Genomic DNA, 87,802 nt, shown 5'->3' with positions numbered 1-87,802 from the left:
CCACCGCCTTGGTGGCATGCGTGGGCAATGCCACGCAGTTTGCCAGCGGCCGGCAGATGGCCGCCTCCCTCGGTCTCACGCCCCGACAACACAGCTCTGGCGGCAGGGATCGCTTGCTGGGTATCAGCAAGCGCGGTGACGCCTATGTCCGATCGTTGTTGGTGCACGGTGCCCGGGCGATGCTGCGAACCGCGCCGCGGCACGACGATGCGCTGAGTCGCTGGGTCATCCGGCTGTCGTCTCGATCTCACCCGAACGTGGCCTGCGTGGCGATGGCCAATAAGACGGCGCGCATGGCCTGGGCCATGCTGCGTCACGGCACGAACTATCAACCGGCGCTGGCGGCCGCCTGAGAGGAGCATCCGAGGAAATCCCTTCCACGATTGCGAAGCCCCCGCGTGATGACGTACCGGTCGGACCGGCGTCGGCAAAACCCTGAAATGTCCGTGTGCTGCAAGCACGCCAAAGCGATTGGGAGCCGACGCGCGACTAGCTCATCGTGGCCCGGCACCGCTTAGGCGGTGCAGCGACTAGAGGCCGGATATACGTGTGCAGTCGACACGGACGCCAGAGCTAAGGGATGCTTGGCAAAGGGGAGGAGTCCATATACGGACACTGTCTCTTCGGTTCTGGCTAGGCTGGAACCGGTTGTTATCGTCGGCAATCGGGCTTGGGTCTTGACTCAACACTCCCAGGCATACAATATATCCGTCACGGATATATTGTATGCCTGCCAGCCATCCCCAAAAACCAGCGTCACCATTGTCGCCGGCGGTGTTCCACATACTGCTGGCGTTGGTCGATTGCGAACGACACGGCTATAGCATCATGCAGGCCGTCGAGAGTGATACCGCGGGTGCACTGAAGCTCGGTCCAGGAACCCTATACGGATGCCTCAAGCGCATGCTCTCAGCGGGGCTCGTTGAAGAGTGCGAAGAACGTCCTGATCCGGATCTCGATGACGAGCGGCGACGTTACTATCGCGCGACCGATACGGGACTGCGCGCTGTTCGGGTAGAGGTAGCCAGATTGGCAGCGGTTGTCTCTGTGGCTCAAGCCAAAAAATTGCTTCCCCGAAATCTGCCGGTGATAGCGGGACAATCCAGATGAAGCCCAACCATCTCGCCGTCCGACTGCTGGAATGGGGTTTTGACGCACTTTTGCTGATCTATCCAAAACCCTTTCGGGAACGGTTTGGCCGGGAAATGCGGATGGCGTTCAGCGCTGAGGCCGCGGATGTTCACCGAAGTGCCGGTGCGATGGCCCTGGTGCCGTTTTTCATTCGAATCATCATAGACAGCCTGGTTTCCTCCGGACGGGAGTATCTCGACATGCCACAACGTTTGCTTGCTATAGCAATGGTGTTGGTCCTGGTCCCCGTGGACTGGCTTACTTTTCACGACGTTTTCGAACCACATACGGTGCGCGACTATTTGACGCTTGCGGCCTCGATCCTTGTCTTCGCGCATATTGCAGTCGACTTTCATCATCGACGAATCGCCGCTCGATGACCTGTGTTGCCAAGAGCGGCGTTGTGTCTCTGCGAGAAGACATACGTGCCGCGTTGCGTCGGCTAATGTGAGCGTGAGGTATGCGGCCGTCCGTTCGCTGTGTTCCGCGAATTGATTGATCCGCGCGTTGCGCTCGATGCCCGGTGGGTGGGGCCAGCGCGTCTTGTCCGCTTCCGACCCGAAGCAGACACTATGTCCCTCAGATTCCGGGCTGACCAAGTAAGGGAGATAAATGGCTACTCAGGAGGATGTTCGGTGTGCGGATTGCCGGGTCGGCTATCACGCGCCTTTCGAAAGGTTTGAGCGCGTAGCCGCCATCGAGCAGGGGCCGACCTTTCTAATACGTTGCACGGCATGTGGTTCGCTGTGGCATGAAACGCTTCGCGACGCCAGACTGCTAAGCAGGCTGGAGGCAGCAACGATGTATCCGGCAGCGACGATAGGTTAGTGCCTACTTCCGACCCGGAGCGGACATTGCAGCAGAGGCCCGGGGAGGGCCGCTGAGCATGGGTCTTTCGGCTATTCATGGATGCAAGCGAGGGACTATGGGGCGAGATGAACTGGTCGCGATACTGAAGCGGAGTGCGAGTGATTCGCTGAAAGCCGCAGGGCACATGCCCCCGGGTGTGCTGGGCGTTGCTTTAGGCTGGACGTTCGAGGTCGACCCAAAAGACGAAGAGGGCCGCGAAGGTTTTCGATTGAATTGGTGGACATACTTCGATGAAGCGCCAGGCGAGGCTGAGGCCGAGTTTGCCGGTACATCGTCAGATGTCCTCTGTGGGGAGCTCTGGCGGCACCTGATCTGGGTCGATCATCAAAACATCGTCACACAGTCACTACCCACGGACCTTGCCTTGCCGTCTGGATGCTGGCTATATCGACGCGAGATTCTCTGAGTGTCCGCTTCCGACCCGAATTGGACATGAGAGAGAAGCCATTTGTGGGTCGCAATCAAAAGGCATTCACAGTTATGCATCACTCAAGACTCTGCGCTTTGCTAATCGACTGCAATGGGCCTGATGTGGATAAGGCTGCCGGCTTCTGGGCCGAGGCATTGGGTCGTGCGATAGATCCCGATCATCCAGGCACGCGTGGCAACTACCGCATGCTGGAGACACCACCCGACGAACCTATCGTGCAAATTCAACGCGTCAGCCACGAGAGCAGGGTTCACATCGACATTGAGACCGATGACATTTCGGCTGAGGTACTTCGGCTTGAAAGGCTGGGTGCCACCGTGGTTAGTCGCTTGGAGCGATGGGTGGTAATGCAAGCTCCCACGGGGCAGCGATTCTGTGTCGTGCGTGTGCAGCGACCGGGGTTTCCCAAGAATGCGAACCGCTGGGATTGAGGCCCTCGGTTTTCGGGTGAACACGTTGATTGTCCGCTCCCAGCCGTCAGCGAATCTTGCAGCTGGAGCGACTCGCCGGCAATCTGGGAATGTCCGCTCCCGTAGGAGACGTACTGCGTAGGCGCGACCTTGCTGCGTGCAAAGTTTACGCTGGCAAGACGGGCCAGGTAGCTAAGCTTAGTGACTTGAAGTGGGACTAGTTAGGATTTTTGCTTGGACTGAACTGTCAGCTTTCGACCCATAGCGGACCATCACGGTCGGGTGCCTTGTTCGCAAGAGCATGCCCATTGGCATGGCCGACAAGAAAGGAGAGGTGAGTGAGAACGGGAATCTGCAGCGTGGTTTTGACCTGCCTGGTCAGCAGCAGCCTTTGGGCTGCTCAAGGGCGGATGTCGGAGGCGAACGCCGTCCGGACCGTCGCGGCGTCGATCGTCGTTCCGAGACCGTGTGTTTCATTCAAGGCCCATGGAGCGCGAGTCCTATTGCCCACGACGAAGCTGGTTGAATTGAGTCGGCATAAAGGCCAGCCCTATCAGACCGAGCAAGAAAGACTCGATCTCATTGCAGGGAATCGGGCAGCTTTACTGCTTCGGGCAACTACTTCAGATCAAGATGCTTCCGGTTGCTCCGTGGTTTCCCTCGATAGGGGCGCTCATGGCACCGAAGCCATGTTCCTGGTGGGGACACTTATACAGAGTGGTCAGGCAGTCATCCTTCGCGACGGTTCCAGTCAACCCGAATCGAGCGTGGTGATACACGACCATGACGGACAAATGGCAGGCTATCGAAGCTTCGAGTTCATGGATGGCGGCGTGTTTCTTTCATTTCCGACTTGGGTGTCTTGAGCAGAGGTCTGCTTTCGACCCGAAGCGGACATCCCAGAAAACGATGCCGATTGCGGGCAAATGGGGGAGCGATGAAGTACAAGGACGGACAAACTGTTCGCGCGGGTGACGTCGTGCAGATCGACGACCTGTATCGAGGCGTCGTTGTCGCAGCCATCGAAGACAAAAGCTACTTGCCTGGGTATGAGGAGAGGGAATGGGACTATCTGGAGAGCGGCGCGCTGATCGATACAAACTTCGCCGGGTTAGTCCACTATCCGCATGACGATGAGCAGTTGGTTCTATTGTCTCGGGGGAATGAGGCCAGCGAATAGGTCCGCATTCGACCCAGAGCGGACAGTTCCATTGGAGGGGAAGTGGGCAATCGATTGCCAGCCAGACGGATTGCATACGAAAGGCCCCTGACGGGGGTGCTGATACACCGAACCATGTCTAAGCTCTTTCCCCGTAGGAACGACTACGGGAGTGGCTCATTCGATGAGTTGGTGCCAGAGCTGCAGGCGCTCGGGATTAGTTGCGCCGGGGATTTCAAGCGTCTGATGACCCGCTATAGACGTGCGTTGCTCAGCTTTGATCGAGCCCCTTTGTCAGAGTTCGAACGCCGCTTGGCCACCAGTGACTACGGTGTGGCTTTCGTGTCAGACGCCACGAGACGCCAGTATTGGTTCGCTTACCCTGGCTTGGTACGAACGGCCATAGAGATGCATTTCGGCGAGGATGCTGTGCCATCAAAGCGTGAAGAATAGAAAATTGTTGGGATGTGCGCTTCCGACCCGAAGCGGACATTGCCCAAGCGAGCGCTGTTCATCCCGTAAGGGCACAGGGCAGGGTGATTAGGTCAAGTTATCGGGGGTACCTGGGGTGGAAACACACTGCGAACGAAAGCATGATGACGGGGACGTACACGACTGCGACCATGGCGGAAAGCGCTGAGAGCGCTTTGCCGCTGGCAAAGCCGACCGGTATCTCGAACCAGCGGCGGAAGTCTGCCGACATGAATGCGGCAACGCCCACGACAAGACTGGTGACAGGGGCTTTACGGGCAACCATCCATTCGAGCAGGTCAGAGACAGCCTCGCCCCGAGCGTTCGCTTGAACCCGTCGCTTGACAATAGGTATCGTCGGCACGTTGCAAGTCGGCGCTACCCATAGCAGGATGCCGGTTGGCCGCCATGGAAGGCGGGCGTCGAACGCGACGCCTCCACTGATGGATGTTCCGGCTGACAGGGGCTCATATGGATGTCGATGATCAGTTTTACGCTGAGAACGCCACCTACAGAAGCTGGGCCGACCACCGCCTGACGTTTCGTTTGGGGTCGGCAGCAAACGACAACCGCGGATTCCGTCGGCCGCAGCGAGCGGCAGCCTTTGCCATACTTTCGCACCTGGATGCCGAACCGGCCACGCCAGCTACAATCATCATGCCGACGGGCACCGGTAAGACTGACACGCTGATCGCAACGATCATTGCGGGGTTATTTCGGCGAACCCTAATTGTCGTCCCCTCGGACGCTCTCCGGACGCAGATCGTGGGCAAGCTGCAGGACCTAGCGACCCTGCGCAACATCGGCGCGGTCAACGCTCAGCTGAGCGCGCCCGTGGTTCATGTCGTCGAGGGGGTAGGGACGGCGAATGCCGCCCACGCCATCGCTAGCTCGAACGTCACAATAACCACGGCCGCCGCCTTGGTCCAACTCACAGCCGACGAGCTGAACGCGCTCCTCGCGCAGTTCACGCACCTTATTTTTGATGAGGCCCACCACGTTGCGGCCCAGAGCTGGGACCGCATCGCACGTGCCTTCGGCTCCAAGCCGCGCCTCTATTTCACGGCGACCCCATTCCGCCTCGACGAGCAACGGCTCGGCGGCAAGATCATCTTCAACTACCCACTGCGACAGGCCCAAGACGACGGATATTTCCAGAAAATTGAGTTCCATCCGGTCCGCGAGTATCGGGAATCGCACGCCGACCAGGCGATAGCGTCGAAAGCCGTGGACCTGCTCCGCGCTGACTTAGAGCGGGGCCTCGATCATCTGTTGATGGCCAGAACCTCGTCAATCGCAAAGGCGAAGGGTCTGCTTGCGCTCTACCAGGAGCTCGACGACAACGACGCATTGGCACCCATCCTGGTCCACAGCAAGGGGGCGGGGAATGCCGCGAAACTGGCGCGACTGACCTCACGGGATAGCCGAATTGTGGTCTGCATCTCGATGTTGGGCGAAGGATTCGATCTGCCCGAACTGAAGATCGCGGCCATTCACGACCACCATAAAAGTCCGGCCGTGACGCTGCAGTTCATCGGACGCCTCACCCGTGCCAACGAACGGCTCGGCACAGCCAAGTTCGTCGCCAACATTGCCAACCATGCTGTCGAAGGTGAGATGCGTCGACTTTACGAAGACAGCGCTGACTGGGGATCGGTTATACGCGAGGTCAGTGAGGGAAAGATCGGCCGGGAACTCGAGCTCCAGGAATTTGAAGCGCGGTTCGACAGCGACGGCGACTGGGCGAACATCGGCTCGTTGAATCCCTTTCCCAAGATCAGTGCAATGGCTTACGCGATCGACCAACGGACCTGGACGCCGGACAGGGCGCAGTTGCTCAAAGGCCGCGGGGAGGAGCTCAAGCTCTGCGCCGTGAGCGACGATAAGCGACTGATTGTGGCGGTTACTTCGGCCAAGTCTCCTGTGCCGTGGGCGAGCACCGAGATCATTTCTAGTACGACATGGCACCTTTACATGGCGTATTACTCGATCGAGACATCGACCCTGTTTGTCAGCGCCACCAATGATGACGGCCAGCGCGAGAAGCTCGTCAAGCTCATCTCCACGGATGCGCAGCGCCTCGACGGAGAACGGGTGTTCCGCATCATGGACGGAATCAATCTCCTGAAACTCCAAAACGTGGGATTGACTCGCGCGACGCGCGATGTCCGGTTCACCATGCACGTCGGACATGACGTCAACTCGGTGATGGATGACCTTGAGAATGGCCGGTCGATCAAGTCGAACATCTTCGGCTCTGGCCACGCAGACGGAACGACTACCACCGCCGGTTGTTCATCCAAGGGCAAGCTCTGGAAGATGGATTCGGGGACGATCGACCAGTGGATGCGGTGGTGCGACCTGGTGGCCACCAAGCTGCACGACGACACAATCGATACGGCGAAGATCCTTCGCAATGTCATGCGCGCCCAGTTCATTCAAGGTGCATGGCCTGACGGCCTGTTCTACGCCGACTGGCCGGACACGATCGGCATCGAGACCGAAGGGCGGTGCGCCATAACGCTGAACGGACAATCCTATGCGTTAACCGAATTGCGCCTGGCCACGCCGATTTACGAGGACGCCTTGCGCCTCGCCGTGCCCTTGATGCGTGTGCGCGAAGATGGCCAGGAGGCGGAACTGCTGCGTTTGAAAGTGCGACTAACGAATGATGGGTACCAAGTGGAAGCGGGCCGGGCCACCATACTTGGTGGTGGCACGCAGTCACCGCTTAGCGAATACCTCAGTCGATTTCCGCTGCGGCTACTGAGCGTGGATGGATCATTCGTCCTGGGGAACTATCGGTATTACACGGATCAGAGCCTCAACGTGCGGCTACCTCGCGAGCGCCTTTCGCCGTGGGCGTGGGGCGATACAGATATCAGTAAAGAGTCTATGCGAGCACGGGATGACTTCAAGAGCGTCCAGGGCTACACGTTCCTCTGCATTCGTGATCAGTACAACGTGGTTTTCAACGACGATGGTTCCGGCGAGATTGCTGACTTGGTGGCGATACGTGAAATCGACCACCAGATCCACGTGGACCTCTACCACTGCAAGTATTGCAACGCCGGGAAAGCGCCAGGGGCTCGAGTGGATGACGCCTACGTTGTTTCCGGCCAAGCCAGCCGCTCCGCAAAATGGTTGCACCGGGGGCCCGCGATCTTTCAGCGACTGCTGGAGCGTTACGGAAAGTCACTAGAAGCGGACTTCGACCGCCTACTGAAAGGATCGCCAGAAGACCTCGAGGTTTACAAAAGCAAGGCACGTAACCTTGAGGTCAAGCTCAATTTCATCATCGTGCAACCGGCGGTCTCAGCTGCAGCGATTAGTGAAGAGATGCTTACAGTTTTCGGCTCAAGCTACATCTACCTGCGGAATACCGCGAACGCCGAGTTAAGCGTTATTTGTAGCCCGTGATTGATGCATCTGATGAGGCCGGAACTGTGCTTGCAATACAGAGTGCGGCGCGCGACGGGGCCCGCCAATGACCGCGCCAGTCTCGCCCGGTGCAATTTCCCATCCTTCGCCCCTAAACCTGGCGACGAACCACGCGACTAACCCGTGTTATCGAGGGTAGGGGCGACGTCCCCCCGGTTTTCAGTAGCGCAGCGGTTTGGAGTCCAATCCCTCGAAGCTTAAGGCGCCTCTGACTTGATGGCGCTGCGACGCGGATAGATCACCGCACACGGCTTTCGCGCCGCCTTCAGCACGACGATGAACGAGCGGGGCAAGAATCCTGACGTCATCGAGGGGGTGTTCACGCACGTCCCGAAGGACAAGATTCGCTCTGCCTATCCTCGGTCGCAGTCCCAGCTGCCGGCACCTTCTATCCTTCGTGGCATCACCTGACGTGTTTCGGCCGCAATGCTGCGAATGACGCTTGGGTCGGGCGTGGTGAATGAGGAAGGCCAGTATCACTCCGATATCTTCGTGTGCGGCCCCGCTCGCAAGCCATTGAGCGAGCTTTGGAAGCGCGGTCCAGACTTCGGTAAGCAGTCGCTCGTGGCGTCATCGCGGATGTGAAGTCATTTCACATCGTCTTCATTTCATCAAATCCACACTCCAGATGGACGTCGTAATAACAACTGCGAGACTGGGCGCTTCGCTGGTGATGCTTCGTTGGTAGGGAGTGCGCTTCAATGGTTGAAGGCGAGGGCAGGGAAGGGGCGCTTGCAGCCCTCAGGCATCACGAAGATCAATCTTCAATCAGGTGGGGCGACGAGGCAACGTTCGCCCGCAAGTCTTGTGCCCTTTATGCGCGGTAGAGAAGGCGGAGCCGTGCTCGATGGCGTGCCGACTATCGCCGATGGTCGAGGCTGGCTTCCACAGCATTTCGGCATCGACTTCTCCGATTCCCATCGATTCGACAGGCGCTGCGGCGGTTCGACGGCCTCGGCGGCTGGCATCGCGTGGCCGGCAGGGTGGTGAAGCTCGAAGAGTGGGCTGCTGTTCGGGGAGGTGCAGGGGCAGGGGCAGGCATAGACCTCGATGTGAGGATGCGCGGGTTGTTCAACACGGGCGGCTAATCGGTGGGGATCATGTGTCCAGATAGCCAAATGGGAAGTTCGGATCGGGAAGTGGTGCGCAAGGCGCTGGTGGCGGATGTCGTGGCGGCGGATCACCGGCATCTGGTCGATCGCTTTCGCGCGCTGGCCGACATTTTGCCGGACTATCCGGCGATCAGTTTTCTCGACCGCGGCGAAGAGCCGGTCTCGACCTTGACCTTCCACGAGCTTGACTGCAAAGCTCGTTCGCTGGCGGCGTGGTTTCAGCGGCAAGGCGCCCAGGGCGCGCGAGCGATCATGCTGTTCGATGCCGGTGTCGAGCTTGTCTACTGCTTTCTCGGTTGCACCTACGGGAAGGTGATCGGTGCGCCGATGCCGGCGCCGGCGTCGAGCAAACTGGATCGCTATCTGGTTCGCGTGCAGAACGTCATACGTGATGGCGACGCACGTTTTGTGTTGACCACCGCGGCGATCAGGGATCGCCTGCAGGCCATGGCCGGCACGATGCAGGGCTTCGAACAGGTCGAGTGGGTCGCCGTGGACGAGCTGGCCGATCTTTCCTCCGCATGGGTGGAAGATGCTGTCGACACATCCGAACTGGTGTATCTGCAATACACCTCCGGCTCGACCTCCATCCCCAAAGGGGTGATGGTGACGCACCGAAACCTTATGAGCATGGTCCAGTACATGGGGCATGTTGGCGCTTACGCGCAGCAAGGTTCAGCGGCGGTCTGCTGGATGCCGTACTTCCACGACTTTGGCTTGATCGACGGCCTGCTGGTGCCCATGGCCCATGGCATGCCGGTTTACCTGATGTCGCCGTTCGATTTTGTGCAGCAGCCGATGCGCTGGATCAACGCGATACATCGCTTCCGCGCATCGCACAGCGGCGGCCCCAACTTTTCCTTCGACCTGGTTGCGCGGAAAAGCACCGCGGCAGAGCGTGATGCGCTGGATCTTAGTGGTTGGCGCCGCGCCAATAATTGCGCCGAGCCGATCCGCTGGAGCAGCGTGCGGCGTTTTCTCGATGCATTCGGGCCTTGCGGGTTCGCCGACGAAGCGATGGCGCCCATGTATGGGCTGGCCGAGGCGACGCTGGCCGTCAGCATGGCCGATGGCGCGCCCAAGCTGTTTTGCCTGGACCCGGAGGCGTTCGAGCAGCACGGCGTGCGACTGGTGGCGGAAGATCAGCCGGCACGGCATTTGGTGGGTTGCGGACAGGTGTTTGCCGGGCCGTGGCAGGTCGAGGTACGCATCGTCAATCCCGATACCGGCGAGCCGACGCCCGCGGGGCAGGTAGGCGAGGTATGGGTGCATGGCGACGTGGTTGCCAAGGGATATTGGAACAAGCCGGTGGAGACGGAGGAGAAGTTCCGCGCCAGGATCGCCGGTGTCCCTGGCCTGGACTTCATGCGTACCGGCGATATGGGGTTCATGCTCGGCGAGGAGCTGGTGATTACCGGGCGCCGCAAGGACCTGATCATCGTCGAGGGCCGGAATCATTATCCGCAGGATATCGAGGCCACCGTCGAGAAAGCGCTGGAATGCCTCAGGCCCGGGTGCAGCATTGCCTTTTCGGTGGAGACCGAAGAGCAGGTGCATGTGGTGCTGGTGTGTGAACTGAAGAGCAAGTTCGTATTGGCCGAAGACGCGGGCAGCGGCAGCGCCGCGGCGCATGTTGTGGAGCGCAAGGAACTGGAGCGCGCCATCCGGCGCGAGGTATCGCAGGAACACCAGTTGCGCGTGCACGACATCGTCATTCTGACGCCAGGCCTGCTGCCCAAGACCACCAGCGGCAAAGTGGAGCGCAGCGGTTGCCGGAGCAAATATATGAGTGGCGCGCTGGTTCACGGCGTTCCGCGTCGTTAAGCGATGGACATTCTGGCGGGTTCCGGCATGCACCTGTGCTCCCGTCCCCGAAGGAGAACGCATGTTCAGTTACTACCTCGACCTGGCCCTGCGCAGCCTCAGGCGCAACATCGCGCTTACCGCACTGATGGTGCTGGCGGTTGCACTGGGCATCGGCGCCAGCATGACCACGCTGACCGTGCTGCATGTGCTGTCGGGCGATCCGGTGCCGGGCCGTAGCGCGCAGCTTTATCGCGCCCAGATCGATCCGCTGGACGCCAGCGGCTATCGGCCGGGCCAGACGCAGCCGCCGGATCAGGTCACCTGGATAGATGGTATGAACCTCCTGCGGGAAAAACGCGCGGAGCGTCAGGCACTGATGACCGGCGGCCAGGTGGCGGTGCAGCCGGACAACACGATGCTTGACCCGTTCTACGAGGCGGCGCGCTACACCACCGCGGATTTCTTTCCCATGTTCGGCGTGCCGATGGAATACGGTCGTGCCTGGAATGCGGCGGATGACGAGGCGAGTGCGCGCGTGGCGGTGATCAGCGCCGCGCTCAACGAGAGGCTGTTCGGCGGCAAGGACAGTACCGGGCAGACTTTGCGCTTGTCAGGTGCTGCGTTCCGCATTATCGGCGTGCTCGGCGACTGGCATCCCAATCCGCAGTTCTACGACCTCAGCCGCAAAAGCTACGGCCAGAACGAAGGCGTTTACGTCCCGCTTTCCACATCCCAGGACGTGGGCATGAATCAGGATGGCCGCGTCGATTGCTGGGGCAACGGCGGCTCAGGCAAGAACCCCAGCCATACGGGGCTTTGCGTGTGGCTGCAGTTCTGGGTGCAGCTCGATCCTTCGGCCGCCCCGGCATACAAGGCGTTCCTCGTCGACTACTCGGCCCAGCAAAAAGCACTGGGGCGTTTCCAGCGGCCGCCGAACGTGCGCCTGCGCAACGTCATCCAGTGGCTGGACTACAACCAGGTGGTGCCGGACGACGTGCGCCTGCAGACCTGGCTGGCGTTCGGCTTCCTGCTGGTGTGCCTGGTCAACATGATGGGCCTGATGCTGGCGAAGTTCATGCGCCGCTCGGGCGAACTGGGCGTGCGGCGCGCACTGGGTGCATCAAGGCGTGCGTTGTTCGCGCAGCTGCTGATCGAATCGGGGGTCATTGGCCTTGTCGGCGGCGTCGGCGGCCTGCTGCTGGCCTTGCTCGGCTTGTGGCTGGTGCGCCGCCAGCCTGCGGCGTACGCGGCATTGGCTCATCTCGACCTGGCTATGCTGGTGGCTACTTTTCTGTTGGCGCTGGGCGCGAGCCTGCTGGCCGGCCTGCTGCCGGCCTGGCGCGCCTGCCAGATCGCCCCCGCCCTGCAATTGAAGACCAATTGACATGGATATCCTGCCGATTCTTTCCACCCTGCGTCGCCACAAGGTCACGTCGCTGCTCCTCATTCTGCAGATCGCGCTGACCTGCGCCATCGTCTGCAATGCGGTATTCCTGATCGGCCAGCGGCTGCGGCTCATGGACCTGCCCAGCGGCGTTGCCGAGCATGAGCTGGTGCAGGTCCAGCTGGGCTATATCGGCGCGAGTCCCGACGACAAGGCGCAGACGGCGACCGATCTGGCGGAGCTGAGGCAGATCCCCGGCGTGAAGCAAGTGGCGCTGGCGCGCTATCTGCCGTTCACCCTCGATGGCTCGGCCAATGCTGGCCTCAAGCTGGATCCTCAGCAGCAACAGAACACGCTGGAGGCGGAGACGTATTTCGGCCCCAATCTGTTGCCGACGCTGGGTACACAGTTGGTGGCCGGGCGCGATTTCGATCCCGGCGAGTATCTCGATTTCGACGCGGTGGTGGCCGCCTTGAATCGCGGGGACCTTACGGGGCTGCCGCACACCATGATCATTACGCGCCCACTGGCCGAGCGCTTATGGCCCGGGCAGGACGCACTGGGCAAGACGATCTACGTGGGCAATGGCATTCCGTTCCGGGTGATCGGCATCGTCGCGCACCTGGCGCGGCCGTACATCCGGCAGGATGGCTCGGAGTACAGCACCATCTGGCCGATCCGCATGACTCCGGCCGATGGGGCAAGCTACGTCATCCGTACGGCGCCGCAGGACCGCGAGGCGGTGCTGAAGGCGGTGGTGGCCAAGCTCAGGCAGCTCAATCCCAATCGCGTGGTATTGAAGAAGCGCACGTATGACGACGCGCGCAACGACTACTTCGCCACTGACCGCGCCATGGCCGGCATTCTGGGCGGCGTGATCGTGGCGCTGCTGATCGTCACCGCGCTGGGCATTGTCGGCCTGGCCAGCTTCTGGGTGGCGCAGCGTCGCCGGATGATTGGCGTGCGCCGCGCGCTGGGTGCCACCCGCGTCGATATCCTGCATTACTTTCAGACCGAGAACTTCCTGCTGGCGACGATCGGTATCGCCCTGGGCATGGTGCTGGCCTATGGCATCAACCAGTTCCTGATGCTGCATTACGAACTGCCGCGGCTGCCGGCGAGCTACTTCCCGGTCGGCGCGATCGCCCTGTGGCTGATTGGCCAGCTTGCCGTGCTGGGGCCGGCGCTGCGCGCCGCGGCGGTGCCGCCGGTGGTGGCGACGAGAAGCGATTGAGCCTGAAGGCGTATCGAGGGGGTCAGGCTTGCGCGTATCGGAGCCGTTTGTATGCCGTGATTGCCGAGTAGATCGCACGATATTCCGAGAACGCCGCGGACCACGAAAAATTTTCCTGCCGGGCTCGGTGTGACAGCTCGCGCATCTCATCGGCTTTGTGCCGAAGCTTGTTCATTACCTGTGCCACCAGGGCCTTGAGCGTTTCTATTTCACCCTCGACGTCGGTGGTGTCTTCCCAGGCGTAATAGAGTCCGTTGCGAACCTTGCCCAGGCCGCCGGTGCGTCGCGCAACGACGATGGCGCCGTACCGGCTGAACTCGATATCAGTCAAGCCGAAGGGCTCGAATTTGCTGGGAATGATGGTGAAGTCCGCGGCGAGCAGGATCTGCTTTCGCGTCGGCTGATCGATGAATTCCGGGGAGAACCAGAAAGAGCCGGGGAACTGCTCCATCACGACGAACAGCGCCTGTATCTTGTCCGGGGTCATGCTCTGGTCCATCGGTCCGGCGACGATGACGCAGCCACCGTTTTCAAGTATGAAGCGTGCGCTTTCGATGATCGCGGTGATGTTTTTCTGGTCGGTAAGGCGGGTAATGATGGCGCAAAGCGGGCGATCCTGATCGGTGCCGGGCCACAAGGCTTCCAGAAGGGCGGCCTTGGCGGTGCGCTTGATGGCTCCCCCTGCGACCTCGTCGGCATCGGCCGGCATTCCCTCACCATGGAACGCTGAGCCGTTGTTTATGCCATAGAGCAATGGGTACCTTACGTGCCCGCTGGGTATCAATAGATTGAATGGATCCCGCGCCATCTTTCCGTGGGCTTGCGCGACGCGGTCCATCACTTCACCCCATGAGCGGGAGAGTTCGCGGGCATAGGCTGCGCTGACCGGCAATCCGCCCACCAGGTTGTTCGCGGCCACGAAGCTGGTGGCTCCTTTCAGGATATTGATGGCGCCTTTGTGCTGGAAATGCTCGATCGCGAGGCACCGATGGATGCCGAGGATGCGCGAGAAATCTTCAACTGACACGGATGTTTCTTGAAACTCTGCGGTATGGCGATCCATGCCGCCGTAGTAGGGCAGCGTCATGGAGCTTACATAGGCGGCTCCCGCATTGTGGATGCTGAGCGTGCAGGCTGAGCGCTTGTCGAGGAAAAACGGGACCAGCGAGGTGTGATAGTCGTGCCCGTGATAGATCGTGCAATTCAACAGGTCGAACAGGCAGGCCAGTCCTTTGTTGAACAGCCGTAGAAAAATCATCTCATCGCGATAGCCATCCGTGTGATAGACATTGCGCGCATGGGCGCCCGTGCTTACCGATCGCCGAAGGAAGTGGGGGTGGTCAAGAAAATAGATTCGGGAGCGTGGCTGTGCCGCAAGGCAGTAAACCTCCATTTTTTCCAGGCTTCCTTCAACGTCTATGTCGAAAGAGCTGACGTGGGTGAGCGATTGTTGTGGGATTCCCTGGTAGCGAGGGAATGCAAAGAAGCATTCACTTCCATCCTTCCCAAGGAAGTCGGGATATTCCCGAATGATCTCGCTGATGACCTGGCCCAGGCCGCCCACTCGCACGTCGATCGGTTCGCCGCCTGGACCGTGCAGTCCCTCAATGCTGCCGAATTCCATGGCGGCCATGAGGACTCTATGCCGTGAGTTCTGCGACTCCTGCAGCATGTCGGCCCAGATGCCGAGTTCGATGGGGGTTGTTGGCGTGCTCAGGTGCTCTGCGGGTTCGATCAATTCGAAAACCGCGCAAGCCAGCCCTTCGCTCGCAATGTGAAGTACGTCACCGCGGCAGGTGACTTCACACTTTTCTCCCAGTGATACGGCGATACGAAGCTCGGCGCCTCGAAGGATGGCTCCAAGATCGAAAGCCAGGTCGGCGCGATCCGCGCATCGATTGATAAACAGGAACAGCCGCCGCCCATCCGCCGCCTTCGCTGCGAGGAGCCTGTCGTCCGTAACATCGTATTCCTTGGTGTCGCCAAAGTTCGCGGAAGCGCGATACGGCGCGAGAGCTGACTCCATCGTCTGGACCAGGTCGTTCACCATGCCCGAAGGCGATATGGCATCGATGCGTTCGCGGGCATGCGCGCGATCCATGAACGCCTCGCCTCCATGAAACAGCATGGGGGCGCATTGGCTGAAGAAGTGCGTCACTACGGACATCGCCAGCGCCCAGAATTCGCTGGCCGGCAACGTCGTCGAGTCGTGGCTTTCAACGAAGGGGACCAGGCGGTCCAGGGGAGTCAGGGGCGTCTCCCGGTCGTGAATGAAGCGGACAAACCGCTTAAAAGTGATCGAGGCATCCTGCAGTGCCAGTACCGCGCCGTTGAGGGGGAAGTCCAGGAAATAAACCTGGGCATTGGCGGGTATACGGCGGAGGGTTTCGTAATAGGTGCAGGCGATGGAGGTATAGCGAGTGCCGGCCTCCTCCAGCAGGAAGGATACCTTTTGTCCTCCTGCGCCATCCGCCAATTCGGAGATGAACTCGACCAGGAAGTTCAAGGAGATATGACGGGCGGAATCGATCCGGAAGGAGCGCACACCCAGCGCAATAAACCTCTTGTGGGCATCGATGATGTACCTGCGCGCCGCCGGATCGGCGTGGTCGAAAGACGGCATGTTGTATATCGCGTACTTCGCAATCTCCTCCCGTAGCGACAGCTGTGCCTGGTACGACGAGGCGTTTTCAACATCCGTATACAGGTGCTCCGGCGGATTGATGTCGATCCGATAGCATGCCGGCCGGCGGAGGTCATGACGTTCCAGCGTGAGCGCGTCGCCTCCGCCGTAGCCGAAGTGGGTGAGAATCAGATCGAGAACAATATCGATCGACCGCTGATTGAGCGTTTCAAGCAGTTCCAGAAAAGCCTGCTCGCCACCAAGCCCGTCGTCGATCGATGTGTGATCGGAGGGCCAGTACTGGTGGTCGTTGCGGGTCGTGTTGTAGCTGTAGCACGACTGCGGATAGACAGGGCTCAAATGCAGCTTGCTGATGCCAAGCCGGCGCAGCGACTCGACATTATTTGATATGTCGCGAAAGGTTCCTTCGCCAAGTTTCTTCGTAAATATCGAATAGGACCTGCCGAAATTTTCAGGCGGCGATGGCGCCAATGCTCTGTCGACAGATCGGGAAGAGATGATGGGGCGCATTGGAATCTCATGGCTGCATCTTTGATTTTTTTCGAGCTGCACGCTCGCAAAGAACAGCAACGTGCATCCGTTATGTCAATAGGGCGCGACGATGGCGTGTACATTCACGAGGGTTTCACGCAAGTGCAGTGTAGCCTGACAGGACTAGCCGCCTACAGCCAGGGAACCGGGGTAGCGTGCGTCCTTAGATACTGTGAGTGGCCTTAAGAAGCATCTAGGCCAGAGGCGGCTTGCCGTTTATTTCTGTGGCTTTGCCCGAAGTATTCGCGCATCGAAAGGTGCGGGAGATCACGTTTTATTGTCTGGATAAGCGGGCGCATTTGAATCGACTGTCATTGCTTTGCAATGCATATGCTCCGCTTCTGAACCACTTTGGTTGTTCTTGAACACCTGAATTTTCGCTGTGCGCTGTGGCTTCAAGTTCGTGTTGTCATCGGCTCCGTCAATTCAACTCGTGCGAGGCAAGGGAAGTGTCGAATCCATGGCTTCAAGTACATGCTCCGAACGCTAATGCTTCCATGCGTCTGTTCTGCTTTCCTTTTGCCGGCGGCTCAGCCCAGGCTTTCAGGGACTGGCGGGATTATCTGCCGCAGAGCATCGAGCTCTGTGCGGTGCAGCTTCCGGGCCGGGAGATGCGCCAGCGCGAAATGCCCATGGCCAACGCCGACGAGATAGTCGATGCGCTGCTGCCCATATTGACGCCCTTGATGGATCGCCCGTTTACGCTGTTCGGGCACAGCATGGGCGCGATCATCGCATTCGAATTGGCGCGAAGGCTGCAGCAGGAAGGCAAGCCGGCGCCCGAATGCCTGGTTGTCTCGGGAAGAGTGGCGCCGCATCGGCCTTTGACCCGTGCGCCTATCAATCATCTTTCCCGCGATGAATTTATCGAAGGCCTCCGCCACTTGGGCGGCACACCTGCCGAAGTCCTTGGCGACAGCGAGTTGATGTCGCTGATCGAGCCGATGTTACGGGCGGACCTGGCGGTCCATGAGGACTACACGTATCGGGCCGAGCCCAGGCTGAAGTGCGACGTCCTGGCATTCGGCGGTCTGCGCGACCCCGAGGCGGGCCGCGGCGACGTGGAGGCATGGCGTGAGGCGACTGACGGTTCCTTCAGCCTGCAGATGATGCCCGGGGACCATTTCTTCATTCGCTCCGCCCAGCCGCTCTTCCTGCGCGCACTGTCCATTGAGCTGCGCAAGGCCATGGCGCGGTCGGCGCCGCCGGAGCGCCTTGCAGGCTGACGGACTTCATCCGGTTTCATCCGCACGTTTCGCCGTCCGCAACCATTTTGATGGCTCATATCGAAGGGGTGGGTAGTGCCTGATTTGAATGTGATCGGAGTTGTGGGCGCTGGGGTGATGGGGCGTGGACTTGCCCAGGATCTCGCCCAGCATGGGCATAAAGTGCTGCTTATCGATATCGGTAAAGACATACTCGACGATGCGGTGCGGTCGATCCGCCAGAATCTTCGAGCTCAGCTTTTGATGGGCAAGAAGCCGGGGGGCAAGGGCGTTGACGAAACGCTCTCTTCCATCGTTACGTCCACGGACCTTGCCGTGCTGGAAGAAGCCGATTTCGTCGTCGAGAACGCGACGGAAAACTTCGGCATCAAAAAGGACATCTATCGGCAGATCGACCAGATCTGCCGCCCGCAGACCATTTTTGCGGCGAATACATCCGCGATATCGATTACCCGGATCGGCTCCTTGACAGAGCGGCCCGATCGGATTCTTGGGATGCATTTCATGAATCCCGTTCCGATGAAGAAGACGGTGGAAGTCATCCGCGGATACCACACGTCCAACGAAACGATCGATACCGCCAAGCAGTTCCTGAGCCAGTTCGGCAAGGAGTCCGTCATCGTGTCGGACTCCCCTGGATTCGTATCCAACCGAGTCCTGATGCTCACCGTCAACGAGGCGGCATTTCTCGTCCACGATCGCGTCGCTCCGCCGGCTGACATCGACAAGATCTTTGTCGAGTGCTTCGGCCACACGATGGGGCCGCTGGCGACGGCGGACCTGATCGGCCTGGATACGATCCTGTACTCGATCGAGGTGCTGTACGAGAGCTTCAACGACAGCAAGTACCGGCCATGTCCCTTGTTGAAGCAGATGGTGGACGCTGGCTTGCACGGTCGAAAGAACGGCAAGGGTTTTTTTGAATACTGATTCACAAAGGGATGGGGTCCACCATGAGTGAATACAAACAGATCATTCGTCAGTTCTTCTCGCGCTTTTTCCGCACCGACGAGCTCGGTGACGCGGACGACGTGTTCGCTGGCGGTTATGTGAACTCGCTTTTTGCCATCCAGCTGATTGCGTGGCTGGAGAAGGAGTTCAAGATCGCGATCGAAGACGACGACCTTCAGCTGGCGAACTTCAGCACGATCGACGCGATTGCCCAGATGCTCGGGCGGAAGCAGGGCGTAGTGGTAGCTGCCTAGAACAAGCGACGACATCCGGGAGGGGCTGCGATGGTGAGTAGCGGTATGGACACAGATAGCCGTCAAGGCGAATTTCGTCGATTTGCCCTGGACAAGGTTGTCCCCTTCGCCGAAATCCATGATCGTTCCCAGAAGCTGTCCGATAGGATCATCCCGGATCTCGCGCAGAACGGATATTTTGCGCCCTTCCTGCCGCACCGCTGGGGCGGTGCATCGATGGACATGGTGACTTACGGCGCCCTGCATGAGGAGCTCGGCAGGGCCTGCTCGTCGGTGCGCACCCTGTTGACCGTGCATGACATGGTCGCCCACACGATTCTTCGATGGGGCAGCTCCGGCCTCAAGGAGCGCTGGCTGCCTTTGCTGGCCAGGGGTGAAGTCCTTGGTGCGCTCGGTGTCAGCGAACCCAATGTCGGCAGCGACATCACCGCCGTTGAAATGACGGCCGTTGCCGATGGCGATGCGTTCGTACTCGACGGCCAGAAGAAATGGATCAGCTTTGGTCAGCTTGCCGATCTGTACCTGGTCCTGTGCACATACAGCGGCCTGCCGGTGACGTTTCTGGTGGAGCGCGACAGGGCAGGGCTGTCCGTCGAGCCGATCGAAGGCATGTTCGGGACCCGCGGATCGATGCTGGGGCTCGTGACGTTCAAGCAGTGCCGCGTGCCGAAAGACAACATGATCGGCCGGCCGGGATTCGGCGCCACCGTGGCCCAGACTGCGCTTGGACTCGGGCGTTATTCGGTGGCTTGCGGTGCCGTGGGGATCGCGCAGGCGTCCCTGGATGCCTGCTACGCATACGCCAGTGGCGTCACGCGATTCGGTGCTCTGCTGAAAGATCATCAGCTGATCCAGCAGATGATCAGCGACACCATTACGGATACCGTCGCGGCGCGGCTGCTGTGCCGCCACGCGGGAGCGCTGCGTGAGTCCGGGGATTTCCAGGACATCATGCATACCTTCATCGCGAAGTACCACGCGTCGACCGCGGCGATGCGGGCGGCGGATCGTGCTGTCCAGATCCATGGCGCGAACGGGTGCAGTCCCTCCTATCCGGTCGAGCGGTTGATGCGCGACGCCAAGATCATGGAGGTGATCGAGGGCAGCACGCAGATCCAGCAGATCACCATTGCCAGCCTGGGGTTCCAGGAATTCGACCGGCAGAGGCTGTTGGCGGGAGGTGATTCCTTCGGGCAGCCGAGTGGCGGCAGGCCGAAGCATCAGCTCGCACTCGATACGGTGTCGGAATGAGCCTCGCCGCGGATGAGCGCGCGATGGCGGACCTTTTTGTGACCCCCGTCGCCGCATGCATCGCGGACTCGGATATGTTCAGCGCGCCTCTTTTCGTCGAGGAAGAGGCATACATTCGCAAGGCGGTGCCGGCGCGGCGCCGTGAATATTCCGCAGGTCGTGCCGCTGCCCGCAAGGCGCTGGCGAAGGCCGGCGGGGCGATCGGGCCGATTATTGCCGACCCCGATCGCAGCCCTCGCTGGCCGGCGAGTTTCTGCGGCAGCATCACGCATTGCGAAGGGTTCTGTTCCGCCGTCGTCGCACGATCGGACGACGCATCCGGCGTGGGATTCGACGCTGAAGAAGCCAAGCCCCTCGGGGGCGATCTATACCATTTGGTTTGCAGGCCGAATGACCTCGTGCATTTCCGTGCCTTGCCGCACATCGATGGCGTGGATTGGCCAAAGCTCGCTTTCAGCGCCAAAGAATCTTTTTACAAGTGCTATTACCCGGGCACGCGCTCTTTTCTCGGGTTTCGGGAGGTTTCCGTGTTCTTTTCCGTCAAGGCGGGAGGGGCCAGGGAGGGGGGCTTCTCGATCGTTCTGGAAAACAAGGTGAAGCCCATGCCGCGCCATGCCGCCGATTTCATCGGGCGCTGGATGGCCGATGGCGAGCGGATCTACACCGGCGTAACGCTGCCTCGCTCTTGAGCGACGGGTGCGTACGGGTTGCGAGGTGAGCGGGGTGCGTTGTTGCGAGCTGTTGCTGTCCTTTCAATCGGAGGAATGAAGATGTCTAGCAACGCGTTGTTGGCAGAGCTGGAGAAAGACAGGGAAGAGCGGCGAGCCAGGTCGGTCAAGGTCGTCGTCTGGGATCTCGACCATACGATCTGGGACGGCGTCCTTCTCGAAGACGAGGCCGTTGCCTTGATCCCCGGCGTCGTGGACGTGATCCAGGAGCTCGATCGCCGCGGCATTCTTCAGTCGATCTCGAGCAAGAACGATCACGCCACGGCCATGGCCAAGCTGGCCGCCTTCGGGATCGCCGAATACTTCCTCTATCCCCAGATCAACTGGGGATCGAAGGCCGCCTCCGTCAAGGCGATTGCGACCGCGATCAATGTCGGCATCGACAGTATCGCCTTTATCGACGATCAGTCCTTCGAGCGCGAGGAAGTGGCTTATTCGCATCCGGACGTGCTGTGCGTCGACGCGACGGAATTCGACGCCATCCTGGAGCGGAATGAATTCATTCCGCGATTCGTCACGGACGAGTCCAAAAGCCGTCGCCTTATGTATCTCAGCGACATCCAGCGCAACGAGGTGGAAGAGAAGTTCGAGGGGCCCAAGGAAGACTTCCTTGCGACCCTTGGCCTCCAGCTGACGCTGGGCAAGGCGACTGAAAACGACTTGCAGCGGGCGGAAGAGCTCACCAAACGCACCCATCAGCTGAATACCACGGGGCGGACCTATAGCTACGATGAGCTCAAGGCCATCATGGAGTCGCCGGATCACGAGCTGCTTATCGCCGGCCTGGAAGACAGGTTCGGGACCTACGGAAAGATCGGCCTGTGCCTGCTCGAACGGGCGCCCAAGTACTGGACAGTAAAGCTGCTGCTGATGTCCTGCCGCGTCATGTCGCGTGGCGTGGGAACGATCATCATCAATTACCTGGTGACAGAGGCCAACAAGGCCGGCGTTCGTTTGCGCGCTGAATTCATCCGCACCGACCGCAACCGCATGATGTACATCACCTACCGCTTCAGCCATTTCCAGGACCTGGGCGAGTTCGACGGCGTCAGCCTCCTGGAGAACGAATGCAGCGTGGTCTCGGATTACCCCGCGTACGCGTCGGTCCACATCGTGAACGGCATGGGCTGCCGCCAGGAAGCATTCGCGTAGATCGATGGCCTGCTGCACGCAGGCCTGCATGTGTTTTTGCTCGTCGGGAATTTCACTACCAACGCAGAGAGAGGTGCGCGGTGAGGATCATACGTTTTCTGTTCGGATACGCTCCCGAAGTGATCATCGCCACCACGGCCATCTCGGCGGTCGCCGGATTGAGCACCGTCTGGCTGCTGATGATATTCAACAACCATCTCAGAGGCGTCATCGACGGCAATGAGGATATCTGGAAGTTCATTGGCCTGTGCACCGCTGCCGCGGTGACGAGCTTCATTGCCAAGGTCAGCATTTCCAAGCTGGCGTTATGGTCGTCGTTCGACCTTCGCCTGCAGCTCGGGCGGCAGTGGATCCATACGCCGCTGGTCGAGCTGGAGCGCGAGGGCAATGCCAAGCTTCTGTCGGCCGTTACCCAGGACGTGGACCGCCTGTCGGAATCCATGCGCTCGCTCCCGGCGCTGCTTGTCGACTACACCGTGACCATCGCATCCTTCTTCTATCTGGGCTATCTGTCCTGGAAGCTGCTGCTGGTGCTGGTGTGTTTCATGCTGGCGCTGACGGTGACGCGCGAACTGATGAAAAGCAGGTTCGAGAAACACCTCCGCGAGGCGCACACGTTCGCGGAAATGATGCTGGCCACATACAACGCGATGAATGGGGGCATCAAGGAGCTGAAGATGAACATGGCTCGCTGGAATGGATTCTATACGGGCGAGCTCTATGACGTATCGAGCAAGCACCGGGACAGGAGCTACAGCGCCGAGCTGATGTTCGGAATCATCTACGGATACTCCGAGGTAGCCTTCTTTATCTTTGTCGGCCTGCTTATCTACGGCGCGAAGCTCCTCGGCGGAATTTCCCACGAGGTCATGATCAGCTTCCTGGTGGCGTTCCTTTACATCAGGTCGAACATGGATCGCGTGATCGAGAGCGGCGGACAGTTCGCCCGAGCCGGCGTCGCACTCGACAATCTGGAAGAGCTTGGCGTGTTCCGCCATTCGGCGTCGATGTCCGTGGCCGAGCTGCATACGCGCACCTCGCGCGACCGGGTCGCCACGGCGGTCAACAACGACGTGAAGCTCGGTGAGCGGGTGCACGCCTCGGGTTGCAGCATAAAACTGACCAATCTCCGCCACACCTATGAAGGCATCGGCGGCGATCATGGTTTCGAGTTTGGCCCGGTCAATCTCTCGATCAACGCGGGCGAACTGCTCTTCATCACCGGCGGCAACGGCAGCGGAAAGACGACATTCGCCAAGCTGCTCTGCGGTCTGTACGAATCCGGCAGCGGCGAGGTCTCGCTCAATGGCGTGCGGGTGCAGGCGGAGAACCGTGCCTGGTACGCGCAGCATTTCGGCACGGTGTTTTCCGACTCCTACCTGTTCAGCAAGCTCTACGGGGCCGAGGACTTGCCGCAGACGGACGAGGTCATCCGCGGCTACCTGCGCGAATTCCGCCTGGAGGAGAAAGTGCAGGTGCATGCAGGCAGGTTTTCGACGATCTCGTTGTCGCAAGGCCAGCGGAAGCGCCTGGCTCTGGTCACGACGTATGTCGAGGACCGTCCCATTTACCTGTTCGATGAATGGGCGGCGGACCAGGATCCCGAGTTCCGGGAGTTTTTCTATCACAAGATCCTGCCGGAACTGAAAGCCAAGGGTAAGACGGTCATCGTGATCAGCCACGACGACCGCTACTACCACGTCGCGGACCGGATCATAAAACTCGAAAGCGGTCGCCTGGCCAAAGAAGTGCCACAAGGCGAGGCCGTTCCCGCTTAAGTACTTCCGTTCAATTCTTCAGCGGCCGGGGCGGCGCCTCGGCTGCTGTCAATCCATGAATTGCAGTCGACGGGTGCCAGATGCGTACTACAGATAAGGACGTAATGGGTCAGTGGCTCGTCGAGCGCCTGGCGGAGATTTGCGCCATCTCGACATCGGAGATTGCCTGGGACGATTCTTTTTCGGACCTTGGCCTTTCCTCCAGCGAAGCTGCGACGCTGGCCGGCGATTTCGAGCGCTGGCTGGAAACCGAACTGCCGGTCACCCTGTTCTACGATTGCGATTCCATATCGAAGGTTATGGAATACGTTCTAGCCGCCACGGGAACATCGTCTCCGCGCGCGCCGTCACCCGCAGCCAGGCCGCTGCCGTCGCAGGAGGCGATCGCCATCGTCGGCATGTCCTGCCGTTTTCCGGGGGCGCAGAATCTCTCGGAGTTCTGGGAACTGCTCGCTTCCGGCAAGGATGCGATTTCCGAAGTGCCGCCGACCCGCTGGGATGTGGATGCCGTCTACGATCCGGTCATCGGCACGCCGGGCAAGATGAATACGCGCCATGGCGGTTTCATTCCCGACATCGAGGAATTCGATGCCGACGCTTTCGGGATCGCCCCGCGCGAAGCGGAGCGCATGGATCCCCAGCAAAGGGCGATGCTGGAGGTCGCCTGGGAGGCTTTCGAAGACGCGGGCCTCAACCGCGATGCCGTGCGCGGCGATCGGATCGGCGTTTTCGTCGGCCTGTCGAACCAGGAATACCGGGAGCGGCAATTCAGCGACCGCTGTTCGATCGACGCACTGGCCGGAACCGGTAATTCGGCCAGTATCACGGCGAACCGGATTTCCTATTTCTTCGACCTGCGCGGCCCGAGCCTGTCGATCGATACGGCGTGTTCGTCGTCCTTGACCGCCATTCACATGGCCTGCCAGAGCCTGCGCAGCGGCGAGTCGCGCACGGCGCTGGCCGGCGCGGTCAATCTGATGCTGACGCCGGAATTCACCATTGTGTTTTCGCAGGCGGGCTTGCTGTCCTCCGATGGAAAATGCCGGACCTTCGATGCGGATGCGAACGGCTATGTCCGCAGCGAAGGCGCGGCGGCGATCGTGCTCAAGACCTATGCGCAAGCGCAGGCGGACGGCGATCGTATTTACGGCTTGATCCGCGGCAGTGCGATCAATCAGGACGGCAGGACGCTTGCGCTCACCACGCCGAACCGCGCGGCCCAGGAGGCGATGCTGGAGGCCGCCTACGAGGCGGCGGCGATCGCGCCAGCGGACGTCGACTATGTCGAGGCGCATGGCACCGCGACGCCGATAGGCGATGTCATCGAGGTCGCTGCTTTGTCCGCCGTGCTGGAGCAGGGGCGGCCCGCTGGTCGCAAGTGCCTGATCGGTTCGGTGAAGACCAACCTGGGCCATCTTGAAGCGGCTGCCGGCATGGCCGGCATGATCAAGACCGTGCTGGCGATGCAGCATCGCCAGATTCCCGCCTCGCTGCATTTCGAGCGGCCGAATCCGCGCATCGGTTTCGAGAAGACGGCGATCGAAGTCGTCACCGCACTGACTCCCTGGCCAGCCACCTCGCGACCGCCGCTGGCCGGCGTCAGTGCGTTCGGCTTCGGCGGCACCAATGTGCACGTGGTGCTGGAGGCGGCTCCGCTGGCGCCCGAGCCGGACGATGCGACTACCTTTCGCGCTTTCCCTGTGTCGGCGCGGACCGTCAGCGGCCTGGAACGCGCGCGCCGCGTGCTCGATCAGAGCTTGCAGAACGGCGACGTGCCATTCCGGCGCAACCTCGCCTATACGCTGACGAAGCGCGAACCCTACCCGAACCGCGCCGTCGTCATCGCGGATGCAAACCATGGCGCCAGTCCCTTGCTCGCGAAGGCGGAGCGCCTGCTTTCTCCCGGTGCGCAGCCGGCCTTTGTTTTTGCCGGCGTCGGCGATCACTACCTTGGTATGGGGCAGGGCCTTTATCAGGCCGAGCCGGTATTCCGCCATTGGGTGGATTATTGCTGCGGCTGGTTGAAGGCCGAACTTGGTCTCGATCTGCTGGACGTTTTCCAGGCCCGGCCGTCGCGCGAAGCCAATGCGGGCGATGCTTTCCGCCGCATGGTCGCCGGAGCGCGCGACCTCGGCATCCTGGCGCAGACCGAGCTGGCTCAGCCGGCCGTATTCGTACTGGAATACGCGCTGGCGCGCCTGCTGGAAGCCTGGGGCATCGAGCCGGGAGCCTGCGTCGGCTACAGCCTGGGCGAATACACGGCGGCGACGCTCGCGGGTGTGTTTTCCCTTGAAGACGGTCTTCGGATCGTCGCGACACGCGCGCGCCTGATCGGTGAATTGCCGGCTGGAGGCATGCTGGCGGTACCGCTTGCGGCCGAAGCGCTCGGCGATTATCTCGACGTAGACAAGCAGCTGGCGATCGGCATCGTCAACGGGCCGCGCCTCAGTGTCGTGTCCGGTCCGCTCGCGGCAGTCGAGCAGGTCAAGGAAAGGCTGCAGGCGGACGGTGTGGTCAGCCGCCTGCTGGGCACCGCGCATGCTTTCCATTCGCCGATGATGCAGCCGGTGGCTAAGGCATTGGCGGATCTGATCGGCGGGATGCCGTTGTCCGCTCCGCGCATTCCGGTGCTGTCGAACGTCACCGGCGACTGGCTGCGCGAGGACGAGGCGACCTCTCCCGCCTATTGGGGACGCCACCTCTGCGAAACCGTGCAATTCGCGGATTGCCTGCAAAAGCTGTTCGACCGCGAATCCGGCGCCTTGATCGAAATCGGCCCCGGGCAGAGCCTGAACTCGCTGGCCCGCCTGCATCCTGGTTTCAATCAGCGCAGTCACCTGGTGGTTTCCACCTGCCGGGGTGCGTTCGATCCGCAGGAGGACCAGGCTGTCTTCCTCAAGAGCCTTGGCGAATTCTGGTGCGCTGGTGGCTCGGTGAACTGGGGGACTCCGTTCGAAGGAGCCCCGGGCAGCCACGTTTCCCTTCCCAGCTGGCTGTTCGATCGCCAACGCTATTGGCTCGACGCGCGGCAGCAGGCCGTCACGGCCGCGCAGGGTGCAGGCGGGAAGGTGGCGGATATCGGAAAGTGGTTCTACGCGGAAACGTGGAGCGAATCACCGGCGCCGCAAGCTGACGCAGATGCCGGCGCGGCCAACTGGCTCGTGCTGTGCGCGGACAGCCCCGCGGGCGAAGCGGTGGGCGGGGGCTTGCATGGCCGCTCGAAGCGACTCGTGTCGACGGAAGTTGCGTCCGATCCCGAGCGCCTGCGGCAGGCGATCGGCCAGATGCGCAGCGAAGGTTTTGTGCCGAGCCGGATCGTCCACCTGGGCGGCCTGACCGCGGAGGATGGTGAAGAGACGCTGCAGGCGCGTGGCTACCTGAGTCTGTTGGCGCTGATGAAAGCGCTGGGCGAAGGCCGGTCCACGGCGACGGTGCAGCTGGATATCGTGTCGAACGGGCTTTATCTGGCCCGTGCCAGGGACGTGCTGAGCGCGGCCAAGGCCACGCTGATCGGCGCGATCCGCACCATTCCGCAGGAGTACCAGAACGTCACGCTGCGCAGTATCGACATGGACGGCGTCGATGCGGCCTCCGCAAGCCGCTTGCTGGCGGAACTGCTGTCGCCGGCAAACGACGTGGCGGTTGCGTGGCGTGGCGACACGCGACTGGTGCAGGGCTACGAGTCCAGGCCACTGGATGAAGTTACGGCGGAGCGCGACATGCTGCGCGAGGGCGGTGTCTACGTCATCACCGGCGGCCTCGGCAACGTGGGCCTGACGATCGCCGGGATGCTGGCTCAGCGCTACCAGGCAAAGATCGCGCTGCTCTCGCGCCGGGCCTTCCCCGAGCGGGAGCAATGGGAGCGCTGGCTCTCCGAGAATGGCAACGAGGATCCGGTCAGCGCGCAGATCGCCAAGCTGCTCGACATGGAAGCCGCGGGCGGCGAAGTGGTGGTGCTTGCCGCGGATGTCGCCGATGAGGCGAGGATGGAGGAAGTCTTCGCCTCGATCGAACAGCGTCATGGCCAGGTGCATGGCGTGTTCCACGCCGCCGGCCTGGTCACGCCCGCGTCCAACAACATCATCGCCGAACTTACGGCGGAGCAGATCGAAACGCATTTCAGCGCGAAGGTTCGCGGAACGCAGGTGCTCGGCCGCGTGCTCGACACGCGTCAAGCGGATTTCTGCCTGGTGTTCTCGTCGATTTCGGTGGTGCTTGGTGGCTTGGCCTTGTCGGCCTATGTGGCGGCGAATGCGTACGAGGATGGTTTCGTGCTGTCGCGTCGCGATGCGGTGGGCACGCGCTGGGTCACCGTGAACTGGGATACCTGGGCGCGCGACCGCGGCGAGCAGGACACCAAGGGAACCACGCTGGAAGCGTTCCTGATGTGGCCGGAAGAGGGCGCCGAGGCGGTCCGCCGGGTGCTGGGCTCGAATGCCTCTGCACGGCTGATCGGCTCGACGGCGGATCTATGGACGCGCCTGAATCAATGGGTGTACCGCAAGACCACAGCCCCGGCGGCCGGCACCACGGAGCGCAAGCTTTCCTACTATGCGCGCCCGGCGGTAAGCACCGCCTTCGTCGCGGCCAGCAGCAAGATCGAGAAGCGCGTGGCCCGGGTTTTCCAGGACGTGCTGGGGATCGAGGCGATCGGGCTGGAGGATAATTTCTTCGAGTTGGGCGGAAACTCGCTGGTCTCACTGCAGATCCTGGCGGAAGTGCAGCGCGAGTTCGACACGCAGCTTTCCCCGATCTTGATTTTCGAGGCGCCCAGCATCAGCGCGGTCAGCCGGCGCATGGCGTCGTTGATCGGCGGCGAAGACCAGCCGGCCATATCCGGCGCTTCGGCCAGGCGGCGCCGGCAGGCGAGGCGTGGTTCGGGCTCTTCCGATATCGCCATCATCGGCATGGCGAGCCGGTCCTCGGGCGCACCGGATATCGGCACGCTCTGGGACAACGCGCTGAACGGCGTCGAATCGCTGGTGCGTTTCAGCGACGACGAATTGCGCGCGGCCGGCGTCGATCCGGCACTCGTGCACAACCCCGCCTACGTGAAGGTGCGAGGCGTCGTCTCCGGCATCGATCTGTTCGATGCGGGCGTGTTCGGGATCAGCCCGCGCGAAGCGGAATTGATGGACCCGCAGCATCGCCTGATGCTGGAGACCGCGTGGGAGACCCTGGAGCATGCGGGCTACGATTCGCATCGCTACGAGGGCTCGATCGCCGTCTTTGCCGGCACCACGCCCAGCGAATACCAGGCGGGCCTGTTCCTGGATCGTGCGCTGTGGGAAGGGCTGAACGAGTTCGATACCTATCTGGCCAACACCCAGGATTCGCTCGCCACGCGCGTCTCCTACAAGCTCAATCTGCGCGGGCCGAGCCTTTCGGTCGGCACGTACTGCTCGACCTCGGGCGTCGCCATCCATCTGGCGTGCCAGAGCCTGCGCGCGGGCGAGTCCGACATGGCGTTGGCGGGCGGCATCTCCCTGCGCGTTCCCAGTGCGATCGGCTATCTGTACGAGCCTGGTAACCAGGCTTCTCCCGATGGCCTTACGCGGACCTTCGATGCGCGGGCGCAGGGCACCGTGTTCTCCGACGGCATCGGCCTGGTGCTGCTGAAGCCGCTGGAGGATGCGCTTGAGGATGGCGACACCATCCATGCGGTGATCAAGGGTTCGGCCGTCAATAATGACGGTTCGCTCAAGGCGGGATTTACGGCGCCGAGCGTTGAGCAGCAGTCCGAAGTGATTTCGATGGCGCTCGACCATGCGGGGCTGAGCGCGGGCGATATCCACTATGTCGAAGCCCATGGCACGGCGACCGAGCTGGGCGACCCGATCGAAGTGGCGGCGCTGACCAAGGCGTATCGCGAAAGCACCGACAAGGTGGGTTACTGCGCGCTGGGTTCGATCAAGCCCAATATCGGCCACACCGACCGCGCCGCGGGCGTGATCGGCGTGATCAAAGCGACTCATGTGCTGAAGACCGGCGTGGTGCCGCCGACCCTGCATTTCGAGCGGCCCAATCCCAAGATCGACCTGGCCAACAGTCCCTTCGTGGTCAGCAACCAGCGGCAGGAGCTGCCGGCCTCGGCGTCGCCGTGGCGCGCGGGCGTGACGACGCTGGGTGTGGGCGGCACGAATGTGCATTTCATTCTGGAACAGGCGCCGGAGGTCGAGCCGTCCGGTCCGTCGCGCGCAGCGCAGTTGCTGTTGTTATCGGCCAAGACGCAGGCGTCGCTCGATGGTGCGTCGGCACGATTGAGTGCGCATCTGCAGGAACATCCCGAGCAGGATCTGGCGGATGTGGCCTATACGCTGCAGACGGGGCGCAAGCGGCTGGAATACCGCAAGGCAGTGGTGTGCAACGAACGAGGCGAAGCCATTGCGGCGCTCTCGGAAGGCGGCGATCAGGGTCATCTGTCGTCGAACGGCACGCCGTCGGTGGTGTTCATGTTCCCGGGTGTGGGCGATCACTACTCGGATATGGCCGCGGATCTGTACCGAACCGAAGCGACGTTCCGTGAACTCGTGGACCATTGCTGTGCCGTGCTGGAGCCAGTGATCGGTCTGGACCTGCGCGAGGTGCTGTTTACGCCGGGCGGCTTGTCGGGCGAGCCGCGTGCGTCGATGGATTTGAAGGCGCTGCTCAAGCGCGGCGAACAGCGTCCGGAAGGCCGCCTGCAGGAAACCTGGCTGGCACAGCCAGCGGTGTTCGTCATCGAATACAGCCTGGCGCAATTGCTGATGAGTTGGGGCATCCAGCCGCAGGCGATGATCGGCTACAGCGTCGGCGAGTTTGTGGCCGCGGCGGTGGCGGGCAGTCTGGAGCTGGAAGACGCGCTGCGCCTGGTGGCGTTGCGCGCGAAGTTGATCGAGGCGCTGCCGGGCGGGGCGATGCTGGCGGTGCCGCTGGCGGAAGCGGATGTCGCTGCATTGCTGCCGGAAGGGGTATCGGTTGCGATCTGCAATGGCCCGAAGACGACGGTGGTGTCGGGTGCGGAAGATGCGATCGCCTCATTCGAGGCGATTCTCGCCGCGAAGTCGATCGTGAGCCGCCGCCTGCAGACCACGCATGCGTTCCATTCGCCGATGCTGGAGGGTGCGGCCGAAGGGCTGCGCGAGTTGCTGTCGAACGTGACGTTCGCGGCGCCGGCCATCCCATACATCTCGAATCTGACGGGCACCTGGATCGATGCGCAGGAAGCGGCGTCGGCCGACTACTGGGTGTCGCACATGTGCGGCACCGTGCGTTTTGCCGACGGCATCGGCGCACTGTTGAGCGAGGACAAGGGTCGGGTACTGGTGGAACTTGGCGCAGGTCAAAGCCTGGGCTCGTTCGTCAAACAGCACCCGGCGTATGAGCGCGGCATGGCGGTGATCCCGACACTGCGCGCGCCATTCCAGGAGCAACGCGACGACGCCTACCTGCTGAGCGCCGTGGGCCGCCTGTGGCTGGCTGGCATCGAAGCGGACTGGACATCCTTCTATCGGGAAGAACGCCGCCTCAAGGTTCCGCTGCCGACCTATGCCTTCGACCGCCAGCGCTACTGGATCGACGCCGAATTGCCGGCCTTGTCGCTGGCCAGGAGCTTGCTGACACAGGCGGAGAAATCAGCGCTTGCCGACTCGTTCTACGCGCCGTCGTGGAAGACCTCAGGGAGCGTTGACGGTGCATTGAATGCACCCGCAGCAGGCACCTGCTGGCTGATCTTCGCGGACGCTGACGGCATCGGCGACGCGCTTGCCGCGGCAGTGAAGCCGCTAGGCATCGAGACGGTGCTCGTCAGGCGCGGCGAGAACTTCACGGTCGCCGAAGACGGCTCTTGCTTGCTGCGGCCTTCCGTGGCGGCGGATTACGTCTCGGTACTGAAGGAGCTCAAGCACCGTCGTCTTGCACCCAGTCGCATCGTGCATCTGTGGGCGGCCGAGCATTGGCACGAGGATATGTCGAGCCATTTGCAGGAGCAAATGGAAGCTGGCTTTTACAGCCTGTTCCATCTCGCCCAGGCGATCGGCGAGCAACTGGCCGACACGCCGACCGAGCTGTGCATCGTCGCCAGCGACCTGGAGCCGGTGCTGGGCACGGAGACGATCCATCCGGCCAAGGCCACGCTGCGCGGGCCATGCAAGGTGATCCGCCAGGAGTATGCGACGGTCGCCTGCCGCAGCATCGATCTGTTCTCGCCCAGTGAAGAAGCCTGGGATGCGGAGCGATTGGGCATGCGCCTCGCCGCGGAAATCCTGTCCGGTGGAGAGGATCAATTCAGTGCCTTCCGCGACGGCCAGCGCTGGGTACCGTTCGTCGCGCCGGTGCAGATCGAGGCGCCGCACGATGAAGTGCCTCGGCTGAAGGAAGGCGGCGTCTATTTCGTTACCGGTGGCCTGGGCGGCATCGGCTTCGCTTTTGCCGACTATGTGTACCGAACCCGGAACGCGAAGCTTGTACTGGTGGGTCGTTCCGGCTTGCCGCCGCGCGAGGCATGGGCCGGAATCCTTGCCGCGGGCAAGGAAGACCAGGTCACTGAGCGCGTGCGCAAGATCGGTGGCCTGATCGAGGCCGGTGCGGAGGTTCTGATCATCACCGCCGATGTCGCCGATCCGGCGCAGATGGATGACGCCGTGCGCCAGGCGCTCGCGCGGTTCGGCACCATCAACGGTGTATTCCACGCGGCCGGCCTGCCAGGCCAGGGCCTGACCCAGCTGAAAACCGCACAGGCTGCGGCAGCTGTCATGGCGCCGAAGATCCAGGGCACGCTGGCGCTCGACCATGCGTTCTCCGGCGTGGATCTGGACTTCATGGTCCTGGTTTCGTCGATCGCGGCGATCGTGGGCGGCGGCCCCGGCCAAATCGATTACTGCGCGGCCAACGCCTTCATGGACGCGTTCGCGCAGCGTCATCATGCGAAGCATGGCATGACGGTGGCGATCAATTTCGGTGAATGGCAGTGGGATGCCTGGAGCGATGGCCTGAAGGGCTATCAGCCGGAAATGCAGGAGGCGCTCAAGCAGCACCGCCGGCAGTTCGGCATCAGCTTCGAAGAGGGCATGGAAGGCATCCGCCGCATCCTCGCCATCGATGCACCGCAGATGATCCTGCTGCCCGAGGATGCGGTGGCGATGATCGAGGGCAGCAACAGCTGCTCGGTTACCACCATTTCCAGCGCGGTGCAGCAGACACGCGGCCGCCGCCCGACCGCCTATCCGCGCCCGGCGCTGTCCAGCCAGTTCGTAGCGGCCAGCAATGAGCTGGAGCGCAAGATCGCCGCTATCTGGCAGCGTGCGTTGGGTATCGACGAGATCGGCACCAAGGATAATTTCTTCGATCTCGGCGGCAATTCGCTGGTGGGTTTGCAAGTCGTTGCCGAGTTGCGCAAGGAACTCGACGTCGAGCTGCGCCAGGTGGTGCTGTTCGAGGCGCCGACGATCGATGCCTTGGTCCGTTACCTGTCGCCCACGGCGGAAGAACCCGCGAGTCAGCACGCCGGCCGGCTGCTGGCCGAGCGTCGCGAACGGATAAGGGGCGGGAGCGCGTCCCGCGATATCGCCCTGGTCGGCATGTCCGGACGCTTTCCGGGCGCGAGGAGCCCGCAGGAGCTGTGGGAGAACGTCAGCGCCGGCGTGGAATCGGTGACGTTCTACAGCGAAGCGGAATTGCGCGAAGCCGGGGTCGGCGCATCGAAGCTGCGCGATCCCAACTATGTGCGGGCCGGCTATGACGTCGCGGACTTCGATCTCTTCGATGCGAGGCTGTTCGGCTATTCGCCGCGCGAGGCCGAGCTCATCGATCCGCAGCATCGCCAGTTCCTCGAATGCGCCTGGGAGGCGCTGGAAGACGCCGCGTGCGATCCCGACAGCCATCCCGGACTGATCGGCATCTTTGCGGGCGCGGCCGGCAGCGCTTATGGGCGTCATGTGTTCGCTCATCCGGAACTGCTGACCTCCGGCATGGCGGTGCTGCAGGCAAATATCGGCAACAACAACGACGCGCTGGCGACCCGGGTGGCGTACAAGCTCAACCTGCGCGGTCCGGCCATGTCGGTGCAGACCTTCTGCTCGACCTCGGGCACGGCCATGCATGCGGCTTGCAAGAGCCTGCAGTACGGCGAATGCGATATCGCGCTGGCGGGTGGCGTCAATATCGCCATCTCGGGCAAGGCCGGCTACCTCTACGAGCAGGGCGGAATCGATTCGCCCGACGGCCATACCCGTACCTTCGATGCCGATGCCAAGGGCTCGGTCATCGGCGATGGCGTGGCGGTGGTGGTGTTCAAGCGCCTGGAAGATGCGCTGGCCGATGGCGACCATATTTACGCGGTGGTGAAGGGCTCGGCCCTCAACAACGACGGCTCGCTCAAGGTCGGCTACACCGCTCCCAGCATCGAAGGCCAGGCCGCGGTGGTTGCCGAGGCCTTGGCGGTGGCGGGCGTCGCGGCGGACAGCATCAGCTTTATCGAAACGCACGGCACCGCGACGGAGCTGGGCGATCCGATCGAAGTGGCGGCGCTGACCAAGGCGTATCGCCAGAGCACCGACAAGGTGGGTTTCTGCGCACTGGGTTCGGTCAAGACCAATATCGGCCATCTGGATCGCGCGGCCGGCGTCGCCGGCATGATCAAGGCGGTGCTGTCGCTGCAGCACGAGCGGATCACGCCGGTGCTGCATTTCAAGGCGCCGAATCCGAGCATCGACTTTGCCAGCAGTCCGTTCTTCGTGGCGGCTGAAGCGAAGTCCTGGCCGCGTGGGTCGGCGCCACGTCGCGCTGGCGTCAACGTGCTAGGCGTGGGCGGCACGAATGTGCACTTCATTCTGGAAGAGGCGCCGGAGATCGAGCCGTCGGGCCCGTCGCGTGCAGCGCAGTTGCTGTTGCTCTCGGCCAAGACGCAGGCGTCGCTCGATGGTGCTGCGGCACGATTGGGTGCGCATCTGCAGGAACATCCCGACCAGAGCCTCGCGGACGTGGCCTATACGCTGCAAGTCGGCCGCAAGCGGTTGGAGTACCGCAAGGCGGTGGTGTGCAATGAACGAGGCGAGGCGATCGCAAACCTGGAGCAGGGCGGCGATCAGGGTCACCTGTCGTCGAATGGCACGCCGTCAGTGGTGTTCATGTTCCCGGGTGTGGGCGATCACTATCCGGATATGGCCGCGGATCTGTATCGGACCGAGATCGTGTTCCGCGAACTGGTCGATCGTTGCTGCGAAGTGCTTGAGCCGGTGATCGGTCTGGACCTGCGCGAGGTGCTGTTTACGCCGGGCGGTCTGTCAGGCGAGCCGCGTGCGTCGATGGATTTGAAGGCGCTGCTCAAGCGCGGTGAGCAGCGTCCTGAGGGGCGCCTGCAGGAGACCTGGCTCGCGCAACCGGCGGTATTCGTTATCGAGTACAGCCTGGCGCAGTTGCTGATGAGTTGGGGCATCCAGCCGCAAGCGATGATCGGTTACAGCATCGGTGAGTTCGTGGCCGCGGCAGTGGCGGGAAGCGTCGAGCTGGAAGACGCGCTGCGCCTGGTGGCGTTGCGCGCGAAGCTGATAGAAGCGCTGGCGGGCGGGGCGATGCTGGCAGTACCGCTGTCTGAGATCGATGCATCCACGCTGCTGCCGGAGGGCGTGTCGATCGCCATCTGCAATGGCCCGAAGACGACGGTGGTGTCGGGTGCGGAAGATGCGATCGCCTCGTTCGAAGCGATCCTCGCTGCCAAGTCGATCGTGAGCCGCCGCCTGCAGACCACGCATGCCTTCCATTCGCCGATGCTGGCGGGTGCGGCGGAAGGGTTGCGCGCGTTGCTGTCGAACGTGACGTTCGCAGCGCCCGCCATTCCGTACATCTCTAACTTGACGGGCACCTGGATCGGTGCGCAGGAAGCCGCGTCGGCCGATTACTGGGTGTCGCATATGTGCGGCACCGTGCGCTTTGCCGACGGCATCGGCGCACTGTTGAGCGAGGACAAGGGTCGGGTGCTGGTGGAGCTTGGCGCCGGTCAAAGCCTGGGCTCGTTCGTCAAACAGCACCCGGCGTATGAGCGCGGCATGGCGGTGATCCCGACACTGCGCGCGCCATTCCAGGAACAACGCGACGACGCCTACCTGCTGAGCGCCGTGGGCCGCCTATGGCTGGCCGGCATCGAAGCGGACTGGACGTCGTTCTATCGGGAAGAGCGCCGCCTCAAGGTCTCCTTGCCGACGTACGCGTTCGAAAAGCAGCGCTATTGGATCGAACCGGCTATCGACGCCAACGCGGAGATCGACACCGGCGAAGTCTCCCTGATCACCCGCTTGATGGAGCACGCGGAAAAACTGCCGCTCGAAGACTCTTTCTACGTGCCTTCATGGAAGATCGCCGGCACCGTTGACGGAGCCTTGAAAGCCCCCGCGCCTGCGACCGGCACCTGCTGGCTGATCTTCGCGGATGCGGACGGCATAGGCGACGCGCTTGCCGCGGCAATGAAGCCGCTAGGCATCGAAACGGTACTGGCGCGCCGCGGGGAGAACTTCTCGGTCGCGCAGGACGGTTCCATCTCGCTGCGTGCCGCGGCGGAGGCTGACTATGCCTCGTTGTTGAAGGAGCTAAAGCGCCGCGGCGTGGTGCCCAGCCGCATCGTGCATCTGTGGGCTGCCGAAGCGTGGGATGCCGATCTTTCCGGCCATCTGGCCGAGCATATGGACGCGGGCTTCTACAGCCTGTTCCACCTCGCCAAGGCGATCGGCGAGCGGCTGGCCGACACGCCGATCGAACTGTGCATCGTGGCCAGTGACCTGGAGCCGGTGCTGGGTACGGAGTCGCTCCATCTGACCAAGGCCACCCTGCGCGGTCCGTGCAAGATCATCCGCCAGGAATTCGCGACGATCGCCTGCCGCAGCATCGATCTGTTCTCGTCCGACGAAGAGACCCTGGCTGCGGACCGGCTGGCATTGCGCCTGGCTGCCGAGCTGCTGAGCGGCCAGGATCAGTTCACCGCGTTCCGCGAGGGGCAGCGCTGGATTCCGGTGGCTGAGCCGGTGCACATCGAAGCGCCGGTGTCGGACGATATGCCGCGCCTGAAGGAAGGCGGCGTCTATTTCATTACCGGCGGCCTGGGCGGCATCGGTCTTGCCTTTGCCGACTATCTCTATCGGATGCGCAGCGCGAGGCTCGTGCTGGTAGGCCGGACAGGCCTGCCGCCGCGCGAGGAGTGGGATGCGCTGCTTGCCGCGGGCCAGGACGACCGCGTGACCGAGCGGGTGCGCAAGATCCACGACCTGATCCAGGCCGGCGCGGAAGTGCTGATCATCACCGCGGATGTGGCCGATCAGGCGCAAATGGATGACGCCGTGCGCCAGGCGCTCGAGCGTTTCGGCACCATCAACGGCGTATTCCATGGCGCCGGCCTGCCCGGCCAGGGCCTGACCCAGCTCAAGACCGTACAGGCCGTTGCGCAGGTGATGGCGCCGAAGATCCAGGGCACGCTGGCACTCGATCGCGCGTTCTCCGGCGTGGATCTGGACTTCATGATCCTGGTTTCTTCGGTGGCCGCCATCGTCGGCGGCGGCCCTGGCCAGATCGACTACTGCGCGGCCAATGCGTTCATGGACGCTTTCGCGCAGCGCCATCACGCCAGGCACGGCGTGACGGTGGCGATCAACTTCGGCGAATGGCAGTGGGACGCGTGGAGCGACGGCCTGAAGGGCTATCAACCGGAGATGCAGGAGGCGCTGCGCAGCCATCGCCGGCAATTCGGCATTACTTTCGAAGAAGGCATGGAGGCGATCCGCCGCATCCTCGCCATCGACGTGCCGCAGATCATCCTGTTCCCCGAAGATGCGGCCGCGGTCATCGCCAGTAGCAATGCCTGCGTCATTTCGAATATCTCCAGCGCGGTGCAGCAGACGCGCGGCCGCCGACCGACCGCCTATCCGCGCCCCGAGCTGTCGAGCCAGTTCGTCGCGGCCAGCAATGAGCTGGAGCGCAAGATCGCCGCGATCTGGCAGCGTGCGCTGGGCATTGACCAGATCGGCACCAAGGACAATTTCTTCGACCTCGGCGGCAATTCGCTGGTCGGCCTGCAGGTGGTCGCCGATCTGCGCAAAGAGCTGGATATCGAAGTCCGCCAGGTGGTGCTGTACGAGGCGCCGACCATCGACGCCCTGGTGCGCTACCTGTCGCCTGCGGCGGAGGAACCCGTGGGCCAGGATGCCGGCCAGCTGCTGGCCGAGCGCCGCGAACGGGCGAGGGCGGGCGGCGCGGCCTCCCGCGATATCGCGCTGGTCGGCATGGCTGGCCGCTTCCCGGGTGCGATGACCCCGCGGCAGCTCTGGAAGAACATCAACGAGGGCGCCGAGGCGGTCACGTTCTACACCGACGCGGAATTGCTCGCGGCCGGCGTCGCTCCGGCGACGTTCGCGAATCCCAATTACGTCAAGGCCGGCTGCGATATCCCCGATTTCGATCTGTTCGATGCGCGGCTGTTCGGCTATGCGCCGCGCGAGGCCGAGTTCATCGATCCGCAGCATCGCCAGTTCCTCGAATGCGCCTGGGAGGCGCTGGAGAACGCGGCGTGCGACCCCGCCAGTTATCGCGGGCTGATCGGCGTGTTCGGCGGATCGACCAACAGCGCGTATACCGAGAACCTGCTTTCACGGCCGGATGTGGTGGATACCGGCGTGGACATGCTGCAGGTCATCATCGGCAACAACAACGACGCGCTGGCGACCCGGGTGGCGTACAAGCTCAACCTGCGCGGTCCGGCCATGTCGGTGCAGACCTTCTGCTCGACCTCCGGCGTGGCGATGCATTTTGCCTGCAAGAGTTTGTTGCTCGGGGAGTCCGACATCGCCTTGGCCGGCGGCGTCAACATCGCCATCTCGGGCAAGGCGGGTTACATGTATACCGAAGGCGGCATCACGCCGCCGGACGGCCATACCCGTACCTTCGACGTCGACGCCAAGGGTTCCGTCCTAGGCGATGGTGTGGCCGTGGTGGTGTTCAAGCGCCTGGAAGATGCGCTGGCCGACGGCGACCATATCTATGCGGTGGTCAAGGGTTCGGCGATCAACAACGATGGCTCGTTCAAGGTCGGCTACACCGCGCCCAGCGTCGAGGGCCAGGCTGCGGTGGTCGCCGAGGCTCTCGCAGTAGCGGGCGTTTCGGCGGAGAGCATCGGCTTTATCGAGACGCACGGTACCGCGACGGAACTGGGCGATCCGATCGAAGTGGCGGCGCTGACCAAGGCGTATCGCCAGAGCACCGACAAGGTGGGCTACTGCGCGCTGGGTTCGATCAAGCCCAACGTCGGGCATCTCGATCGTGCGGCGGGCGCCACCGGCATGATCAAGGCGGCGCTGTCACTGCAGCACGAGCGGATCACGCCGGTGCTGCATTTCAAGGCGCCGAATCCGAATATCGATTTCGCCAGCAGTCCGTTCTTTGTGGCGGATCGTGATCTTGCGTGGCCGCGTGGGGCGGAGCCGCGTCGTGCCGGCGTCAATGTGCTCGGCCTGGGCGGCACGAATGTGCACTTCATTCTGGAAGAGGCGCCGGAGATCGAGCCGTCGGGTCCGTCGCGTGCAGCGCAGTTGCTGTTGCTCTCGGCCAAGACGCAGGCGTCGCTCGATGGTGCTGCGGCACGATTGGGTGCGCATCTGCAGGAACATCCCGACCAGAGCCTCGCGGACGTGGCCTATACGCTGCAAGTCGGCCGCAAGCGGTTGGAGTACCGCAAGGCGGTGGTGTGCAATGAACGAGGCGAGGCGATCGCCACCTTGGAGCAGGGCGGCGATCAAGGTCATCTGTCGCCGAATGCGAAGCCGTCGGTGGTGTTCATGTTCCCCGGTGTGGGCGATCACTATCCGGACATGGCGGCGGATCTGTACCGAACGGAAGCGACGTTCAGCGAGCTGGTCGATCATTGCTGCGCGGTGCTTGAGCCGGTGATCGGTCTGGACCTGCGCGAAGTGCTGTTTACGCCGGGCGCCTTGTCGGGCGAGTCGCGTGCATCGATGGATTTGAAGGCGCTGCTCAAGCGCGGCGAACAGCGTCCTGAGGGGCGCCTGCAGGAAACCTGGCTGGCGCAACCGGCGGTATTCGTTATCGAGTACAGCCTGGCGCAGTTGCTGATGAGTTGGGGCATCCAGCCGCAAGCGATGATCGGTTACAGCATCGGCGAGTTCGTGGCCGCGGCAGTGGCGGGAAGCGTCGAGCTGGAAGAAGCGCTGCGCTTGGTGGCGTTACGCGCGAAGTTGATTGAACAGCTGCCAGGCGGTGCCATGCTGGCGGTGCCGATGGCCGAAGCGGATGTCGCTGCGTTGCTGCCGGAGGGCGTATCGATCGCCATCTGCAATGGCCCGAAGACGACGGTGGTGTCCGGCGCAGAGGAAGCGATTGCTTCATTCGAAGCGATCCTCGCTGCGAAGTCGATCGCGAGTCGCCGCCTGCAGACCACGCACGCGTTCCATTCGCCGATGCTGGCGGGTGCGGCGGAGGGGCTGCGCGAGCTGCTGTCGGAGGTGACGTTCGCAGCGCCCGCCATTCCGTACATCTCGAACATGACGGGCACCTGGATCGGCGAGCAGGAAGCAGCGTCGGCGGATTACTGGGTGTCGCATATGTGCGGCACCGTGCGCTTTGCCGACGGCATCGGTGTGTTGTTGAGCGAGGACAAGGGTCGGGTGCTGGTGGAGCTTGGCGCCGGGCAGAGCCTGGGCTCGTTCGTCAAACAGCACCCGGCGTATGAGCGCGGTATGGCGGTGATCCCGACACTGCGCGCGCCATTCCAGGAACAACGCGACGACGCCTATCTGCTGAGCGCCGTGGGCCGCCTGTGGCTGGCCGGCATCGAAGCGGACTGGACGTCGTTCTATCGAAAAGAACGCCGCCTCAAGGTTCCGCTGCCGACCTACGCCTTCGACCGCCAGCGCTACTGGATCGAATCAGGCAAGCAAAACCCGGCTGTCGAGAACGCGAGCGGCGGCAGAATTACGGATATCGGGCAATGGTTCTACGCGGAGACGTGGAGCGAGGCGGCGCCCGGCCCTGCGAAGGCGTCGGCGGACGCGACCTGGCTCGTGCTGTTCGACGACCATCCGGCCGGCCAGGCGCTGACCGCGAAACTGCGGGCTACGGCGAAGCGGGTGGTGACGATTGCGGGCAGCCCGGACGGGGTTTTCGCGCTGGAGCGCCCCGATCATTACCGGATCGATCCCGCCGACCCCGCGCAGTTGAAGCGGGTGATCAGGGAAATGCAGCAAGCAGGCATCGTCCCGAACCACATCGTTCATCTCGGTAATCTGACGGATGAGCGGGATTTCGATGCCTTGCAAGCCAAGGGCTATCTGAGCCTGTTGAGCCTGATGCAGGCTCTTGGGGAGAGTCGCGTCCTCGCGCCAGTTCAACTCGATGTCGTCTCGAACGGGCTCTATGCGGCGCGGCCGGACGATAAGGTGAGTGCCGCCAAGGGCACGCTGATCGGTGCGATCCGCACCATTCCGCAGGAGTATCAGAACGTCACCGTGCGTAGCATCGATATCGATGCTGCCGGGGCAGGCGTCGCGAAGCGTCTACTGGCGGAGATTGCCTCGGCGGCGACGGATGTGGCGGTTGCCTATCGTGGCGACACGCGACTGGTGCAGGGCTACGAGTCCAGGCCGTTGGGCGAGGTCGCAGTAGATAGCGACGTGCTGCGCCAGGGTGGTGTCTACGTCATCACCGGCGGTCTCGGCAACGTGGGCCTGACGATCGCCGGGATGCTTGCCCAGCACTACCAGGCGAAGATCGCGCTGCTCTCGCGCCGGGCGTTCCCCGAGCGGGAGCAATGGGAGAGCTGGCTCTCCGAGCATGGCAGCGAGGATCCGGTCAGCGGGCAGATCGCCAAGCTGCTCGACATGGAAGCCGCGGGCGGCGAAGTGGTGGTGCTTGCCGCGAATATCGCCGACGAAGCGAGGATGGAGGAGGTATTCGCCTCGATCGAACAGCGTCATGGTCAAGTGCATGGCGTGTTCCACGCCGCGGGCCTGATCACCAGCGAATCGCACAGCATCATCGCCACCGCCAGCAAGTCGCAGATCGATGGCCAGTACGCGCCAAAGGTGCATGGAACCTCGGTGCTTGCACGCCTTCTGGACAAGCGCCAGGCGGACTTCTGCCTGCTGTTCTCCTCGCTCTCGGCCGTGCTGGGCGGCCTTACGCTGTCGGCCTATGCGGCGGCGAATGCGTTCGAGGACAACGTCGCGCTATCCCGCCACGATGCGGGCGGCACGCGGTGGGTCGCGGTGAACTGGGACACCTGGGCTCGCGCGGAAGGCGTGCAGGATCACAAGGGCACCACGCTGGAAGCATTCCTGATGTGGCCCGACGAGGGCGCGGAAGCCGTAAGGCGCGTGCTCGGCTCGACGCAGGCCAGCCGCCTGATCAATTCGACGGCCGATCTGCGCACGCGTCTCGACCAGTGGGTCTATCGCAAGGCTTCGCCTCTTGCCGGGGCGAAGGTGGAGCGGAAGCTGTCCTATTACGCGCGCCCGGCGGTCAGTGCCGCCTATGTCGCGGCCAGCAACGAGATCGAGAAGCGCGTCGCGCGAGTCTTCCAGGATGTGCTGGGCATCGAGCAGGTCGGGCTCGAAGACAACTTCTTCGAGCTGGGCGGAAACTCGCTGATCTCTCTGCAGATCATCGCGGCCCTGCAGCACGAGTTCGGTGTGCAGCTCTCGCCGATTCTTATGTTCGAAGCGCCCAGCGTCAGCACGGTCAGCAAGCACATGCTGGCCATCGGGGGGCCACAGGCGGCGGCCGCCGTGCAGGTGGCGCCGAAGCGCAAGCCGCGCACGAGGCGGGAGGCCATGTATGCCGATATCGCCATCATCGGCATGGCCGCCCGCGGCCCGGGCGCCTCGAACTTTGCCGCGCTGTGGGAGAACGCGCTGAACGGGGTCGAGTCGATGACCCAGTTCAGCGACGACGAACTGTACGCATCGGGGATCGATCCCGCCCTGGTTCGCAACCCCAACTACGTCAAAGCCCGCGGCATCGTTGCGGATATCGATCTGTTCGATCCGGGCATCTTCGGCATCAGCCCGCGCGAAGCCGAATTGATGGACCCCCAGCATCGCCTGATGCTGGAGACGGCCTGGCAGACCCTGGAGCATGCCGGCTACGACTCCTTCCGGTACGACGGGCAGATCGGCATCTTCGCGGGCGCAAGGCCCAGCGACTATCAGATGATCCTGCATTCCGACCGCGAACTGTGGTCGGAACTCGAGCCATCGGATACGCACCTGGCCAATACCCAGGATTCGCTGGCCACCCGCATTTCCTACAAGCTGCACCTCAAGGGGCCGAGCCTTTCCGTCGGCACTTATTGCTCCACGTCCGGCGTGGCGATCCATCTCGCCTGCCAGAGCTTGCGTACCGGCGAGTCCGATATGGCGCTGGCGGGTGCGGTTTCGTTCTTCGTTCCGGGCCGGCGCGGCTACCTGTACGAGCCGGGAGACCAGGCCTCTCCCGACGGCCATACGCGGACCTTCGATGCGCGGGCGCAGGGCACCGTGTTCTCCGACGGCGTCGGCATGGTGCTGCTGAAGCCGCTGGAAGCCGCGCTTGAGGATGGCGACACCATCCATGCCGTGATCAAGGGTTCGGCCGTCAACAATGACGGTTCGCTCAAGGCCGGATACACGGCACCCAGCGTCGAGCAGCAGTCCGAAGTGGTTTCGATGGCGCTCGACAACGCGGGGCTGAGTGCGGGTGATATCCACTATGTCGAAGCCCATGGCACGGCGACCGAGCTGGGCGACCCGATCGAAGTGGCGGCGCTGACCAAGGCGTATCGCGAAAGCACCGATAAGGTGGGTTACTGCGCGCTGGGTTCGATCAAGCCCAATATCGGCCACACCGACCGCGCCGCGGGCGTGATCGGTGTGATCAAAGCGACTCATGTGCTGAAGACCGGCGTGGTGCCGCCGACCCTGCATTTCGAGCGACCCAATCCCAAGATCGACCTGGCCAACAGTCCCTTCGTGGTGAGCAATCAGTGCCAGCAGCTTCCGGCTTCTGTATCGCCGTGGCGTGCGGGTGTAACCGTGCTCGGTGTCGGCGGTACCAACGCCCATATCATTCTTGAGCAGAGTCCGGCACCGGCGCCGTCGACAGATGGCAAGGCCTGGAACTTCCTGACCTTGTCGGCGAAGACCACCGGATCGCTCGAGACCATGCGCGAGAACCTGGCCGATGCCCTGAACGCCGATGCCGGCATCCACATCGCTGACGCGGCATTCACGCTGCACCATGGGCGCCGTGAATTTGGCGAGCGCCTGGCGGTGGTGGGTCGCGACCGCGAGGAATTGATCCGCGCACTTCGCGACCAGCCGTCGGACCGTTGCTTCCGCAGCGTCGGCACCGCCGGTAAGCGGCCGGTGGCGTTCCTGTTCCCCGGTGCGGGCGAGCAGTACGTCGGCATGGCCGCCGGCTTGTATGAGACCGAAGCGGTGTTCCGCCAGGAGATGGACACCTGTTTCGAGCTGCTGGAAACGGAGCTGGGCCTGGATCTGCGGCCGGTGCTGTTTGCCGAGGGCGCAAAGACTCCAGAGAAGGCGAAGCAGTTCCTGCGCGGCGAGGCGCCACAGGACGAAGCATCCCTGCGCCTCAACCAGACGCAATACGCGCAGCCGTGCATGTTCGTCGTCGAATACTGCCTGGCCCGTTTGCTGATGAGCTGGGGCATCGTGCCAGAGGCCTTGCTGGGTTACAGCGTGGGCGAGTTCGCCGCGGCGGCGATCGCTGGCATCGTGTCGCTGCCGGATGCGTTGCGGCTGGTGGCCGGTCGCGCGCGGATCATCGCGGACCTGCCGGGCGGCGCCATGCTGGCGGTGCCGCTGCCGGAAGCGGAGCTGAAGCCGCTGCTGCCTGCGGAGCTCGCCATCGGCATCGGCAACGGGCCGAAGCTCACCGTGGTGTCCGGGCCGGAAGCGGCGATCGCGTCTTTCGAGGCGGTGCTGGCATCGAGAGAAGTCGTCAGCCGGCGGCTGCAGACGACGCATGCGTTCCACTCGCCGATGATGGAGGGCGCCGCGGATGCGCTGCGGCAGCTGCTGTCCACGGTGGAGCTGCACGCGCCGCGTATGCGCTGCCTGTCGAACGTCACCGGCGGCTGGCTCACCGAGGCCGATGCGACTGACCGCGAATATTGGGTCAGGCATATGTGCCGGACGGCGCGCTTCGCCGACTGCCTCGACAGCCTGGTCGCCAAGGGCGATTGGGCGATGGTCGAAGTGGGGCCGGGACAGAGCCTGACCTCGCTGGTCAAGCAGCACAGCCTGGGCCGCGCGGCACCGACGATCGTCTCGACCATGCGCATGGCCTATCTGTCCGAGCAGGACCAGGCCGTGCTGACAGCGGCGCTCGCAAAGCTGTGGATTGCCGGCGTGGCGCCCGATTGGGACGCCTATCATGCCGGCGAGCGCCGCCGACGCATTCCGCTGCCCAGCTATGCCTTCGACCGGCAGCGCTACTGGATGGACGCCGACATACCGGACGTTTCCCTGGCGAGCCGCTTGATGACGCAGGCGGAGAAATCGCCGCTGGCCGATTCATTCTATCTGCCGTCGTGGAAGATCGCCGGGACCGTCGATGGGGCATTGAAAGCGCCCGCAGCGGGTGCGTGCTGGCTGATCTTCGCGGATGCGGACGGCATCGGCGACGCGCTTGCCGCGGCGGTGAAGCCGCTAGGCATCGAGACGGTGCTGGTGCGGCGCGGCGAGGACTTCGCGGTCGCACAGGATGGTTCCGTCGCGTTGCGCGCCGCCAGGAAGGAGGACTATGTCGCGGTGCTGAAGGAGCTCAAGCGCCGCGGGCTCACGCCCAGCCGCATCGTGCACCTGTGGGCGGCCGAGCATTGGCACGAGGATATGTCGAGCCATTTGCACGAGCAGATGGAAACAGGCTTCTACAGCCTGTTCCACCTCGCCCAGGCCATCGGCGAGCGGCTGAGCGATACGCCGGTGGAGCTGTGCATCGTCGCCAGCGACCTGGAGCCGGTGCTTGGCACGGAGACGATCCATCCGGCCAAGGCCACGCTGCGTGGGCCGTGCAAGGTGATCCGCCAGGAATTCGCGACGGTCGCCTGCCGCAGCATCGACCTGTTCTCGTCCAGCGAAGAGGCCTTGGGCGCGGCTAAGTTGGGCACGCGCCTGGCCGCGGAAATCCTGTCCGGCGGCGAAGACCAGTTCAGCGCGTTCCGCGACGGTCAGCGCTGGGTTCCGTTCGTCGCGCCAATGCGGATCGAGGCGCCGCAGGAAGAGGTGCCACGCCTGCGCGAAGGCGGCGTCTATTTCGTTACCGGTGGCCTGGGCGGCATCGGCTTCGCCTTTGCCGAGCATGTGTACCGGACCCGGAACGCGAAGCTCGTACTCGTTGGGCGTACTGGCTTGCCGCCGCGCGAGGAGTGGGCGGGGATCCTGGCTGCGGGCCAGGACGATCGAGTGACCGAGCGAGTACGCAAGATCCATGGCCTGATCGAAGCCGGCGCGCAGGTGTTGATCATCACCGCGGACGTGGCCGATCCGGCACAGATGGATGACGCCGTGCGCGAGGCGCTCGCGCGGTTCGGGACGATCAACGGCGTGTTCCACGCGGCAGGCCTGCCCGGCCAGGGCCTGACCCAGCTCAAGACCGCGCAAGCCGTGGCGGAGGTGATTGCGCCGAAGATCCAGGGCACGCTGGCGCTCGATCGCGCGCTTTCCGGCGTGGATCTGGATTTCATGGTGCTGGTTTCGACGATCGCGTCGATCACCGGCGGCGGCCCCGGGCAGATCGATTACTGCGCGGCCAATGCGTTCATGGACGCGTTCGCGCAGCGTCATCACGCCAGGCACGGCGTGACGGTGGCGATCAACTTCGGCGAATGGCAGTGGGACGCGTGGAGCGATGGCCTGAAGGGTTATCAGCCGGAAATGCAGGAGGCGCTCAAACAGCATCGCCGGCAGTTCGGCATCAGCTTCGAAGAGGGCATGGAAGGTATCCGCCGCATTCTCGCGCTCGACGTGCCGCAGATGATCCTGCTGCCCGAGGACGCAGTGGCGATGATCGGCGGCAGCAACAGCTGCTCGGTCACCAACATCTCGAACGCGCTCAAGCAGACGCGCGGCCGTCGCCAGACCGCTTATCCGCGGCCCGCCTTGTCCAGCCAGTTCGTCGCGGCCAGCAATGAGCTGGAGCGCAAGGTTGCCGCGATCTGGCAGCGCGCGCTGGGCATCGACGAGATCGGCACCAAGGACAACTTCTTCGATCTCGGCGGCAATTCGCTGGTGGGGCTGCAGGTCGTCGCCGAGCTGCGCAAGGAGCTCGACGTCGAACTGACCCAGGTGGTGCTGTATGAAGCACCGACGATCGATGCCCTGGTGCGTTTGCTGTCGCCCGCGCAGGAAGCGGGCGCAGCGCAGGAGGGCGAGAGCCGGTTGCTCGCCGAGCGTCGCGGAAAAGTCAGGCTGGGGCGCAGTTCGAACGATATCGCTTTGATCGGCATGTCCGGTCGCTTCCCCGGTGCGCGGACGCCGCAGCAGTTGTGGAAGAACCTGAGCGCGGGTGTGGAGTCGGTGACGTTCTACACGGAGGCCGAATTGCGCGAAGCCGGCGTCAGTCCGGCCAAGCTGCGCCATCCGAACTATGTACGCGCGGGTTACGACGTCGAAGGTTTTGATCTGTTCGACGGGCCGCTGTTCGGCTATGCGCCGCGCGAGGCGGAGCTTATCGACCCGCAGCATCGGCAGTTCCTCGAATGCGCCTGGGAGGCGCTCGAGGATGCCGCCTGCGATCCGGAGCGCTACGCCGGCATGATCGGCATCTTCGCCGGATCGAATAACAGCGCCTATATCCACAACCTGCTGTCCCGCCCGGATTTGATGGAATCGCCCGTCGCCGGGCTGCAGATTGGCGTCGGCAACAGCAATGACGCCTTGGCAACCCGGGTGGCGTACAAGCTCAACCTGCGCGGCCCCGCGATGTCGGTGCAGACTTTCTGCTCGACCTCGGGCGTGGCCATGCATACCGCGTGCAGGAGCCTGTTGCACGGCGAGTGCGATATCGCCATGGCCGGCGGCGTGAACATCGCCATCAGCGGCAAGGTCGGGTACATGTTTGAAGAGGGCAGCATCGACTCGCCCGATGGGCATACCCGTACTTTTGATATTCATTCGAAAGGCGCGGTGATCGGTGATGGCGTTGGTGTGGTGGTATTCAAGCGCCTGGAAGATGCGCTGGCCGATAGCGACCACATCTACGCGGTGGTCAAGGGTTCGGCGATCAACAACGACGGCTCGTTCAAGGTGGGCTACACCGCACCGAGCGTGGAGGGCCAGTCCATCGCCATCGCCGAGGCCCTGGCGGTGGCGGGTGTCGACGCCGGCAGCATCGGTTTCGTGGAGACGCACGGCACGGCCACCGAACTGGGCGACCCGATCGAGGTGGCGGCGCTGACCAGGGCGTATCGCGGCAGCACCGATCGCGTCGGCTACTGCGCGCTCAGCTCGATCAAGCCCAATATCGGCCATCTGGATCGAGCCTCGGGCGTCACCGGCCTGATCAAGGCGGCGCTGTCCTTGCAGCACGAGCTGATTACGCAGGTGCTGCACTTCACGGCGCCCAATCCGAATATCGATTTTGCCGATAGCCCGTTCTTCGTGGCGGACCAGAAGCTGGCCTGGCCGCGCGGCGCGGAGCCGCGTCGTGCCGGCGTCAATGTGCTCGGCCTGGGCGGCACGAATGTGCACTTCATTCTGGAGGAAGCGCCGGACATCGAGCCGTCCGGTCCGTCGCGCGCAGCACGGCTGCTGTTGCTTTCGGCCAAGACGCAGGCGTCGCTCGATGGTGCGGCAGCACGATTGAGTGCGCATCTGCAGGAACACCCCGAGCAGGATCTGGCGGATGTGGCCTACACGCTGCAGGCCGGCCGCAAGCGGTTGGAATACCGCAAGGCGGTGGTGTGCAACGAGCGTGGCGAGGCGGTCGCGGCGCTGGAGCAAGGCGGCGATCAGGGTCATCTGTCGCCGAATGCGAAGCCGTCGGTGGTGTTCATGTTCCAGGGTGTGGGCGATCACTATCCGGACATGGCGGTGGATCTGTATCGGACCGAGGCGACGTTCCGCGATCTGGTGGACCATTGCTGCGCTGTGCTGGAGCCGGTGATCGGCCTGGATCTGCGCGAAGTGCTGTTCACACCCGGCGGCTTGTCGGGCGAGCCGCGTGCGGCCATGGATCTGAAGGCGTTGCTGAAGCGCGGCGAACAGCGTCCGGAAGGGCGCCTGCAGGAAACCTGGCTGGCGCAGCCGGCGGTGTTCGTCATCGAATACAGCCTGGCGCAGCTGCTAATGAGCTGGGGCATCCAGCCGCAGGCGATGATCGGCTACAGCATCGGCGAGTTCGTGGCCGCGGCGGTGGCGGGAAGCATCGAGCTGGAAGATGCGCTGCGCCTGGTGGCGTTGCGCGCGAAGCTGATCGAGGCGCAGCCGGGCGGAGCGATGCTGGCGGTGCCGCTGTCCGAGACCGATACATCCGCACTGTTGCCGGAGGGTGTGTCGATCGCCATCTGCAATGGCCCGAAGACGACCGTGGTGTCTGGCGCGGAGGCGGCGATCGCTTCGTTCGAAACGGCGCTGGCGGCGAAGTCGATCGTGAGCCGCCGCCTGCAGACCACGCACGCCTTCCATTCGCCGATGCTGGCCGGCGCCGCCGAAGGGCTGCGCGAGCTGCTGTCGGAGGTGACGTTCGCAGCGCCAACGATTCCGTATATCTCCAATTTGACGGGCACCTGGATCGGCGAGCAGGAAGCGGCGTCGGCGGATTATTGGGTGTCGCATATGTGCGGCACGGTGCGCTTCGCCGACGGCATCGGCGAACTATTGCTGGAAGACAAAGGACGGGTGTTGCTGGAGCTGGGTGCGGGCCAGAGCCTGGGTTCCTTCGTCAAGCAGCACCCGGCGTATGGGCGGGGAACGCCGGTGATCGCGACGCTGCGGGCGTCGTTCCAGGAGCAGCGCGACGACGCCTACCTGCTGAGCGCTGTGGGCCGGCTGTGGCTGGCCGGCATCGAGCCGGACTGGGCGTTGTTCTATCGGGACGAGCGCAGGCTCAAGGTCTCGTTGCCGACGTATGTCTTCGAGCAGCAGCGTTACTGGGTCGAGCCGGGGAAACAGAGCCCGGCCGCCGAGGACGCCAGCGTCGGCAAGATCGCCGATATCGGCCGGTGGTTCTATACGGAAACCTGGAACGAGGCTGCCCGAGGTGCGGACGAAGCGGATGCGCAAGCGAGCTGGCTCGTGCTGTCCCACGACAACGAGGTCAGCCGGGCCTTGCTCACCGGCTTGCGGGCGCGAGGGCAGCAGGTAGTGACGGCGGAGGCTGGCGCGGGCGTCAGTCATCTGAAGCAGGTGATCGGTGAGATGCGGCAGGCCGGCAAGACGCCGACCCGGATTCTTCACCTGGGCGGGCTCACGGACGAACAGGATTTCGAGGCGCTACAAGCAGGCGGCTATCTGAGTCTGTTGAGCCTGATGCAGGCGCTGGGCGAGAACCGCGTCACCACACCCCTGCGGCTCGATATCGTCTCGAACGGACTCTATGCGGCGCGGCCGGACGATGTGGTGAGTGCCGCCAAGGCCACGCTGATCGGCGCGATCCGCACCATTCCGCAGGAGTATCAGAACGTCTCCGTGCGCAGCATCGACATCGATGCAGTCGGGGCAGGGGCCGCGGAGCGTCTGCTGGCGGAGATCGCTTCGTCGGCGACGAATGTGGCGGTTGCCTGTCGTGGCGACACGCGACTGGTGCAGGGCTATGCCGCCAGTCCGCTGGACGAGGTGGCGGCGGATCGCGATGCGCTGCGCCAGGGCGGTGTGTATGTCATTACCGGCGGACTCGGCAATGTGGGCCTGACGCTGGCCGGCATGCTCACGCGCCGGTACGCGGCCAAGGTAGCGTTGCTGTCGCGGCGCGCCTTCCCCGAGCGTGGGCAATGGGAACAGTGGCGTGCCGAGCATGGCGACGACGATCCGGTCAGCCGGCAGATCGCCGGTCTGTTAGACATGGAAGCCGCCGGTGGCGAAGTGGTGGTGCTGACAGCGGACGTCGCCGACGAAGCGCGCATGACCGAGCTGTTCGCCTGGCTCGACGAGCGCTATGGCCAGGTGCACGGCGTCTTCCACGCCGCAGGCCTGATCACCGGCGAGTCGCACAGCATCATCGCCACCGCCAGCAAGCCGCAGGTCGACAGGCAATATGCGCCGAAGGTAAGCGGAACGCTGGTGCTGTCGCGCCTGCTGGCCTCGCGCAACGCGGATTTCTGCCTGCTGTTCTCCTCCGTGTCGGCGGTGCTGGGCGGGCTGACGCTGTCGCCCTATGCGGCGGCGAATGCGTTCGAGGACAACTTCGCGCTGTCCCGCCGCGATGCGGGCGGCACGCGGTGGGTCTCGGTGAACTGGGACACCTGGGCCCGCGCGGAGGGCGTTCAGGACCACAAGGGCACCACGCTGGAAGCGTTCCTGATGTGGCCCGACGAGGGTGCGGAAGCCGTAAGGCGCGTGCTGGGCTCGACGCAGGCCAGCCGCCTGATCAATTCGACGGCCGATCTGCATGCGCGCCTGGATCAATGGGTGTACCGCAAGGCTGCACCGGCCAGCGCCAGGAGCGAACGGAAGCTGTCTTATTACGCGCGGCCCGCCATCAGCACGGCGTATGTCGCGGCCAGCAACAAGATCGAGAAGCGGGTGGCGCGGGTCTTCCAGGACGTGCTGGGCATCGAGCAAGTCGGCCTCGAGGACAACTTCTTCGAGCTCGGCGGGAATTCGCTGATCTCGCTGCAGATCCTTGCCGAACTGCAGCGCGAGTTCGAGCTTCAGCTGTCGCCGATCCTGATCTTCGAGGCGCCCAGCGTCAGCACGATCAGCAAGCATCTGCTGACCGTGTGCGGGGTGGAGGGCCTGGTGGCGGCCGAGCCGCCGGTGCCGCTCAAGCGCGCACGGCGCAGCAAGCGTGGCGTGCTGCATTCGGACATCGCCATCATCGGCATGGCCGCCCGCGGCCCCGGCGCGTCCGACGTAGCGACACTGTGGGACAACGCGCTCAACGGCGTCGAGTCGATGGCCCGCTTCAGCGACGACGAGCTGTTTGCCTCCGGGGTGGATCCGGCGCTTATCCGCAACCCCGATTACGTCAAGGCTCGCGGCATCGTCACGGATATCGACCAGTTCGATCCGGGCGTGTTCGGCATCAGTCCGCGCGAAGCGGAAGTGATGGATCCGCAGCACCGGTTGATGCTGGAGATCGCCTGGCAGACCCTGGAACATGCCGGCTACGATTCGCATCGCTATGAGGGGGCGATCGGCGTCTTCGCGGGCACCGCGCCCAGCGAGTACCAGTACGGCCTGTATCTGGATCGCGCACTGTGGGCGGAAATCGACTCGTTCGATACGCATCTGGCCAATACCCCGGATTCGCTGGCCACGCGGATCTCCTACAAGCTCGACTTGAACGGACCGAGCCTTTCCGTCGGCACCTATTGCTCCACGTCCGGCGTGGCGATCCATCTGGCCTGCCAGAGCCTGCGCACCGGCGAATCCGACATGGCGCTGGCCGGCGGCATCTCGCTCCGCACCCCGAATCGGCGCGGCTACCTGTTCGTGCAGGGCGACCAGGGTTCCCCGGACGGCCACACCCGCACGTTCGACGCGAAGGCGCAGGGCACGGTGTTCTCCGACGGCGCCGGCATGGTGCTGCTCAAGCGCCTGGATGACGCGCTGGCCGACGGCGACACCATCCACGCGGTGATCAAGGGCTCGGCCGTCAACAATGACGGTTCGCTCAAGGCCGGGTATACGGCGCCCAGCGTCGAACGGCAGTCCGAAGTGGTGGCGATGGCCATCGACGATGCCGGGCTCAGCGCCGCTGACATCCATTATGTGGAAGCGCACGGCACCGCGACCGAACTCGGCGACCCGATCGAGTTCGCCGCCTTGACCCGGGCCTTCCGCGAAACCACCGATGCCCGGCAGTTCTGCGCACTGGGTTCGATCAAGACCAATATCGGCCATACGGACCGCGCCGCGGGCGTGATTGGCGTGATCAAGGCGACGCACGTGCTGAAGACCGGCGTGGTGCCGGCCACGCTGCACTTCGAACGGCCCAATCCCAAGATCGACCTGGACAACAGTCCCTTCGTGGTGAGCAACCAGCGGCAGGCGCTGCCGGTCTCGACGTCGCCATGGCGCGCAGGCGTGACTTCGCTGGGTGTCGGCGGCACCAATGTCCATCTCATTCTTGAACAGGGCCCGGCGCCCGCGCCGTCGACGGACGGCAAGGCCTGGAACTTCCTGACCTTGTCGGCGAAGACGGCCGGGTCGCTTGAGGCCATGCGCGAGAACCTGGCCGACACCCTGGACACGGATGACGGCATCAGCATCGACGATGCGGCATTCACGCTGCACTACGGACGCCGTGAGTTCGGCGAACGCCTGGCGGTGGTGGGTCGCGACCGTGAGGATTTGATCCGCGCGCTTCGCGACCAGCCGTCGGACCGTTGCTTCCGCAGTGTCGGGGGAGCCGGCAAACGGCCCGTGGCGTTCCTGTTTCCTGGCGCGGGCGAGCAATACGTCGGCATGGCCGCCGGCTTGTATGAGACCGAAGCGGTGTTCCGCCAGGAAATGGACACCTGTTTCGAGCTGCTTGAAACGGAACTGGGCTTGGATCTGCGGCCCGTTCTCTTTGCAGAAGGCGCAAAGACTCCAGAGAAGGCGAAGCAGTTCCTGCGCGGCGAGGCACCGCAGGACGAGGCATCCCAGCGGCTCAGCCAGACGCAGTACGCGCAGCCGTGCATGTTCGTCGTCGAATACTGCCTGGCCCGCTTGCTGATGAGCTGGGGCATCGTGCCCGAGGCCCTGCTTGGCTACAGCGTGGGCGAGTTCGCCGCGGCGGCGATCGCCGGCGTCATGTCGCTGCCGGACGCGCTGCGGCTGGTGGCCGGTCGCGCGCGGATCATCGCGGACCTGCCGGGCGGCGCCATGCTGGCGGTGCCGCTGCCGGCGGACAAGCTCGAACCGATGTTGGGGGCCGACCTTGCGGTCGGCATCAGCAACGGCCCGAATCTCACGATCGTGTCCGGGCCGGACGCGTCGGTCGCCGCCCTGGAAACGGCACTTGCCGCGAAGGACGTGGTGAGCCGCCGCCTGCAGACCAGCCATGCGTTCCACTCGCCGATGATGGAAGGCGCCGCGGATGCGCTGCGGCAACTGCTGTCGACGGTCGAGCTGCATGCGCCGCAACGGCCTTGCCTGTCGAACGTTACCGGCGAGTGGATCACCAAAGCCGATGCGACCGATCGCGAGTACTGGATCAGGCATATGTGCCGGACGGCGCGCTTCGCCGAATGCCTCGACACGCTGTGGGCCAGGGGTGATTGGGCGATGGTCGAGGTGGGGCCGGGGCAGAGCCTGACCTCGCTGGTCAAGCAGCAGGCTCTGGGCCGGGAGCATGGGCAGGCACCGGCCGCGATCACGACCATACGCACCACCTATGTGCAGGACGACGACCGGGCGGTGCTGACGGCGGCGCTTGCGAAGCTATGGGTTGCCGGCGTGGCACCCGATTGGGATGCCTATCATGCCGGCGAGCAGCGCCGCCGCATCCCGCTGCCGAGTTATGCCTTCGACCGCCAGCGCTACTGGATCGACGCAGACATGCCGGAGGTGCCCCTGGCGAGCCGCCTGCTGACGCAGGCGGAGAAGTCGCCGCTGGCCGATTCGTTCTATCTGCCGTCGTGGAAGATTGCCGGGACCGTCGATGGCGCATTGAAGGCGCCCACGCCTGCGGCGGGCACCTGCTGGCTGATCTTTGCGGATGCGGACGGCATTGGCGACGCGCTCGCCGCGGCGGTGAAGCCGCTCGGCATCGAGACGGTGCTGGCGTGGCGCGGCAGGAGCTTCGCGGTCGCGCAGGATGGGTCCATCTCGTTGCGCGCCACCGTGAAGGAGGACTATGTCGCGGTGCTGAAGGAGCTCAAGCGCCGCAGCCTGGTGCCCAGCCGCATCGTGCATCTGTGGGCCGCCGAAGCGTGGGATGCCGATCTTTCCGGCCATCTGGCCGAGCAGATGGAAGCAGGCTTCTACAGCCTGTTCCATCTCGCCCAGGCGATCGGCGAGCGGCTGGCCGACACGCCGATCGAGCTATGCATCGTCGCCAGCGACCTGGAGCCGGTGCTCGGCACGGAGACCATTCATCCGGCCAAGGCCACGCTGCGTGGGCCGTGCAAGGTTATCCGCCAGGAGTTCGCGACGGTCGCCTGCCGCAGCATCGACCTGTTCTCGTCCGACGAAGAGGCTCTGGGTGAGGATCGCCTTGGCGCGCGCCTTGCCGCGGAAATCCTGTCCGGCGGTGACGACCAGTTCAGCGCGTTCCGCGACGGACAGCGCTGGATTCCGTTCGTTGCGCCGGTACAGGTCGATGCGCCGTTCGAGGAAGTGCCGCGCCTGAAGGAGGAGGGCGTCTATTTCGTCACCGGCGGCCTGGGCGGCATCGGCTTCGCCTTCGCCGAGCATATGTATCGGACCAAGCGCGCGAAGCTCGTGCTGGTAGGCCGTTCCGGCTTGCCGCCGCGCGAGGAGTGGGACGCGATCCTGGCCGCGGGTCACGACGACCGGGTGACCGAGCGCGTGCGCAAGGTCAGCAGCCTGATCGAGGCCGGCGCCGAGGTGCTGATGATCACCGCGGACGTGGCCGACCCGGCGCAGATGGAGGACGCCGTGCGCCAGGCGCTGGCGCGATTCGGGGCGATCAACGGCGTGTTCCACGCCGCGGGCCTGCCCGGCCAGGGCCTGACCCAGCTCAAGACCGCGCAAGCCGTTGCCGAGGTGATGGCGCCAAAGATCCAAGGCACGCTGGCGTTGGATCGCGCCTTCTCCGGCGTGGAGCTGGACTTCATGGTGCTGGTCTCGTCGATTGCGGCGATCACCGGCGGCGGCCCCGGCCAGATCGATTACTGCGCGGCGAACGCCTTCCTGGATGCCTTCGCTCAGCGCCATCACGCCAGGCATGGCGCGACGGTGGCAATCAGCTTCGGCGAATGGCAGTGGGATGCTTGGAGCGAAGGCCTGAAGGGCTTCCAGCCGGAGATGCAGGAGGCGATGAGGAGCCATCGCCGGCAGTTCGGCATCAGCTTCGAGGAAGGCATGGAAGGCGTCCGCCGCATCCTCGCGCTCGATGTGCCGCAGATGATCCTGCTACCCGAGGACGCGGTGGCGATGATCGGCGGCAGCAATACCTGCTCGGTCACCAATATCTCCAATGCGGTCAAGCAGACGCGCGGCCGCCGGACAAGCGCCTATCCGCGCCCTGCGCTGGCGACGGCGTTCGTCGCGGCGGAAAGCGACATGGAGCTTCAGATCGCCACGGTTTGGCAGGAGGTGCTCGGCATCGAGCAGGTCGGCGTCGATGACAATTTCTTCGATCTCGGCGGCAATTCGCTGGTCGGCCTGCAGCTGATCGGAAGAATCAATCGAGACCTGGATATGAGCATCCCGCTGAGCTGTATCTACGAGTCCTCCACTGTCAGAAAGCAGGCTGAGATGACCGAGGAAATTCTGATGATTCAGGCCGTCGGTTTGGAGCAGGAGCAGGTCGACGCGAGCCTGAGCGGCGATTTCATTGAGGAAGTTGTGTAGTGTCCACGGCACAGTTTCTAGGGATTCTCAAGAACCTCAATATCAAGCTCTGGCTTGAGGACGGCGCCTTGCGCGTCAGGGCGCTGCCCGATGTCCTGACCGCTGAGCTCAAGACCGAGCTGAGCGAGCGCAAGCCGGAGATCATCCGGCTCCTGCAGCAGCTTTCGCACGGCTCCGGCGAGAAGCCGGTCGAGTCCCGCACGGGAGATGAGGAATCGATCCCGCTGTCCTTTTCCCAGAAAAGGCTGTGGTTCCTCGATCAATTGCAGCCCGGGGTGCCGGCTTACAACACCTTCAGCGCGGCCGAGGTCGGACGGCGGATCGACCCCGCGGTGCTCGAACGTACCGTCGACGAGCTGGTCAGGCGGCATGAAATTCTGCGGACCAGCTTTCCCGCGGTCGACGGCGTGCCGGTCCAGCACATCGCACCCACGGCGCAGGTTCTCCTGCCGCTGGTCGATCTTTCGTCGCTGACGGCAGAGGAGCGTGCCGCCGAGGTCCGTCGCCGGATCCTCGAGGAGTCGAAAACGCCATTCGATCTCGCGCGCGGTTCGATGCTGCGCATCCGCCTGATCAAGCTGGCGGAAGAGCGCTATGTGTGGCTGCAGAGCATCCACCACATCATCAGCGACGATTGGTCGATGAAGCTGCTGGACCGGGAATTGAACGCGCTCTATGCCGCGTTTTCCGCCGGTCTTCCCTCACCCTTGCCGGAACTGCCGATCCAGTGGGCCGATTTCGCCCTCTGGCAACATCAGTGGCTGAAAGGGAAGGTGCTCGATGCGCACATCGATTACTGGGCCGGGCATCTCGGCGGTGAATTGCCGGTGCTCCATCTGGCCAGGAATCGTTCCAGGCAAGTGGAGACGCGCGGCTGCTGCGGCAATTTCTTCTTTCCGCCCGCGCTTTCCGCTGCACTGCGCCGATGGTGCGAGACGGAACGCGTCACCTTGTTCATGACACTGATTGCCGGCTATTCCGCGCTGCTGTCCCGCTACACCCTGCAGGACGACATCATCATCGGCTCGGCCGTCTCCGACCGAGGGCGCGTCGAGACCGAAAGCCTGATCGGCTTTTTCCTGAATACGCTGCCTTTGCGCGTGCGTGTCGACAAGAACGCCAGTTTTCGCGACTTGCTGCAGCAGATCCGGCGCACCTGCCTGGCAGCGTTCGACCATAGTGCCGTCCCCTATGAAGAGTTAATGCCGAAGCTGCAAATCACGCGCGATACCAGCGGCTCGCCGCTGTTTCAAACGATGCTGGTGTTGTTGAACTCGCCGACCGAGCAACGAAGCCCTGATGCGCCGCTGCAGGCGGTGGAGGATGAGCAAGCTCCCGATATCGAACATTTCGAAGGAGCTTTTGGCGCCTATGTGCCTTCCACCGGCAATGGCACGACAAAATTCGACCTTTCGGTCACGCTGGAAGAGACGCCGGCAGGGCTCACCGGCAGAACGGAATTCAACGGCGATCTTTTTGATCAACAGGAAATCGGGAAGCTCATAGAAAGGCTTCAGATCTTCCTGGGCGGCGCTCTTGCCGAGCCTGATCGGCCCGTCGCCGAGCTCGATCTGCTGACCGAGGCCGAGCGCGAAGCGCTGCTCATGGATTGGGCGCAGGGGGCGAAGCAAGCCACCGATATCGCGCAACTGCATCAATTTCTGGAGCGCCAGGCGGCGCTCCGGCCGACAGCGGTTGCCGTCGAAGAGGACGGCGTGGCTCTTAGCTATGCCGAGTTGAACGCGCAAGCCAATCAATTGGCGCGGGTTCTGAGGGCACGCGGTGTGCGGCCCGAATCCCGGGTCGGGATCTTGTTCGAACGATCCAGCGGCATGCTGGTGGCGCTGATGGCGGTGCTGAAAGCCGGCGGCGCCTGCGTTCCGCTCGATCCGGCCACGCCGGTCCAGCGTCTCGATTTCATCGTCGAAGACGCCGGGATCGACATGCTTCTGACGATGTCGGATATCGACCTGGGCCTGGCTGCCGCGGCCAGGATCGTCTTCCATCTGGATCGCGAGCAGGACAGCATGGCGCAGGAGAGCGGCGCCGACCTGGCGCCGACGGGCCATGCCGGCTCGCTTGCCTGCGTGCTGTACACGTCCGGATCGACGGGGCAGCCCAAGGGCGTGATGCTGTCGCACGGCGCATTGGTGAATTACGCCGTAGGCGCTGGCGAGGATTACGGCATCGAGCCTTCCGATCGCGTCCTGCAGTTCGCCTCGATCGCTTTCGACGCGAGCTTCGAAGAGATCTTCTCCACGTTCGCCAAAGGCGCGACGCTGGTCCTGCGTCCCGCAGGGATGCTCGAATCCAGCGAACACTTCATGGATCGCTGCGGGCGCATGGGCATTACGGTCCTGATGCTGCCCACGGCGTATTGGCATGAGATCGTGGTCGACCTCGACCATGTCCCTTTGCCGCCCATGCTGCGCTGCGTGGTGATCGGCGGCGAGCGCGCTTCGCCCATGGCCTTGGCGCAATGGCAAGCCAAGGCGGCCGATCGGATCGATCTGTTCAATACGTACGGCCCCACCGAAACCGCGATTGCGGTGACTCGATATAAATGTCCGGCGCGGACGGATCAGGACGGCGCGCTGAGGGAAGTTTCATTGGGCCGGCCCGTGGCCAATGTCGCGGTGCATATCCTGGATCAGGCCATGCGGCCGGTGCCTGCTTATATGCAGGGCGAGATTTTCGTCGGCGGGGCAGCGGTTGCGCAGGGGTATTTGAACCAGCCGGAGTTGACGGCGGAGCGCTTCGTCGATGATCCCTTCGGGCCGCCGGGAAGCCGGCTGTACCGCACGGGCGATCTTGGGCGTTATAACGCGGCCGGCGAGATCGAATATCTGGGCCGCAACGATTTCCAGGTGAAGATCCGCGGGTTCCGCATCGAGCTTGGCGAAATCGAGGCGAAGCTCGCCGCCTGCGAAGGCGTAGCGGCTAGCGTGGTCATTGCGCGGGAAGACCGGCCAGGGGACAAGCGGCTGGTGGCCTATATCCGCGCAGAAGCAGGGATCGTGCTTTCCGTCTCGGAGCTGCGCGCGGCGCTCTCCAGGCAATTGCCCGAATACATGGTGCCGAGCGCGTTCGTGACGCTGAAGGATTTTCCTCTGACGGTCAACGGCAAGCTGGACAGCAAGGCGTTGCCGGCGCCGGAAGCGGACGCCTTTGTGACGCAGGCGTACGAAGCACCTGTCGGCCGGGTCGAAACGGCGATCGCCGACATCTGGCAGGAACTGCTGGGTGTCGAGCGCGTGGGCCGGCACGACAACTTCTTCGAACTGGGCGGGCATTCCCTGCTGGCCGTGCGCCTGCTGGCACGGATGCGGCAGATGGATCTGCATGCCGACGTGCAGACCTTGTTCTCGACACCGACGGTGTCGGGATTGGCTGCGGCGATTGGCGGTGGCGCTGACGTTTTGGTTGTGCCAGATAATCTGATTCCGCCGGATGCGACGGCGATCACTCCGGCGATGCTGTCCCTGGTCGAGTTGACGGCCCCGGAGATCGAGCGGATCGCCGCGACCGTGCCGGGAGGAGCGGCGAATATCCAGGACATCTATCCCCTGGCGCCGCTGCAGGAAGGCATGTTGTTCCATCACATGCTGGCGACTGAAGGCGACCCCTATCAGGTTAGGGCTCTGTCGGTCTTCGAAAGTCGCACGCAACTGGACAGCTATCTGGCCGCATTGCGCTTCGCGATCGATCGCCATGACATGCTGCGGACCGGGATTGTGTGGGAGGGCTTATCCGAGCCGGCCCAGGTGGTGTGGCGAAAGGCCGAGCTGGCGGTGGAAGAACTTGCCTTGTCGGCGAGCGACGGCGACGTCGCCGACCAGCTATGGGCGCGCTTCGATCCGCGGGAATACCGGCTGGATCTACACCAGGCTCCGCTGTTCCGGCTGTTTGTGGCCTATGACGAGCGCAGCGATCGATGGATCGCCCTGCAGCTGCTGCATCACCTGTGCATGGACCACATGGCACAGGACCAGCTGCAGGCGGAGATCGCGCTGTACCTGCAAGGACGTCAGGCCGAGCTTCCGCGCGCGCTGCCGTTCCGCAACTTCGTGGCGCAGGCGCGGCTTGGCGTGAGTGCGTCGGAGCACGAGGCATTCTTCCGCGAGATGCTTGGTGACGTCGGCGAACCGACGATACCGTTCGGCCTCGCCGATGTGCGGGGCGACGGGAGCGATATCGACGAGATTCGGCGGGCAATCGATGCGGGGCTGGCGCGGCGGCTGCGGTCCCGGGCGCGGGCGCTTGGCGTAAGCGCGGCGAGCCTGTTCTATCTGGCGTGGGCGCAGGTGCTTGCGCGGGTGTCGGGCCGGGACGACGTGGTGTTCGGCACCGTCCTGTTCGGGCGCATGCAGGGCGAGAATGCCCTGGGCCTGGGGATCAATACGCTGCCGGTGCGGATTCGCATCGACGAAAGCAGCGTCGATACCAGTGTGCGCGCGGTGCATCGCCTGATCAGCCGGCTGTTGCGTCACGAGCACGCCTCGCTGGCGTTGGCGCAGAACTGCAGCGGCGTCCAAGCACCGGCGCCGCTGTTCAGTGCGCTGTTGAATTACCGCCATAGCGCGGCCAGCGAAGGGCAGGGGGCGGCAGTCCAGTGGGAAGGCGTGGTGGGGCAGCGCTCGGAGGAACGCACCAACTATCCGTTGACGCTGGCCATCGACGACCTTGGCGAAGGCTTTGAACTGGTCGCGCAGGTGCCGGCCTCGGTGGGTCCTGCGCGGGTGTGCGCGATGGTGCATCGAGCCCTGGAGCAATTGGTCGATGCGCTGGAACGCGCGCCGTCCAGCGCCGTGTGCGAGCTGGACGTATTGGGCGTGGAGGAGCGTCATCAGCTGCTGGAAGCGTTCAACGACACGGCGGTGGACTATCCGCAAGTCCGCTGCCTGCATCAGCTGTTCGAAGCGCAGGCGGAGCGCACGCCGGACGCGATCGCCCTGGTGTTCAGGGATCACCAGCTGACCTATGACGAGCTGAATGTCCGCGCCAACCAAGTGGCTCATCGTCTCGTGAGTCTGGGGGTCAAGCCCGACGATCGCGTGGCGCTGTATACCGAGCGCAGCGCTGAGATGGTGGTCGGCTTGCTGGGTGTGCTGAAGGCGGGCGGAAGTTATGTGCCGCTGGATCCGGATTATCCGGTCGATCGGATCGGCTACATGCTGGCGGACAGTGCGCCGAAACTTGTGCTGACGCAGGAGGCATGGCGTCGCCGGTTGCAGGACGTCGCGCCGCCGGTGGTGATGCTGGATGACGCTGAAAGCCTGGCGCTGCAACCCCGACATGACCCTGTGGTGGACGAGCTTTCAAGTACGCATCTGGCCTATGTCATCTATACGTCGGGCTCCACTGGCAACCCGAAGGGCGTGATGGTTGAGCATGGCGCCATCGTCAATCGTCTGCAGTGGATGCAGGACGCCTATCGGCTCGACGGTAGCGATCGCATTCTTCAAAAGACCCCCTTCAGCTTCGATGTGTCGGTGTGGGAATTCTTCTGGCCGTTGTCGTACGGCGCGCGGATCGTGCTGGCGGAGCCGGGTGGGCACAAGGATCCGGCCTATCTGCGTGACCTGATCGTGCGCGAAGCGGTGACGGCGACACATTTCGTGCCGTCCATGCTGAGGCAGTTCCTGAGTGTCGAGGACTTGGCGGCGTGCACCCGTCTTCGGTACGTCTTCTGTAGCGGTGAGGCCTTGCCCGCGGATGTCGTGGGAGCTTTCCTGGCATCGTCGACGGCGCATCTGCATAACCTTTATGGGCCGACGGAGGCGTCCGTCGATGTCACTTTTCATGCCTGCCGTGCGCAGGACGTCGGCTTGGCGATACCGATCGGACGTCCGATCGCCAACACGCAGATCTACATTCTGGATGACCGGCGCCGGCCGGTTCCTGTGGGCGTGGCGGGGGAAATCCATATCGGTGGCGTGGGCGTCGCGCGAGGGTATTTGAACCGTCCGACGTTGACGGCCGAACGCTTCGTCGACGATCCCTTCGGGTCGCCGGGAGGCCGCTTGTATCGAACGGGTGACCTGGGTCGGTATAACGCGGCCGGCGAGATCGAGTATCTGGGCCGCAACGATTTCCAGGTGAAGATCCGTGGGTTCCGCATCGAGCTTGGCGAAATCGAGGCGAAGCTCGCCGCGTGTGCAGGTGTGGCCGCCAGCGTGGTGATCGCGCGCGAGGACCAACCCGGCGACAAGCGGCTGGTAGCCTACCTCCGCGCCGAAGCGGGCAGTGTGCTTGCCGTGGCGGATCTGCGCGCGGAGCTGTCGAAGCAGTTGCCCGACTATATGGTGCCGAACGCCTTCGTGACGCTGGAGGATTTCCCCCTCACGGTCAACGGCAAGCTGGATCGCAAGGCACTGCCGGCGCCGGAGGCGGATGCGTTTGCAACCCAAGCCTATGAAGCGCCGATCGGTCGGGTCGAAACGGCGATCGCGGAGATCTGGCAGGACCTGCTCGGTGTCGAGCGCGTAGGCCGGCACGACAACTTCTTCGAGCTGGGCGGCCATTCCCTGCTGGCCGTGCGCCTGCTGGCCCGGATGCGGCAGGTGGATCTGCATGCCCACGTGCGGATGCTGTTCGAGACGCCGACCTTGTCGGGATTGGCCGCGGCCACCACGGGCGACGCCGAAGTCGTCGCGGTGCCGGATAACTTGCCCCCGCCAGACGCGACGGCGATCACCCCGGCGATGCTATCGCTGATTGAGTTGACGGCGCCGGAAATCGAGCGGATCGCTGCGACCGTGCCGGGAGGGGCAGCGAATATCCAGGACATCTATCCCTTAGTGCCGCTGCAGGAAGGGATCCTGTTCCATCACATGCTGGCGACCGATGGCGATCCTTATGTACTGAGGTCCCTCTCTACTTTTGGCAACAAGGCCCAGTTGGAGAGTTACCTGACCGCGTTGCGTTTCGCGATCGGCCGCCACGACATGCTGCGGACCGGGGTCGTGTGGGAAGGCTTGTCCGAGCCGGTCCAGGTGGTGTGGCGAAAGGCCGAGCTGGTGGTGGAGGAGCCTGTCTTGTCGGCCAGCGACGGTGATATCGCGGAGCAGCTGTGGACGCGCTTCGATCCGCGGCGATGCCGGCTGGATCTGCGCCAGGCCCCGCTGTTCAAGCTGTTTGCGGCGTATGACGAGCGCAACGACCGATGGGTGGTCCTGCAACTGCTGCATCAGTTGTGCATGGATCACATGGCGCAGGAGCACCTGCAGGCGGAGGTTGCGGCCTACCTGCAAGGACGCCAGGCCGAGCTTCCGCCCGCGCTGCCCTTCCGCAACTTCGTGGCGCAGGCGCGGCTGGGCGTGAGCGCGTCGGAACACGAGGCGTTCTTCCGCCAAATGCTCGGCGACGTCGACGAGCCGACGATCCCGTTCGGCCTTGCCAATGTGCATGGCGACGGCAGCAACATCGTCGATTTTCGGCGCGAGGTCGACGCAGGGCTGGCGCGGCGGCTGCGGTCCCGGGCGCGGGCGCTGGGCGTGAGCGCGGCAAGTCTCTGCCACCTGGCTACCGCCCTGGTGTTCGCGCGGGCGTCAGGCCAGAACGACGTGGTGTTCGGCACCGTCCTGTTCGGTGGCATGCAGGGCGAGAACGCCTTGGGCCTGGGGATCAATACGCTGCCGGTACGGATCCGCATCGACGAAAGCAGCGTCGATGCCAGCGTGCGCGCCGTGCACGGCCTGATCAGCCAGCTGCTGCACCACGAGCACGCCTCGCTGGTGCTGGCGCAGAACTGCAGTGGTGTTCGGGCACCCGCGCCGCTGTTCAGTGCGCTGCTGAATTACCGTCATACCGCGGCCAGCGAGGAGTCGAAGCCGTCAGGTGCGCAGGAGGAGGCGGGCCATCTGCGTTCGGAGGAGCGCACCAATTATCCGTTGACCTTGGCAATCGACGATTTCGGCGAAGGATTTGAATTGCTGGTGCAGGTGCAGGAGTCGATCGGTCCGGCGCGAGTGTGCGCGATGCTGCATCGGGCCATGGAGCAATTGGTCGACGCATTGGAATACGCGCCATCCACCCCCGTGTGCCAATTGGACGTGCTGGACGCGGCGGAGCGGCAGCAAGTGGTGGAGACGTTCAATGACACGACCGTGGACTATCCAAAGATCCGCTGCCTGCATCAGCTGTTTGAAGCGCAAGTGGGGCGCACGCCGGACGCGATCGCCCTGGTGTTCAAGGAACGCCAGTTGACCTATGCGGAGTTGAACGCCCGCGCCAACCAGCTCGCCCATCATCTGCTGGGCCAGGGGATCAAGCCCGACGATCGGGTGGCGCTGTATGCCGAGCGCAGCGCCGAGATGGTGGTCGGCTTGCTGGGTGTGCTGAAGGCGGGCGCAAGTTATGTGCCGCTGGATCCGGATTATCCGGTCGATCGGATCGGCTACATGCTGGCGGACAGTGCCCCGAAACTTGTGCTGACGCAGGAGGCATGGCGTCGCCGGTTGCAGGACATCGCGCCGCCGGTGGTGCTGCTGGATGACGCCGAAAGCCTGGCGCTGCAACCCCGACATGATCCTGTGGTGGACGAGCTCTCAAGCACGCAGCTGGCCTATGTCATCTATACGTCGGGCTCCACCGGCAACCCGAAGGGTGTGATGGTTGAGCACGGCGCCATCGTGAATCGCCTGCAGTGGATGCAGGATGCCTATCGGCTCGACGGCATGGATCGTGTTCTGCAAAAGACACCGTTTAGCTTCGACGTGTCAGTGTGGGAATTCTTCTGGCCGTTGTCGTATGGCGCGCGAATCGTGCTGGCGGAGCCGGGCGGGCACAAGGATCCAGCGGATCTGCGCGACCTGATCGTGGGCGAAGCGGTGACGGTGACGCACTTCGTGCCGTCCATGCTCAGGCAGTTCCTGAGTGTCGAGGACCTGGCGGCGTGCACCAGTCTCAGACACGTCTTCTGTAGCGGTGAAGCCTTGCCCGCGGATGTCGCGCGCGATTTCCTGGCGTCGTCGACGGCGCATCTGCATAACCTGTATGGGCCGACGGAGGCGTCCGTCGATGTCACCTTCCATGCCTGCCGTACGCAGGACGTCGGCTTGGCGATACCGATCGGACGTCCGATCGCCAACACGCAGATCTACATCCTGGATGAGCGGCGCCGGCCGGTTCCTGTCGGTGTGGCGGGGGAAATCCATATCGGTGGCGTGGGCGTCGCGCGAGGGTATTTGAACCGTCCGACGTTGACGGCCGAACGCTTCGTCGACGATCCCTTCGGGTCGCCGGGAAGTCGGTTATACCGGACGGGCGACCTGGGTCGTTATAACGCGGCCGGCGAGATCGAGTATCTGGGCCGCAACGATTTCCAGGTGAAGATCCGCGGGTTCCGCATCGAGCTTGGCGAAATCGAGGCGAAGCTCGCCGCGTGTGCAGGTGTGGCCGCCAGCGTGGTGATCGCGCGGGAAGACCAGCCCGGGGACAAGCGACTGGTGGCCTACCTCCGCGCCGAAGCGGGCAGCGTGCTTGCCGTGGCGGATCTGCGTGCGGAGCTTTCGAAGCAGCTTCCCGACTATATGGTGCCGAACGCCTTCGTGACGCTGGAGGATTTTCCTCTGACGGTCAACGGCAAGCTGGATCGCAAGGCACTGCCGGCGCCGGAGGTGGACGCGTATGCAACGCAAGCTTATGAAGCGCCGATCGGCCGGGTCGAAACGGCGATCGCCGAGATCTGGCAGGAACTGCTCGGTGTCGAGCGCGTAGGCCGACACGACAACTTCTTCGAGCTGGGCGGCCATTCCCTGCTGGCTGTGCGCCTGCTGGCGCGGATGCGGCAGGTGGATCTGCATGCCAGCGTGCAGGCGCTATTCGCGGCAGCGGTGCTGGAGCAATTCGCTGAACGGGTATCCATGGTGCCCCGTTTGAACCCGGCCGCTCCGAAGCAGCCGGTGTACGAGGAGGGCTTCATCTGATGCAGGCAACCCGCGCAATCATCTCTCCAATGAAGGGCGTTAACTAAATGGCCACCGTATCTGACGAATCCATATTTGATCTGTCGGGCCTGGATGCACAAGCCGGCTCGGAACACATGGTCGCGCTCGATGCCGCCCAGGCCAGATTCGGAAGGATTGCCGAGATCCTGTCGAAGGATAAGGTCGTACTGATCCAGGGCGCTTCGCCGGCGGATGCGGATAGATTGATCTCCGGCATAGCGGCGGAATTTGGCTTGAGCGAGGAGCTTGAGATTCAGGCTGGATTCGCGGCCATCCACGGTCATAGAAAGAACGTGGGGAAGTATTTCATGACGGTCAACGAGCGCGGAGACTACCACTTCATACCGCCGCATTCGGAAGGGAATAGCGGCATGAACATGCAGATATCCTCTTTCTACTGCTATGAAAACACCACGGACGGCGGGGAGACCATCCTCTGGGGGTCTTCCGATGACGAGGATGTCTGGAGTGACATGAAGGAATTCAAATACAAGGTAAAAACTGATCGCACCGAATTGACAAAGATGGAAATTGCGACACTGAAGATGACGTGCGAGGTCGAATGGCCCAGGGATAGGGTCAAGGAGGGCGATGATCTGGTGCATCTGATGGATACGCCCGTGGCTGATGTCTCCCGGTACGGCGTTCTGCAGCCAGCCAAGAAGAACCACTCCAGGATCCTGGGCGTCGATCGCTTTGTCTGCTGGGACACCATCGGCAATGTGGATCGGGACATCGCGAAGGAGTTCATCAAGGCGCTCCGGCGCGTGGGCCTTTTCAAGGCTCCGCATGACATCGAGGACGGCAGCGTCCTGGACTGCAGCCTTCATCGAAAGGTCTGGTCTTCCGGCATCCGGCTGCCGTCCATATTCAATCGGGCGATTGTGAGGAAGCTTCGCGCGGGGGAACTTGTCGTCATGAACAACATGACCTGGGCTCATTCGGCGTGCGGATGGACCCCGGGAACGGGAGTCAGGCGGGTGGCGGCGGCCTTTGCCTGAGGCCGTGCGGCGGCACAATGGCTGGCGTCCATAGAGAATAGAAGAAGGGAATCCGATGCATCTTTCAGATTTGCTGCTCGCGCTGGAGTACAAGCAGATTGAGCTCTTCGTCAAGAATGGCGCTCTTGGCTATAGAGCCCCGGCGGGAGCTTTCACCGACGCCCTGCTCGAAGAGGTGAAGCGCCACAAGCAAGACCTGATCGGCCTTATCGAAAGAGGTCTGGCCCAGGTGGAGCGATGGTCATCGGACGATCGCGACGCCGGCGAACTGCCGCTGACGCCATGGCATGGCTGGTACCTGGAGACCTTCGATCCTGTCGAGCACAGGTGGTCGGTGACTCGCCACGCGCACATCGGTGGAGACGCCGATTTTGATTTGGTAAGAGAAGCGGTTCATTTGACCATGAGCCGCTACGACACGTTCCGGCAGCGGCTGTACCGGAAGCAGGACGGGGAATGGGCGCTGAGAATACTGAGCGCTCCAGGCGAGCCGAAAATAGTCCTGTCTGACGCGACCGAGAACACCGAAAAATGCATGCTCGATATTCAGAAGGACGTTGAGCGGACCCTCAGCATGGTCGACGGGCCGGTGATCTATGTGGCCCTTTGCAAGAACAGGAACACAGGAGACGTCATCGTTGTAAATCTCCATCACAACATTGTGGACGCTTACTGCGTCGAATCCATTGTCTCCGATATGGTAGATGTCTATAAGAGGCTGTCAGGCCATCAAGTGGTGGATGCCGAAATAAAGAAAGCATGCAGCTATGCGAGCTACACCGAAACGCTGCATCAATACATGAGCGGGCCGATGTTTCTTGCAAGGTCATTGTCCTATTGGGGCGGCTTCATCAACGCAGAGACGCCCAGGATTCCCGTTGACTTTGTGGGTGGCCTGCACACCGCCAACAATTCCAAAATAATTACCTTGTATGTCGGGGCCGATGTTCTTTCATCCAAGAACACATCCCTCATGAATGATTCGCTTCTTATCGCCGCCGTGGCGGCGATCGCGCATTGGTCAGGCCACCCGATGGTCGCCATCGACGTCGAGCACCATGGGCGCGGCGGCCATACTCCTGGGATCGATTTCCTGGAAGTGGTGGGTCCGACGACCTTCAAATTTCCCATGTGGTTCGACGTGGAACCGGATAGCCTGTCGTCGCCCGGATCGTTCGAGGCTCTCCGCAAGCGGATTACGGATGTGACCCAGCATGGCCTGGGTTATGGCTTCCTGCGGTATCTGCACCCGGACCAGGAGGTCAGGTCCGACTTCCAGCGGATGCCGCGGCCTCAGGTCTTCCTTAACAATCGCACGACGCTGTTTGTCAAAGGTGGAGCAAAAGAAGACGGGGTCGCCATGCCGCCCAGAAAGAGCGGCATTTTCAGGGTCGAGTCGCATAGCGATCCGGAGCTGCATGACCCGTATTCTCACGAGTTGCTTATTGAATGCGACAGGGCGTGGGATGGCATAGAAATATCCCTGATATACAGCGAAAAGATACACAGGGATGACACGATCATCGAGCTGGCTGAAACGCTGCTCTCGAAGCTGCAACGAATTTCCGAGGTGTGCGTGTAAGTCGGTCCGAACCGGCGCCTCCTGACCACCAGGGCGCGCGAGAGCATTGAGTTGTTGCACGCGGAATGCCTGTGCCGCATAGGAAAGCAACGTGAGCCCCTACTATTTTTCCTTGGAAAACTCGCAACTTGAGCTCGGGGATGGAAGTTACATCGCTCCATCGGCCATCGTCATAGGGGATGTGCATATCGGCCAGGCGTCCAGCGTATGGTTTGGCGCCGTGTTGCGGGGAGATAACGACCGCATAGCCATCGGAAGCGAAAGCAACATCCAGGACAACGCCGTACTGCATACCGATCCCGGGATTCCGCTGGTCGTAGGCAACAAGGTCAGCGTCGGCCATCTGGCCATGCTGCATGGATGCATGGTCGGCGACGGATCATTGATCGGCATCGGCGCCGTGGTTTTGAATCGTGCCGAAATAGGGCGCCACTGCCTGATTGGCGCCAAATCCCTGGTACCCGAGGGCAAGGTCATTCCCGACAACTCCATAGTCCAGGGTATTCCGGGCCGCATCGTCGGCGAAGTTAGCGAACGGCACTTGGCGATGATGGAGCGGGCCTCTCAATCCTACGTGGCGCGTATAAGACGCTACGTGGAGAACAACATTCGCTGATTGTGGTTACCTGAAACGGCGGCTGGCCCTGATTCCGTATCCTGAAATCATCGTAGCCGACGGTACGTCTCACAGAGTGATGCAGTCGCGCACTGCCCAGTCAAGTCAGAAGGTTGGGCTTCCATCCTTCAATCGAACGCCACGGCAGGGTGATTAGCCCGTGTTATCGTAGGTAGGAACGTCCGCTTCAGCGTCTAAGCGGACGCTTTCAAAGCATGGAAATCACGCATGGCACGGGTTATTTGACGGGCTTGCCTTCAGCAAAGTTGCACACTGCGGCGATAGTTGTTTCCGGTGCCTCCTCCATTAGCCAGTGGCCCGCGTGGGGGATCACAAGTTCGGTCACGTTGCTTGCCGCATTCCGCATCACGATGGCCTCATTAGCGCCAAACGACTTCTCACCACCGATGGCGAGCACAGGCATGGTGAGTTTGGTGGCCATTGAGACCCTGTTGTCTTCCGCGTCTTGCCGGATGGAGCGGAACTGGGCGAACGCGGAATGCATGGCGCCTGGCTGGGCGTAGAGTTCGGCGTAATGGCGGCGCGAGGCTTCGTCGAACTTGGTGTGATCGCCCGCAAATTCGTTCCAGAACCGGTCGAGATAGATGCGCTCTCGGCCTGCGACGAGGCGCTCCATATCCGGTCCGCCAAAATCGAAGTGCCACAGCGCTGGCAATCGCACGATCTGATCCCACGGCGGAATTCCAGGAACCGGCGCATCCATCACGATCAAGCGATCGGTCATGTCGGGGTAACGCGCGGCGTAGGCATAGGCCACCATGGTGCCAATGTCATGCCCCACGACGACAGCGCGGTCGATGCCGAGCTTGGTCAACACGGCGCGCACGTCACCCGCCTGGGTTTTCTTGTCGTAGCCGCCCTCCGGATGCGATGACAGACCCATGCCACGCAGATCCGGCACGATTACTGTGTGATCGCGAGCCAGGTTGGCGGCGAGCGGCGCCCACATATCTCCGGTATCGCCAAAGCCGTGCAGCAGGACGACGGCGGGACCGTGGCCACCGACGCGAACATGGATCGTTGCGCCTTCCGCTTGGATATCCTGGGTTCGAAATAAGGCAGGGAAGGGTTGAACGTCCGCCATGGCAGGAAAGCTGAGTGCCATGAGCAAGATCGTGCCGTACAGGATGCGAAACATGAGATTCACTCCCGGATAGGTGCCACGTGGTGACCGACTCCCCTGACAATAGCAGGGCGGCCAAGAGAAGAAGGCCCCGCGCGGCGGGGCCTTCTTTCTATAACCTGGCGTTTAGCTCGACTGGGTTGCCACTTTCTTCGCCGCTTCTTCGATCAGCGTTGCAACCACCTTCGGATTCGACACGTAGATAGCGTGGCTTCCCTTGGCTTCCGTCACCGTGGCATTCGCGCGTTTGGCCATGGTGCGTTGCGCGGCCACCGGGATCATGCGGTCTTCGGTAACCACGAGATACCAGCTCGGCTTTGCCTTCCACGCAGGCTGAGTGATCGCGCCGTCGTAGGCGTGCATGCCCCAGGGTACCTGCGAGTTCGCCATGAACTGCGCTTTTGCGGCCGGAAGATCGCCGGCAAAAGAGGCCGGGAACTTGGCACTATCCAGAAGCAGGTAGCCGTTCTGGGGCGGAAGGATGGGCGGCACCGGAGCTCCCGGCATCGGATTCGACGTCAGCGTCTGAACCGACTCGCCGGCATCCGGAGCGAAAGCGGTGATGTAGACCAGCGCCTTGACGTTGGGGGCATTGCCGGACTCCGTGATCACCGCGCCGCCGTATGAATGGCCGACAAGAACGACGGGGCCGCTCTGCTTCTCAAGCACGTGCTTGGTGAAGGCAACATCGTCCGAGAGAGAGGATGTGGGGTTCTGGACGATCGTCACGTCATAGCCGTCGTGCTTCAGGATGTTGTACACGCCCTCCCAGCCGGAGCCATCCACAAAACCACCGTGGACCAACACGACGGAGGGCTTGGCGCCGGCCGCATGCGCAGGTCCGCCACTCGCCAAAACAGCACCACCAACAACGACAGCCGCGATGTATTTATTGAGGTTCATTTGGGAAGCTCCTGCAGCGCGACAATGAGCGTGTAAATAGCGGCGCTGCAGCGCCATCCACACGTGGTCCAAGACAGGTTGGGAGCATCCATGGCTTTGCGAGTCGCCAGGTCGTCGCCATGACGACCTGCTAAAGCCTGGTCACTTCAAATCAAAGCTGCGTCGACCGAAAAGGCGCGCATCCAGCGAGTACGCCCCCGGTCCCAAAAGCATCAAGGCGATGGCATTGAGTCCTTCGCAGACGGTCGCGATGGAAAAAGGGCCGCCTTGGATCCGAAGAGTCACTAGGCCGGTGAGCAGCAGCAGGTTTGCCGCGGAGGTGAGAAAGCCCACGGTGATGGCCAGGGCAAGCGCGGCAGTCGTCGCCAGCAGCCATACGGTTGGCCGAGGTCCGATATCCACTAGGACTTGCAGCACAATCGCCATGCGCAATAGCACCAGTCCGACACCCGGGGCTCCTTGGGGAAACATCGAGTAGAGGCGTTGCATGTCGCCATGCTATGTAGCGGTAGGGCTGGAGCGCGATCCGCATTCGTGGGAACTTCATACCCCCCGATTGGGGGATATGCTGGCAACGACGAGATGGTCGATTAGACGCTTCTCGTAGAACCTTGGGGAAAGGGCTCAATGGCGTATCCGCGGGGACTGCTGGTTTTGAGTGCGTGGTGGCGGCTTGCGGGCTTTACGGCTGCATGCCTCTGTGCGCCTGGACTGCATGCTCAAGAAATCACCCGGACTCCCCGGGTCGCGGACAGCCCGCTGGATCGTCCGCTTGCCGAGTTGCGTCACGTCAACGCGACCGGTGGCGATACGACCCATGGCGGCATTACCGCCATTGCCCAGTCTCCCGATGGTTTCCTGTGGCTGGGAAGCTCCGTGGGCCTGCTGCGTTTCGATGGCGTCCGCTTCGACGACACCTATGCCAACCGCCTTCCCAGTCTGGGGATCAACTCGCTCTACGTCGATGCCAATGGCGATATCTGGGTCGGATACTTTGCCGGTGGCCTCAGTCGGATTCGCGGCAACGACATCGTCAACTATCAGGGGGGCGTCGATGTGCCTCAGGGCACGCTGTTTACCGTTGTCAGAGGGCCGGATGCCCATCTATGGGCCGCCAGTACCAAGGGCGTCGTACGCCTGGTTGATGACCGGTGGACAAAGGTTGGCTCCGACCTCGGCTACGAGGGGGGGCGCCCTCATTCGATGCAGATGATCGATGGGGTGTTGTGGATCGTCGACGATACGCACGCATGGTTTCTCAAGCCGGGCGCTACAAAATTCGACGTTACTGACAGCGAACAGCACATCAGCGTGCAATGGCGTAGGACGGGAACGCCCCCTCGGACCTACAACTCGGATGAGGATGGCCCCGCGTTAGTCGACTCGTCAGAAGCCCTTTGGATTGGGCGGCCAAAGGGAATCGAGCGGGATCGCTGGACGGTCGGTGAAGACGGACAGCCCAAGCGGACGATCGAGACCTTCTCTGATGCCGACGGGCTGTCCGGGAACGGGGTCCAGGACATCTTTGAAGATCGTGAGGGGAGTGTCTGGGTCATTACGAGCCGGGGACTGGATCAGTTTCGTGCAACGAATCTGAGGCCGTTGCCGCTGCCCGGCAACGTGCAAGTTCCTTTCGTCGTCCCTGCGGCGGGCGAACAGGTCTGGGTTCCCAATGTCTGGCAGTCGCCGTTCCTAGTGACGGGCGTTGCCGCCAAGCTCTATGCGCCGATTCCAAACGCCATCAGCGCCGCCGTGCGCGACAAGCATGGCGTGGTATGGATGGCTGGCTTGCATGGCGTCTTCAAGTATGAAAACGGTACGTTGAGCAAGATTGAATGGCCGCCACCATTGCAGCATGCAGGCGCGTTGAGTCAGGCCATCGCCATGGATGATCAGGGGGTGCTATGGGTCAGCGTTGCCCTGAATGGCCTGTATCAATTCAAGGACGGTTCCTGGACCAAGATCGACACCGCCGAATACGGGCAGAGCGGCCCCGTTCGCCTCCTCAACGATGCTTACGGTCGCCTATGGCTGGCTTATCCCCATGAGCCGCTCGTCGTCATGGCGGAAGGCAAGACAAGGCGCTACGGAGCAGAAGAGGGTCTGGAGGCGGGCGGTTTGCTGGCAGTTGAGGTAACCAAGTTGCATGTATGGGCGGGCGGCGAGCGCGGTCTGTTTCTTCTCCGAGGGGAGCGATTTGCCAAGGTAAAGGGAAAGAACGGCCAGGTCTTTCGCGTGATCAGCGGCATCGTCGAACTGGACAACGGCGATCTTTGGTTGAATGGCCTTGATGGCGCTTACCGCATCGAAGCGTCTGAGTTGGCTCGCGCGCAGAGCGATCCGTCGTACGAAGTGTCATTCCGCTTCTTCGGGACGGACGACGGTCGCCTGGGTATGGCCGATCACGCACGACCACTGCCGACCCTGGCGAAGAGTGACGATGGCCGCCTTTGGTTCAGTACGTCGACATCGGTTTCGTGGATATCGCCCGAACAGATCATCCACAACACCGTGGCGCCGACTATCACCATGGAAGGGATCTCGGATGGTGAGGTTCGTTACCCCGTATCCGATGCCATCCGGATGCGTCCGCTCACCCGGAAGGTGAATATCGACTACACGGCGGCTTCGATGGCCAATCCGAAAAGGGTTCAATTTCGGTACCGGCTCGATGGCGTCGACAACGATTGGCAAAACGCGGGGAGCCTTCGCAACGCGCTCTATACGAATCTCGGCCCTGGCCATTACCGCTTCCATGTTCAGGCGGTGAACGAGGATGGCGTCGCTAGTGCTGGCGACAGCAGTTTCGCTTTTGCCATTCGCGCCGCCTGGTACCAAACCATGATCTTCAAAGTGCTTTGCGCGATGGCCATCCTGGCGATGTTGGTAGCCACCCATCGGCTTCGCCTGCGTCAGGAGCGAGCACGGATTCGATTGAGCATTGAGGCGCGCGATGATGAGCGCGATCGAATTGCGCGCGATCTGCACGACACCCTGCTGCAAAGCGTGCAAGGGCTGGTTATGCGCTTTCAGTCCGTTGCCGATCGCATAAACGACGATCAGCATGCGCGAGTGGCTCTGGAAGGCGCACTCGATCGCGCGGACAAGGTGGTCGCCGAAGCGCGCGGGCGTGTCCTTGATCTGCGAACCAGGGTTCGTGGAGACCTCCACGAAGTGCTCAAGCAGACGGGCGTGGAACTCACCGCCGACCAGCCTGTGCATTTCAAGGCTCTGGTGGAGGGCCGGCCTCGCGAGCTGACTGCCGTGGTGTATTGGGAGGTCCTGTCGATCGCCAAGGAAGCCATGTTCAATGCGTACCAGCATTCGAACGGCACGCTTCTGGAAATGGAGATCGCCTATTTGAGCAGCGTGCTACGGGTGCGGTTGCGGGACAATGGCGTGGGCATTCCGGAGGCAGTGCTTCAGGAAGGGCGACCCAATCATTGGGGCATCAGTGGCATGCGTGAGCGCGCTGAGAAGATCTCCGCGAAGTTCCGTATCTGGTCACGGGAGGGGGAGGGCTGCGAAATCGAGGTCTTGGTACCTGCAGGCGCGGCCTATCTGACCCAGGTCAGTGTCCTTCAGAGAATGCTGGAACGCCTGCTTCAATGGGCGAGAGGATGACGAACATGCGCATACTGATGGTCGACGATCACCCTCTACTACGCGAAGGGATCGCGGCGGTTATCGCCGCCCAGGATGACATGTGCATCGTGGCGGAGGCTTCGAGTGGTGCCGAGGCGGTTGAAAAGTTTCGCGAGCATCGCCCCGACATCACTCTGATGGATCTGCAGATGCCCAGAATGAGCGGCGAGGAGGCCATACGCGCGATCGCAAGCGAGTTTCCCGGAGCACGCATCGTCGTTCTGACGAACTACAGCGGTGACGCGCAGGTTATCAGGGCGATGAAGTTGGGCGCGTCGGCTTACCTGCTAAAAAATATGTTGCGGGCAGACCTGCTGAACACTATTCGCCAACTCCACGCGGGGAAACACTACCTTCCCAGTGAAGTCGCCGGCATCATTGCGGCGCATATGATGGATGACGCGCTTAGTGGCAGAGAGGTGGAAGTGCTCAGGCTCGTGGCGCAGGGATTTTCCAATAAAGAGATCGCCCATCGCATACATGTCAGCGAAGAGACCGCAAAGTCCCATGTAAGCAACATTCTCTCCAAATTGGGTGCGCGTGATCGTACTCAGGCCGTTGTCGTCGCGGCCCGTCGCGGCATCATCGATATCCTGGATGGGCCGCTAGGCGCACCGCCGTAGCCACCGATCATTCTCGAAAGCCATCTAACGAGACCGCAGCTTTGGGCCGCCAGATCCGCTGATCGATAGCCATGCCAGAGGAGGGCGGCGTTCACCGAATAGGACAGCCTGTCCGTGATGGTCTGACTAATCGTGTCCGCGTTTTAGCTCCATAACTATTCCCGAAGCGAACAGCCGCCGTACTCGGCATCAGGGAATAGCCATGCTGCAACTCAGATCCAAAGAAACACTCGATGTCAGCCATCACGGTTGGCTCAACGCGCGCCACCATTTTGTAGTTACCGCTGACGGTAACCCTGCCAATGGTCCGCTTGGCGCTCTGGTGGTGTGGAACGATGACGAGATCGCGCCGGGCACGGGGTTTGGCCGTCACTCCCATACCGACATGGAGATCATCACGTATGTCCGGCAAGGTGTTGTCACGCACGAGGACAGCACAAGCAACGTCGGCCGCACCGTCGCAGGTGACGTTCAAGTCATGAGCGCCGGGACAGGCATCAGTCATTCCGAACACAATCGCGGTGAGACCTCCCTCAAGTTGTTCCAGATCTGGTTGCTTCCCCGTCAGCGCGGTGGAACGCCGCGCTGGGAGAACTACGGCAAGCAGCCGCTGCAGACCGAGGCGGACTTCTTGGTCTACAACATCAAGGACGGCTGCCCCCCCTAAATGTCTGTGCAATGGTGCGCGCATGACGCCTTCATGGCCGGAAGCTGAAGATGGCAAGGCGATTAGAGACAGTTATCGAGGGTAGGGGAGAGACCGCTTCCGGTCGGTAGCGATCACTTGTCCGGGGACGGCGCGTTGGTGTTCTCCAGTCCCTCGAAGCCTAGGCGCCACCAGCGAGCTCCATTGGTGTGCACGACCATCCCGCACACGACTCTAGGATTGGCATCTCATCCCAGGGCAACGAGGTAATAATAGCCGCGGAGCCAAGCAGCTTCCGGTAGCGCCGATATCATCAATCTCACTGTCAAGCGTGGCGGGGTGGAGTGATGGTCGACCTACGAGTCGAGCTGTGCCAGAACGATACCGTCGTCCTCACCTTTGCCACCAACGTTCTTCAGAACGTTCCGCTTACCGCAGCTCGGGCAGATGAAGAAGAAGCCTTGCTCATCGACGTTTGGAGGGGCGGTATCAGCATCCAGCGTCTCGCCACACTGCTTGCATATCCACATGGCACGCACCTGCATTTACCCGATGAGCATGCGCGCCATGGAGTTACTTATGTGTAAATCGATGTCACCAAGGCGCCCCCTTTCTCAGCCTAAGTCATTTCGCCGCCGATGGCGCCTGCGACAGCGATCACGAATACGATCCGACCCACAAACTGATCGATCCGCCATAGATTCCCTTCCCCATGAGGTTGCCATGGATCTTCACCGTGGATCCCTCAAAGCGGTACGAAATACCTTCTTCGACGAACGTCTGGACAACACACGCCATGCGTGAACTCCCCATCTTGTCCGTTGAGTGAAGCGTAGCCCGCTGCCCGCGAGATGATTGGGCTCTCCTAGTCGAGCGTCTACTGAAAGGGCCGATGACCTATCGGCGATGCCGAAGCCGATTGCGAATCACCGGCCAGAACGCGACAAACCACCCGATCACTATTATCGCAATGGCGAACCAAGCCCACCATCGCGACTGCGGGTTGAGCCAGTTCCCGCGGAACAGTGCAATACAGAGCGCAATCATGGCAGACGAGTCCCTTCTTCACGCACAGCGGTCAAAGCTATGGCGCCGTTCGCCAGTAATTGACGAGCGCGTACAGTACCATCAAATTATACATGCATGATTCGTGGATCTCGTGCCGGCCGGTCCGGCCGGTGTCGCTACAACCAGTCGATGGTGTGCGCTTGGGAAGCGCATCGGGTTGTGATCAGCCAAAGTTCAAGGGGTTCCCCGTGCTCGCCTATCTGCTGCGGCTATTCGGACGTCCACTTGCTCGTTATCTCAGAAAGCCGTTGAAACACTACGCACCTGTAGCCATGATGCCTGCACGACACATGGCATCGACGTTGCTGCCCGGTGACGTCTTGCTGATCGAAGGATCCTCGAGAGTCAGCGTGGCGATCAAGTACCTTACTCAGTCGACCTGGTCGCATGCAGCCCTTTATCTTGACGCCGAAGCACGTCAAAAAACGGGGCACGACCTGCCGATGTTGATCGAGGCCGACATGCAGGAGGGTGTGCGCTTGGTACCTCTGACAAAGTACGAGCATGTACATACGCCCATCTGCCGCCCGCTTGGCCTGGCGCCTGACGATGTGCAGCGACTGATCGCCGATGCCCTGACTCACGTTGGACAGACCTATGATCTGAGGAATCTTTTCGATCTTGCGCGCTACCTGCTTCCAACCCCACCCGTTCCGACGCACTGGCGCCGGCGGATGATTGCGCTGGGCAGTGGCGAGCCCACCAAGGCGATCTGCTCGAGCCTGATTGCAACGCTATTTCAAAACATCCGCTACCCGATCCTTCCCGATATTGAATACATACCAGAAGAACATCCCGGGGGAGATGCCTGTTGTGCAGAGATTTTGCACATCCGAAACAGTAGCCTGTATGCGCCGCGCGACTTCGATATCTCGCCGTATTTCCAGATCATCAAACCGGAGTTACCCGCTGGCTTCGACTACCGATCCCTTCGCTGGGATGAGCTCTACGAACTCAAGCGAAAGTGAAATTCGTCAGCAATAGCTTCATTGCTGTGATATCGAGATATCGCAGCACACGATGCTAGGGAGCGCTGACCGTTCCAAGCGACCTGAACCCATGTAGGCTCTCTTTTGGTCTCTGTGAGTAGGCGTCTTGCTTATCACTATGGTGATGGGGGGGCATCTCTATCTGTGTGCCTATTGCTAAGCAGCGCCATGATCTACCCATGCGTGGGCTATGCGATGGACCCTGGCTGGCTGGGACTGATCATGCCCGGCCCACTCCAATAACCGATGCGCCAGAGCGGGTCGCTGAGGTAGCCCTGCCTGTCTCGCTATTCACCGTCGTGCCGAACCACCCAGGCGAGGTTGTCATGCGCCGTCCGGTTGGATACCCGTGTCACGGACCGAGCGGCGGAGGTGGCTACTCGATCGCCTTTCGGTAAGCGTCCAGCCGTGAGATCGCCTCGTCGGCCATTCGGGCTACTTGATCGGCCAATCCAAGGTCGCGCCTGTCCGTGCCACGGAATGCCTGCATCTGCTGATCCAAAGTCGCTTGCATGGCTGCTTTCACCTGCGGATTCCGCGCAAGGGATCGAAGGATTTCGATGACCACGACATCTTGCATCTCCATAGCACCACGACAGCGCCAGGCAATCCCTGACAGGGTATCGACTTCTCGTTCGAGCGCGATAACGCGGGTTTCGATCGACGCCATGAGACCCTCCGAAGTGCTTTATGGCTGCTTGGAACTAACAACTTACTACTGCCGCAAGAGTCTCGCCATCACCATCGTTGGGGTCAGTCGAGAAGCTAGATTGCCGGGGTTACGACAGGGTTCTCCGAGCGACGCTCTAGCATTTTGCAGACGGTTCCGGAAAAGGGCCTTGGCAAAGGTCAGCATAGGAATCGCCCAAACGACGCTTGGGATTACAGCGGAGTAACAGTGTCGCGAGCATAGTGATCTTTGCGCTATGGGGTCGACCGACCTTCGGCGCCTCAGCTCTGCAGTTCCTCTTCAAATGATCCTGAGATCTCCCGTGCTACCTCGGGTTACCGGTCGCTCAAGACTCAATATTGCAGGTCAAACCAGAGCGTATCTGGTGATTGAGGTGGAACCATGAACAAGTCAAGGCAAGAGTTGCGAAGCATTGTGAGCCGCATTGACGCTGCGATATCCATCCTCCGCGTCCGCCACTCCAGTGACATGAAATTCTTCCAGTCGACAGACGGCATCTTCTCGAGCGCCTTTAATGACGCCCATCACGAAGACGATGATTGGCTAGCTGTCCTAGTCGATGAAGTTTGCACACGACAAGGCATGCCTTACCCCATGACGTAATCGAAAGATAGGTACCCGACACTTTGTTATCACCAGAGGCGCGACGATTACTGCGCCCCGCAGAGCGACATTTCCCGTACGCGCGTTCGACGAACGCCTTGGCGTACTGATTTTGATTGTCATCGTTGTGGTCTGTGTGCTCGGTATGACGTGGCGTCAAAGCTTGACCACCACTCCTGGCGGCAACACTATGTCACCTGAAACGCACTCGCCTTCAACGAGCCAATCGCAGGCTCCCTCAGGGGGGCGGTCGGAGATGCACTAGTGCTCGGTCGTCGCGATCACAAGCCTTGCCTGTGCGACACTGGAGGCAAGTGCAAGCGCTGCCACGGCCTTACGCTAGAACTGAGCATTGCGACTCTCGACGACGACATAGGCCAAGGGGCAAGGGGTGGGGCTGGATGATCCGGCCAGGGCAACTGCCGTGGGGCTGCTCCGCCAGCTGTGAATCCTCTTAGGACCCCGGGTGCGCAGGAGGGGGCAGGGGCGGGATCGCGATCGAACTCTCCCGCTACTGGTAACGGAGCGGGACGCTGACATCGGGAGGCTCCTGGCTTCGAACCATATTGGCAACGATTCAATTCTAGGCTTCGTTATCCCATGGTTCGTCGCAGGCCCCTCGGGGAGGGGTAGACACCCTCGTAGTCCGATTGGGACATGAAATCCGTGAGGCTATCCGTCGGGAATGATGCAATGACCAAAGCCAATCTATGTCAGCACGGCTTCTGCGAGGATCTGCTATCACCATGCACGCAGTTCAACACCCTCGTTGCGCCATTCGTCGTGAAGCCTTCTACCCGTGACAAAGCGAATCGCGGGCTGATATGCATGCTCTGTGGGCACGGCATCCACATCAAGAATAATCGAGCGGCGGTCCGTCAGCTCAGTGACATACCAAGTTTTCGCAGCAGTTTGGACAGTTCGTACTGTTCGGTACGACTTAGTTCGGAAACGGCCTGCGCTGCTTCGGCAAACCGCACGACGATTGCTCGATCGATCAGTGCAACCCCCTTGGGAGTCAGCGTTGCCGTCAAGGAGCGGCGATCGCTGTTTTCGGGGTTGCGAATGACCAGGCCGGCTTTTTCCAAGCGGTTAAGACAAGCAGTCATGGCGCCGGAGGTAATCAACACCGACTGCCGCAAAACAGTAGGTGTGAGTCGGTAAGGCGTTCCCGACCGTCGCAAGGTGGCCAGCACGTCGAGATCGGTGTAGTGGATCCCCACCGTCTTGAGGGAGTCGTTAGCCCTGGCCTCCAGGACACGCCCCAGATTAAGGATGCGGCCAACCACGGCCATGGCCGTGGCCGTGGCATTCAGATCCGGGCGTTCGCGCTGCCAATCGCGCAGCAGTTGGTCGACCCGATCCTTGCCCGGCGGGATAGGGGGCTTCGGCATATCGTCGGCTTCCCGGTCAGTTATGTTAACAGCAAGTATCTTTACATCGAGATATTTTCAAGGTAAATTCATTCTTGTCAAGTAAAAAACGCCGTTCTAGTTGCTTCATAGCAGAACACCCACTTCACAGTGAGGCATGCCATGAAATACGCGTTGCTTGTTGCGGCACTTTTATCCTCATGCGCCCCCCATCAGATCCACGCCCAGTCGAATCCCCAGCGTGTTGAAAAAGGAAACTGCATTACCGAGGGTATTCCTGAGATTCCCGTTGAGCTAGGCGATCGGTTACTGCGATATCAGGGTATTCGGCGGGCGGATTTCGATGGCTGGCTTGCCAATGGGCAAGGCGCGATTATTTCCACACGTTTTGGCGACACTTACCAGGCGCACTGGGTTAACCATCCTGGTGATGCGCGTCAGCAGTTGACCTTCTACACCGATCCGGTGGGCAGCGTTACCGTGAATCCATCGCGTAACGGCTTCGCGTTTGTCAAAGATATCGGAGGAGCGGAGTTCTTCCAGATCTATTACTTCGACCTGGATACGCGGGCGACGCAATTGCTTACCGATGGGAAGTCACGCAACGAGGGCCCTGTCTGGTCCAATCGTGGCGATCTCATAGCATTCGATACCACGCGGCGCAACGGCAACGATAGCGATGTGCATATCGTCGGACTGGACGGCAAACCCAGCAAGGCCGTTGTGGAGCGCAGCGGCACCTGGGACGTGTTTGACTGGTCGCCGGACGACTCCCGACTGCTGGTGCGCCAGTATCTTTCAGATGAAGAGTCGCACCCGTACCTTGTGAATATCGCCAGCGGTGCGATGACGGGAATCGGCGATGCCGGGCACAAGACAGCCTATAACGAGATGAAGTTCTCGCGTGACGGCAAGGGCATTTACTACATATCGAACGAAACCGGCGAATTCGCCGAGTTGCACTATCGTGATCTCGCAACTGTATTCATGCAGCGCCTTACTGCGAATATCCCGTGGGACATTGAGGGTTTTACGTTATCGAAAAATGGCCAATACCTTGCATTCGCAGCTAATCAGGATGGCATTGATGTTTTGCATTTGATCGATCTTAAGTCGGGCCACGAAGTCGCGTTGCCAGCACTAAAGAGCGGGCAAGTGGATTCGATGGCGTTCAGCGCCGATAGCAAGCGGCTGGGCTTCACTTTCATGTCCGCCGTGTCGCCTGGTGACTTCTATGCCATCGACCTGGCCCATCCGGTGCTGGAGCGCTGGACGTCAAGCGAGGTCGGCGGCCTCGATGCCAGTCGCTTTGTCGAGCCCTCGCTCGAACACTTTCCGACTTTCGACCAAGTAGCAGGCAAGCCGCGCCGCATTCCCGCCTTCTACTATCGCCCTCCGGGCAAAGGGCCTTTCCCAGTCATTATTCAGATCCACGGTGGCCCGGAGGATCAGGCCCGGCCATTGTTCAACGCCCAAATAGCGTTCTGGGTGAACGAACTGGGCGTGGCGGTGATCATGCCAAACGTACGCGGCTCGACCGGCTACGGCAAAACTTATCTGGGGCTCGACAACGGCTTCAAGCGGGAGGATGCGGTCAAAGACATTGGCGCATTGCTCGATTGGGTCGGCACGCGCCGAGAACTCGATGCTAAGCGCGTTGGAGTGTTTGGCGGCTCCTATGGCGGCTTTATGGTTTTATCCACGTTAACGCACTACAGCAAACGCTTGCAGGCGGGCATAGAGCTCGTCGGACAAAGCAATTTCGTCACGTTTCTGGAGCATACTGAAGGCTACCGGCGAGACCTGCGCCGGGCAGAATACGGCGACGAGCGTGATCCTGAAATGCGTGCATTTCTTGAACGTATAGCGCCGACGACGAATGCAAAGAACATCAGCGCTCCGCTGTTCGTTGCCGTTGGCGCGAACGACCCGCGCGTGCCAGCCGCGGAGGGTCTACAAATCGCCAGCGCTGTGCGTGCGAATGGCAATGACGTGTGGTTTCTCGAGTTCAAGGACGAAGGTCACGGCTTTCAGAAGAAGCAGAATAGAAACCACTTCGACGCCGCTTCGATACTGTTCTGGCAGAAATACCTGCTACCGGGAAAGGGGCCATGAATCACGCATCCGATAGTGTTTTCTAGTGCCAGTCAGGTAGCCGGCAGAAGGAGTGTCTGTATATGGACTCCTCCCCTTTGCAAGCATCCCGCAGCTCTGGCGTCCGTGTCGACTGCCTACGTATATCCGGCCTCTGATCGCCTCGTTCCTAGAGAGATTTGGGCCTTGATGAGCTAGTCGCGCGTTGGCTCCCAAGTGCTTCGTCGTGCTTATGGCACGTGGACATTTCAGGGTTTTGCCAACGCCGGTCCGACCGGTTCGTCATCGTGCAGGGTGCTTCGCAATCGTAGGTAGGATTTACTCAGACGTTCCTCTTAGGTTGCTGCCATCGCGGGTTGATAGTCGGTGCCGTGGCGCAACATGGCCCACGCCATACGCGCCGTTTTGTTGGCCAGTGCTACGCAGGCCACGTTCGGATGAGATCGCTCCGCAAGCCGGGTTACCCATCGACTTAGCGGATGTAACTTCATGCGCGTGCGCCGATCTGGCCGCACGCGCCCCCCTCAGCCCGCGGGCCCATATCCGGCATTGCAATCAAGCCAACCGGCCGTACTCGGCTAATCCGTTTTCCCTGAGGCTGGTCAGCTTCTTGCCGAATTTGTTCGCGGGAATTTCGACATACCTATGGACAAGGAATGCCACAAAGACGGTCAAGCCCAAGCTGATCATCCATGCAAACGTGAAGGAAATGCCCTTGCTGATCAGGATGGGCATGGCGACATACCCGATCATGGAATGAACCAGATAGAGCGGAAAGCTGATGTCGGCCAGGAAGTCGATGAGCTTGTTTTCCTTGAACCTGCCGCGTAGCAGATAGCATAGGTAAAGCAGTATCAATGCATAAGTGTAGTTTTTCGTCAACGCCCCAAAGAGTCCTGTTTCATAGAAGGAATTAATGGTCACGAACAAGACGTAGATGATGCTCCCGTATCGCACCGGTAAACGCCGTCCCCAATCAGGAGTTCGACAACGGAAATGGATCTTTGATGCGCGTACCGCCACTGGCTCTGTGGTACCAGGGTAGCGACGTATCCTTGATCACTATGGAAGCGCAACGGCCATGGCCCATCCGCGGACACCAGCGCTCAGCGGTGGCGCGCGCGATACTCTGCCTTCGGTCGCGCGCGGATGTGAATTCCTCAGCGCCTCCCGGGATTGCGCGGCCTCAGTCCTATGTTCCGTGTTTTATGGGCACTTGCATTTGCCAGGGTTGAAGCTTATAGAAACGGACCTCCAGCCATGAGTGAGTGGACGCATGTCATCAATGGACGAGTTTCTAGACGCCATCCAAAAGCAACAAGAACAGAATGGGCCGCGCGGTCCTGGGGACGTACCCAAGGAACTACTTCAACTGCAGAAGGAGATTCAGGACGAGGTGCGTCGCCTGCAAGAAGTCTACACGCGAATCGGAGTGGGGGTCTCGGTCGCTGTGAATCTTCCTGGCCGGATAACGGTACGGGTTATGGGCAAGGTGTGCACGATTGACGTCGAGCTCTACCGTGTGGACCACGGACTTGGCGGAGTCCAACTGCATTACAACCCAGGAAGTGGGCAGGGCCAGGAGTGGGGAGAGCCTGTGACCTTCTTCACTGAAGTCGAGGGTAAGCCCGCTTTCGACGCCAAGCTTCAGCAAGCAATCCAGGAGGCATTAGAGTCTTAGGAGCAAACGCTTATGGCGGGAGGCCTCATTGTCCTCCCGCTGTTATCCGTTACGCTGGTCTTGACTGAACAGCTAGTAAGGCTCATGCCCTGCTTCAGGGGGTTGCCGATGGGCGGCGAAAGAACAAGCGTAAATAGACGTAAATGAAACGGCCTTCCCAAGCTGCTTGATGCAGGTGTTAAACGTCCGCTCATAGCCTGCAACAGATTTGGAGCATGGCGATAAGCCCGTGTTATCGAGGGTAGGGACGGGCGGGGATAAAACGCCAGTGGCGTCGGCTCGGGGTGCGCGCCGAAGCCTACGAGGCCATGAGGCGGAAGCAGCCCCTGTTTGTTTTTTTTTGCCAAGGAAATGAAGGGTTGGAACATCCCAATAGAGATGGATGCCATGGATCCGCTTCCCAGTTGCATGTTCGATGTCTTCGCCCTTTCGCTGCCGCGCGGCCTGGCTTTCGGGGAGAACCCGCCAGTCAGTGCGTGGCGGAGTTATGACTGGATCACCATTGGAGCGCTCACCAGGAACGCAACGACGAACAGGCATGGCGTTCTCACCATGCGGCGGCGGGTTGACGACGTGTGGGCTGTGCTTCGCTGGGAGGACGATGCCTTCACCGAAGAGGAAGCCATGGCGATCCTTCGGCAGGTGTGCGACGAAACCGCGGGCCGGATCCCTGTGCCTTCTGGCACGAAGCGGCGGCCATCGTTGCCAGATTTTAGGGGCAAAGAGCTCAGCGGCATCTTCAAGTTGCTGGCCCATCCCAGTCGGCATCGAGGGGCGTGGATGCTCAACCAGTTGTATCTGGCTATGCCGAACCCGGACGACAACTGGGCCAGCGATTGTCGAACCGAGAATTTCCACTCCCGACTCTGGGAGGCGCTGCTGCTCGCCAGCTTCCGGGAACAGGGGCTCCTGGTAACCCAAGACCGCCCGTCACCGGATTTCCACGTGTCCAACCGCAAGGGAGGCGAGGCCTGGGTCGAGGCCGTGACCGCCAATCCGGCGGAGCGCTACGATCACGCCAACACCGAAGAAGCCCCCATCCCACAAGACCGACGCGAGCTAACGCTGGGCACTGCGGCGGTCCGATATGCCAAAACGATCAAGAACAAACTGGACAAGGGGTACGCCCACATGCCCCACGTAGCCGGCCGGCCCTTCGCGATTGCCATCGCTGATTTCCACGCGCCCGGCTCGATGGTGTGGAGTCGAGCCGCTTTGTTGGGTTATCTCTCAGGGATTTACGTGCGCGAGTTGGAACAGGACGGAAAAAGAGTGGCCGTACCGGAGGTGGTCGAGACACTGCTGGGGGAGCAGCCAATTCCTGCAGGACTATTCTCCACACCGGAAGGAGAAGATCTCTCAGCCGTCATATTCTCGAACGCCGCGACGTTGGCCAAGTTGAGCCGTGTCCCGGTGTCCTTTGGCGGCCCCACAACGGATTACCGTTACGTGCGGATTGGCGAGTTCGCTGACTTCACGCCAGGGGCATTGCGAGGCATCCCTTTCAGCATGGACGTGAATAGCGATGAGTACCGCGCCCTCTGGGCTCCGTATCGCTACGAGCCTTGGACAGCCGAGATGGAGGTCTTTCACAATCCAAACGCCAAACATCCGATAAACCCAGCGCTGTTTCCCGAAGCCACTCACTGGCTCCCGATCGATGGCATCATGGATTGCAAGCGCTTCTACGAGCACAGCATCCTCAAGTCTCGCACCTGGATTCTAGGAGCCGACGACCGGATTCCAACGGTCGATGACCTGGTATTCCAAGAGACCCACGACAGCACTAACCACACGGGCGACGATGGCACGATTGCTGAGGCGCGCGTAACCTAACAATTCAAGCCGGCGCTGCTTCGCGGCACGGCTGAACTCACGCACCGAACGCCCGCTCCTGGCCGAAAACAGACTCCACGGCAGGGCGCTAAGTCGGAGTTATCGAGGGTAGCGCGAGCACCACCCTCGAGCCTATCGATGCTGATCTGCTGTTAAGTAGATGCGTGCCTTTCCCATGGCTACGACCCATCACTCCCTGGGGCTCTCGGTGGATCGGGGTCGCATTCTGTCTATGCAGTGCGTGGAGGTCAGGCCAGGCTCTTGGGCCTCGCTCTAATCGCCCTTGCTTGGTCCCGATCTCAGCATTTGAGACAGATATGCGCTACTTGATAGTCACGTCTTGAAGTACCCCGAGGGGTCCGGATTTCTTCGAGAATAGCCACCTTTGCAGGGATTATCAGTGGCGCAGAGGCACTTATTGCCAGGTAATTTGTCTCGAAAGATCATCAATGACTTAAAGAGAAGAAAGCCATGAGTGTAATCAACATTCCCCTCGATGAGCAGCCCGCCCTGAAAGCGCTTGACATCCAGCTGCTAAAAAAGCTGATCACTCAGTGTCTATGCGAAGAGCGCCCAGATGCCTTGCGCATACTTCGTCTCGAAAGTTGCGGACCTTTCATTGCGTCAAGGTCTCGAGAGTACGCGAGGGCGCTGGCAGCGCACGGCAAAGCGAAGGCAGCAAAAAAACGGGCCGAGACAGAGTATCAGGCACGTTGTGCTGGTGATGATCTGGAGCA

38 protein-coding genes (1 of these 38 running past the window's edge) are annotated in these 87,802 nt (G+C 62.1%); 31 read left to right on the top strand and 7 right to left on the bottom strand.

The annotated features are described in order from the left end of the window. From OUZ45_RS14355 to OUZ45_RS14310, 10 genes are all read left to right on the top strand, one after another. The coding region (locus OUZ45_RS14355; RefSeq protein WP_266170810.1) for a transposase at nt 1–353 on the top strand (353 nt) is incomplete at its 5' end. Between the two features lie 373 nt (nt 354–726). Beyond that, nucleotides 727–1,110, top strand: coding sequence for a PadR family transcriptional regulator (locus OUZ45_RS14350; RefSeq protein ID WP_266170809.1), 384 nt, complete (start codon nt 727–729; stop codon nt 1,108–1,110). Next, nucleotides 1,107–1,511, top strand: a complete 405-nt coding sequence (locus OUZ45_RS14345) for a hypothetical protein (RefSeq protein WP_266170808.1) — start codon at nt 1,107–1,109, stop codon at nt 1,509–1,511. Before OUZ45_RS14350 ends, OUZ45_RS14345 begins: the two co-directional genes overlap by 4 nt. A gap of 865 nt (nt 1,512–2,376) precedes the next feature. Then, nucleotides 2,377–2,862, top strand: coding sequence for a VOC family protein (locus tag OUZ45_RS14340; protein ID WP_323137561.1), 486 nt, complete (start codon nt 2,377–2,379; stop codon nt 2,860–2,862). A 482-nt stretch (nt 2,863–3,344) separates the two neighbouring features. Continuing rightward, the gene (locus OUZ45_RS14335; protein WP_266170807.1) at nt 3,345–3,707 is read left to right on the top strand and encodes a hypothetical protein; all 363 of its coding nucleotides are present in this window, start codon (nt 3,345–3,347) and stop codon (nt 3,705–3,707) included. A gap of 71 nt (nt 3,708–3,778) precedes the next feature. Continuing rightward, nucleotides 3,779–4,021, top strand: a complete 243-nt coding sequence (locus OUZ45_RS14330) for a hypothetical protein (RefSeq protein ID WP_266170806.1) — start codon at nt 3,779–3,781, stop codon at nt 4,019–4,021. Nucleotides 4,022–4,942: 921 nt separating this feature from the next. Next, nucleotides 4,943–7,891 (top strand): DEAD/DEAH box helicase, encoded by a 2,949-nt coding sequence (locus tag OUZ45_RS14325; protein ID WP_266170805.1) that lies wholly within the window; start codon nt 4,943–4,945, stop codon nt 7,889–7,891. Between the two features lie 1,139 nt (nt 7,892–9,030). Continuing rightward, nucleotides 9,031–10,848: a fatty acyl-AMP ligase gene (locus OUZ45_RS14320; protein ID WP_266170804.1), complete on the top strand. Its 1,818-nt coding sequence runs from the start codon at nt 9,031–9,033 to the stop codon at nt 10,846–10,848. Between the two features lie 61 nt (nt 10,849–10,909). Continuing rightward, entirely contained in the window at nt 10,910–12,214 is a 1,305-nt protein-coding gene (locus OUZ45_RS14315) for an ABC transporter permease (protein ID WP_266170803.1), read from the top strand. A 1-nt stretch (nt 12,215) separates the two neighbouring features. Continuing rightward, complete coding sequence (locus tag OUZ45_RS14310) at nt 12,216–13,448, top strand: ABC transporter permease (RefSeq protein ID WP_266170802.1); 1,233 nt, start codon at nt 12,216–12,218, stop codon at nt 13,446–13,448. Between the two features lie 22 nt (nt 13,449–13,470). Here the strand turns inward: OUZ45_RS14310 and OUZ45_RS14305 are convergent, their stop codons facing one another. Beyond that, nucleotides 13,471–16,602, bottom strand: a complete 3,132-nt coding sequence (locus tag OUZ45_RS14305; protein ID WP_266170801.1) for a glycogen/starch synthase — start codon at nt 16,600–16,602, stop codon at nt 13,471–13,473. Between the two features lie 518 nt (nt 16,603–17,120). On the opposite strand from OUZ45_RS14305, the gene OUZ45_RS14300 reads away from it, so the two are divergent. From OUZ45_RS14300 to OUZ45_RS14245, 12 genes are all read left to right on the top strand, one after another. Continuing rightward, nucleotides 17,121–17,849, top strand: coding sequence for a thioesterase II family protein (locus OUZ45_RS14300; RefSeq protein ID WP_266170800.1), 729 nt, complete (start codon nt 17,121–17,123; stop codon nt 17,847–17,849). Between the two features lie 75 nt (nt 17,850–17,924). Then, a complete protein-coding gene (locus tag OUZ45_RS14295) occupies nt 17,925–18,779 on the top strand; it encodes a 3-hydroxyacyl-CoA dehydrogenase family protein (RefSeq protein WP_266170799.1) in 855 nt (284 codons plus the stop codon). Nucleotides 18,780–18,802: 23 nt separating this feature from the next. Then, a complete protein-coding gene (locus tag OUZ45_RS14290; protein ID WP_266170798.1) occupies nt 18,803–19,054 on the top strand; it encodes an acyl carrier protein in 252 nt (83 codons plus the stop codon). A gap of 45 nt (nt 19,055–19,099) precedes the next feature. Then, nucleotides 19,100–20,305 (top strand): acyl-CoA dehydrogenase family protein, encoded by a 1,206-nt coding sequence (locus OUZ45_RS14285; RefSeq protein WP_266170797.1) that lies wholly within the window; start codon nt 19,100–19,102, stop codon nt 20,303–20,305. Next, nucleotides 20,302–20,994, top strand: coding sequence for a 4'-phosphopantetheinyl transferase family protein (locus tag OUZ45_RS14280; RefSeq protein WP_266170796.1), 693 nt, complete (start codon nt 20,302–20,304; stop codon nt 20,992–20,994). Before OUZ45_RS14285 ends, OUZ45_RS14280 begins: the two co-directional genes overlap by 4 nt. Nucleotides 20,995–21,075: 81 nt before the next feature. Beyond that, the gene (locus OUZ45_RS14275; RefSeq protein WP_266170795.1) at nt 21,076–22,185 is read left to right on the top strand and encodes an HAD-IIIC family phosphatase; all 1,110 of its coding nucleotides are present in this window, start codon (nt 21,076–21,078) and stop codon (nt 22,183–22,185) included. Continuing rightward, nucleotides 22,101–23,963: a cyclic peptide export ABC transporter gene (locus OUZ45_RS14270; RefSeq protein ID WP_266170794.1), complete on the top strand. Its 1,863-nt coding sequence runs from the start codon at nt 22,101–22,103 to the stop codon at nt 23,961–23,963. Before OUZ45_RS14275 ends, OUZ45_RS14270 begins: the two co-directional genes overlap by 85 nt. Before the next feature lie 80 nt (nt 23,964–24,043). Further along, a complete protein-coding gene (locus OUZ45_RS14265; RefSeq protein ID WP_266170793.1) occupies nt 24,044–56,620 on the top strand; it encodes a type I polyketide synthase in 32,577 nt (10,858 codons plus the stop codon). Then, the gene (locus OUZ45_RS14260) at nt 56,620–66,549 is read left to right on the top strand and encodes a non-ribosomal peptide synthetase (protein WP_266170792.1); all 9,930 of its coding nucleotides are present in this window, start codon (nt 56,620–56,622) and stop codon (nt 66,547–66,549) included. Before OUZ45_RS14265 ends, OUZ45_RS14260 begins: the two co-directional genes overlap by 1 nt. A 47-nt stretch (nt 66,550–66,596) precedes the next feature. Beyond that, complete coding sequence (locus OUZ45_RS14255; protein WP_266170791.1) at nt 66,597–67,571, top strand: hypothetical protein; 975 nt, start codon at nt 66,597–66,599, stop codon at nt 67,569–67,571. A gap of 55 nt (nt 67,572–67,626) precedes the next feature. Next, nucleotides 67,627–69,153, top strand: a complete 1,527-nt coding sequence (locus OUZ45_RS14250; protein WP_266170790.1) for a condensation domain-containing protein — start codon at nt 67,627–67,629, stop codon at nt 69,151–69,153. Nucleotides 69,154–69,244: 91 nt separating this feature from the next. Then, a complete protein-coding gene (locus OUZ45_RS14245) occupies nt 69,245–69,769 on the top strand; it encodes a gamma carbonic anhydrase family protein (RefSeq protein ID WP_266170789.1) in 525 nt (174 codons plus the stop codon). Nucleotides 69,770–70,007: 238 nt separating this feature from the next. Here the strand turns inward: OUZ45_RS14245 and OUZ45_RS14240 are convergent, their stop codons facing one another. From OUZ45_RS14240 to OUZ45_RS14230, 3 genes are all read right to left on the bottom strand, one after another. Beyond that, nucleotides 70,008–70,928 (bottom strand): alpha/beta hydrolase family protein, encoded by a 921-nt coding sequence (locus OUZ45_RS14240; protein ID WP_266170788.1) that lies wholly within the window; start codon nt 70,926–70,928, stop codon nt 70,008–70,010. A gap of 111 nt (nt 70,929–71,039) precedes the next feature. After that, nucleotides 71,040–71,873 (bottom strand): alpha/beta hydrolase, encoded by an 834-nt coding sequence (locus tag OUZ45_RS14235; protein ID WP_266170787.1) that lies wholly within the window; start codon nt 71,871–71,873, stop codon nt 71,040–71,042. 84 nt (nt 71,874–71,957) lie between these two features. Next, nucleotides 71,958–72,242: a hypothetical protein gene (locus OUZ45_RS14230; protein WP_266170786.1), complete on the bottom strand. Its 285-nt coding sequence runs from the start codon at nt 72,240–72,242 to the stop codon at nt 71,958–71,960. 201 nt (nt 72,243–72,443) lie between these two features. Between OUZ45_RS14230 and OUZ45_RS14225 the strand changes: the two genes are divergently transcribed. The 5 genes from OUZ45_RS14225 (at nt 72,444) to OUZ45_RS14205 (ending at nt 78,766) form a co-directional block, all read left to right on the top strand. After that, nucleotides 72,444–75,440 carry a sensor histidine kinase gene (locus OUZ45_RS14225; RefSeq protein ID WP_266170785.1) on the top strand — a complete coding sequence of 999 codons (2,997 nt, stop codon included), beginning with the start codon at nt 72,444–72,446 and terminating at the stop codon, nt 75,438–75,440. Next, the gene (locus OUZ45_RS14220; RefSeq protein ID WP_425601695.1) at nt 75,425–76,084 is read left to right on the top strand and encodes a response regulator; all 660 of its coding nucleotides are present in this window, start codon (nt 75,425–75,427) and stop codon (nt 76,082–76,084) included. The genes OUZ45_RS14225 and OUZ45_RS14220 overlap by 16 nt, the downstream gene beginning before the upstream one ends. A 202-nt stretch (nt 76,085–76,286) precedes the next feature. Beyond that, the gene (locus tag OUZ45_RS14215; RefSeq protein WP_266170783.1) at nt 76,287–76,751 is read left to right on the top strand and encodes a pirin family protein; all 465 of its coding nucleotides are present in this window, start codon (nt 76,287–76,289) and stop codon (nt 76,749–76,751) included. 326 nt (nt 76,752–77,077) lie between these two features. Then, nucleotides 77,078–77,317 carry a hypothetical protein gene (locus tag OUZ45_RS14210; RefSeq protein WP_266170782.1) on the top strand — a complete coding sequence of 80 codons (240 nt, stop codon included), beginning with the start codon at nt 77,078–77,080 and terminating at the stop codon, nt 77,315–77,317. A 669-nt stretch (nt 77,318–77,986) separates the two neighbouring features. Further along, the gene (locus OUZ45_RS14205) at nt 77,987–78,766 is read left to right on the top strand and encodes a YiiX/YebB-like N1pC/P60 family cysteine hydrolase (RefSeq protein WP_266170781.1); all 780 of its coding nucleotides are present in this window, start codon (nt 77,987–77,989) and stop codon (nt 78,764–78,766) included. Nucleotides 78,767–79,163: 397 nt separating this feature from the next. Here OUZ45_RS14205 and OUZ45_RS14200 read toward each other — a convergent pair whose 3' ends face one another. Both OUZ45_RS14200 and OUZ45_RS14195 read right to left on the bottom strand, forming a co-directional pair. Continuing rightward, nucleotides 79,164–79,457 carry a hypothetical protein gene (locus tag OUZ45_RS14200; RefSeq protein WP_266170780.1) on the bottom strand — a complete coding sequence of 98 codons (294 nt, stop codon included), beginning with the start codon at nt 79,455–79,457 and terminating at the stop codon, nt 79,164–79,166. A gap of 1,502 nt (nt 79,458–80,959) precedes the next feature. Next, nucleotides 80,960–81,475, bottom strand: coding sequence for a MarR family winged helix-turn-helix transcriptional regulator (locus tag OUZ45_RS14195; RefSeq protein ID WP_266170779.1), 516 nt, complete (start codon nt 81,473–81,475; stop codon nt 80,960–80,962). Nucleotides 81,476–81,616: 141 nt separating this feature from the next. Between OUZ45_RS14195 and OUZ45_RS14190 the strand changes: the two genes are divergently transcribed. Further along, complete coding sequence (locus tag OUZ45_RS14190) at nt 81,617–83,569, top strand: S9 family peptidase (protein ID WP_266170778.1); 1,953 nt, start codon at nt 81,617–81,619, stop codon at nt 83,567–83,569. Nucleotides 83,570–84,103: 534 nt separating this feature from the next. Here the strand turns inward: OUZ45_RS14190 and OUZ45_RS14180 are convergent. Further along, nucleotides 84,104–84,505, bottom strand: coding sequence for an acyltransferase family protein (locus OUZ45_RS14180; RefSeq protein WP_323137562.1), 402 nt, complete (start codon nt 84,503–84,505; stop codon nt 84,104–84,106). A gap of 319 nt (nt 84,506–84,824) precedes the next feature. On the opposite strand from OUZ45_RS14180, the gene OUZ45_RS14175 reads away from it, so the two are divergent. From OUZ45_RS14175 to OUZ45_RS14165, 3 genes are all read left to right on the top strand, one after another. After that, complete coding sequence (locus OUZ45_RS14175) at nt 84,825–85,229, top strand: hypothetical protein (protein ID WP_266170776.1); 405 nt, start codon at nt 84,825–84,827, stop codon at nt 85,227–85,229. A 330-nt stretch (nt 85,230–85,559) separates the two neighbouring features. Next, a complete protein-coding gene (locus OUZ45_RS14170) occupies nt 85,560–87,065 on the top strand; it encodes a hypothetical protein (RefSeq protein ID WP_266170775.1) in 1,506 nt (501 codons plus the stop codon). Between the two features lie 471 nt (nt 87,066–87,536). Continuing rightward, nucleotides 87,537–87,802, top strand: the start of a protein-coding gene (locus OUZ45_RS14165) for a hypothetical protein (RefSeq protein ID WP_266170774.1). It continues 430 nt past the right edge of the window; only the first 266 of its 696 coding nucleotides appear in the window; the start codon lies at nt 87,537–87,539; its stop codon lies off the right edge, out of view.

Source organism: Dyella subtropica (genome assembly GCF_026283965.1).
Taxonomy (GTDB): domain Bacteria; phylum Pseudomonadota; class Gammaproteobacteria; order Xanthomonadales; family Rhodanobacteraceae; genus Dyella_D; species Dyella_D subtropica.
The sequence above is the reverse complement of the archived record's forward strand: the minus strand, read 5'-3'. Positions and strand labels throughout refer to the sequence as shown.

Coding starts and splice junctions, on each gene's coding strand:
- OUZ45_RS14350 (WP_266170809.1), top strand. CDS start 727: ATGCCTGCCAGCCATCCCCAAAAACCAGCGTCACCATTGTCGCCGGCG.
- OUZ45_RS14345 (WP_266170808.1), top strand. CDS start 1,107: ATGAAGCCCAACCATCTCGCCGTCCGACTGCTGGAATGGGGTTTTGAC.
- OUZ45_RS14340 (WP_323137561.1), top strand. CDS start 2,377: ATGCTGGCTATATCGACGCGAGATTCTCTGAGTGTCCGCTTCCGACCC.
- OUZ45_RS14330 (WP_266170806.1), top strand. CDS start 3,779: ATGAAGTACAAGGACGGACAAACTGTTCGCGCGGGTGACGTCGTGCAG.
- OUZ45_RS14325 (WP_266170805.1), top strand. CDS start 4,943: ATGGATGTCGATGATCAGTTTTACGCTGAGAACGCCACCTACAGAAGC.
- OUZ45_RS14320 (WP_266170804.1), top strand. CDS start 9,031: ATGGGAAGTTCGGATCGGGAAGTGGTGCGCAAGGCGCTGGTGGCGGAT.
- OUZ45_RS14315 (WP_266170803.1), top strand. CDS start 10,910: ATGTTCAGTTACTACCTCGACCTGGCCCTGCGCAGCCTCAGGCGCAAC.
- OUZ45_RS14310 (WP_266170802.1), top strand. CDS start 12,216: ATGGATATCCTGCCGATTCTTTCCACCCTGCGTCGCCACAAGGTCACG.
- OUZ45_RS14305 (WP_266170801.1), bottom strand. CDS start 16,602: ATGCGCCCCATCATCTCTTCCCGATCTGTCGACAGAGCATTGGCGCCA.
- OUZ45_RS14300 (WP_266170800.1), top strand. CDS start 17,121: ATGCGTCTGTTCTGCTTTCCTTTTGCCGGCGGCTCAGCCCAGGCTTTC.
- OUZ45_RS14290 (WP_266170798.1), top strand. CDS start 18,803: ATGAGTGAATACAAACAGATCATTCGTCAGTTCTTCTCGCGCTTTTTC.
- OUZ45_RS14285 (WP_266170797.1), top strand. CDS start 19,100: ATGGACACAGATAGCCGTCAAGGCGAATTTCGTCGATTTGCCCTGGAC.
- OUZ45_RS14280 (WP_266170796.1), top strand. CDS start 20,302: ATGAGCCTCGCCGCGGATGAGCGCGCGATGGCGGACCTTTTTGTGACC.
- OUZ45_RS14275 (WP_266170795.1), top strand. CDS start 21,076: ATGTCTAGCAACGCGTTGTTGGCAGAGCTGGAGAAAGACAGGGAAGAG.
- OUZ45_RS14270 (WP_266170794.1), top strand. CDS start 22,101: ATGCAGCGTGGTCTCGGATTACCCCGCGTACGCGTCGGTCCACATCGT.
- OUZ45_RS14265 (WP_266170793.1), top strand. CDS start 24,044: ATGCGTACTACAGATAAGGACGTAATGGGTCAGTGGCTCGTCGAGCGC.
- OUZ45_RS14255 (WP_266170791.1), top strand. CDS start 66,597: ATGGCCACCGTATCTGACGAATCCATATTTGATCTGTCGGGCCTGGAT.
- OUZ45_RS14250 (WP_266170790.1), top strand. CDS start 67,627: ATGCATCTTTCAGATTTGCTGCTCGCGCTGGAGTACAAGCAGATTGAG.
- OUZ45_RS14240 (WP_266170788.1), bottom strand. CDS start 70,928: ATGTTTCGCATCCTGTACGGCACGATCTTGCTCATGGCACTCAGCTTT.
- OUZ45_RS14235 (WP_266170787.1), bottom strand. CDS start 71,873: ATGGCGCTGCAGCGCCGCTATTTACACGCTCATTGTCGCGCTGCAGGA.
- OUZ45_RS14230 (WP_266170786.1), bottom strand. CDS start 72,242: ATGGCGATTGTGCTGCAAGTCCTAGTGGATATCGGACCTCGGCCAACC.
- OUZ45_RS14225 (WP_266170785.1), top strand. CDS start 72,444: ATGGCGTATCCGCGGGGACTGCTGGTTTTGAGTGCGTGGTGGCGGCTT.
- OUZ45_RS14220 (WP_425601695.1), top strand. CDS start 75,425: ATGGGCGAGAGGATGACGAACATGCGCATACTGATGGTCGACGATCAC.
- OUZ45_RS14215 (WP_266170783.1), top strand. CDS start 76,287: ATGCTGCAACTCAGATCCAAAGAAACACTCGATGTCAGCCATCACGGT.
- OUZ45_RS14210 (WP_266170782.1), top strand. CDS start 77,078: ATGGTCGACCTACGAGTCGAGCTGTGCCAGAACGATACCGTCGTCCTC.
- OUZ45_RS14200 (WP_266170780.1), bottom strand. CDS start 79,457: ATGGCGTCGATCGAAACCCGCGTTATCGCGCTCGAACGAGAAGTCGAT.
- OUZ45_RS14195 (WP_266170779.1), bottom strand. CDS start 81,475: ATGCCGAAGCCCCCTATCCCGCCGGGCAAGGATCGGGTCGACCAACTG.
- OUZ45_RS14190 (WP_266170778.1), top strand. CDS start 81,617: ATGAAATACGCGTTGCTTGTTGCGGCACTTTTATCCTCATGCGCCCCC.
- OUZ45_RS14175 (WP_266170776.1), top strand. CDS start 84,825: ATGTCATCAATGGACGAGTTTCTAGACGCCATCCAAAAGCAACAAGAA.